The organism is Nocardioides litoris (genome assembly GCF_006346315.1).
Classification (GTDB): domain Bacteria; phylum Actinomycetota; class Actinomycetes; order Propionibacteriales; family Nocardioidaceae; genus Nocardioides; species Nocardioides litoris.
On the sequence record NZ_VDMR01000008.1, the window covers coordinates 227565 to 340594 of the forward strand.

Genomic DNA, 113030 nt, shown 5'->3' on the forward strand with positions numbered 1-113030 from the left:
CGATCGGGGCCGCCCAGGTGCCGATCTTCGCCCGGCTCCTGCGCAGCTCGATGCTCGCGCAGGGCAAGAGCGACTACGTGCTGGCCGCCGGCGCGCTCGGCTTCCGCAAGCGCCGCATCGTCATGAGCCACATCCTGCCCAACGCCATCGGCCCGACGATCGTCCAGGCCACGCTCAACCTGGCCACCGCCACTCTCGAGGTGGCGGCGCTGTCCTACCTCGGGCTCGGTCCCGACGACCCGCGGGTCGCCGAGTGGGGCCGGATGCTCGTCAACGCCCAGTCCCGCTTCGACGCCGACCCGCGGCTGGCCATCCTGCCCGGCATCTGCATCGTCGTGACCGCCCTCGGCTTCACGCTCTTCGGCGAGGCCCTGCGCGAGTCCCTCGACCCCCGGTCGCGGAGGTGACCAGCCCGTGAGCCCCCCGAGCCACCAGCACGGCGCCGACGTCCTCACCGACGGCCGCGCCGACCGAACCCCCGTCCAGGGCGACCAGCCCCTCCTCTCGGTGCAGGACCTCAGCGTCGAGTTCGGCCTGCGCGGGCAGAAGCGGGTCCGCGCCGTCGACTCGGTCTCCTTCGACATCCGGCCCGGCGAGCACGTCGGTCTGGTGGGGGAGTCCGGCAGCGGCAAGTCGGTCACCTCGCTCGCGATCATGGGCCTGCTGCCGCGGCGTGGCGCGCACGTCTCGGGCCGGATCACGTACGAGGGCCGCGACCTGCTCACGGCGTCGCGCGCGGAGATGTCGCAGCTGCGCGGCAATGACATCGCGATGGTCTTCCAGGACCCGATGACCTCCCTCAACCCCGTGGTCCCCATCGGGACCCAGCTGGCCGAGGTCGTCACCCGGCACCGGCGGCTGAGCAAGTCCGAGGCGCGGGACCGCGCGGGCGACCTCCTGGCCCGGGTCGGCATCCCCGACCCGCGACGCCGGCTCAAGGAGTACCCCCACCAGCTCTCCGGCGGCATGCGCCAGCGGGTCCTCATCGCCATCGCGCTCGCCTGCGAGCCGCGGCTGCTCATCGCCGACGAGCCGACCACGGCCCTCGACGTGACCATCCAGGCCCAGGTGCTCGAGGTGCTCAAGGAGCTCGTCGCGGAGACCGAGGCCGCCCTGCTGATGATCACCCACGACCTCGGCGTCGTGGCCGGCCTGTGCGACCGGGTCAACGTCATGTACTCCGGGCGCATCGTGGAGTCGACGACCCGCTCGGTGCTGTTCGGGGAGCCCCGGCACCCCTACACCGGTGGGCTGCTGCGCAGCATCCCGCGCCTCGACGCCCCGCGCGGCGAGCCGCTCGTGGCGATCCCCGGCTCGCCCACCAACACCCTGCCCTGGACCCAGGGGTGCGCGTTCGCGCCGCGCTGCGCCCACGTCCAGGACGACTGCCGCACCGACCCGCCGGCCCTGCTCGAGCACGGCCCGCGGATGCTGCGCTGCCACCACCCGCTCGACGGGAGCGACGGACCCACGCCCGGGGGCGGCTCGGCCGGCGCGCGGCCCACTGCGGCGGGGGTGGCCGACGAGTCGGCGTACCGGCGGCCGACGGAGGAGGACGCATGAGCACCGGTTCCACGAGGTCCACCGAGGCCACCGACGACGTCGGGGACACCCAGCCGCTGCTGCGGGTGGAGGGGCTCAAGGTCCACTACCCGATCCGCAGCGGCCTGCTGCTCGGCCGCCAGGTCGGCGCCGTCAAGGCCGTCGACGGCGTCGACCTCGAGATCCCCGCGGGCCGCACGCTCGGCCTGGTCGGGGAGTCGGGCTGCGGCAAGTCCACCCTGGGCAAGGCCATCCTGCGGCTCACGCCCGTCACCGAGGGCCGCGTCGAGTACGACGGCACCGACGTGGCCGCCCTCGGCGGCGAGGCGCTGCGCCGGATGCGCCGCCACATGCAGATGGTCTTCCAGGACCCGATGGCCTCGCTCAACCCGCGCCAGAGCGTGGAGACGATCCTCACCGAGCCGTTGCGGGCCCACGGCATCTCCTACGACAAGCAGCGCCGCGTGCGCGAGCTGCTCGACCTCGTCGGGCTGCCCGGGTCGGCGGCGGCGAAGTACCCGCACGAGTTCTCGGGCGGGCAGCGCCAGCGCATCGGCATCGCCCGGGCCGTGGCGCTCGAGCCGCGGTTCGTCATCGCCGACGAGCCGGTCTCGGCGCTCGACGTGTCCATCCAGGCCCAGGTGCTCAACCTGCTCGAGGAGCTCCAGGAGCGGCTCGGGCTGACCTACCTCGTCATCGCCCACGACCTCGCGGTCGTGCGCCACGTCTCCGACGAGGTCGCGGTGATGTACCTCGGCGGCGTGGTCGAGCAGGCCTCCTCCGACGACCTGTACGCCGCGCCGCGGCACCCCTACACCCAGGCGCTGATGTCGGCGGTCCCGGTGCCCGACCCCGAGGTCGAGGCCAAGCGGCAGCGGATCGTGCTGGCCGGCGACCTGCCCTCGCCCGCCGACCCGCCGACGGGCTGCCGGTTCCACACCCGCTGCCCGTTCCGCCAGGAGACGCGGTGCGACGACGAGCGTCCCGCCCTGCGGCTGGTCGCACCCGGGCACCGGGTCGCCTGCCACTTCGCCGAGGAGATCGCCGCGGGCACGGTGCGGCCCCACGAGGTCACCGACCAGGACGTCGCGGACGCCCAGCGCTGACGCCCGGCCGGGGTGCCGTCGGCTCAGGCGTCGCGGGGCCCGGGGAGGGGCGGCGGCGTGCCGCCCCAGGCCGGGCACAGCGACCGGTGCGGGCACCAGGAGCACCGGCTGGAGCGGCGCGGGCGGTAGTCGCCGGTCTGCTCGGCGTACCGGATGGCCCGCCAGATGGCCTCGACCTTGCGCTCGGTGGCCCGCAGGTCGTCCTCGTCGGGCTCGTGGGTGACGGCCTCGCCGTCGCCGCCGAGGTAGAGCAGCCGCAGGCTGCGCGGCACCGTGCCGCGGGTGCGCCACAGCACCAGGGCGTAGAACCGCAGCTGGAACAGCGCCGCGGCCTCGAACCCCTCCCGGGGCGCCTTGCCGGTCTTGTAGTCCGAGAGCCGCAGCGCGCCGTCGGGTGCGGCGTCGACCCGGTCGATGACGCCGCGCAGCAGCAGGCCGGAGTCGAGGACGGCCTCGACGAACAGCTCGCGCTCGGCCGGCTCGACGCGACGCGGGTCCTCGAGGCGGAAGTAGCGTGCGAGGACCTCGTGGCAGGACGTGAGCCACTCCTGCTCGTCGAGCGCCTCGTCGTCGAGCACGGCCGCGGCCTCGGGCTCGTCGGCCTGCAGTGCGGCCCACGTCGGCTCGAGCATGGCGGCGGCCCGCTCGGGCGTGCGCTCGCCGGCCTCCAGCTCGAAGAGGTCCTCGAGCACCTTGTGGACCAGCGTGCCCCGCACGGCCTGCGGCGACGGGGGCTCGGGGAGCCGGTCCACCGACCGGAACCGGAAGAGCAGCGGGCACGAGGTGAACTCCGAGGCCCGGCTGGGGGAGAGCGCGTAGAGCACGTCGACCCCGTCGACCGGGGTGCGCTCGCCCCCTCCCGCGCTGCTCATGGCGCCAGGGTAGGTGCGGCCACCGACATAGGCTGCGCGCATGGCCCGTGACGCCGTCCCGCCCGGGACCCTGGTCCTCGGCCGCGGGGCGGCCACCCGGGTCGAGGTCTCGGCGTCGTGCCTGCTCGTCGTGGCCCTCCTCGCGGTGCTCTTCGCGCCGCGTGCCGTCGACCTGGTGCCCGGGCTGGAGGCGGCCGCGCTGCTGGTCGGCGCCGCCGTCGGCGTCCTGGTGTACGCCGCCGCGCTGCTGCACGAGTCGGCCCACGCCCTCGTGGCGCGGCGCCACGGGCACGCGGTCCCGGCCATCCGGTTGACCGCGGCCGGCGGGCGCACCGCCGTCGACGGCACCTCGGCGACCCCGGCGGAGGAGGCGGTGACCGCGGCCGCGGGGCCGGCCGTCTCGCTCGCGCTCGGCCTGCTCGCCCTGGCCGGACGGCTGGCCGTCGACGGCGGGGTGGCCGCGCTCGTGCTCGAGGCCCTGGTGGTCGCCAACCTCGTCATCGGGCTGCTCGACCTGCTCCCCGCCGCCCCGCTCGACGGCGGCCGGCTCGTGCGGGCGGCCGCGTGGGCGGTGACGGGCTCGGTGCCGCGGTCCTACCTCGCGGCCGGGTGGGTGGGTCGCGGCGTGGCCGGCGTGCTCGTCCTGGTGCCGTTCGCCGTGGCCGCGACCACGGGCCGCACACCCACCCTCACGCTGTGGGCGGCCTGCCTGCTGCTGGCGCTCCTGGCCTGGGCCGGCTCGTCCGCCCAGCTCGCGGCGGCCGCGGCCCGCGCTCCCGAGGAGCACTGAGGACCCGGAGGCCGTGACGACGCGTCCGTCGAGGCGGCTCGCGGGGGTGCCGGGCGGTAGGTTGCCGCGCGTGCCAGAGACCCACGACGACGTCCCCGCCGAGGCCTGGTCGGGCGTCCACCGCGGCCCGCTGCGCGCCGGCGAGTGGGTGCGCCTGCTCGACGCCAAGGGCCGCCGACACAACATCCAGCTCGAGGCCGGCAAGCGGTTCTTCTCCAACCGCGGCCACGTCGAGCACGACGAGATGATCGGCCGCGAGGAGGGGTTCTCGGTCACCGCCTCCACCGGCGGGGAGTACCTCGTCTTCCGCCCGCTGCTCTCGGAGTTCGTCGTCTCCATGCCCCGGGGCGCGGCCGTGGTCTACCCCAAGGACGCCGCGCAGATCGTCGCGATGTGCGACATCTTCCCCGGCGCCGAGGTCGTCGAGGCCGGCGTCGGGTCCGGGGCCCTGACCTGCTCCCTGCTGCGGGCGGTCGGTCCGCACGGCCGCGTGTCGTCGTACGAGCGGCGGGAGGAGTTCGCCGACGTCGCCCGGCGCAACGTCACGCAGTTCTTCGGCGGCGACCACCCGTCGTGGGAGCTCACCCTCGGCGACCTCGCCGAGGCCCTGCCCGCCTCGGGCCGGCGCGCCGACCGGGTCATCCTCGACATGCTCGCGCCCTGGGAGTGCCTCGAGGCCGCGGCCGACGCCCTGCGCCCCGGCGGCATCGTGTGCGCCTACGTCGCCACCACCACCCAGCTGTCCCGCTTCACCGAGACCGTGCGCGCCCACGGCGGCTTCACCGAGCCCCACGCGTGGGAGTCGCTCGTGCGCGACTGGCACGTCGAGGGGCTGGCGGTGCGGCCCGACCACAAGATGATCGGTCACACCGCGTTCCTGGTCACGGCCCGCCGGATGGCCCCCGGCCAGAAGGCGCCGATGAAGAAGCGCCGCCCCGCGCCCGGTGCCTACGGGCCCGACTACACCGGGCCTCGACCCCCCGGCGTCCCGGTCGAGGCCCCCGCCGACGCCGCGCCCGACCCGGACGAGGGAGCCGGCGGGGCGTGAGGCCGTTCCTGCTGCTCTCGATCCGGGCCGAGCAGGTCGCGGCCGAGGAGGAGCACGCGGCGTTCGCGCGGTTCCTCGGCGGCGACCCCGAGGCCGTCGTACGACGCCACCTCGGCGTCGACGACGTCTCCGACGTGCCGACCGGGCTCGACCGGTGGTCGGGCGTCCTGCTCGGGGGCGGGTCGTTCACCTGGTCCGACGACCCGGTCGGCAAGTCCGAGGTCCAGCGCCGGGCCGAGGCCGACCTGTGGCCCGTGCTCGACGCCGTCGTCGCGCGCGACTTCCCGTTCCTCGGCGCCTGCTACGGCATCGGCACCCTCGGCTCCCACCAGGGCGGCACCGTCGACCGCTCCCACCCCGAGCCGGTCGGCCCGCTCTCGGTGACCCTCACCGACGCGGGCGCCGCCGACCCGCTGCTGGCCGGCGTCCCCCGGGACTTCGCGGCGTACGGCGGGCACAAGGAGGCCCTCACCGTGCCGCCTCCCCACGCCGTGGTGCTCGCCACGTCAGCCGCCTGCCCGGTGCAGGCCTTCCGGGTCGGTGAGCACGTGTACGCCACGCAGTTCCACCCCGAGCTCGACCTCGCCGGGCTGCACACCCGCATCGACACCTACGCCACGTTCGGCTACTTCGACCCGACCGAGGCCCAGGAGCTGCACGACGCGGCCGACGCCGTCGAGGTGACCCACCCCATGACCCTGCTGCACAACTTCGCCGCGCGCTACCGGTCCTGACGTCCCGGCCCACCCACCGGCGGGCGGCCCGGCGGCAGCCGGGCTGCGACCGGGCAGTGACCGAAATGTGATCGACACCTGGGTGCGAGCCCTTCCCCACCCCGACGGTGTGGGTAGGGTCGACAAGACAGGAGGTGGGCCGAATGTCGATGACCGGTGACGGATCCAGCAGAGGGCGCAGCGCGGAGGAGCTCCACGCGCAGGTGCGGTTCCTCGAGGCCGAGGTGGGCGAGCTGCGCCGCCGACTGTCGGAGGGCCCGGTGTCCTCGCGCGGGCTCGAGCTGCGCCTGGCCGACACGCAGCGCTCGCTGGCCGCGGTGACCTCGCAGAACGAGCGCCTCGCGCAGACGTTGCGCGAGGCCCGCGACCAGATCACCAAGCTCAAGGAGGAGGTCGACCGGCTGGCGCAGCCGCCGGCAGGGTTCGGCACCTTCCTCGCCCGCAACGACGACGACTCCGTCGACGTGTTCACCGGCGGCCGCAAGCTGCGGGTCAACGTCAGCCCCGGGGTCGACCTCGACGTGCTGCGCCGCGGCCAGGAGGTCATGCTCAACGAGGCCCTCAACGTCGTCGCCGCGATGGACTACGAGCAGGTCGGCGAGGTCGTGATGTTCAAGGAGCTGCTCGCCGACGGCGAGCGGGTCCTGGTCATCGCCAACGCCGACGAGGAGCGGGTCGTGCGGCTCGCCGAGCCGCTGCGCGAGACCACGCTCCGCGCCGGCGACTCGCTGCTGCTCGACTCGCGTGCCGGCTACGTCTACGAGCGGGTGCCGAAGTCCGAGGTCGAGGAGCTCGTGCTCGAGGAGGTGCCCGACATCGCCTACGAGTCGATCGGTGGCCTCGGCGGGCAGATCGAGCAGATCCAGGACGCCGTCGAGCTGCCCTACCTGCACCCCGAGCTCTTCAAGGAGCACCAGCTCAAGCCGCCCAAGGGCGTGCTGCTCTACGGCCCCCCGGGCTGCGGCAAGACCCTCATCGCCAAGGCGGTCGCCAACAGCCTGGCCAAGAAGGTCGCGGCCAAGACCGGCGCCGAGAGCGGCCAGGAGGGTCGGGCCTACTTCCTCAACATCAAGGGCCCCGAGCTGCTCAACAAGTACGTCGGCGAGACCGAGCGGCACATCCGGCTCGTCTTCCAGCGCGCTCGTGAGAAGGCCTCGCAGGGCACCCCGGTCATCGTGTTCTTCGACGAGATGGACTCGTTGTTCCGCACCCGCGGCTCCGGCGTCTCCTCCGACGTCGAGAACACCATCGTCCCCCAGCTGCTGAGCGAGATCGACGGTGTCGAGACCCTCGAGAACGTGCTGGTCATCGGCGCCTCCAACCGCGAGGACATGATCGACCCCGCGATCCTGCGACCCGGCCGGCTCGACGTGAAGATCAAGATCGAGCGCCCCGACGCCGAGTCGGCGCGCGACATCTTCAGCAAGTACCTCGTGCCGTCCCTGCCCCTGCACGCCGACGACCTCGCCGAGTTCGGCGGCTCGCCGGAGGCGACGGTGGCCGGGATGATCCAGGCGACCGTCGAGCGGATGTACACCGAGACCGAGGAGAACCGCTTCCTCGAGGTGACCTACGCCAACGGCGACAAGGAGGTCCTGTACTTCAAGGACTTCAACTCCGGCGCGATGATCCAGAACATCGTCGACCGCGCCAAGAAGATGGCGATCAAGGACCTGCTCGACCACGACCAGCGCGGCCTGCGGGTCTCGCACATGCTCCAGGCGTGCGTCGACGAGTTCAAGGAGAACGAGGACCTCCCCAACACCACCAACCCCGACGACTGGGCCCGCATCTCCGGCAAGAAGGGCGAGCGGATCGTGTTCATCCGCACGCTCATCACCGGCAAGCAGGGCACGGAGCCGGGTCGGTCCATCGACACCGTCGCCAACACCGGCCAGTACCTGTAGGACTGGTCGACTCCGGTCGGTCCGGGTCCGCTGGCCGCCTCCGCCTGGCTCTGGCTGCCGCCGGACCCTCGTCTCCCTCCGTCTCCGTGCGCCCCGTGGCTGGCCCGGGCAGGGGTGGGGGCGCTTGTGCCCCGCCCGGCGGCGGCCGAGGGAGGCGGCCTGCCCGCACCCCACGGTCGTCGTGGGAGGCGGCCCGACCGCACCCCACGGTCGTCGCGGGAGGCGACCTGGCGGCACCCCACGGTGGTCGAGGAAGCCGCCCTGGCTGCACCCACGGTGGACGAGGAAGGCGCCCTGGCTGCACCCACGGTGGTCGAGGAAGGCGCCCTGGCGCCTGTCTCGAGACCACACGACCGCACCGCACCGACCCACGGACACCGCGACGGGTCTTGAGCAAGACCTGAGCATTCCCTGCGGTGGAGCCGAGGTGGGTCCGGTTGTCTAGGCACATCGCAGGACGCACGAGCCGCCGATCCGGGGGGATGAGGCCGGCCGGTCCTGCTGGACGCCGAGCGGCTCTGGGTTCCGGGGGGAGACCAGGGCCGCTCGCGTCGTCTCCGGGCCGGTAGGTTCACCGCATGCGCCGCGCCGTCCTCCGTGTCCTGGCGCGTGCCGCGCTCCGTCTCGTCCGCTGGCGCACCGCGGGGGAGGTCCCGATCCGCGGCGTCCTGGTCGGAGCCCCGCACACGTCCAACTGGGACTGGGTCCTGACCCAGCTCCTGGCGTGGGACAGCGGGGTCCGGATCCGGCTCCTCGTCAAGGAGTCCTTCTTCAGGGGGCCGATGGGGCCGTTCATGCGGGCCACGGGTGCGGTCTCGCTCGACCGCGACGACCCCAAGGCGACCATCGACGCCCTCCTGGCCGACGCCGCCACCGACGAGGCGTTCCTGCTGGGGCTGGCCGCCGAGGGCACGCGCAGCCGGGCGGAGTACTGGAAGTCCGGCTTCTACCGGATCTCCCAGCAGACCGGCCTGCCCGTGACCCTGGCCTACCTCGACCGACCCTCGCGCACCGTGGGCTGGGGCCCGACCATCACCCTCACCGGCGACGTCGCCGCCGACATGGACCGCATCCGCGCCTTCTACGCCGACAAGCACGGCATCCGACCCGAGCTCGCCACGGTGCCGCGGCTGCGCGAGGAGGACCGGCGGTCCTGGTAGCCCGAGGGGCCCGGCGCCCCCGTACGCTCGGAGCATGAGCGTGCGACGGGTGATGGGCACCGAGGTCGAGTACGGCATCTCCGTCGTCGGCCAGCCGACGGCCAACCCGATGGTCGCCTCGTCGCAGGTCGTCAACGCCTACGCCTCGGCCACCGCACAGGCTCGTCGCGCCCGGTGGGACTTCGAGGAGGAGTCGCCGCTGCGCGACGCCCGCGGGTTCGACATGTCCCGGGCCGTCGCCGACCCGAGCCAGCTGACCGACGAGGACCTCGGCCTGGCCAACATCATCCTCACCAACGGCGCCCGGCTCTACGTCGACCACGCCCACCCGGAGTACTCCACGCCCGAGGTCACCACCCCGCTCGACATCGTGCGGTGGGACAAGGCGGGGGAGCAGGTCATGCTCGACGCCGCCAAGCGCGCCGCCCAGGTGCCGGGCGGTCCGCAGATCCTGCTCTACAAGAACAACACCGACAACAAGGGCGCCTCCTACGGCGCCCACGAGAACTACCTGATGCGCCGCTCGACCTCGTTCGGCGACATCGTGCGGCACCTGACCCCGTTCCTGGTCAGCCGGCAGGTCGTGGCCGGCGCCGGCCGCGTCGGCATCGGCCAGGACGGCCGCGAGCACGGCTTCCAGGTCAGCCAGCGCTCGGACTTCTTCGAGGTCGAGGTCGGTCTGGAGACCACGCTCAAGCGCCCCATCATCAACACCCGCGACGAGCCGCACGCCGACCCGGAGAAGTACCGCCGCCTGCACGTCATCATCGGCGACGCCAACCTGGCCGAGGTCTCGACGTACCTCAAGATCGGCACCACCGCCCTGGTGCTGGCGATGATCGAGGAGAAGTTCATCTCCGTCGACCTCGGCGTCGAGGGCCCGGTCGCCGCCCTGCGCGGGGTGTCCCACGACCCCACGCTCAAGCGCCTGGTCACCTTGCACGACGGTCGCCAGCTCACCGCCGTGCAGCTGCAGATGGAGTACCTCGACCTGGCCCGCAAGTACGTCGAGGACCGGTACGGCGCCGACGCCGACCCCCAGACGGTCGACGTGCTGGCCCGCTGGGAGTCGGTGCTCACCCGCCTCGAGCGCGACCCGATGCTGTGCGCCCGCGAGCTCGACTGGGTGGCCAAGCTCCAGCTGCTCGAGCAGTACCGCTCGCGCGACGGCCTCGACTGGGACGACGCCAAGCTGCACCTCATCGACCTGCAGTACTCCGACATCCGGCCCGAGAAGGGCCTCTACCAGCGCCTCGTCGCCGGTGGACGCATCGAGCGGCTGCTCGAGCAGTCCTCCGTCGACGACGCCATGCACGACCCGCCCACCGACACCCGCGCCTACTTCCGTGGCCGGTGCCTGGAGAAGTACGCCGCCAACGTCGCCGCTGCCTCCTGGGACTCGGTCATCCTCGACCTGCCCGGCCGCGAGTCGCTCCAGCGCGTCCCCACCATCGACCCCCTGCGCGGCTCGAAGGCGCACGTCGGGGACCTGATCGACCGGTGCGACACCGCCGAGGAGCTGTTCACCGCGCTGACCCGGAGCTGACGGCCGTCTTTCGTGGCTGGTGTGGGCGGCCGCGCGCGTAGTCGATCGGGTCTCCGCGTCGAGGACGCTCGCTGCGCTCGCGCCGGCTCCGCCGGCGACCTTCGGTCGTCCTTGATCCGGAGCCTCGCCCGATCGACTGACGGCGCGCTCAACGGCACGGGCTCCGCCCGCGCCGCCGCTGGCGCGGCCGCCCCTGACTCCTGGTGCCGATCTCCCACTTCTGGTGGGTAACTACCGACCAGGAGTGGGAGATCCCCGTCAGGAGTGGTGCGGTCGGGTCACGCGTGACCTGTGGGGCGGGTGGCCGCGCCAGCGGCGGCGCGCCGAGCTTGCGAGGCGTCGCCGACAGCGCGCAGTCCGGCGGGCCGCGCGAGGCTCGGGGTCAAGGACCGCGAAGCGGCCGGCGGAGCCGGCGCCGCAGGCGTCCTTATCGCCGAGACGCGGCCTGCCGCGCGGCCACCCGACGCACCCCACCACACCGACCCCGGAAGACACGGCGGCGGCCGTGACCACCCGCCTCACCCCTAGATCCCGTCGAAACCGTCCCCGGTGGTCGATAGGGTCGAGGACATGGCCCAGGAGCAGAAGCAGCCGCGCAAGTCGCAGGAGACCGAGGAGGTCACCGAGACCGCGCCGGAGACCGACGTCGCCGAGCGCAAGGAGACCCTCGACAGCGACGTCGACGACATCCTCGACGAGATCGACGAGGTGCTGGAGTCCAACGCCGAGGACTTCGTGAAGTCGTTCATCCAGAAGGGCGGCCAGTGAGTCATCCCGACCCGCGCCTGCCCGCGGCCTACCTGCGCCCGGGCAGCGCGTCGTTCAGCGACTTCGTGGCCGAGCAGGCACCCGAGCTGATGCCGCTGCGCCGCGAGCTGCCGGCGACCGGAGGCGGGGCCGGGCACGGTGACATCGCGCCGCACGGCACGACCATCGTGGCCGCCACGTTCCCCGGCGGCGTCGTGCTGGCCGGTGACCGGCGCGCGACCATGGGCAACGTCATCGCCCAGCGCGACATCCAGAAGGTCTTCCCGGCCGACGAGTACTCCGCGGTCGGCATCGCCGGCACGGCCGGCCTCGCCATCGAGATGGTCCGGCTGTTCCAGGTCGAGCTCGAGCACTACGAGAAGATCGAGGGCTCGACGCTGTCGATGGACGGCAAGGCCAACCGTCTCTCGACGCTGATCCGCGGCAACCTCGGCATGGCGATGCAGGGCCTCGCCGTCGTGCCGCTGTTCGCGGGCTACGACCTGCGCGCCGACCAGGGCCGCATCTTCAGCTACGACGTCACCGGCGGCCGCTACGAGGAGACCGCGTTCCACACCGTCGGCTCCGGTTCGGTGTTCGCCCGCGGCGCGCTGAAGAAGCTCTACCGCGACGACCTCGACGAGGCCGGCTGCACCGAGGTCGTCATCCAGGCGCTGTACGACGCCGCCGACGACGACTCCGCCACCGGGGGACCCGACCTGATGCGCCGCATCTTCCCGGTCGTCCACGTCATCACGCCCGAGGGTGGCCGCCGGCTCGCCGACGACGAGGTCGCCGCGATCGCCGACCGCGTCATCGGGGCCCGCATGGTCCGGCCCGACGGGCCGGCCGCCGAGCTGACCCGCGACGCCGGCGTCGAGCAGGGAGGTGCCCACCGATGAGCAGCCCGTTCTACGTCTCGCCCGAGCAGCTGATGAAGGACCGGGCCGACTTCGCGCGCAAGGGCATCGCGCGCGGCCGGTCCGTCGTCGCCGCGCAGTACGCCGACGGCCTGCTGTTCGCCTCCGAGAACCCCTCCCAGGCGCTGCACAAGGTCTCCGAGATCTACGACCGCATCGCCTTCGCCGCCGTGGGTCGCTACAACGAGTTCGAGAACCTCCGCATCGCGGGGGTCCGGCTCGCCGACATGCGTGGCTACGCCTACGACCGGCGCGACGTCACCGGGCGCGGCCTGGCCAACGCCTACGCCCAGACCCTCGGCACGATCTTCTCCAGCGGCGGGGAGAAGCCCTACGAGGTCGAGATCTTCGTGGGCGAGGTCGGCGACGTCGCCGCCGACGACCAGCTCTTCCGCCTCACCTACGACGGCCAGGTGGCCGACGAGCACGGGTTCGCGGTCATGGGCGGCCAGGTCGAGACGGTCTCCGAGGGGCTCAAGGACGCCGACCTGACGGGCGCGCCGCTGGCCGACGTCCTCCGGGCCGTGGTCAAGGCGCTGGGCCACTCCGACAGCGGCGACCGGGTCATCCCGACCGGCCACCTCGAGGTGGCGGTGCTCGACCGCACCCGCACCCAGACGCGCAAGTTCTCCCGGCTCTCGCCGGCCCGCCTCGACGCCCTGCTCGGCGACCGCGGCACGGCCACGCCGGCTCCGGCGGCCGAGGGTGACGGTGACGCCGGCCGGGCGCCCACGTCCCCGACGGTCGACGACCCCCGCGACCCGACCGACCAGGTCAGCGGGTCGGTGCCTCCGCTGGAGGACCCGACGACGGGCGAGCCGCCCATCGCTCCTCCCTCGTGACCGACCCCGACCAGCGCGCCTGGTCGCGCGCCGGGGACGACGAGGTCGCCTACGCCGGGTTCGTCCGCATCCTCAAGCGGCCGCTGCGCCTGCCCGACGGGCGCACGGCCACCTGGGACATCCACGACAACCCGGCCACGGTCTCGGTCCTCGCCCTGACCGACGACGACCGCGTGGTCCTGGTCGAGCAGTACCGGCCCGGTCCCGACCGGGTCGTGCTCAGCCTGCCGGGCGGCCTCGTCGACCCCGGCGAGGACCCGGTGGCGGCCGGCCTGCGCGAGCTGCGCGAGGAGACCGGGTACGTCGCCACCGACGCCGTGCACGTCGCGGCCGTCGACCCGCCGAGCCACACCCGGCCCCGCCACACGGTGCTGGCCCGTGGCGCGCGGCTCGAGGCCGACCAGCAGCTCGACGCGCTCGAGGACATCGCCGTGGTGCTCCTCGACGTGGCCGAGCTGCGCCGGCGCCTGCCGACCGGGCGGCTCGGCACGACGGAGCAGGCCTACCTCGCCCTCGACCACGCCGGCCTGCTCTGACCCGCCCCTCGCCGAGGACATGACACCACCCCTCGGATGCCACCCGTTCCGGCCACCCGCCCCGTAGGGTCGAGTCATGGACCGGCGCATCTTCGGCATCGAGAACGAGTACGGCGTCACGTGCACGTTCAAGGGGCAGCGACGGCTGAGCCCCGACGAGGTCGCGCGCTACCTGTTCCGCAAGGTCGTGAGCTGGGGCCGCAGCAGCAACGTCTTCCTGCGCAACGGGGCGCGGCTCTACCTCGACGTGGGCAGCCACCCCGAGTACGCGACGCCCGAGTGCGACGACGTCGCCGAGCTCGTGGCCCACGACAAGGCGGGGGAGCGGGTCCTCGAAGGACTGCTCCTCGACGCCGAGCAGCGCCTGCACGACGAGGGCATCGCCGGCGAGATCTACCTGTTCAAGAACAACACCGACTCCGCGGGCAACTCCTACGGCTGCCACGAGAACTACCTGGTCGGCCGCGCCGGGGAGTTCAGCCGACTGGCCGACGTGCTCATCCCGTTCCTCGTCACGCGCCAGATCGTCGTGGGTGCCGGCAAGGTCACCCAGACCCCGCGCGGGGCGTCGTACTCGGTCTCCCAGCGCGCCGAGCACATCTGGGAGGGCGTCTCCAGCGCCACCACCCGCAGCCGCCCGATCATCAACACCCGCGACGAGCCGCACGCCGACGCCGAGAAGTACCGCCGGCTGCACGTCATCGTCGGTGACTCCAACATGAGCGAGACGACGACGATGCTCAAGGTCGCCAGCTGCGACCTGGTGCTCCGGATGATCGAGGAGGGCGTGGTGATGCGCGACCTCACGATGGAGAACCCGATCCGGGCCATCCGCGAGATCAGCCACGACGTCACCGGGCGCCGCAAGGTGCGCCTGGCCAACGGACGCGAGGCGAGCGCGCTCGACATCCAGGCCGAGTACCTCTCCAAGGCCCGCGACTTCGTCGACCGCCGCCAGATCAGCACGCCCCTGATCGAGCGCACCCTCGACCTGTGGGAGCGCGGCCTCAAGGCCGTCGAGTCCGACGACCTGGGCCTGGTCGACCGCGAGCTCGACTGGGTCATCAAGTGGAAGCTCATCGACCGCTACCGCGCCAAGCACGGCCTGCCCCTCGGCCACCCGCGGATCGCCCAGCTCGACCTGGCCTACCACGACATCCACCGCAACCGCGGCCTCTACTACCTGCTCGAGAAGCGCGGCTCGGTCGCCCGGGTCACCACCGACCTCAAGATCTTCGAGGCCAAGTCCGTCCCGCCCCAGGACACCCGCGCCCGCCTGCGCGGCGAGTTCATCCGCAAGGCCCAGGAGAAGCGCCGCGACTTCACCGTCGACTGGGTCCACCTCAAGCTCAACGACCAGGCCCAGCGCACCGTGCTGTGCAAGGACCCGTTCAAGGCCTACGACGACCGGGTGCAGCGGCTCATCGACGGGATGTAGCGCCCGCGATCCACAGGGCCCCGCCCGCAGGCGGGCCCGCTCGGGTCGGCCTTGTAGGCTTCCGACGCCTCCGGTCGTCGCGTGTCCCCACGTCGTGGCCGGACTGCCCATCCGACGTCGGTACCGAAGGTCTGAAACCCGTGCTCCGAGGCTCCCGCCCCACCGCCACGATCGTGGCCTCGCTCGTCCTGTCCGTCGCCCTCGCGGGCTGCGGAGGCTCGGCCACGCCGGGCACGGGCCTGCCGTCCGCCGATCGGCTCGACGCCGTGACGGTCGACGGCGGCATCGGCGCGGCGACCATCGACTTCGAGGAGCGGATGACGGCGGGCGCCCTCGAGGCCGAGACCACCATCAAGGGCACCGGACCGGCGCTGGCCCAGGACGAGAAGGCCTTCGTCAACTACGCCATCGGCAACGGCTACACCCAGTCGACCGCGATCGACTCCTTCGGCGAGGAGGCCGCAGCCGTCGAGGTGACCGTCGGCGCCGCCGAGAACCCCGAGCCCGCCTCGCTCGACGACGTCATCGCCAACCTGCTGCGCGAGTACGTCAAGCCCGGCGTGACCAAGGGCAGCCGCATCGTCATCACCGGTGACTCCCCGGCGTTCTTCCCGGGCCTGGACACCACCGGCCTCGGCGCCCTGCTCGCCCAGGACGGCATCGGCAACGACGACGGCCTGGTCATGGTCGTCGACGTCATGGACACCACCGTCCTCGCGGGTCCCGACGGCGGCGAGGGCGCCCGACCGGCCTGGGCGCCGCGGGTCGTCTTCGGTGGCGGGGGCATCGCGCGGCTCGACTTCCGCGGCCTGACCAAGCCCGCGGCCGACGACGAGCTCGTCTCCGCCGAGCTCCGCCAGGGCACGGGCGAGGCCGTGCAGAAGGGCGACCTCATCGTCGCCGACTACATCGGCCAGGTCTTCGACGGCGCCGAGCCCTTCGACTCCAGCTTTGGCGCCGACCGCGAGCCCATCTCGACGCCGATCGGCCTCGGCAACGTCGTCGCCGGCTGGGACGAGGTGCTCGTCGGCAAGAAGGTCGGCAGCCGGGTCATCATGCGCATCCCGCCCGCCAAGGGGTACGCCGAGCAGGAGCAGCCGGGCATCCCGAAGAACTCGACGCTCTACTTCGTCGTCGACATCCTGGCCGCGGTCTGAGCACACCCGGGAGCGGGGACCGATGACCGCGGCCAAGAGCGAGCGGCTGCTCAACTTGCTCATCATGCTGCTGGTCTCCACCCGGCTCGTCCCCAAGTCGCGCATCCGCGAGATCCTCTACGCCGACGCCTCCGACGAGGCGTTCGAGAAGATGTTCGACCGTGACAAGGAGGAGCTGCGCAGCCTCGGTGTCCCGGTCGAGGTGGGCCAGATCGACGCCTACTTCGACGACGAGCCCGGCTACCGGGTCAAGCCCGACGAGTTCGCGCTGCCCGAGGTCGACCTCACCGCCGACGAGGCGGCCGTGGTCGGCCTGGCCACCCGGGTCTGGGACCACCAGCGGATGGCCCGCGCCACCACCGAGGCCGTCCGCAAGCTCACCGCCGCCGGGGCCGACATCGACCTCGGCGCGCTCGACATCGCCCAGCCCCGCCTGCCGGCCGACGAGCCGGCGTTCGACGTGTTCTTCGAGGCCATCCTCGAGCGCTCCGCGGTGGAGTTCGACTACCGGCGCAGCGGGTCCGACAGCACCACGCGCCGGCGGCTCCAGCCCTGGGGCGTCACCCGCTACTCCGGCCGCTGGTACGTCGTCGGCCACGACCTCGACCGCGATGCAGAGCGGGTCTTCCGGCTGTCCCGGGTCCAGGGGGAGGCCGTCAAGGTCGGGCCGCCCGGCGCCTACGCCATCCCCGAGGGCACCGACGTCTCGGCGGTGACCCGGCGCCTGGCGCCCGCCCTGTCCACCGAGCCCGTCGTGCTGCTGGTGCGCACCGGCGCCGCCCTCCCGCTGCGGCGGGCGGCCGACCGCACCGAGCCCGGCGTACCGGGTCCCGACGGCACCGAGGGGTGGGACCGGCTCACCCTGCTCCGGGCCTCGGTCGGCATCGCCGACGAGGTCCTCGGCCTCTCGGGTGCCGTCGTCGTCGAGTCGCCGGAGCGGCTGCGCGACGAGGTCGTGGGCCGGCTGCGTGGCGTGCTGGCGGGCGAGGGTCCGGTGGGGGACCGGTGACCCCGGCCGGCTCGGGTGCCAAGGACCAGGTCGCGCGCCTGCTCACCCTGGTGCCCTACCTGCACTCCCGCGGCTCGGTGCGGCTGGCCGAGGCCGCCGAGGCGCTCGGCGTGACACCCGAGGTGCTGCTGCGTGACCTCAAGGTCCTCTTCATGTGCGGCCTCCCGGGCGGGTACCCCGACGAGCTGATCGACGTCGACCTCGACGCGCTCGTCGACGAGCGCGGCCGGGCCCAGGGTGACGCCGTCGTCTCGGTCAGCAACGCCGACTACCTCGCCCGGCCCCTGCGCCTGGACGCCGTCGAGGCCTCGGCCATGATCGTCGCCCTCCGCGCACTGCGGGCCGGGGCCGCCCCCGAGACGGCCGAGATCGTCGACCGGGTGCTGGCCAAGCTCGAGCGGGCGGCCGCGGCCGGACCGACCGGGGCGCCGGGCCTCGCGCCCGGACTGGTCGACGCCACGCCCGAGCCGACGCCGGCCAGCACCCGTGCCCTCGAGCGCCGGCTGGCCGAGGCCTGCCGCCGCGGTGTCCAGGTCGAGATGGACTACTACGTGCCGGCCCGCGACGAGGTCTCGCACCGCACGGTCGACCCGCGGGGCATGGTGCACCGCGACGGCCACACCTACCTCGACGCCTGGTGCCACTCCGCCGAGGCTCCGCGCCTGTTCCGCCTCGACCGGATCGCCTCGGCCACCGTGCTCGACACGCCGGTCACCTCCGAGCCGGCCGCGCCGCGCGACCTGGCCGACGGCATCTTCGCCCGCGCCGACGACGTCACCCGGGTGACGCTGCGCCTGGCGCCCGCGGCGCGGTGGGTGACCGAGTACTACCCGGTCGAGGACGTGCGCCCCGTCGACGACCCGGCCGAGCCGGGATCGGTCGACGTCGACCTGCTCGTGGCCGACCGGCGCTGGCTGACCAAGCTGCTGCTGCGGCTGGCCCCCCACGCCGCGGTCGTGCACCCGGTCGCGTGGGGCGCCGACCTCACAGCCGCGGCCCAGGAGACGCTGGGTCTCTACTTCGGGGTGGGCGGCGTAGACTCCGGAAGACCGATTCCCACCACGTGAGGACTCTCATGAACACGCTCGCCATCGGCGGACTGGGCACCACTGAGCTCCTGATCATCTTCGGTGTGATCATCCTGCTCTTCGGTGCGGCCAAGCTGCCCGAGCTGGCCCGCGGCAGCGGCCGCGCGCTGCGCATCTTCAAGGCCGAGACCAAGGGCCTGATGGATGACGACGACGACAAGAAGGACGGCACCCGGCCCGAGGGCGGCACCTCGGCCGAGCTCCCGGGCTCCGTGACCGCCGAGCAGGTCGACACCCCCGAGTCGACCCGCCGCAGCGACCCGGCCTGACGCCGGCCGCCCCGCCGGACTGAACGACGGTGTCCGTCACCGGAGTCCTCGGCCTTTTCTCCGCCCGCCCGCAGCACGACGTCGGTGCTGACGGGCGGATGGCCCTCAGCGACCACCTGCGCGAGCTGCGGGCGCGCATCCTGCGCTGCATCGTCTTCCTCGTCGTCGCCTTCTCGGTGATGCTCTTCTTCTACGACGAGCTGCTCGACATCGTGCTCCAGCCCTACAACGACGCCCAGCAGGCGCTGGGGGCCACGACGCAGACCAGCGCCTACGTCAAGGGCGCAACTGGTCCGCTCATGCTGCAGCTCAAGCTGTGCGGCGTCGCGGCCCTGGTGATCTCCAGCCCCTTCTGGCTCTACCAGATCTGGGCGTTCATCATGCCGGGGCTGCACCCCAACGAGAAGAAGTGGACCCGGCTGTTCAGCGCCATCGCCGGCCCGCTCTTCTTCGTCGGCGTGGCCACCGGCTACTACGTGCTCCCCAAGGGTCTCGAGGTCCTCATCGGCTTCACCCCCGACGGGTTGGCCAACCTCGTCGAATTCGGGGAGTACTTCAGCTTCCTGACCCGCATGCTGCTCGTCTTCGGCATCGCCTTCGAGATCCCGCTGTTCGTCATCATGCTCAACCTCGCCGGCATCGTCTCCGGCAAGGCGCTGGGCCGCTACCGGGCCTGGATCATCCTCGGCACGTTCGTCTTCGCCGCGGTCGCGACCCCGTCGACCGACCCGTTCTCGATGATCATGCTGGCCCTGCCGATGCTGGTGCTCTTCCTCGTGGCCGAGGTCATCGCCCGTTGGGTCGACCGCATCCGCGGCCGGCGGCAGACCGGCACCGACCAGTGGGACGACGACCAGCTCTCGCCGATCTGATGCGGGCCTGATGCGGACCCGGTCGTGATCCGCCCGCCCACGGGCGACCCGGTCGACCCGTTCGACCTGCCCGACCACCTCGGCACCGCTGCCGTCGTGTGGCGGGCCGACGACGGCCTCGACGGCCCGCTGGTGCACGGGCGCCTCGTCGTCGACGGCCACGAGGACGTCGTGTGCGACCTCCTCGCGGTCGACGACGCCTACCCGGCGCCGGTCGCCGACGACGCCGCCCGCTCGTGCGCCCACCAGGCGTGGCGCCACGGCCAGGTGCACCTCGTCTCCCAGGGCGACCGGCTCACCCTGCTCGTCCCCGGCTCCGGCTTCTCCGCCGACCTGGTCCTCGACGTGGTCGCCCGGCTGGCCCGGGCCCTGGGCGCCGACCCGGCGTCGTACGCCGTGCTGCTGCGGCTGGGTCGCTGAGGGGACCCGGGCGGCGCCGGCGGCGCCGGTCGGCGCCGGTCAGCCCCTCCTGGCTAGGCTCGGCGGGTGAGTGGGCACCAGCGTCGTGAGATCGCGCTGCTCGTCAACCCCGCGGCCGGCAAGGGTCGTGCGGTGCAGTCCGTCGACGTCGTCCGACCGCGGTTCGCGGCCGCCGGCCTCGCGGTCCGCTCCCTCGTGGGCGCCGACGTCGACGAGGCCCACGACCTGGCCCGCGGCGCGGTGCGCGACGGCGTCGACGCGCTGGTGGTGGTCGGCGGTGACGGCATGGTCAACGTCGCCCTGCAGGCCGTGGCCACCACCGCGACCCCGCTCGGCCTGGTGCCGGCCGGCACCGGCAACGATGTGGCCCGGCTCCTCGGGCTGCGGCGTCGCGACCCGCTCGCCGCCGCCGACCGCGTCGTCCACGCCCTGGCCACCGGCCGCCGCCGCACCCTCGACCTGGCCCGGGCCGGCGGGCGCTACTACGCCACCGTGCTGGCCGCCGGCTTCGACGCCGTGGTCAACGAGCGCGCCAACCAGATGACCTGGCCGCGCGGCCAGATGCGCTACAACCTGGCCACCGTGCGCGAGCTGCGCACGTTCTCCCCCCTGTCCTACGTGCTCGACCTCGACGGCCGCGAGCACCGCACCGACGCCATGCTGGTCGCGGTCGGCAACGGCCCCTCGTTCGGCGGCGGGCTGCGCATCGCCGAGGGCGCCCGGGCCGACGACGGCCTGCTCGACGTCGTCGTCATCAAGCCGATCAGCAAGCCCGAGCTGGTGCGGACCTACCCCCGGCTGTTCCGCGGCACCCACACGACGCACCCGCAGTTCGAGCGGCACCGGGTGCGCCGGGTGACCGTCGCGGCCGCCGGCGTCGTCGGGTACGCCGACGGCGAGCGGTTCGGGCCGCTGCCGCTGACCGTCGAGGCCGTCCCGGCCGCCCTGGAGGTGCTCGCGTGACCACGCACGACCCCGTCGAGGAGATGACCGCGGCGCAGCGCTACGCCGCCTCGCGCCGCAGCGCCCGCCACCCGGTGCTGCACGACTTCGCCGCCCACTACGACTTCCCGCTCGACGACTTCCAGCAGCGCGCCTGCCGGGAGATCGAGGAGGGCCGCGGCGTGCTCGTCGCGGCACCGACCGGCTCGGGCAAGACGATCGTCGGCGAGTTCGCCATCCACCTGGCCCTGGCGACCGGGCGCAAGGCGTTCTACACCACGCCGATCAAGGCGCTGAGCAACCAGAAGTACCACGACCTCGTGGCCCGCTACGGCCCCGAGAACGTCGGCCTGCTCACCGGCGACAACGTGGTCAACGGCGAGGCGCCGGTGGTCGTGATGACCACCGAGGTGCTGCGCAACATGCTGTACGCCGGCTCGCGCACCCTCATCGGCCTCGGGTTCGTGGTGATGGACGAGGTGCACTACCTCGCCGACCGCAACCGCGGCGCGGTCTGGGAGGAGGTCATCATCCACCTGCCCGAGTCGGTCACCGTCGTCTCGCTGTCGGCGACGGTCTCCAACGCCGAGGAGTTCGGGGAGTGGCTGGCCACGGTGCGCGGCGAGACCACGACCATCGTGGAGGAGCGCCGTCCCGTGCCGCTCTACCAGCACGTGATGGTCGGTCGGCGCCTGCTCGACCTGTTCGCCTCCTCCGACGTCGACGCGGCCGCGGGGTTCGTCAAGGAGGGCGCCCCGGTCAACGAGGAGCTGATGAAGGTCGCCCGCGACGACTGGGCGGCCAGCCGGATCAAGGACCGTCGGGTGCCGAAGGGCCAGCGCCGCGGCGCGCCGGGGTCGCGCCAGGTCGGCAACGGCCGGAGGGTCTGGATCCCCAGCCGCACCGACGTCATCGAGCGGCTCGACCGCGAGCGGCTGCTGCCGGCCATCGTCTTCGTCTTCAGCCGGGCCGGCTGCGACGCGGCGGTGCAGCAGTGCCTGTCCGCCGGGGTCCACCTGACGACGCCCGACGAGCGCGACGAGATCATCACCTACGTCGAGGGCGCCTGCCGCCACCTGCCGTCCGACGACCTGCACGTGCTCGGCTACCACGACTTCCTCGAGGGGCTCTCACGCGGCGTCGCGGCCCACCACGCCGGCCTGCTGCCGGCGTTCAAGCAGGTCGTCGAGGAGCTCTACCTGCGGGGGCTGTGCAAGGTCGTGTTCGCCACCGAGACCCTCGCCCTCGGCATCAACATGCCGGCCCGCACGGTGGTCATCGAGAAGCTCTCGAAGTGGAACGGCGAGACCCACGCCGACATCACGCCGGGGGAGTACACCCAGCTCACCGGGCGAGCCGGACGGCGCGGGCTCGACGTCGAGGGCCACGGCGTCGTGCTGTGGCAGCCCGGCACCAACCCGCGCGACCTCGCCGGGCTGGCCTCGACCCGCACCTACCCGCTGCGGTCGTCGTTCCGGCCGTCGTACAACATGGCCGTCAACCTGGTCCACCAGTACGGCCGGGAGCGCTCGCGGGAGCTGCTGGAGCAGTCCTTCGCCCAGTTCCAGGCCGACAAGGCCGTCGTCGGGCTGGCCCGCCAGCTGGCCAAGAGCGACGACGCGCTCGCCGGCTACGCCGAGGCCGCCACCTGCCACCTCGGCGACTTCATGGAGTACGCCGGGCTGCGCCGCCGCATCAACGACCTCGAGAAGTCCTCGAGCCGGTCGCGGCGCAGCGACCGCCGCGACGAGGTCGTGGAGTCGCTGCGCCACCTCAAGGTCGGTGACGTCATCTCGGTGCCGGCCGGCAAGTTCGCCGGGTACGCCGTGGTCGTCGACCCCGGGTGGTCGCCCGACAACCCCCGCCCGATGGTCGTCACGGCCGACCGGCAGGCGCGCCGGCTCGCGATGATCGACTTCCCGGTGCCGGTGGCGGCGCTGACCCGGATGAAGGTGCCGAAGAGCTTCACCGGGCGCAACCCGCAGATGCGCCGCGACCTCGCCGCTGCGCTGCGCGAGCGCACGCACACCCTCACCCCGCCCGACTCCCGCTCGGCCCGCGCCGGGGGTGGTGGCCGCGCCGGCGCCGACCCCGAGGTCGAGGCGCTGCGGGAGCAGATGAAGGCCCACCCGTGCCACCGCTGCCCCGAGCGCGAGGACCACGCCCGCTGGGCCGAGCGGTACTTCAAGCTCGACCGGGACGCCCACACCCTGCGGCGCCGCATCGAGCAGCGCACCAACACCGTGGCCCGGCAGTTCGACCGGGTGTGCGAGGTGCTGACCGCGCTCGGCTACCTCGACGGCGAGGAGGTCACCGACCGCGGCCGCCGGCTGATGCGGTTGTACGGCGAGATGGACCTCGTCGCGGCCGAGGCGCTGCGGCTCGGGCTCTGGGACGGCCTGCCCGCCGCCGGGCTCGCCGCCGCGCTCTCGGCGCTGGTCTACGAGACCCGCCGCGCCGACGAGAACGCGCTGCCGCGGGTGCCCGGCGGCCGGACGGGCCAGGCCCTGGAGGCCACCCGCCGGCTGTGGGCCGAGCTCGACACGCTCGAGAAGGAGCACCACCTCACGTTCCTGCGCCCGCCTGACGTGGGCTTCGCCTGGCAGGCGTTCCGCTGGACCGAGGGCGACGACCTCGACGACCTGCTCCGCGACTCCGACCTGTCGGCCGGTGACTTCGTGCGCTGGACCAAGCAGCTGCTCGACCTGGCGGGCCAGGTCGCCGACGCCGCCGGCGACACCCCGCTGCGGCGCACGGCGCGCGAGGTGGTCGCCAAGGTCAAGCGCGGCGTGGTCGCCTACTCGGGCCTCGCCGACGACTGAGGTCCGAGCACGCCGGCCCGTCGTGGATCGACGACGGGCCAGCGTGGGGGAGGGCCTCAGACGGTGGTGTCGGCGTCCACGGTGCCGTCGGCGATGAGGTCGAGCATCTCGGCGTGGTCGGTCTCGACCTGCGCGGCGTACGTCGTGGCGAAGTCGGCGAGGGCCTCGTCGAACTCCTTGCCCTTGCGCAGGTAGCCGTCCATGACCCGCGGGTCGAGGGTGCGGCTGTGGGCGCGGGCCAGGAGCGCGCCGACCAGGCGGGCGTAGTCGTCGAGGTGGTCGGCGGTGAGGAGCGAGGCGTCGATGGAGCCCTTGCGGTTGCGGAACTGGCGCACGATGTAGGGCGTGCCGGCGACGTCGGCCCAGCCGAACAGCTGGTCGGTCTCGGCCTGCACCCGGCGGGCGCCGAGCACGATCCGCTCGGCGTGGCCCTCGACGTGCCCGACGACCTCGTGCGCCTCGCCGCCGGAGGGCCCGTGGTCGGGCAGGTACGGCGCCAGTGCGGACGGGCCTGCCTGCTTGACCTGCAGGATGAGGGCCTCGTCCTCGTTGCCCTCCATGAGCACGACGTAGGCGCGCATGCCGACGCTGCCGGTGCCGACGACGCGCATCGCGACGTCGCGCGGCCGGTAGCGCTGCGCCAGCGGCTGGGAGGAGCGGCGCAGGGTGCCGTAGTAGGCGGGCAGCGCGTCGAAGACGGCCTGCCTGACCTCCTCCGAGACCGGCGTCAGCACGGGCGGCTTGGCCACGAACCGCCAGGTGCCGTCGTCGAGCCGCTCGGTGTTCTTGCGGGCGACCTTCTCGCTGGTGTTGCGGGCGGCCTCGTCGGCGGCCTCCTGGAAGTCGTCGAACAGCGCCTCCGCCTCGGCCTCGGCGATGGTGTCCTCGTCACCGAGCGCGGCCCAGGAGTCGACGAACGGCTGGGCGGCGAGGTTCTTCCAGGCCTTGCGGTAGGCCTTCGCCGAGTCGCGCGCGGCCTTGCGGCTCGCCTTGTCTCCGACGTTGCTGCCGGTGCGGCCGGCCAGCACCAGGCTGGTGGCCAGGCGCTTGAGGTCCCACTCCCACGGGCCGCGCACGGTCTCGTCGAAGTCGTTGATGTCGATGATGATCCGGCCCGACGGCGTCCCGTAGAGGCCGAAGTTGGCCGCGTGCGCGTCACCGCAGATCTGGGCGTCGAGGCCGGTGACCGGGCAGCCGACCAGGTCGTGGGCCATCAGGCCCGCCGACCCCCGGTAGAACGAGAAGGCGCTCGCCGCCATCCGGCCGTGGCCGATGGGCAGCAGCTCGGGCATCCGCCCGACGTTGCGGTCGGCCAGGAACTCCGTGACGGACGGGCGCACCGCGGGCGGGCTCCAGCCGGCGTGGACGTCGAGCGGGGTCGTGTCGCGCAGGGCGCGGCCCTGCTCGCGGGCCTCCTCGGCGCTGGTCCAGTTCGACTGCAGGACGACCATCGGCGGCGTGCTCCTCGGGTGGGTGCGGGGGTGGGTGCGGGGGTGGGTGCGGGGGTGGGCGGGGGTGGGCTCGGCCATCATGGCCCAGTGACGTCGTCGACGGGCGCAGGTCCGGACCTGCTCGGACGACTCGCGTCCCTTGCCCGCCGGGCCGGTGCCCCACACGCCACCGCACCGGTCGTCCTGGCGGACCACGACCGCACCGTGGTCGTCGCGGTGGGGGACGTCGTGGTCAAGGCCCACCGCGCCGGGGACGCCCCGGCGGTCGTCGCGGCCCGCGCCGCCCTGGCTGCGCGGCTGCCCGAGCTGCTCGCACCCGTCGCCCTGCCGGGCGCCGACCTGGCGCCGTACGTCGCGGTCGAGGGGGGTCGGGCGGTCACCGTGTGGCCACGCGGCGTGCCGCTGGACCGCGAGGACCCCGACGCCGCGCCGTGGCGGGGGCTGGGTGGGCTGCTCGCCCGCCTGCACCGCCGCGAGCCGGAGGAGGCGGGGGGACTGGCGGCGGCCGGTCCCGACCGGGTCGCCCGGTCGGTCGAGGCGCTGCGGCGGACCGGCCGCGACGACGAGGACGCGCGGGCGGTGCTCGCCGCGGCCGCCACGCTCGCGCCCTGGACCTGCGGGCAGGCTCCGTGGCCGTCGTCGGTGCACGGGCCGGTGCTGGTGCACGGCGACGTGCACCTCGGCCAGCTCGTCGACGCGGGTGCGGGCCTGGTGCTCCTCGACGTCGACGACCTCGGCGTGGGGGTGTCCGCGTGGGACCTGGCGCGGCCGGCGGCGTGGTTCCTCACCGGCCTGGTCGGCGAGCAGGAGTGGGGTTCGCTCCTCGGTGGGTACGCCGACGCCGGGGGGCCGCTCACCACCGACCCGCGCGGGCCGTGGCCCGAGCTCGAGCCCGCGGCGCGGGCGCTCACGGTGCAGACCGCGGCCCGCGGGCTGCTGGGCCGGGGTGGGCTGCCTGCCGACGACGACCTGCCGCGCCGGCTGCTCGTCGAGGCCTGCCGCCGGATCGCGGCCGGTGGTAGCGTCCCGGGACCGCTCTGAGGCCCTCGCCCCAGGGCGCCCCTTCCTGCAGGAGGCAAGCACGTGAGCAACTTCAAGTGTCCGAAGTGCCCCGGGATGATGCGCACCTACACCCGGGCCAACGTCCAGATCGAGCAGTGCGACAACTGCCGCGGCATCTTCCTCGACTACGGCGAGCTCGAGGCCGTCGAGCGCGCCGAGGCGCAGTGGCAGCAGGCCGCACCGGCCGCGCCGCCGCCGGCCCAGCAGGGCTACGCCCAGCCGCAGCAGGGCTACCAGCAGCCCGCCGGCTACCAGCCGGCCCCGCAGTGGCAGCACCAGGGCCACCAGCAGCCGCACTACCAGCACGGCCACCACCGCCAGCGCGGCTTCGGCAGCCTGTTCTTCTCGACCTGAGCCCCCGCGCCACCACGCACGACGCCCCCGCGACCACGGTCGCGGGGGCGTCGTCGTACGGCGGGAGGGGCGGTCAGCGGGGGCGCACGGCCTCGGCGACCGGCACGTCGCCGCCCACGAGGTCCCACTGCTGCCCGACGGTGTCGCTCTCCCCGATCACCGCGGCCACCACGGCGGCCACGTCGGCGCGGGTGACCTCGCCCCGCTCCACGTCGGGCCCGAGCGCGACGCGGCCCGTCGCCTCGTCGTCGGTGAGCTTGCCGGGCCGGATGATCGTCCAGTCGAGGTCGGAGTCGCGCAGGGCCGCGTCGGCGTCGCGCTTGGCCTCGACGTAGGCGCGCCAGACGTCGTCGGTGTCGTCGGGCAGCGGGTCGTCGACGCCGATGGCCGAGATCTGCACGAACCGGCGCACGCCGGCGCTGTGCGCGCCCTCGATCGACTTCACCGACCCGCCGAGGTCGACGGTGCGCTTGCGCTCGATGCTCCCGTCAGGCCCGCCGCCGGCGGCGAAGACCACCGCGTCGCAGCCCGCAAAGGCCTCGGCGAACGCCGGCGCCTCCTGCTGCTCGATGTCGAGGAGCCGGACCTCGGCGCCGAGCGCCTCCAGCTCCTCGCGGTACTCCTCCTTGCGGACCAGCGCGACCGGCTCGTGACCGGTACGACGCAGCTCGGACAGCAGGTGCTGGGCCACCTGGCCGTGGCCCCCGACGACAGCGACTCGACTCATGTCCTCGACGCTAGCCACGGGCCCGGTGCGGAGCCCTCACCCCTCGGCGGTCACCCCGCCGGAGGAGCCCGTGCCCTCGTCGGCCCGGGCGCCCGCGATGGGCCAGGCGGCGCCGACGGAGTCGAAGTCGCGGATCGCCGCGACCAGCACCTCGGCGAGGTCGGTGCGCGGCACCGGCCCCGGCACCACCCCCTCGCCGAGCGCGACCTGGCCGGTCGGGGCGGCGTCGGTGAGCGCGGACGGCACGAACGCGGTCCAGTGCAGCCCGCTGGCCGCGGCCAGGCCGACCTGCTGCTGGGCGTCGGGGCCGGCCGGCACCACCAGCAGCCGGCTGACGCCGGCCCGGTCGGCGGACTCGACGACCGCGTCCAGCCCGGTGGGCGCCAGGTGGACGACGGCCGTGCAGTCGCGCAGCGCGTCGCCGACCGGGAGCGGCCCCTGGGTGAGGTCGACCATCCGCACCTCGGCGCCGAGCCGCTCGAGCTCGGAGCGGTGGGCCTCGTTGCGGGCGAGCGCCACCGGGGGCGCCTTCTCGCGACGCCCCAGCACCCGCAGGACCTCCCGGCCGAGGCGGCCCGAGGCGCCGACGACGGCGATGCGCGGGCTGTCGGGCCACGCGTCGGGCTGGGCCCGGTTGGACCACGGCAGCGTGGTGCCGCTGAGGGTCGGCAGGTGGGGCTGGTGCTGCTGCACCCAGCGCACGGCATCGGCGTACGACGTCGCGCCGGCCTCGCCGAGCAAGGCCGTGCGCGCCTGGCCCGGCGTCAGGCACAGCAGGCGCGCGGCGACCTCGAGCTCCAGCCGGAGGACCGGGGGCCGCTCGAGCAGCCGGTCGTCGGCGACGGTGAACCGGAGCACCTCCAGCGGCACCTCGGCACCGAGGTCCTTCACCGTGCGCAGGTCGAGGGTGCTGTGGGTGACCGAGGCGATCCAGGACCACGGGACCGTGGTCCACGCGTCGCGGTCGGGCAGGTCGGGGACGCCCGCGCCCTCGTGCAGGTGCAGGCCCTCCGCGTCGAGCCGGGCGACCTCGACGGGCTCCGCGACACCGCGCAGCCCCCGGGTCCACCGCACCCCGGCGAGGACGCCGTAGGCGGCCATCGCACCGATGACCGCGGCGTACAGGCCCGACGTGGCCGGCAGGTCGCGGGTCAGCAGGCCGACGACGCAGGCGACGGCGATGGCACCGGAGAAGACGGTGAAGCCGACGGCGACGCCGCGCAGCCAGCGCAGACCGCTGGTCTGCGAGCTGTGGATGACGAAGGGCTCCACGACGGCCTCAGCCGGCGAGGCCGGCCAGGACGCCGGTCAGGCGCTCGACCGGGTTGGCCAGGCCCCAGCGCTCGGCCAGCTCGGTCACCCGCTCGCGGTCGGCGGGCTCGACGGGCAGCGCGGTGCGGCTGCGGTCGAGGTCGAGGTCGCGGGCCACGGCCACGACCTGCGGGGCGACGGCGAGGTAGTCGGCCGCGGCCTTGATCTTGCCCCGCGGGCCGGGGCCCAGCGGCGAGGCGGGGTCCTCGGCCGCGGCCCGGACGCCGTCGAGGTCGCCGTACTTCTGCAGCAGGCTGGCCGCGGTCTTCTCGCCCACGCCGGCGACCCCGGGCAGGCCGTCGGAGGCGTCGCCGCGGAGGGTGGCGAAGTCGGCGTACTGCCCGGCCTCGATGGCGTACTTCTCGCGCACCCACTCCTCGGTCACCCGCTCGTGGCGGCCGACCCCCTTGCCGATGTAGAGGACCCGGACCGGGCCGCCCTCGGCGTCGTCGTCGACCAGCTGGAAGAGGTCGCGGTCGCCGGTGACGACGTCGACGGCCTTGCCGGCACCGGTCGCCAGGGTGCCGATGACGTCGTCGGCCTCGTAGCCCGGGGCCCCGAGCACGCAGATGCCGAAGGCCTCCAGCACCTCGCGGATGATGGGCACCTGCAGCTCGAGCGGGTCGGGCACCTCCTCGACGTCGGGCGCCGTCGCGACCTCCTCGACCACCCGGTGGGCCTTGTACGACGGGATCAGGTCGACCCGCCACTGCGGGCGCCAGTCGTCGTCCCAGCAGCAGACGAGGTCGGTGGGCTCGTACTGCTCCACCAGGCGGCTGACGTAGTCGAGCATCCCGCGCACGGCGTTGACGTTGGTGCCGTCCGGCGCGGCGTACTCCGGCATCCCGAAGAAGGCTCGGAAGTACATCGAGGCGGTGTCGAGCAGGAGCAGTCTCGGGGCGCGGGCCACGGGGGAGACCCTAGCGGCGCGCCGAGCGTGGCCGGCGCCGTCGGGGGAGCCCCGCCCTCAGCCGCGGCCCTGGATGACGAGGTCGCCTCGCGTGACGGCTCGGATGTGGTCGCTGGCCAGCAGGGCGTGCGGCGCGCCCAGCTCGAACGCGCTCGCCGTCTCCAACCGGTCCAGGTGCTGGGGGTCGAGGTCGACCTCGAGCGCGCCGAGGTTGCCCTCCAGCTGCTCGACCGTGCGCGCGCCCAGGATCGGAGCGGTGACCCCGGGACGGTGCAGGACCCACGCCAGCGCGACCTGGGCCGGCGAGCGGCCCACCTCGTGGGCGATGTCGCGGACCTCGTCGGCGATCGCGAGGTTGCGCTCGGTGACCGTGCCCAGGGCGCGGTTGAGGTGGCGGCGGGTCCCGTCGGGCTCATCCTCGGATGCGGGTGCCCCGAGGTCGGACCGGCTGTAGGACCCGCTCAGGACCCCGCCGGCGAGCGGGGAGAACGGGACGACACCGAGACCCATCTCCCGTGCCATCGGGACGAGGTCGCGCTCGGGCGTGCGGTCCAGGAGGTTGTACTCGACCTGCAGGGCCACCAGGGGTGACCACCCGCGCAGGTCGGCGATCGCCTGCATGCGCGAGACCTGCCAGGCCGGCGCGCTCGACATCGCGACGTAGTGCACCTTCCCCTGGCGCACGAGGTCGTCCATGCCTCGCAGGGTCTCCTCGACCGGCGTCATGTCGTCCCAGACATGGAGGTAGAGCACGTCGACGTGGTCCGTGCCGAGGCGGCGCAGGCTGCTCTCGACCGACGTCATCATGTTCTTGCGGGGGCCGCCGCCGGAGTTGGGGTCGCGCCGGTCGGTCATCGACGAGTACTTCGTCGCGATGACGAGGCTGTCACGGCGGTGCCGGGCGAACTCACCGACGAGCACCTCGGAGGTGCCGTCGGTGTAGACGTCGGCGGTGTCGACGAAGTTGCCACCCCGATCGACATAGGTGTCGAACATGCGGCGGGCCTCGTCCTTGGTGGCGCCCCAGCCCCACTCGTCGCCGAACGTCGCGGCGCCGAGGGCGAGGGGTGACACCCGCAGTCCGGATCGGCCAAGCAGTCGGTAGGTGTCCAAGGTGAGCATCAGGGTGGTCCTTCGGGTCTCGGTTCGTGTGGGTCGTGTGGGTCGTGTGGGTCGTGGAGGTCGTGCGGGCCGTGCTGGCTCAGGTGAGCCCGAGCCCGAGGCCGCCGGCGACGACGACCTCCCGGCCCGTGATGTACGACGCCTCGGCCGAGGCCAGGAAGGCGACCGTGCTCGCGATGTCGGACGGCCGACCGGCCCGGCCGAGCGGCGTGCTGCGGGCGAGGTGCTCGAGGGTGGCCTCGACCGCCGCGGGCGACAGGCCGGCCTTGCGCCAGATCGGGGTCTCGACCGCGCCCGGACTGACGGCGTTGACGCGGATGCCGCGGGGCGCCAGCTCGATGGCCAGGGACGGCAACATCGCCAGCAGGGCGCCGCGCGAACCTGCTCCCACGCTCATCCCCGGCGCACCGCGGGACGCCCCGATGCCGACGTTGACGACGACGGAGGCGCCGTCGGCGAGGTGCGGCAAGGCGTGCACCAGGGTGAAGAACTGCCCGCGGGTGTTGGTGGCGAAGACGTCGTCGAAGGTCGCCTCGTCCCATTGGCTGAGCTCCCGGGTCACGTTCACGCCCGCATTGAGGAAGAGCGTGTCGATGAGTCCGAGGGCGCTGCGCACCTGCGACACGGCCCGCTCGGTCTCCTTGACCGACCTGGCGTCGGCGGAGATCACGAGGGCGCCGGGGAGGTCATCTCTCGCACGAGCGACGGTCTCGGGATCGTGGCCGGTGAGAGCCACGTGGTGGCCGCGGTCGAGCAGGAGCTCTGCGGTCGCGCGACCGATGCCGCTCGTGCCGCCGGTGATGAGAGCGACCCGCGGGCGTGCGTCGGGCCGCGTCTCCGTCGTGCCTGTCGTCGTTAAGTACACAATGTGTGACGTTAGCAGGACGGCCGCGACCGGCCCAAGCTAGGTACACATCGTGACCACGTAGGCTCGGGGCATGACCTCGCTCGAGATGGGCCCGACGGGCCAGCGCCGGGGACGAGGCGCGCGTGAGCGCATCTTGCGGGCGGCGGGGGAGCTGTTCCGCGAGCACGGCGTCAATGCGACCGGCATCGAGCAGGTCTCCGAGTCCGCCCAGGTCTCCCGGCGCACGGTCTACCAGCACTTCGGTGGCAAGGACGGCCTGGTGGAGGCCTACCTGCAGCTCCACGACGCCGCGCCCGTCCCCGCCCTGGAGCGCGACGGGCTGACCCCCCGCGAACGCCTCGTCGCGATCTTCGAGGACGCCCTCGACGCGACGCCGCCGCTGTGTCCCTTCATCGGAGCCGCCGTCGAGATCGCCGACCCCGAGCACCCGGCACGGCGGATCGCCCGTGACTACAAGGTCGACCTGGCCGCGCGCCTGGCGGCCGTGGCCCGCGACGCGGGTGCGGCGGAGCCGGAGGTGCTGGGCGACCAGCTCGCCCTCCTGCTCGACGGCGTGTCGGCGCGGACCAGGGCGACCGGCGTCGACGCGATGCCGACCGCGGTCACCGTCGCCCACGTGCTCCTCGACCGAGCTCTCGGGCCGCCGACCTGACCCGTGTCGGCCGCGGGCCCGCCCGCCGGGACGGCTCCGGGTGCCACGACCATCCGCACTAGCCTGACCCGCGTGACGAGCGAGCTCGAGGCCACCGACCGCCGGATCCTCGAGCTGCTGGCCGAGGACGGCCGGATGTCGTTCACCCACCTCGGCAAGGCCACCGGGCTGTCGACCTCGGCGGTGCACCAGCGCGTCAAGCGGCTCGAGGCGCGCGGGCTGATCCTCGGGTACGGCGCCACGGTCAACCACGACGCGGTGGGACTGCCGCTGACGGCGTTCATCTCGATCCGCGCGATCGACCCGTCCCAGCCCGACGACAGCCCCGAGCGGCTGCGGCACCTGCCCGAGATCGAGTCGTGCTGGTCGGTGGCGGGGGAGGAGTCCTACATCCTCAAGATCCGGGTCGCGACGCCGGCCGCCCTGGAGGACCTGCTGGCCCGGGTGCGGGCCGCGGCCAACGTCTCCACGCGCACGACGATCGTGCTGTCGACGTACTACGAGAACCGGCCGGTGCTCGGCGCCGGCGCGGCAGAGGCCTGAGCCCGGCTCACCAGGCCTGGAGCGCCGCCGTGCGCCGCGACGCCTCGGCGACCTCGGCGGCCTTCAGCGCGCTCGTGTCGAGGTCGGCGTGCTGGGCCCACCACGCCTGGCCCTCGGCGGGCAGGGTGTGGATCGGGTCGTAGTACTCGTAGGTGCGGTCCATGTCGTGGCCCTCGGCGGCCTCGATGGAGGTGCGGTAGTTCTTGGTCCAGCGCGAGATGCCGCGCACCTCGTCGTACGACGCCAGCTGGTGCACCCAGCGCTTGCCGACGAAGGGGACGTCGCAGACGATGCGCGGCGTCGCGAACCCCGGCAGGTAGCCCATGATGTGGTGCTGCAGCCGCTGGGCGTCGGCGACCGAGACCCGCCAGTGCTCGCTGAACGGGATCATGTCGCACATGTAGAAGTAGTAGGGCGTGATCTGCGCGCCGTCGAGGAGGCGGAAGCAGAGGTCGAGCAGGGCGTGCGGGTCGGCGTTGACGCCGTTGAGCAGCACGCCCTGGTTGCGCACGTCGCGCAGGCCGGCGTCGAGCATGGCCCGGGAGGCCTGGGCGACGAGGGGCGTGATCGAGCTGGCGTGGTTGGCGTGGGTGTGCATCGCGAGCGAGACCCCGCGGGCGCGGGCCGTGGTGGCGACGCGGTGCACGCCCTCGACGACGTCGGGCTGCAGCCAGTGCTGCGGCAGGCCGACCAGCGCCTTGGTGGCCAGCCGGATGTCGCGGACGTTGTCGATCTCGAGCAGCTGGGTCAAGAACGCCTCGAGGCGGGGCCACGGCATGTTGGCCACGTCGCCGCCGGAGACCACCACGTCGCGCACGCTCGGCGTGCGGCGCAGGTAGTCGAGCATGTCGCCGATGCGGTCGGTCGGCTTGCCGACGAACTTCAGCTTGTCGATGACGGGGGTGGAGTTGCCGACGAGGTCCATGCGGGTGCAGTGGCCGCAGTACTGCGGGCAGGTCGGCAGCAGCTCGGCCAGCACCTTGGTGGGGTAGCGGTGGGTCAGGCCCTCGGTGGCCCACATGTCGTGCTCGTGCAGCGAGTCGCGGGTGGCGTGGGGGTGGGAGGACCAGTCGGTGCGGCGGTCGGAGAAGACCGGGACCATGTAGTGGCGCACCGGGTCGGCGTACAGCGCGTCGGTGAGCGAGCCGGGGCCGGCGGGCTCGACGTGCGACACCATCGTGTTCATCATCTGCGGCGGCACGAGCATCGACATCGTGGCGCGCTCGGCCTGGTCGCGCTCGAGGTCGGCGTAGAAGCGCTCGTCGACGAGGTCGCCGAGCAGCTCGCGCAGCTGGCGGACGTTCTTGATGCAGTGGGCGCGCTGCCATTGCACGGAGGCCCACTCCTCGGCGGTGACGTCCTTCCAGCCGGGGAAGCGGGTCCAGTCGGGCTCGACGAGCTCGACGCGCTCGTAGGGGTAGGGCTGGCCGGACTCGGCCACCAGGGCGCCGACGCTGGTCTCGATGCTCATCGCGGGGGTGCTGCCTCTCGGACGTCGGTCGTCGGACGGGGGAGGGGCGCGACACAGCCCGCTCGTGGGCGCCACCAGGGGCGGCGTGCGGCTACAGTACGCGGAGATCGTGCGGCGTGCACCCCGCCGCACCGCAAGACTTCCTGTCATACCCCCGAAACGAGGGAGGGCGTCCCCGTGGACCGTCCCGAGAGCGACCCCACCGGTCTCCACCGCGTGCTCGACCGGCCGGCCGTGCTGCCGCAGGCCGCCGAGCGCCTCGACACCCGGCGCGAGCTGTGGCCCGACGAGGTGCGCGTGCGCGTCGAGCGCCTCAACCTCGACGCCGCGTCGTTCCGTCAGCTCGAGCGCACCCACGCCGACGGCGACGCCGTGCGGGCGGCCGTCCTCGACATCGTGCGCACCCGCGGCAAGATGCAGAACCCCGAGACCGGGTCGGGCGGCATGCTCGTCGGCACGGTCGAGGAGGTCGGGCCCGACTCGCCCCTCGGGCTCGCCGTCGGCGACCGCGTCGCCACCCTCGTCTCCCTCACCCTGACGCCCCTCGTCATCGAGGACGACCTCGCGGCCTGGGACGGCCTCGGTGAGCAGGTGCCCTGCGACGGGTACGCCGTGCTCTTCGGCCGCTCCATCGCCGCCGTGCTGCCCGACGACCTGCCGACCGCGCTCAGCCTGTCGGTCATGGACGTGTGCGGCGCCCCCGCGCTGACCGCACGTGTCGTCGGTGAGCACCTCGACTGCGCGGGGGGTGACGGACGCGCCCCCGTGGTGGCGGTCGTCGGCGGCGCCGGCAAGTCCGGCTCGCTCAGCCTGGCCGCCGCCCGTGACGCCGGCGCCGGTCGCACCATCGGGGTCGTGCCCCACCAGGCCGAGGCCGACCTGCTGACCGCCACCGGGCTCGCCGACGAGGTGTGCCTGGCCGACGCCCGCGACCCGGTGGGCCTGCGCGACGCGGTCGCCAAGGCGGGCGGCCCGGCCGACGTCACCGTGGTGTGCGTCGACGTGCCCGGTTGCGAGGGCGGCGCCGTGCTGGCCACCGCGGAGGGCGGCACCGTGGTGTTCTTCTCCATGGCCACCTCCTTCTCCGCCGCCGCCCTCGGGGCCGAGGGCCTCGCCGCCGACGTGCGGATGCTCGTCGGCAACGGCTACGTCCCCGGCCACGCGGCGTACGCCGTCGGCCTGCTGCGCTCCCACGCCGGGGTGCGCGAGCTGTTCGAGCGGCGGCTCGAGCCGTGAGCCGCCCGCCGCGGGGCAAGCTCGACCTCGACCCGGCCACCGTCCGGCACGCCCGCAGCCTGGCCCGCAAGGCCGGGCGGCCGATCGTGAGGATGGCCCAGGAGCACACCACCGTCGCCGTCGAGCGGGCCACGCTGCGGCTCGCCGGCCTCGGCGGGGCCGACGAGGAGGGCACGCCCTGGGTCAACCGGCTCGCCGACACCGTCCGGGCCGACCTGCACGACGACGGCGGGCTCGCCCACGGCGTGGCCCTCCCGGTGTGGGACGCGCTGCTGCGCGGCGAGGCCGAGGACCTCTCCGTGCTCGCCCAGAAGGCCGCCGCCGGGTCGGTGCGCTTCCGGCTGCCCGAGGGCCGCGACGCCCAGCGGGCGCGCACGGCGAGCCGCAAGGCCGTCGCCGCCGGCCTGCGCACGGTCGACCGCCGCCGCGCCGAGCGCGACCGGATGGTCAAGCGCCACGGCGACGCGCCCCGCCAGCCGTGGATCTACCTCATCGTCGCCACGGGCGACATCTACGAGGACATCCCGCAGGCCCAGCAGGCGGCCCGCGAGGGAGCCGACGTCATCGCGGTCATCCGGTCCACCGGCCAGAGCCTGCTCGACTTCGTGCCCGAGGGCGCGACCCGCGAGGGGTACGCCGGCACCTACGCCACCCAGGAGAACTTCCGGCTCATGCGGGCCGCGCTCGACGAGTCGAGCAAGGAGCTCGGCCGCTACGTGCGGCTGACCAACTACGCCTCGGGCCTGTGCATGCCCGAGATCGCCGCGCTGGCCGGCCTCGAGCGGCTCGACATGATGCTCAACGACTCGATGTACGGGATCCTCTTCCGAGACATCAACCCGGTGCGCACCTTCGTCGACCAGCGCTTCAGCCGCCAGGTCCACGCCCGCGCGGGGATCATCATCAACACCGGCGAGGACAACTACCTCACCACCGCCGACGCCGTCGAGGCCGCCCACACCGTCACCACCAGCCAGCTGCTCAACGAGTACTTCGCCAAGGAGGCGGGCCTCGAGGACTGGCAGCTCGGCCTCGGCCACGCCTTCGAGATCGACCCCGCGGTGCCCGACTCCTTCCGCCTCGAGCTGGCCCACGCGCTGCTGGCCCGCGAGGTCTTCCCGAAGGCCCCGCTGAAGTGGATGCCGCCGACGCGCCACATGACCGGCGACGTGTTCAAGGGCAACCTGCTCGACGGCTTCTTCAACCTGGCCGGCGCGCTCACCGGGCAGGGCATCCTGCTCGTCGGCATGATGACCGAGGCCGTGGTCACGCCCTGGCTCTCCGACCGCGACATCGCCCTCCAGAACGTCCGCTACGTCATGGACGCCGCAGGCCGCCTGCACGAGGACTTCCACCCCACCCCGGGCGGCTTCATCCAGCAGCGGGCCCACCAGGTGCTCGCCGAGTCGATCGAGCTGCTCGACCAGATCGTCGACGAGGGCCTGCTCCAGGCCATCGCCGACGGCACCTTCGGCCTCATGAAGCGCCCGGCCGACGCCGGTCGTGGCCTCGACGGCGTGGCCCGCAAGTCCGAGGCCTTCTACAACCCGGCGACCGACCTGCTCGAGGAAGGGGCGACCCGATGACGGTCCTCGTGCCGTACGGCGACACCACCGGCGACGGGATGGTGCAGCTGTCCTTCACGCTGCCCATGCCGCACTCCAAGGTCGCAGAGGGCTCCGCGGTCCAGCTGGCCAACAAGATGGGCATGGACCCCGCGCTGCTCGTGCACGCCAAGCCCATGGGGCCCGACTTCACGTTCTTCGTCGTCTACGGCCGCGTCAACCACGTGGTCGACCCCAGCCAGGTGCAGGTCGTCGAGCGCGACTACCCGCTCCTGACGCCCAAGGAGGTCAACGCCGCCGTCAAGCGCTCCCTGCGCCGCCGGCTGACCGTCGTGGGGGCGTGCATCGGCACCGACGCCCACACCGTCGGCATCGACGCGATCCTCAACATCAAGGGCTTCGCGGGGGAGAAGGGCCTGGAGTACTACCGCGAGCTCAAGGTGGTCAACCTGGGCGCCCAGGTCTCGGTGCCGCAGCTGGTCGAGCGGGCCCGCGCCGAGAAGGCCGACGCCGTGCTCGTCTCCCAGGTGGTCACCCAGCGCGACGCCCACCTGCTCAACACCCGCGAGATGTCGGCGGCCTTCCGGGAGTCCTACCCGGCCGACCGCCGGCCGCTTCTCATCGTCGGCGGCCCCCGCTTCGACGAGACGATGGCCGGCGAGCTCGGTGTCGACCGGGTCTTCGGCCGCGGCACGACGCCCGGCGAGGTCGCCTCCTTCATCGCCCACAAGCTCGCCCGGAAGGCCGCCTGATGACCGAGAGCCCCCGCACGCCCCACCCGCGCACCGGCACCCGCGTGGTGCACCGGCGCTACGTCCCCCACGGCCACGCCCACTACGCCGGCAACCTGGTCGACGGCGCCTACAGCCTCGGGCTGTTCGGCGACGTGGCGACCGAGCTGTGCATCGTCACCGACGGCGACGAGGGGCTGTTCGCCTCCTACGACGACGTGCAGTTCCGCGCACCGGTGCGGGCGGGGGACGTGCTGGAGGTGGCGGCCGAGCTCGTGCGCGCCGGCCGCCGCTCACGGGTCATGGACTTCACCGTGCACGTCGTCGCCCGCGGTGCCGCCACCGCCGACGCTCCGGGTCGGGCCGAGGTGCTCGACCCGCCGCTGCTGGCCACGACCGCGACCGGCACCGTCGTCGTCCCCTGACCGATCCGGCCCGGGCGGTCGGCGGTTCACCCCGAAGGGCCGTCTTTAGCGCACCGTGACGGCGCGCCGCCCGCGACACGCCGTTCAGGGTGACTAGTTCTCGGACCAATTTGGAGCCGGCTGCCCCGTCACTGACCTGCGGTTTCTCGCGTCGTCGCAGGTCAGCAGCCGGTTGACACCCACCCCTCACGACCGGGAATGTTGCGGCCGTTCGCTCGTGCAGGTCGTGGCCGGCGGACCGACGTCCGAGTGGCCGGGGACCGCCAGGTGTAGCGCCAACATCGTGGTGGACCGTGGTTCGCGGAGGTCGGTCCGCACCGCGGGAGCGACGCGGGAGGGCCCGCCCGGGCCGAGACAACGACCCCTCCACGGCAGCCCGTCGTGCGCGGGGACGGCCGGAGCCCCGGCAGGCCCTCCCGAAGCCCTGCAGGACGTCGTACGACGCCCCGCACGGGCCTCGCGAAGTGGCGACCACGCCACCGGTAGCGTTGCCGCGTGCTGCGCCGCCTCGCCCTCGCGGCTCTCGCCGGTGGCTCGCTGTCCTTGGCGTTCGAGCCCGTCGCCGTCCCCTACGTCGTGCCGCTGTGCCTGGCCGGCTACGCCCTGGCCACCCGCGGCCTCCGGGTCCGGTCCGGCTTCCTGGTCGGGCTGGTCTTCGGCGTCGCGTTCTACTTCCCGCACATCTGGTGGATGAGCGAGTCGATCGGCTGGCCGGCGTGGGTCCTGCTGGCCTCGGTCGAGGCGTTCTTCTACGGCCTCCTCGGCGGCGCCTCGCCGGTCCTGCAGCGCCTGCGCGCCTGGCCCGCCTGGCTGGCCTTCGGCTGGGTGGCGATGGAGTGCGTCCGGACGACCTGGCCCTTCAGCGGGATGCCCTGGGGCCGGCTGGGGTTCGCGGTCGTCGACACCCCGGTCGCGCCGGCGCTGGCCTGGCTCGGGACCAACGGGGTGAGCCTGTTGCTCGCCGGCCTCGGCTTCCTGCTGGCCCGGGTGGCGGTGGCCGAGCGCGGCGCGGAGCGGCTGGCCGCCGGCACCTCGCTGGTGGGGCTCGCAGCGGTCGCCGTGGCGCCGACCTTCGTGCCCTGGACCCTGCCCACGACCGGCCAGGTCGACGTGGCCGCTGTGCAGGGCAACGTGCCCGGCCGCGGCAACGACGTCCTGTACGACGTCGAGCAGCTCACCCGCAACCACGTCGACGTGACCCTCGACCTCGCCGAGCAGGTCGACGCGGGCGACGCCGTGCGTCCCGACTTCGTGGTCTGGCCGGAGAACTCGACTGCGCGCGACCCGTTCTCCGACGCCACCATCTACGCCGACATCAGCCGCGCGGTCGAGGCCATCGGGGTGCCGGTGATGGTGGGCGGCATCGTCGACGGCGGTCCCGACCACGTGCTCAACCAAGGCATCGTGTGGGACCCGCGGACGGGCCCGGGGGAGCGGTACGCCAAGCGCCACCCGGTGGCGTTCGGCGAGTACATCCCGTTCCGCGACCGCCTCCCGGAGAGCCTGGTGCAGAGCGGCCAGCTGGCCCGCATCCCGCGCGACATGCTCAGCGGGACCCGGGCCACGCCCCTGGACGTCGGCGGCGTGCTGGTGGCCGACGCGATCTGCTTCGACGTCGGGTACGACGACGGGTTCGAGGAGCAGGTGGCGGGCGGTGCGGAGCTGCTGGTCGTGCAGACCAGCAACGCCAGCTTCATCTTCACCGACCAGGTCGAGCAGCAGTTCGCCATCACCCGTGCCCGGGCGATCGAGTCGGGCCGCTGGCTCGTGGTGGCCTCCACCAACGGCATCGCCGGCATCATCGCCCCCGACGGCTCGGTGCTCGACCGCACCGAGCGGCTCACCCAGGACCTGGTGCAGGGCACCGTCGACCTCAAGAGCGGGATGACCCCCGGCCTCCGGGTCGGCACCTCGATGGGCACCGTGGCGCCCGCGATCACGCTCGTCGGGCTGGCCTGGGGGATCATCCTCGGGTGGCGCGCCCGCCGGCGCGCCCGGCACGACAGGGAGGACGGCGGTGAGTCCGTCACGCCCTCGCCGACCGCCCACCGACCCGAGGACGTCCACGCGTGACCCACCCGGCCCCGCACCCGCAGCCGGCCCTGCAGCCGGCGACCGTGATGGTGCTGCCGACCTACGACGAGGCCGACAACCTGGCCTGGATCGTCGGGCGCCTGCGCGCGGCGCAGCCCGAGGTCGACGTCCTGGTCGTCGACGACCAGTCGCCCGACGGCACCGGCGCCATCGCCGACGGCCTCGCCGCGGCCGACCCCCGGGTCCACGTGCTGCACCGCACCGCCAAGGGCGGCCTCGGGGCGGCGTACCTCGCGGGCTTCCGGTGGGCCCTCGACCGCGGGTACGACGTCGTGGGCGAGATGGACGCCGACGGCTCGCACCAGCCCGAGCAGCTGCACCGGCTGCTCGCCGCGCTGCCGAGCGCCGACCTGGTCATCGGGTCGCGGTGGGTGCCCGGCGGGAGCGTGGTCAACTGGCCGCTGCACCGCGAGGCCCTCTCGCGCGGCGGCAACCTCTACGTCCGGCTGCTGCTCGGGGTGGAGGTGCGGGACGCGACCGCAGGGTTCCGGCTCTTCCACCGCGCCACCCTGGAGAAGATCGACCTCGACCAGGTGCGGTCCACCGGCTACGTGTTCCAGACCGACCTCGTCACCCGCACCCTCCAGGCCGGCCTGACCGTGCGCGAGGTGCCCATCGAGTTCGTCGAGCGGGTGCGCGGCGAGTCGAAGATGAGCGGCGCGGTGGCCGCGGAGTCGCTGCGCCGCATCACGCTGTGGGGGCTGCGCGAGCGCCGCGAGCAGGTCAAGCGGGCGCTCGAGCGCCGCCGCGGCTGACCGCGGCCCTCCCTGGCCCCACCTAGCATGGGCGCATGGCCCCCGCCCGTCGCCGCCGCCTCACCTGGATCCTCGTCCTGGCGTTCGTCGTGGTGCCGCTGGCCGAGATCTACGTGCTCATCCAGGTCGGCCAGGTCATCGGCGCGTGGTGGACGATCGTGCTGCTCGTCGCCGACAGCATCCTGGGCAGCTGGCTGATCAAGCGTGAGGGCGGTCGCGCGTGGCGCGCCCTGCGCGAGGCCCTGGAGACCGGTCGGATGCCCGACCGCGAGCTGGCCGACGGCGCCCTCATCCTCATCGGCGGCACGCTCATGCTGAGCCCCGGCTTCGTGACCGACGTCTTCGGCATCGCGGCCATCCTGCCGGTCACCCGGCCCCTGCTGCGCCGCGTGCTGGCGCGGGCGGTGGCCCGGCGGCTCGCGGCCGCTCCGGCCGGCCCCGGCCCGTTCGGGCCCTTCGGCCCGGCTGGCCCCCGGCCGGGCCCGGACGCACGACACCCCGGACCGGTGGTCCGGGGTGAGGTGGTCGACGACTGAGTCGTCGCCGGGTGCGCCGCCTCGTGGCGGCGTCGCCCGTCAGGCGTTGGCGCGGGCCTTCTTCTTCGACGCGCTCGGCCGGTGCAGGTGGGCCGGGCCGATCTCGCCGCCGCGGAGCAGCTCCAGGCGCTCCTTGAGGATGTCCTCCAGCTCCTTCTCGGAGCGGCGCTCGAGCAGCATGTCCCAGTGGGTGCGGACGGGCTTCTCGGCCTTCTCCTCGCGCTGGATCCCGGCGGTGCTGAGGCCCTCGGCGCCGCAGCGCGGGCACTCCCACACCGCGGGGACCTCGGCCTCGACCGACATCGTGATCTCGAACTCGTGCTGCTGCGGACAGCGGTAGCCGACCTGCTGCCGGGCGGCGAACTCGATGCCGCGCTCGTCCTCGAAGCTCTGGCCGCCGAGCCGTGCGCCACGCAGAGTGCGCTCTGCCATGAGGCACCTCCAAACGTTGTGTACGTGGTGGGCGTGTCGCCGGGCGGTGGCCCGACACTGGTTGTCAACGCTACCCAGGCCCCCAAGATTCCAACCCTGACGCGGCAGCAGGGTCGTGTGAGGGGCGCCTCAGGCGGCCAGGCTGCGGGGCACGGCGTTGCCCGCGTCGCGCACGCCCCGCTCGGGGTCGACCCGCAGCAGCAGGGCGCCGCCGACGGCGAAGAAGGCGATCAGGGCGAGCAGGGCGGGCCGGTAGGAGTCGGTCAGCTGGAAGACGAGCCCGAAGACGGCCGTGCCCAGCCACGACGTCCCGCGCTCGCAGGCGTTGTAGAGGGCAAAGTACTCACCCTCGCGGCCGCGGGGGATGAGCAGGCTGAAGAAGGACCGCGACAGCGCCTGCGTGCCGCCGAGGACGAGCCCGATGGCCACCGCGACCAGCAGGAACAGCGGCACGTTGCGGGCCGGCAGGAAGAAGGCGAGCACCACGATCACCACCCAGACGCCGATGCCGTAGAGGATCGGGCGGTAGCTGCCGAACCGGCGCGCCAGCCGGCCGAAGAGCAGCGCGCCCCCGAAGGCCACGAACTGGATCAGCAGGATGGTGCCGATGAGCACCGACGTGCCGAACTCGAGCGTCTGCTCGCCGTACGTCGAGGCGGCGTAGATGACGGTCTGGATGCCGTCGTTGAAGAACAGGTACGCCGCCAGGAAGGTCAGCGTGACGGGGTAGTTGCGCAGGTCCTTCAGGGTGCGCCACAGCTGGCCGAAGCTGCGGTCCAGCACGCTGCCGGACACGTCCTCGCGGGCCAGCGGCGGACGGTCGCGCAGGCGCCGGAACGGGATGATCGTGAACGCCGCCCACCACACGGCGGCCGATAGCATCGACGTGCGCACGGCGGTCTCGGTCGTCAGGCCGAAGGCGTCGTGGCCGAGGACGACGACCAGGTTGAGCGCGAGCAGGACGCCGCCACCGAGGTAGCCGAAGGCCCAGCCGCGGGAGGAGACGTGGTCACGCTCTTCCTCGGTGGAGATGTCGACGAGGATCGCGGAGTAGCTGACCAGCGAGCAGCCCGCGAGCACGCTCGAGACGACGACCGCGACGGCGCCGACCTCCCAGGCGTCGCCCCGCATCCAGAACAGCACGCTGGCGCTGGCCGCACCGGTCCAGGCGAAGGCCGCCATGTGCCGCTTCTTGTGGCCGGAGCGGTCGACGACGGCGCCCACGACGGGCAGGACGAACGCGCTGAGGATCGTGGCGAAGCTGGTGAGGTAGAACGGCAGCGACCCCGGTGCCACGGCGAGCCCGAGCACCGAGAGGGTGCGGCCGCAGCCCTCGACCTCGTCGCCGCAGCCGGCGGCGCGGCCGGCGACGGTGGCCATGTAGGGCGCGAAGAGCACCGAGAGGATCGTGGTGAAGTAGGCGCTGTTGGCCCAGTCGTACCAGTACCAGGCCTTCTGCTCCCGGGCGCGCTCCAGCGGCGCGAGGTCGGCGAACGCCGTCACGTGGTCTCCCTCCCCGTGGTCGTGCCCGGGCCCAGCCACTGGTCGCGGCCGGTGAGCACGTCCTTCAGCACGTCGGTGCGATCGGTGAACAGGCCGTCCACGCCCCGGTCGAGGAGCTCCCTCATCTCCTCGGCCGTGTCGATCGTCCAGACGTGCACATGCTTGCCTGCCGCGTGCGCCCGGCGCACGAGCCGCGCCGAGGTGACCAGGAGCCGTCCGCGGCGGTGGGGCACCTGGAGGGCGTCGAAGTCGGCACGCCGGCCGCGGCCGGGCACCCCGGCGACGAAGGCCGCGACCTCGGGAGGCGTCGCCGACGTGGCCACCCGGCCGTCGGTCAGGCGCCGGAACTCGCGCATCCGTGGGTGGGAGAACGACCCGACCAGCACGTCGTCCCAGAGCCCGCGGGCGGCGATGAGGTCGGCCAGCGGGCGCACGGCCCCCTCGGACTTGAGGTCGATGTTGAACCGCACGCCCGGCAGCTCGTCGAGCAGCCGCGCCAGCGTCGGCACCTCCTCGCGCCCCCCGATGCGCGCGCGTCGTACGTCGGCGTGGGTGAGGGCCGCGATCGCGCCCTGCTGGTCGCTGACCCGGTCGAGCACGTCGTCGTGGAAGGCCATCAGCACGCCGTCGGCCGTGGCGTGCACGTCGGTCTCGAGGTAGCGGTAGCCGAGGGCGGCGGCGTGCCGGAACGCCTCCATGGTGTTCTCCAGCCCCTCGATCTCGGGGTGGTAGGCGCCGCCGCGGTGCGCGAACGCCAGCACCGCCCCCGGCTGCTCCAGGACCTCGTCGAGGTAGGGACGGCCAGTGCGGGGCGTGCTCACCGCAGGAGTATCGCGCCCGGGCCCGTCGCGGTCATGAGCCCGGGGGCTCGACCCACGGTGGCCGAGGAGGGACAGCTCGACCCACGGTGGTCGACGAAGGACGGAGTCCTGTCTCGAGACCACCTGACCGCAGCCGGTGAGGGGTCTCGAGACAGGCGCCAGGGCGCCTTCGTCGACCGCCGTAAGGCCCGGACCCGACCCGCGGTGGTCGAGGAAGAACGGAGTCCTGTCTCGAGACCACCTGACCGCAGCCGGCGAGGGGTCTCGAGACAGGCGCCAGGGCGCCTTCGTCGACCACCGTGTGGCCCGGGGCCGACCCGCGGTGGTCGAGGAAGGACGGAGTCCTGTCTCGAGACCACCTGACTGCAGCGGGTGAGGGGTCTCGAGACAGGCGCCAGGGCGCCTTCGTCGACCACCGTGTGGCCCGGGGCCGACCCGCGGTGGTCGAGGAAGGACGGAGTCCCGTCTCGAGACCACCTGACCGCAGCCGGTGAGGGGTCTCGAGACAGGCGCAGGGCGCCTTCCTCGACCACCGTGCGGTGCGGGGGCACAGGCGCCCGGGCCACAGGTCGACCGGGGCACAGGGCGCACGTCGCGGTCGGCCGTGCAGGGCGCGGGTCGGCCCCGCCGTACCGAACCGGCGGCAGCCCCTGAGAAGTGGCGCGGGGCCGCCGCGCGGCGCGGACGAGCCGTGATCGGACCACGTGCGGGCGCCCGGGCCACGGTCGACCGGGCCCCAGGGCGCACGTCGCGGTCGGCCGTGCAGGGCGCGGGTCGGCCCCGCCGTACCGAACCGGCGGCAGCCCCTGAGAAGTGGCGCGGGGCCGCGGCGCGGACGAGCCGCGACCAATTGACTCAGAAGTCCTGGAAGGTCTCGATGCTCGCGCCGAGGGTGTTGAGGCGCTCGGCGAGGTCCTCGTACCCGCGGTGGATGACGTAGGTGGAGCGGAGGACCGAGGTGCCCTTGGAGGCGAGCATGGCGAGCAGGATGACCACGGCGGGGCGCAGGGCGGGCGGGCAGACGAGCTCGGCGCCGGAGAACGACGTGGGGCCCTCGATCATCACGCGGTGGGGGTCGAGGAGCTTGACCTGGCCGCCGAGCTTGGTGAGCTCGGTGAGGTAGATGGCGCGGTTCTCGTAGACCCAGTCGTGCAGGAAGGTCTGGCCCTCGGCGACGGCGGCGATGACGGCGAAGAACGGCAGGTTGTCGATGTTGAGGCCGGGAAACGGCATCGGGTGGATCTTGTCGAGGGGAGCGTGGAGGGTCGACGGCTTGGTGTGGAGGTCGACGAGGCGGGTGTGGCCGTTGCGGGCGACGTACTCCTCGGAGCGCTCGTAGAGGAAGCCCATCTCCTCCAGGACGGCGAGCTCGATCTCCAGGAACTCGATCGGCACGCGCTGGATGGTGATGGAGGACCGGGTGACGATCGCCGCGGCGAGCAGCGACATGGCCTCGATCGGGTCCTCGGCCGGGGCGTAGTCGACGTCGACGTCGATGCGCTCCCGGCCGGTGACGCGCAGGGTGGTGGTTCCGACGCCCTCGACGCGGACGCCGAGCTTCTGCAGGAAGAAGCAGAGGTCCTGAACCATGTAGTTGGACGAGGCGTTGCGGATGACGGTCTCACCGGGGTGCAGGGCCGCGGCCATCAGCGCGTTCTCGGTGACGGTGTCGCCGCGCTCGGTGAGCACGATGGGCCGCTGGGGCTCGATGGCCGGGTTGACCTGGGCGTGGTAGCTGCCGTCGGTGGCCTTGACCTCCAGGCCGAACGGCCGCAGCGCGGTCATGTGGGGCTCGACGGTGCGGGTGCCGAGGTTGCAGCCGCCGGCGTACGGCAGCTCGAAGGTGTCGGTGCGGTGGAGCAGCGGGCCGAGGAACATGATCACCGAGCGGGTGCGCCGGGCGGCGGCCTCGTCGATGTTGGTGAGGTCGAGCTCGGCGGGCGGCACGATCTCGAGGTCGCCGTGGTCGCCGATCCACCGGGTCTCCACGCCGAGGCTGTTGAGGACCTCCAGGAGCCGGTTGACCTCCTCGATGCGGGCGACCTTGCGCAGCGTGGTGCGTCCGCGGTTGAGGAGGGAGGCGCACAGCAGTGCGACGCCGGCGTTCTTGGAGGTGTTGACCTCGATGGAGCCGGTCAGGGTGGTCGGGCCCTGGACGCGGAGGTGGGTGGGGCCGGAGCCGAGGGAGACGATGTCGGAGCCGAGGGCCTCGCCGATGCGGGCCACCATCTCGAGCGAGAGGTTCTGGTGGCCCTTCTCGATCCGGTTGATCGCGCTCTGGCTGGTGCTGAGGAGCTCGGCCAGCTGGGCCTGGGTCAGCCCGCGGTGCTTGCGCGCGTCACGGATGAGGGTGCCCACCCCGGACTTGTAGTCGGTCGCCATGCCACGACGGTAACTCACATGTGAGATATCCAGGCAACTCGGCGCGCCCGGGGGGGTCGCAGGGGTGGAGCGGAGTCTGCCAGGATCGAAGCCATGAAGGCGACCATGATCCACGGCGAGCGCGACATCCGGTTCGAGGAGGTGCCCGACCCGACGATCTCGGCGCCCACCGACGCCATCGTCAAGGTCGTCGCCTCGTGCATCTGCGGGTCCGACCTGTGGTCCTACCGCGGCGAGGACCCGACCCACGAGCCGCACACGATCGGCCACGAGTGCCTCGGCGTGGTCGAGGAGGTGGGCGCCGACGTGCGCGACGTCGCGCCGGGCGACTTCGTGGTCGTGCCCTTCGACCACTGCGACGGCACCTGCTCGGCCTGCCTCAACGGCGCCCCGTGCGAGAACGTCGGCATCACCCAGAGCGGTCAGGCCGAGTACGCCGTGGTGACCCACGCCGACGGGTCGCTGGTCAAGACCGACGGCACGCCCGACCGCGACCTGTGGCCGAGCCTGCTCACCCTCTCCGACGTGATGGCGACGGGCTGGCACGCGGCCGTGGCGGCCGGTGTGCGCCGGGGCGGGACCGCGGTCGTCGTCGGCGACGGGGCGGTCGGGCTGTGCGGCGTCCTGGCCGCCGCGCAGATGGGCGCCGAGACCGTGGTCGCGATGTCGCGCCACGAGCCGCGCCAGGAGATCGCCCGGGCCTTCGGCGCGACCCACGTGGTGGCCGAGCGCGGCAAGGAAGGCGTCGCGGCGGTCAAGGAGATCCTCGGGGGCACCGGTGGTGACGCGGTCCTGGAGTGCGTCGGCAACGGGCCGGCGTTCGAGCAGGCCTTCCGGGTCGCCCGGCCGGGCGCCACGGTCGGGTTCGTGGGGGTGCCGCACGGCGCCGAGGTGCCGCTGCGGGTGATGTTCAGCAAGAACGTCGGGCTGGCCGGCGGCATGGCGCCGGTGCGGCGCTACCTGCCCGAGCTGCTCGACCTGGTCCTCGCGCGGACCATCGACCCCGGCAGGGTCTTCGACCTCACGCTCCCGCTGGCCGAGGTGGCCGACGGCTACCGCGCCATGGACGAGCGCACCGCGATCAAGGTCTACCTGGAGCCCTGAGGGCCCCGCGGCGGCGCCTCAGGCGACGCCCGGCATCACGCAGGGCGCGCAGGCGCAGCTGTCGCTGCAGGCGAGGTAGGTGTGCACCGCGTGCCCGCACCGGGCGCACGGCAGGTCGTGGGTCAGGTGGCTCGGCACCTGGTCCCGCACGGTGTCCCACATCGTCTCCACCTCCCTCCTGGCGTGGCGTGCTGGGTGGTCGACCACTCGACGGTAGGACGGCGGGCAGGCCCGCGGGCCGCTTCAGCACCGATCTGGTCACAACGGACCAGGGACGCCACCCGGTCGACCCGGGTCCGGCGGGCGGTCACCCGCCTGTCGGGGTGGTCGGACTGTCGGTGGAGGCGTCTAGGGTCGAGCCATGACTTCGAACACGCATTCGACGGACCGCACCGACCCCGCCGCCGACCAGGCAGCCAAGGACGGGACCAGCGCGGGGACCCCCGAGGGGACCAACGAGGAGGTGCTGGGGGCCGAGGCGCCGAGCAGCGCCGAGAAGGACCCCGACGACTGGGTGACCGGTGACGAGCCGATGACCGGGGCGCAGAAGAGCTACCTCGACACCCTCGCCCGGGAGGCCGGCGAGACCCTGTCGGCCGACCTGACCAAGGCCGAGGCCTCGGCCCACATCGAGCGCCTGCAGGACGCCACCGGTCGCGGGCAGTGACCGGCTGTCGTAGGCCCGGCGGTGCGGCCGGGCGGCCGAGACATGGGTCACGGGGGCCAACCCCGATGGGTGGTTCACGTCGTGACCGGGCTTTCCTAGATTCGCCACGTGTCCAACAGCGGGCCGGTCGACCTCACGACCCTCGTCGCACAGGCCGGTGCCGGCGACGCCGAGGCGGCGCGTGCGGTCTACGACCACACGATCGACGACGCCTGGCGCATCGCGGTCTCGACGGTCCGCTGTCCGGTCCGGGCCGGCGACGTCATCCGCCAGGCCTACGAGCGGGTGTGGAGCTCGGCGGCCGCTCCGGTGTCGGACGGTGGCCTGCCCCTCGTGGGCTCGCGCGGCTGGGTGCTGGCCTGGGTCTACCGCGTCGGTCGCGACGCGGCCAGCGCCGCGGCCTGACCGGACGCACCATCGCCTGACCGGCCCCCGCGCCGCCTGGTAGAACATCTCCGCTACCCGGCCGCGCGGAGGGACCGAGATGACTGCCATCGACGACGGGGCACACCCCGCCGACACCCACGACCTGATCAGGGTCCTGGGCGCTCGGGAGAACAACCTGCGCGACGTCAGCGTCGACCTCCCCAAGCGCCGGTTGACAGCGTTCACCGGGGTGTCGGGGTCGGGCAAGAGCTCGCTGGTCTTCGCGACCGTCGCGGCCGAGTCGCAGCGCATGATCAACGAGACCTACAGCGCGTTCGTGCAGGGCTTCATGCCGTCCCTGGCCCGCCCGGATGTCGACCGCCTCGAGGGCCTGACGACCGCGATCATCGTGGACCAGGAGCGGCTCGGGGCCAACCCGCGCTCGACCGTCGGCACCGTCACCGACGCCAACGCGATGCTCCGCATCCTGTTCAGCCGGGTCGGTGAGCCGGTGATCGGCCCGCCCACGGCGTACTCGTTCAACGTGCCGACCCGCAAGGCCGGCGGCGTGATGACCACCGAGAAAGGTGGCCGGGTCGAGAAGAAGGTCGTCAAGCAGGAGGTCTACCTCGGGGGCATGTGCCCCCGCTGCGAGGGCATGGGCCACGTCAACGACATCGACCGCACCGCGCTGTACGACGACACCAAGTCGCTCACCGAGGGAGCCCTCACGGTGCCCGGCTACTCGATGGACGGGTGGTACGGCCGGCTGTTCGAGGGCGTCGGCCTCCCGATGGACAAGCCCATCCAGGCGTTCACGGCCAAGCAGCTCGACACGATGCTCTTCGCCGAACCCACCAAGATCAAGGTCGAGGGGATCAACCTGACCTTCGAGGGGATCATCCCGAAGATCCAGAAGTCGATGCTGTCGAAGGACCCCGAGGCGATGCAGCCGCACGTGCGTCGCTTCGTCGAGCGGGCGGTCACCTTCCAGCGGTGCCCCGACTGCGGGGGCACCCGGCTGACCCAGGAGGCGCTGTCCTCGCGCATCCGGGGCCAGAACATCGCCGACCTCTGCGCGATGCAGATCAGCGACCTGGCCGACTGGGTGCGCGACCTCGACGAGCCGTCGGTCGCCCCGTTGGTCGGCGGCCTGCAGCACCTCCTCGACTCCTTCGGGAGCATCGGCCTGGGGTACCTCTCCCTGGAACGGGCCTCCGGCACGCTCAGCGGCGGTGAGGCGCAGCGCACCAAGATGATCCGCCACCTCGGGTCGTCGCTGACCGACGTGACCTACGTCTTCGACGAGCCGACCATCGGGCTGCACCCCCACGACATCCAGCGGATGAACGACCTCCTGCTCCGGCTGCGCGACAAGGGCAACACCGTCCTCGTCGTCGAGCACAAGCCCGAGACCATCTCCATCGCCGACCACGTCGTCGACATCGGCCCCGGTGCGGGCACCGCCGGCGGCACGGTGTGCTTCGAGGGCTCCGTGGAGGGGCTGCGGTCCAGCGGCACCACCACCGGCCGGCACCTCGACGACCGGGCCGCCCTCAAGGACGCGGTGCGCGAGCGCACGGGCGTCATCGAGGTGCGAGGCGCCGGCACCCACAACCTGCGCGACGTCGACGTCGACGTGCCGCTCGGGGTGCTGTGCGTGGTCACCGGCGTGGCGGGGTCGGGCAAGAGCTCGCTGGTGCACGGCTCGGTCGCCGGACGCGAGGGCGTGGTCGTCGTCGACCAGGGCGCCATCAAGGGGTCCCGCCGCAGCAACCCCGCGACGTACACGGGACTGCTGGAGCCGATCCGCAAGGCGTTCGCCAAGGCCAACGGCGTCAAGCCGGCCCTGTTCAGCGCCAACTCCGAGGGCGGCTGCGAGGGCTGCAACGGCGCGGGCGTCATCTTCACCGAGCTCGGACCGATGGCGACCTTCGAGTCGCCGTGCGAGGAGTGCGGCGGTCGGCGGTTCAAGGCCGAGGTGCTCGAGCACACCCTCGGCGGGCGCGACATCGCCGAGGTGCTCGACATGTCGGTGACCGAGGCCGAGGCGTTCTTCTCCGAGGGGGAGGCCCGGACGCCCGCCGCCCACAAGGTCCTGGCCCGGCTCGAGGACGTCGGTCTCGGCTACCTCCGGCTCGGGCAGCCCCTGACGACCCTCTCGGGCGGCGAGCGGCAGCGCCTCAAGCTCGCGGCTCAGATGGCCGAGGCGGGGGAGGTCTACGTGCTCGACGAGCCGACGACCGGCCTCCACCTCGCCGACGTCGACAACCTGCTGGCGCTGCTCGACCGGCTCGTCGACTCCGGCAAGTCGGTCGTCGTCATCGAGCACCACCAGGCCGTGATGGCCCACGCCGACTGGGTCATCGACCTCGGCCCGGGGGCGGGCCACGACGGCGGCACCGTCGTCTTCGAGGGCACGCCCGCCGAGCTCGTCGACCGCGGTCGCGAGACCCTCACCGGCCAGCACCTGGCGGCGTACGTCGGCCGCTGACGGGTCAGCGGGGGTCGGCGCGGGTCAGCGCCAGAAGAGGTGGTGCGTGACGCCCGGGGTGCGGCTGGGCACGACGTCGCGCTCGTAGCGGTCGAGCAGGTCGTCGGGGGAGTCCCACAGCCGCACGCCCGAGCCGAGGTCGAGGTCGACGACGGCCACGTGCAGGGTGTCGACGAGGCCGGCGTCGAGGAACGACCGGACCACGGTGGCTCCACCACCGAGCCGTACGTCGAGTCCGCCAGCGGCCTCCCGGGCCTGCTCGAGGACGGCGGCGGGACTCCCGTCGACGAAGTGGAAGGTGGTCGCGCCCTTGGTGATCGAGGGCCGCGGGTGGTGGGTCATCACGAACACCGGCGTGCGGAAGGGCGGCTCGTCACCCCACCAGCCCTCCCAGTCGAGGTCCGTCCACGGTCCCCGCTGCGGGCCGAACTTGTGCCGGCCCATGATCTCCGCGCCGATGCCGTGGGCGAAGTCGCGCGTGAGGTGGTCGTCGATGCCGCGGGTGCCCCCGGGCTCGGTCCGACCGACCCAGCTCGCCGTCGTGAAGGCCCACCCCAGCAGGTCGCGGGGGTCGGCGTGCCCGAAGGGGGTCTCGAGGCTCTGGCCCTCGCCGGCCGCGAAGCCGTCGCGGGAGACGCCGAAGTTCTGCACGCGCAGCAGCTGGCTCATGCCCGGACCGACCCGCCCGGCTCGCCGGACTCATCGCCCGTCTCGCCGACCCGTCGTGAATTCACGACGGGTCAGCGTGCTCGGCGCCAGGCGCGGGAGGGGCGGGAGGCGACCTCGGGGGACGTGCTGGTCTCCCACAGACGCCGCCACTCGGCCACGTCGGGCCCCGACGGGTCGGGGGTCGCGCCCTGGGAGGCGCGCAGGCGGGCGGCGTACCAGTCGGTGGCGTCCTCATCGAGCAGCGTGGCCACCGCGTCGCGGATGCGGGGCGCGAAGGCGCGCACCGACTCGCCCTCCGCGGGCCGCAGCGGCGAGCCGAAGCGGACCGTGAGCTGGCGCCGGCCGCGGCCGGGCCACGAGGCGCCCTTGGGCATGGCGGCGAAGGTGCCGCGGTGCGCGACCGGGATGACGGGCACGCCGTGCTCGACGGCGAGGTAGGCCGCACCCATGCGGAAGGAGCCGAGCCAGCCGTCCTTGGACCGGGTGCCCTCGGGGAAGATCACGAGGTTCCAGCCGGCGTCGAGGACCTCGCCGGGGGTCGTCGCCATCGACCCGCCGCGCCGGTCGATCGGCATGGTGTTGAACAGCAGCGAGGAGCCGACGGCGCGCCACCAGGAGTCGAAGAAGTAGTCGGCCGCCGCCGCCACCGCCGTACGCCGCCGCCACGCGTCGGGCAGGGAGAGCAGGATGAGCGGGGTGTCGAGGTGGGAGGCGTGGTTGGCCGCGAAGATCACCGGGCCGGTGGTGCGGGCCAGGACGTCGAGACCCTCGACGCGGGTGCGCACCTGCGAGCGGAAGACGGGCTCGAGGCCGACCTTCTGCACCACGTCGCGCGCGGCCGAGGCAGCCGGGGTGCGCGACCAGTCGTTGGGGTAGACGTTGCTGGACGGCGCGGGTACGTAGGGCTCGGCCGAGCGCGGCACCTGCGGGTGCCGGCCCCAGCGCCAGCCGTTCTTGACCCGGCGGACGTCGTCGACGGTGTCCTTGAGGTAGCCCATGGTGCTAGCGCACGTCCGCGAGCACGTGCGGCGGGTTGTGCAGGTAGGTGATGGTCGGGTCGTTGCCGACCGTCGAGGACGCCATCTCCAGCGCGTCGCGCAGGGTCGAGGCCGCCCGGAAGCCGAGGCGGGCCGCGGCCTTGCGGTCGGCGCCGACCCAGATCACGTCGCCGAGGTGGTCCATCGCGTGCGCCGCCCAGTACCACATGTAGAAGGGGTGGACGCCGTGGTAGGCGTTGGAGGTGCGGTAGAGGTGGACGTACCACGGATCGGTGGCGAACTGCTGCTCGTACTTCTCCCCGATCACGGCCGGGTCGGTCGACTCGGCCAGCACCTCGTCGTAGAAGTCGACGTACGACGGGTGGTGCAGCGTGCTGAACCCCTCGTCGAGCGGGTGGTAGAGGATCGCCACCCCGCCCTGGCGCACGATCGGCGAGCCCAGGTAGGAGTTGAAGAAGTAGCCCAGGCCGACGCAGGTCGCCAGGATCGGGTTCATCCAGCTGTTGACGTTGTAGGGCCCGACGTAGGGGATGCCGAAGACGGCGACGTCGGTCTGGCCCTGCACCTCGACGCGCTGCTGCTGGTGGACCTTGCGCAGCGTGCGGTCGTGGACGGCTTCGACCTCGCCGGCGTTGATGCCGGTCAGGCCGTAGGCCGAGCGCACGTCGTGGAAGGTGCGGTGGCGCAGCTTCTGCGGCATCAGTCCGAGGCCGCGGCGCATGCCGAGCGCGGTGGCCTGGTCGCGGCGGGTCCACTCCCACTCGCGCTTCATCATGAACTCGTAGGGCTTGGGGAAGACGTTGTTGTCGAGCGTGGTCTCGATCTGGAAGACCTTGACGTGGTCCTTGATGAGCCGCCCGATGCGCCAGGCCGAGGAGTGCATCTCGGAGTGCTTGTGGTCCATGAAGGACCGGCTGTGCACCATCGTCTTGGCGTTGTGGTGGTGCCGCAGGCTCTTGTACGACGCCAACCCGATGCCGACCGACTTGTGGCCGCCGTCCATGGCGACGAGGTTGACGTTGACGTAGACGAGCAGGTCGGACTCGGCGGCCCGCTTGCTGATCTCGACGTCCTCGCCCTTGTCGGTGTGCCCGAGGTGGGCGAGGTTGGCGCGGTCCTCGGCGTCGAAGTTGTAGAGCTTGCCGCTGGGGTGGAAGGACCGGAAGACGCGCTCGCCGACGATGTGGCGCAGCTCGGCGGGGGTCATCCGGCGGTGCAGCGCGTTGGCCGCGACCAGCTCGACGTCGTCGACGCCGGCCTGGGCGGCCAGCTCGAGGACGTGCTCGATGATCCGGCCGCGGATGTCGGGCGGGCGCATGGTCGGCAGCGGCAGCGACAGGTCGTCGAAGGCGATGGTGAGGCGCATCCCGGCCTTGAGCAGCGCGGGCAGGGGCTCGGAGTCGACGGGGTGGAGCAGCGCCTCGAGGATGGCCTCGTCGACGTCGGGCACCGTGGGCTGCGGCTCGGGCGGGTAGACCACCCGGGTGCCGAGCGGGAACTCCTCGAGCCGGAAGCCGAGCCCCTCGTGCACCAGCAGCGGGGGAGTGCGGTCGTCGACCTCGAGCACGAATCCGGGCCTGCTCAACGGGTCCTCCTGGGGTCGAACGCGACCTTGACCGTGCCGAGGCGGCCGGCGGAGTGCGCGTGGTCGAGAGCCTCCCGCCACCGGTGCAGCGGGTAGGGCGAGACGGTCTTGGCGAGCCGGGCGACGCCGTCGTGGGCGGCCAGCTCGATGGCGCGGGGGAAGTCCTCGGTGCCCCGCGCGGAGGCGTAGGTGCCGACGAGCTCGAGCTCGCGGAACCAGGCCGCGGACAGGTCGGCCTTGGCCGGCATGCCGCTGAGCACGACCCGGCCACCGGCCCGGGTGGCGTGCAGGCAGGTCTCGAGCGACCCGCTGCTGCCGACGGCGTCGAGGGCGACGTCGACGCCCCCCAGCAGGTACGGCGAGCCGAGCTCGGGCTCGAGCTGGAAGGCACCGGTCGCCCGGCGCACGCGGCGCAGCACCTCGTCGGGGCCGACGACCTCGGTGGCCCCGAAGTCGCGGGCCAGCTCGCGCTGGTGGGCGTGCTTGGCGACGACGACGATCTCGCCGGCCTCCGTCAGCTCGCGCAGGGCGAGCGTGGCCAGGAGCCCGACGGCGCCGGCGCCGGAGACGAGCACCCGGTCGCCGGGCCGGACGCCGGCCCGGGTGGCGGTGTGGACGGCGCAGGCCAGGGGCTCGACGAGCAGCGCCTGCTCGTCGGAGAAGCCCTCGGGCACGGGGTGCAGCTGGGAGCGGTGGGCGACGAGCACCTCGCCCCAGCCGCCGCCGGTGTCGTGGCAGAAGCCGGTCTGCAGCCCGGCGGAGACGTCGCCGACGGTGATGCGCGAGCAGCGGTTGGTCCGGCCCTCGGCGCAGGCCGGGCACGGGTCGACGCCGCGCGCCGCGCAGTGCAGCACCGGGTCGACCACGACGCGGGTGCCGACCGGCAGGTCCTCGCAGTCGTCGACGAGGTCGGCCACGACCTCGTGCCCGGGCACGAAGGGCAGCGAGACGACGGCGCTGAAGTAGAGCGACGTGGTGCCGGAGAGCATGCCGAGGTCAGAGCCGCAGATGCCGGACAGCCGGGTGCGCAGCCGGGCCCACCCGGGCCGGGCCACCTGCGGGGGGTCGATCGTGGCCAGCCGCAGCGGCACGCCGGCGCCGGTGGCCAGGGCGGGCACGCGGCCACCGGTGGCCCGGCCGAGCAGCGTCTTGGGCACGCTGCGCACCATCTCGAGCGCCAGCACGGCCGTCACCGCCTTCCTGCGGGGTCGAGGCTGCGGGTCGAGGTCTCGGGGGAGGTCCAGTCGACGATGTTCCAGCGCTTCGTGCGGGCGTGCTGGTAGAGCGGCACGTCGGGGCGCACGGCGACGGGGCGGCCCACGGCCTCGAGCAGCGGGAGGTCGGAGTAGGAGTCGGCGTAGGCGTAGGACGCCGCGAGGTCGAGCCCCAGCGAGCGGCCCAGCTCGCGCACCAGCGCGCCCCGCGACTCGCCGACCACGGTCGAGGCGGCGAGCTGACCGGTGCAGCGGCCGCGGTCGTCGACGGCGAGGTCGGCGGCGTGCACGTGGTCGAAGAGGGGGGCGACGGGGCGGGTCAGCGGTCGCAGCGCGCCGGTGATCAGGATCGTGGTGTGACCGGCCGCGCGGTGCTCGCGGACCCGGCGCACGGCGGCGGGAGCGAGGCGCTCGAGCACGTGGGCGGTCAGGTGCTCGTCGACGATGGCCTCGAGGTCCTCCAGCCGGGCGCCGGCGTACTCGCGGTAGACCTCGCGCAGCATCGCGGCCCGGTCGTGGCGGTCGGCCTGGACGATCCTGGGCAGCCGCCGGGCCAGTCGCGCGGTCTCGCCGACGCGACGGCTCGCGGGCAGGTCGGCCAGGCGCAGCCAGAGGAAGGACTCCACGACGTTGGAGGACAGCAGCGTGCCGTCCATGTCGAAGAACGCCGCGACCTGACCGCCGGCGCCGTCGGCACGCGGCTCGAGCGTGCGCAGCGCGGCCGGGTCGACCTTCTTGCGCTTGGCGCGCACGACGTCGAGCTCGCGCACGGGCTGGGTCACCGAGGGGCAGTGCACCTCCTGCAGGTAGTGCGCCCAGTCGATGACCGCCGTGTCGAAGGCGAAGACCTCGCGGTCGTCGGGGTGCAGCCCGTCGCGCAGCGCCACGGCGGCGTCGTCGACGAAGCGCAGGTCGGCCTGGGCGTACTCCTGGTAGACGTCGAGGTAGCGGCGCAGGAAGGCCAGCCGCCGGCCCTGGGTCTCCAGGCTGCGGATCCAGCCGGTGGTGCGGTCGGTGCGGGGCGCCAGCGAGAGCAGCCGCTCGGCGGTGCGGTGCAGCCGCTCGCCGGTGCTCATCGCGCGCTGCACCGACGCGGTGCCCGACCACGACCACACCGGCAGCGGCACGTGGCCCTGCGGGGTGGCGGCGAACGGGTGGGCCTGGAAGTAGGCCCGCACGTTCTCGTAGACGGCACCGAAGGTGAGCGGGTTGCGGTGGCCCGAGCTCAGGTGGACGTACGCCGGCGCGGCCGGCTCGGGCGGCCGGGCCAGGCAGGCGATGATCGAGGCGACGACGTGGTCGACCGGGACGACGTCGACGATGGTGTCGGACCCGCCGGGGAACATCGGCAGCTCGCCGCGGCCGTAGGCCAGGATCAGCGGCTCGGCCATCTTGAAGCCCTCGATCCAGCCCGGGTAGGGCTGCTCGAGCGCCGACTCGACGATGGTCGGGCGGTGCACGGTGACGCGGCGACCGCGCGGGTCGCGGGTGGCGTGGGCCTCCACGACGCGCTCGCCGAGGGCCTTGGTGAACGTGTAGCAGTCGGTCCAGCCGAGGCTGCGTGCCCGCTCGGCGCCGAGGGCGACGAGCTGGTCCTTGACCCAGGTGCGGCGGGCCTCCTCGACGGCGGCGGCGGTGGTCAGCGGGCCGGCGCGGCGGCGGTCGCGGCCGGCGTCCTTGCCGAGCTCGGTGAGCACGTCGACGCTGCGCGAACGGGCCTCGACCTCCGGACGGCGGGCCAGGCCCCACGCGACCTCGGCGTCGACGTCGACCGCGTGGTCGAGCGGCTCCTCGAACACCGCGCCGCGGCGACGACCGGCGACGTAGGCGGTGGAGACGTGCAGGTAGTGCACGTCGCGCTCGCCGTGGCCGCTGGCCTCCTCGATGCGCTCGAGCAGCTCGCGCACGCCGACGACGTTGGCCCTGAACCCCTCGTCGACCGGCGGGTCGAAGGACACGTCGCCCGCGCAGTGCACGACGGCGTCGAGGTCGGTGGGCAGCGCGGGCGGGTCGGTCAGGTCGCCCTCGACCACGGCGATGCGCGCGGCCATCAGCGCCTCGACGCCCCCGGCTGCCTCGACGGTGTCGGCGAAGATCGCCTTGCCGAGCAGGGTGGCGACGCGGGAGGCCGCGGTGGTCGACCCGCGCGGACGGACCAGCACGCTCGTGCGCACCTCGGGCACGTCGCGCAGCAGGCGCTGGAGGAGGGCCTCGCCGAGGAAGCCCGTGACCCCGGTGAGCAGCACGTGCTGCCCGGCCAGCGCGTCACGGACGCGTACCCCGCCCGCCCCGCCGGCTCGGTCCGGGGCGTCCGAGACCTCGCTCATGACCCCGAAACCTTCCACACCGGGTCAAGCCCGTCGACGACCGGGGGTCGCCGGTGGCCCGCGCACCCTGTGACAGGATCGCTCGGGTGAGTGAGCAGGCCCCGGTCACCGAGCTCCCCGAGCTCCGGATCGACCACCTCCGCGAGGCCCGCACCGGGCTCGCCGAGGCCGTCTACGGCCCCGGCAAGACCCCCGACCAGTGCGCGGCCGCCGTGGCCGAGCTGCTCGCCGGCCCCGGCGACGGCCCCGTGCTGCTCACGCGCGCCGACCCCGCCCAGGCCGCCGCCGCGACGGCCGCGGCCCCGGGCGCCGCCGTGGCGTCGTACGACGAGGGGCAGGAGCTGCGCACGCTGCTGTGGCGCGCCCGCGAGCGCCGGGAGCACGCCGGGTCGGTGCTGGTGCTGACCGCCGGCACCGGCGACCTGCCGGTGGCCCGCGAGGCCGCGGCCGTGGTCGAGGCCTACGGGCACGAGGTCGCGCTGGTGGCCGACGTCGGGGTGGCCGGACTGCACCGCGTGCTCGGCCAGCAGGACCGGCTGGCCGCGGCCGACGTCGTCGTGGTCGTCGCCGGCATGGAGGGTGCCCTGGCCAGCGTCGTCGGCGGCCTGACCCGCGCGCCCGTCGTCGCGGTGCCGACGAGCACTGGCTACGGCGCCGGTCTCGAGGGCGTCACCGCGCTGCTCGGCATGCTCGCCTCGTGCAGCCCCGGCATCACCGCCGTGGGCATCGACAACGGCTTCGGCGCCGGGTGCGCCGCCGTCCGGTTCCTCGGGGCGAGGGTGGACGCGTGAGCGGGCTCGACGTGGTCCTGCAGGACAAGCTGACCGCCCTGGAGGCGGGGCTGCGGGCGCACGCCTCGGTCCTGGTCGCCTTCTCGGGCGGCGCCGACTCCGCGTTCGTGCTCGCCGCCGCGGTGCGCGCCCTGGGCCCGTCGTCCGTGGTCGCCGCGACCGCGGTCAGCCCGTCGCTGCCCGCCGAGGAGCTCGAGGCGGCGCGCCTGTTCGCCTCCGACCTCGGCGTCACCCACCACGCCCCGCGCACCGACGAGATGGCGCGCCCCGGGTACGTGGCCAACGGCCGTGACCGCTGCTTCCACTGCAAGAGCGAGCTGCTCTCGGTGCTCGGCCCGCTGGCCGAGCGGCTCGGGGCGGGACCGGTGGCGACGGGCACCAACGCCGACGACGTGGTCGACCGGTTCCGGCCGGGCATCCGTGCCGCGGCGGCCGCGGGTGCGGTCACCCCGTTGGCCGACGCCGGGCTGACCAAGGCCGAGGTGCGCCGGGCGTCGCGGGCGTGGGGACTGGTCACGGCCGACAAGCCGGCCGCGGCCTGCCTGTCGAGCCGGGTCGCCTACGGCCTGCAGATCTCCCCGCGCCGCCTCGGCCGCATCGAGGCCGCCGAGCGCGACCTGCGCCGCGCGATGCTCGACGCCGGCCTGGCGGTGGCCGACCTGCGGGTGCGCGACCTCGGCGACCGGGCCCGGGTCGAGGTCGACGCGCCACTCGTGCCCGCGCTGCTGGCGCGACCCGAGGTGCTGGCGGCGGTCACGGGGTTCGAGTCCGTCGAGGTCGACCCGCAGGGGTTCCGCTCGGGGTCGATGAACGAGACCGCGTGAGGGTGCCCGGCGTGCCGGGCCCGCTCGGCTGGCTGGACGCGAGCAGCGGCGTCAGCGGCGACATGCTGCTCGGCGCGTGCGTCGGGGCCGGCGTGCCGCTGGCCGTGCCGCAGGCCGCGATCGACGCACTCGACCTGCCGGAGCGGGTGGTCCTGTCCTCGGCCGAGGTCACGCGGTCGGCGATCAGCGCGACCAAGGTCGACGTGACGACGGGGGAGTCGCACCACCACCGCCGGCTGGCCGACGTGCTCGCGCTGCTGTCGCGGCTGGAGCCGGTGGTGGGGTCGGTGGCGGGGTCGGTGGCGGCCGAGGTGTTCCGGGTGCTGGCCGAGGCCGAGGCGCGGGTGCACCGCGTCGGCGTCGCGGACGTGCACTTCCACGAGGTGGGTGCGCTCGACGCCATCGCCGACGTGGTCGGGGTCGTGGCCTGCGTCCAGCACCTCGGGCTCGACCGCCTGGTCTGCTCCCCGGTCGCCCTCGGTGGCGGGCGGGCGCGCACCGAGCACGGCTCGATCCCGGTCCCGGCGCCCGCGGTGCTCGAGCTGCTGTCGGCGCGCGGCATGCCGTCGTACGGCGGACCGCTGGAGCGCGAGCTCGCGACGCCGACCGGCGTGGCGCTGCTGGCGGTGCTGGTCGACGGGTTCGGGCCGATGCCGGCGATGGTGCCGTCGGTGGTCGGGGTGGGCGCGGGGTCGAGCGACCCGGAGGGCCACGCCAACGTGCTGCGGCTGGTCGTCGGCTCCAGCGTCCCCGGGGAGGGCGCCGAGCCCGCTTTGGTGCTCGAGGCCAACGTCGACGACCTCGACCCACGGTTGTGGCCCGGCGTGCTGGCCGCCCTGATGGCGGCCGGTGCCGACGACGCCTGGCTGGTGCCGATCCAGATGAAGAAGGGCCGCCCGGCCCACACGGTCTCGGTGCTCTGCGCGCCCGCCCGCGTCGACGACCTGGTGCGGGTGCTGGTCACCCACACCAGCACCATCGGCCTGCGCCGCCGTCCGGTCGACAAGCTGCCGCTGCCGCGCGAGGACGCCCTCGTCTCGGTCGACGGGCAGCGCATCCGGGTCAAGGTCGCCCGGCTCGACGGCCGGGTCGTCAACGTCAACCCCGAGCACGACGACGTCGTCGCGGCAGCGGCGGCGCTCGGTCGGCCCGAGAAGGTGGTCCTCGCCGCGGCGCTCCACGCAGCCCACGGGCTCTGGGGCGGCTGACCTCCGCCGCACGCAAACGCGTGGCGGCCGGCGAGCGGACCGACGACGATCGGCTGGGTGAGCTCGTTGACCCGCACGACCGCCAGCGGCGCCGAGGCGCTCGACCTGACGACCCGGCTCCTGCACCGGGTCCGGCTCGCCGACCCGCACGTCGGGTCGTGGGAGGCCGCCGACCCGCAGTGGTGGTCGCGGCGGCCCCGGCCCTCCGACGACGTCGAGCGGCCGTTCTGGGCCGACGACGAGGGCCCGGTCGCCGGGCTCGTGCTGACCGCGTTCCGCGAGAGGACCTGGCAGCTCGACGTCGTCGTGGCGCCCGTGCCCGGCGCGCCCACCGTCGCCGAGGTGTGGGAGGCCGCGCGCACCCTGGGCGCCGGGCTGTCGGCGCACGGTGTCGAGACGGTGAGCGTGCCCGTGCACGACGACGCGCCCGAGCTCCGCGACCTCGTCGAGGACCTCGGCTGGACCGTCGGCGAGACCTCGTGGGACTCCTGGCTCGACACCGCCACGTGGTCGGGCCCGAGCCGGTCCGTGGCCGAGGGCTACCGCGTGGTCGACCGGACGCAGCGACCCGACGACCCGCACCCGATGGTCGGCCGCAACGGGCCGGCCGTGGGCGCGCGCCCTCGACGCGTGCTCGCTCTACGACCGTTCCCTCGACCTGCGCGTCGAGACCGCCGCGGGCGAGGTCGCGGGCTACGTGCTGTGCTGGGCCGACCCGGTGACCCGGGTCGGCCTGGTCGAGCCGGTGCGGGTCGAGGACGCACACCAGCGGCGCGGCCTCGCCTCGGCCGTGGTGGCCGAGGGCGTGGCCCGGCTGGCCGCAGCGGGGATGGCGCGGGTCAAGATCGGGTTCGGCACCGAGGCGGCGCGGGTGGTCTACGAGGGCGTCGGGTTCGTGCCGGGCCGCGCGCTGCCGGAGTACAGGGGCCACGCCGTCCGACCTGGCTTGAGGGTCAGGTCTCCGGCTGGCAGACCGGGCACCAGTAGACGGTGCGCGCGGCGAGCTCGGCGCTCTCGACCGGCGTCCCGCAGCGTCGGCACGGCCGGCCGGTGCGGTGGTAGACGTACGACGCGTCGACCCGGCGCACCCGTCCGCCGGGTCGCTCGCGGTCCTCGGGCTCGGTGGTGACGATGCGACCGGTGCGCACGCCGGACTCCATCAGCACCACGAGGTCGTCCCAGAGCACGGTCCAGGTGGCCTCGTCGACCTCGCGGCCGGGCGTCCAGGGGTGCAGGCCGTGCCGGAAGAGGATCTCGGCGCGGTAGACGTTGCCGATGCCGGCCACGACCGCCTGGTTCATCAGCAGCGTGCCGATGGGGGAGCGGGAGCGGCCGATCCGCTGCGCGGCCGCCGACGCGGGGGTGCCGGGACGCAGCGGGTCGGGTCCGAGCCGGGCCAGCAGGGCGTCGCGCTCGGGGTCGGCGAGCAGCTCGCACGCGGTCGGGCCGCGCAGGTCGATCCAGTGGTCCTCGGTGGTCATCCGCAGCCGCAGCGCGCCCTTCGGCTCCGGGGGCTCGCCGGCGCCGTCGCGGTAGCGTCCGAACAGGCCCAGGTGGACGTGCAGCCAGCCGTCGTCGAACCGGTGGAACAGGTGCTTGCCCCACGCGTCGGTGCCGAGCACGGTGCGGCCGTCGAGCTGCGCGGCCCCCTCGGCGAACCGTCCCTGCGGGCTCGAGGTGTGCACCACCTTGCCCTTCAGCATCCGGCGGTGGCGGCGGGCCAGGCGGTGGATGGTGTGTCCTTCGGGCACGGTCCCCAGCATCGTCGGCGGCGACGCCGCCCCGGCTCACCCGTCGCGCAGGAGCTCCTCGACGGCCGCGCCCCAGCCGGTCGGGTCGTCGCCGGCCGGCACCATGGCCAGGGCCTGCCACAGCTCCAGCGCCGGCCACCACCCGCGCTCGACCTCGCTGCGCGCACGCCCGCCGTCGTACGCCGCGACGTAGCCCGCCCGGACCGGGGCCGGCACCGGCCCCCACCCGCGGAACCGGGTGCCCAGCAGCACCGCCGACCGGGCCAGCTCGACCACGGCGTGGTCGTGGCGGGCTTCCTCCAGGTCGAGCACCGCGACGACGCGGCCGCCGCGCACGAGCAGGTTGGCGGCCCGCACGTCACCGTGCACGACCTGCCGCTCCGGTTCGTCGGTGGGCGCCTTGGCGAGACGGTGGCGCAGCGCGTCGAGGTGGCGAGGGAGGAGGTGGGGCGGGGCGTGGGCCAGCCAGGCGGTGAGGCGCTCGCGCAGGGTCCGGGTCTCGTGCGGGCCCGGCACCCCGCCGTCGTACGCCGCCAGCGCGGTGTGCAGGCGCGCGACGGTGCGACCGGCCTCGACGACCTGCCGCGCGTCGGTCACGTCGAGCAGGTCGCCCTCGACCTCGCGCTGCAGCCCGACCAGGGCGCCATCGACCTCGACGAGCAGCTGTCCGTCGTCGGCCAGGAGGGGCGCCGAGACCGGTAGCCCGCGGCGGTCGAGCCAGGCCGTCAGGTCGGCCACCGTCCGCAGGCGCGGCGTGCGGGCCGGGGCGACGCACCACTTCGCCACCAGCGTTCCGCGGTCGCGCGTGGACACCCAGGCCAGTGCGTTGGCGTCGCTCAGCACCAGTCGTGAGCAGTGGACGACCTCGACCTGCCAGTGGGTGCGCAGCACGTCGCGCAACCAGGTGACGACCGACGCGCCGTCGACGTGCCCGAAGCGGTCCCGCAGCACCTCGTGCGGGTCCGCGGCGGCCCACAGCATCTCGGGGACGGGGCTGGGCACGCGCCCTTGCTACCACCTCCGTCCGCCGCAGGGTTGCGCTGGCGCCGAGCGGAGGCACCGGGGGACAGGACCGACGAGCACAGGCCGACGAGCCCAGGCCCGACGAGCCCAGGCCCGACGAGCCCAGGCCCGACGAGGACGGGCCGCGCCGCTAGCGTGCGCGGGTGGACGACGTCACGGACACCGAGCTCGTCGGGGGAGTCGAGAAGCGCGCGCTGGTCGTGGTCGACCACGACCCGGGCTGGGCGACGGCGTACGCCGAGCACGAGGCCCGGATCCGGACAGCACTGGGGGAGACCGGGGTCCAGGTCGAGCACATCGGGTCGACGTCCGTGCCGGGCCTGGCCGCCAAGCCGATCATCGACGTGCTCGTCACGGTCCCAGACATCACGGCCGAGGCCGACTACCTCGACCCGCTCCTGGCGGCCGGCTACCTGCTGCGCGTGCGTGAACCCGGCCACCGGCTCGTCCGCACGCCGGACCTCGACGTCCACGTGCACGTGCTCGAGGTCGGTGCCCCGGCCGCCGCGGACTACCTGCTGCTGCGCGACCGGCTGCGCAGCGACGAGGCGGACCGTCGGCTCTACGAGTCGGTCAAGCGCGACCTGGTGGCCCAGGACTGGGCGGACATGAACGCCTACTCCGACGCCAAGACCGAGGTCATCGAGGCCATCAAGGGCCGAGCGCGGGCGTCGAGGCGGGACTTCTGACATCCGCCCGGCGGATGGGGGTTTCGCCGGGCGCGCCGCGGGAACGACGGCCCCGACCGCCGACATCCCGGCGGCACCCCCACGACTCCCGAGGAGCCCTGTCATGTCCCTGCGCCGCGCTGCTGCCGCCGCCGTCCTGACCACCGCCGTCGCCACGTCCGGCCTGGTCGCCCCGATCGGCAGCGCCACCGCCGCCTCCGCCCCGCAGGTCTCCGAGCGCGCCGGCCAGGGCTGCGTCACCAAGGCCGAGTACCGCAAGATCAAGAAGGGCATGACCGTCGCCAAGGTCAAGCGCATCACCGGCACCAAGGGCAAGCAGGTCTCCTCGAGCCCGCTGCCCGGCGGCCAGGTGGTCGTCGGCCGCGCCTACAAGGCCTGCACGTCCAAGCGCGGTGGCGTCGGCATCGCCTTCGTCGGCCAGGCCGGCAAGCCCGGCACGCTCAAGGTCGGTTCCAAGTCCGCCGTCTGGCGCTGACGCCCGAGCTCAAGGGGCCCACGACAGCCGTACGCCGGTGCCAGCTGCTGGCATCGGCGCACGGCTGTCCCGGCTCCGCCCGGGTGCCGGACGACCACGCGACGCGGCGATGCTTCGCGACGTGGGTCGTCGGCGCCCCTGGGTCGGCCTGGTCGGGCGGTCGGCTGGGCGCTCCCAGGCCTGTTCCTGGCTCGTCCAGATATCGCCGATAAGTGACATTATGTCAGGTCACAGGTCAGGCAGAGGCGTGGGGTGGGGCGTCCTCCCCGGTCAGCCCGTCGATCGACTCGCGCAGCAGGTCGGCGTGGCCGGTGTGTCGTGCGTACTCCTCGATCATGTCGACCAGCACCCGGCGCAGGCTGAACGGCTCGTGCCCGTCGGGCTGCGCGACCCGGTGGTCGAGGTCGTGCTCGCGCAGCACCGTCTCGACGGCGCGCTCCGAACGCTCGACCGCCGCCAGCCACAGCGCCCGCAGCTCCTCGGGCGTGTCGTGGACGGCCGAGTTCCACTCCCAGTCGGCTTCCGCGGCCATCGGCGCCCAGACGCCCGGGTAGTCCTCGCCCAGCAGCTGGTGGGTGAAGTAGTGGTCCTCGACCAGGGCGAGGTGCTTGACCAGGCCGGCCAGGGTCAGCGTCGACGGAGCCAGGGTGCGGCCCAACTGCTCCGCCGTCAGGCCGCCGGTCTTCCAGGCGAAGGTCCGCCGGTTGCGGTGCAGCGCCCCGAGCAGTGCCTCCGCCTCGCCCGGCGCCGGGGGCATCGGGCGCGGTGCCATCGCGGGTTCGAGCGACATGACCCGACCGTAGTCCTGCGCGCCGTGGACCGGGGTCCGGTGGGCCTCGCGGTGGTCGGACCGGCGCTACGATCCGCGCGTGTCGCGACTCCTCGAAGCGCTCCCCCCGCACCCCGTCGACGTCCCGGACGAGCTGGCCGCGGCCTGGGACTGGATGGAGTCCCAGGGCTTCGGCGGCGGCGAGCCCGACCAGCCGTTCCTCACGGCGTACGCCGGTCGCCGGGTCCTCGGGCCGGTGTTCCGCGGCGGCTTCGACGGCTGGCTCGAGGCCTGGTTCGGGGTGGGCACCGAGGCCGGGAGCCGGCTCCGACCCATCGGTGAGGCGGGTGGCGACGGGTCGGTGCTCGCCCTGTGGCGCCCCGACGTCGCGGAGGGCGACGACGGCGACGACGGCGACCGCGACGGGGTCCGCGCGGTCGTGCTGGGTTCCGAGGGCGACGCCTACGAGGTCGCCCGCACGCCGCTCGACCTGCTCGCGCTGGTCGCCGTCGGGTACGTCGAGCTCGTCGACGTCGAGCTCGGGGCGCCGCCCGCGGAGCCCGACGCCGTCGAGGCCGTGGCCGGGTTCCGGTCCTGGGTCACCGCGACGTACGGCGTCGCGGTGCCCACGGAGTGGCCGCCCGCCGAGCACGGCGCGTTCACGACGTGGGTACGCCGGCAGCTGGGTGAGGACGTGCCCGACTCCCCCGACCACGGGCCGGACGACGGTGCCCACGACGGTGCCCACGACGGTGCCCACGACGGTGCCGACGACGCTGCCGACCACGGGCGCACCTGGCCGCCCGAGGTCGCCGGTGACCTGGTCGTGCTGCTCGACGCGCTCGGCACGTCGGACGGGTCGCCGCAGGTCGCCGCCCTCGCCGAGCTGCTCGACGTGCCCCTGGGCGCGGGCGGCCTGCGCCGGGCCGGCCGCAGGCTGCGCTCGCGCGGGGTCCAGGCCGCCTTCGACAGCGGCACGCTCGCCACCCTGTGGGTCCGGGGGCTCACCATCGGCCGGCTCCTCGACCTGCTCCCCGACGACGCCCGGGTCGACGACGTCGTCTCCCACCTCGGTGAGCCGGCCGAACGGTCCGACGAGCACGGGTGGGCCCGCTGGGTCGTCGGCGGCCGGCACCTGCACCTCACCGTCGAGCCCGACGGCGAGGTCAGCATGGTCTGCCTGATGACCGACCTCCCCTGACCCGCCCGTCTACGGTCGCGGCATGGATGCCTCTCGGTCCTCGCAGGTCCGCCAGGCGGCGTACGCCGTGCTGGCGGTGCTCGGCGCCGCCCTCACCGTGCCCAACAACCTCATGCACCGGGGCAGCGCCCTGGGCTTCGTCGAGGACGCCACGAGCACGCCGGCCGGCCGGTCGCTGACCTTCGACCTCGCGGTGCTGGCCGCGGCGTGCGTGGTCCTGGTGGTCACCGAGGGGCGCCGCCTCGGCATCCGCCGCTGGTGGGTCTACCTGGTGCTGTGCGGCGTCGTGGCCGCGGCCTTCGCGATCCCGCTCTTCCTGCTGGTGCGCGAGCGCGCGCTCGAACGGCGGCGAGCCGGTCGTCCCCGTGCGGCAGCCCCCGTCTTCTCCACCTCCGACGTCGGCGCGTGGGTCGAGCACTACGCCGCCCTGGGGTTCGAGGTCTCCCGCCACGACGACGGCGACGACTACGCCTTCGCCCGACTCGGCCCGGTCGAGCTGCACGTCTCGCACCGCGACGACCACGACCCGGCGACGACCGCCGGGTGCGCCTACCTGCACGTCGACGACGCCGACGCCCTGCACCGCACGTGGTCGCAGGGCGTCGGAGGCCGCGACGCCGAGCCGGTCGACACCGGCTACGGGCTGCGGGAGGGTGCGCACGTCGACCCCGACGGCAACCTGCTCCGCTACGGCTCTCCCCTGCGCTGACCCCCGGCGGGGACCGGCGCCGGGCCCGGCCGGGGTGGCCTCACCGGCGCCGGGCACCCACCGCGGTGGCCACGGCGCCGAGCACGAGGACGGCCGCCGCCATCCACAGCGCCGTGGCGAACCCGTCGCCGAACGCGTCGGTGGCGGTGCTGAGCAGCCGTGCACCCTCGCGGGGCGGGAGCTCCCCGGCGGCCCCGGCGGCCTGCACGAAGCCCGCCTCGGCCGCGGCCGCGACCGGCCCGGGCAGGCCGGTCAGGCCGTCGAGGCGGGCGCCGTACACGGCGAGGAGGACGGAGGCGGCCACCGCACTGCCGAGGGCTCCCCCGACCTCGCGGGTGACGTCGTTGACCGCGGCGGAGAGGGTCCGCCGGTCCTCGGGCAGGCCCCCGATGATGAGCGAGGTCCCGGGGGTGACGGCCAGCCCGAACCCGAACGAGAGCACCACCACCGTGGCCGCGAACCACCACAGCGAGGTCTCCCCGTCGGCCTGCAGCGCCACCGCGCCCAGGGCGAGACCCATCTGCGCCATGCCCCAGGCGCCGACGGTGCCGGGGCCGAGACGGTCGATGAGGACGGGCGCCAGCAAGGAGGCCGGGGCGACGCCGAGGGCGAAGGGCAGGAACCACGCGGCAGCCCCGAGCGGCCCCTCCCCCTGCACGTACTGCAGCCACTGCGGACCGAGGAAGAAGAAGGCGTAGGCGGAGAAGAACTGCAGGAAGACCAGGACGCTCCCGGTGGCCAGCCACCGCGACCGGAACAGGCGCACGTCGAGCATCGGCGCCTCGGTACGCATCTCGTGCCCCACGAACGCGCCCAGCGCGACCACCCCGACCGCGGCCGCGACCACGACCCGGGGCGAGGTCCAGCCGATCTCGGGGCCCTCGACGACGGCGTACACGATGCCGGCGAGGCCGACGAGCGAGAGGACGGCACCTGCGGGGTCGAGGCGCAGGTCGGGGTTGCGCGAGGGCGGCACGACCCGGAGGCAGACCAGGGCCAGCACGGCCGCGGCGGCGCCGGTGGTCAGCTGCACGCTCCCCCACCAGAACGACTCGAGCAGCAGACCGGCGACGACCAGGCCGACCATCGCCCCCGCGCCGGACACGGCGGCCCACACCGACACGGCGCGGTCGCGTCGGTCCTCGGGGAACGCCTCGACCAGGACCGAGAGCGTCGCCGGCATGACGGCGGCGGCGCCGAGGCCGGCGACGCCGCGCAGGGCGATGACCGCGACCGGGTCGTCGAGCAGTCCGGAGACGGCGGTGGCGGCGGCGAAGAGCCCGAGGCCGCCGACGAGGAAGCCGCGGCGGCCGAGCTTGTCGGCCGCGATGCCGATCGGCAGCAGGAGCGCCGCGAAGACCAGGGCGTAGGCGTTGACGACCCATGTGGCCTGGCTCTGCGTCGCGCCCGTGTCGGCCGCGACGTCGGGCAGGGCCAGGGCCAGCGAGGACGTCGCTGCGATGACCAGGCCGAGGGCGCTGCACATCGTGGCGAGCAGGAGGCCGAGGCGGGGGTGATGGCCGTCCTGGGCCGTCGCGTCCCCGCCGGCGGGCGGGTGGGAGGTGCGGGATGTCGAAACCATGATGCACAGCGTGCGGGATGTGCACGCAGTGCAGAACCTACGGAAGGGTGGTCCCTAGGATGAGCGGCGTGCCCGCCCCCCTGACCGACCGTCGCCGCGAGCAGCTGCGCCGCGAGGTCGCCGAGGCCGCGCTGCGCCTGGCCGCCGAGCACCCCTGGACCACCGTGACCGTCGCCCAGGTCGCCGCCGAGGCGGGCATCTCGCGTCGCGCCTTCTTCACCCACTTCCCCAGCAAGGACGACGCCCTGCTCGTGGGCGCCTCCGACGACCTCCGGGTCCTCGAGCGGGCCCTGGCCGGGCGCACCGAGGGCCAGACGTTCGTCGACGTCCTGGCGGCGTCCGCCGACGGCTGGGTCGACGAGATGGGCGACCTCAGCGCGACCCGACGCGTCCGCTGGGAGGTCGAGCGCACGGTCCCGGAGGTCGCCGGCAAGGTGTCGACGACCCGCGCCGCGGCGCTCAGCGCGATCGCCCGACCGCACGTGGCCCGCGACCTCGGCGTCACGCCCGACCACCCGGTCGCCCGCATGGTCGCCGACGCCTTCGCGGGCATCGGCCACGCCCTCGACCGGCTCTGCGCCGCCGAGCCCGACCAGGCCCGCCTCCACGTCCAGCGCTCCCTGCCGCTGCTGCAGGCGCTGGTCGACGCCGCCGCCGTCGAGCTGGGTGCCCGGGCCTGACGTCAGCCCGCCCCGGCCCGCGCGTCGAGGATGAGCCGGGTCGAGTGCGCCAGGTGCCGGCGTACGGCGTCGGGGCCGTCGCGCTGCACCGCGGCGAGGTAGGAGCGGTGCTCCCGCACCAGCCCGGCCACCGTGTACGCCGGCCGGACCTGCACGAGGACGAGGAGCAGCTCGGCGTCGAGCCGGTCGTGGGCGGCGGTGATCCGCGGGCTGCCGGCGGCCGCGACGAGGGTGCGGTGCACCGACGCATGCGCCCTGGCGACGGCCGGCCAGTCGTCGTCGGGCTCGGCGGCCAGCGCGTCGAGGGCCTCGCGCACCGGCGCCAGCACGGCCCGGGGCCACCGCGGCCCGTGCTGCCCGCCGAGCAGCCGCACGGCCTCCGACTCCAGTGCCCCGCGCAGCTGCTGGAGCGCGACCACGTCGGCGTCGTCGAAGGCCGTGACGCGCACGCCGCGGTAGGGCTCGGAGACCGCGACCCGCTCGTCGACCAGGCGGGCCAGGGCGGCGCGCACGGTGTGCCGGGCGTGGCCGGTGCGGGTCGCGATGTCCTCCTCGCGCAGCGGCGTCCCCGGTCCGAGGCGGCCCGAGAGGACCTCGTCACGGAGCAGGTCGGCGAGCAGGGCGGGCGCGGTGGCCCGCTCAGGCGGCGACGGCGGCACGCGGCCTCCCCCGGCGCAGGGGCACGGTGAGCACCACCAGCGACGACGCGAGGACCGCGAGCCCCAGGGCCACCGCCGGCGACAGGTCCTCGCCGAGCAGGCCGACACCCAGCAGCGTCGCGCACAGCGGCTCGGCCAGGGTGAGGGTCGCGACGGTCGTGGCCGGCAGGCGGGCCAGCCCCCACCCGAACAGCAGGTAGGCCACGGCCACGGTCGCCACCCCGAGCCAGGCCACGAGCAGCAGCCCTCCCGGCCCGGTCAGGTCACCGGCCCCACCGACCACCACGAGGGCGGGCAGCGCGACCGCGGCCGCGACCCCGAACTGCGCCCCCATCACGCCCGCCGGTGTCCACCCGCGGTCGAGCAGCTCCTTGCCGGTCACCGTGTAGACGGCGTACGACGCCCCGGCGGCGACCGCCCAGAGCACCGACGGCCCCGGCCCGGCCCCCGGGGCCCCGAGGCCGGCCACCAGGACCAGCCCGACCAGGGCGAGCCCCGTGGCGCCCCACCACCGGCCCTCGGGTCGCCGACGGCGCAGGACCGCGTCGACCACGCCGGTGACCAGCGGGGCCGACCCGAGGGCCACGACCGTCCCCACCGCGACCCCGCCGGACGTGCCTGCGAAGAACGTCGGCTGGTAGGCCAGCACGCCCGCCGCGCCGCCGGCGACGACGACCGGCGCGGGCAGCGCGGACAGGACGCCGGTCCGCGGCGTGGCCTCGCCCCGCTCCCCCGGCCGCCGCCGCGTCGCGAGCGCGCAGGCCGCGAGCACCGCCCCGCCGAGCAGCACCCGGGCGAGGCCGACGGTGCTCGCGGACGCGTCGAGGTCGGCCAGGGCCCGGGCGGTGCCGGTCGTGCCGAAGAGCAGGGCGGCCAGGAGCACGGCACAGACGGGACGCACCCCAGGATTGTTCCACAATCCCGGGGCGCGCCGTCCCGTCCCGCGTCCCCCGCGGGGTCAGCCGGTGCGGCCTACCTTCCGAGGGAGGTAGCGCAGCCACGGCGGGTTCGAGCGGACCCAGCTCCGCACGGCGTGGTAGACCGGCTTGGGCCGCAGGTCGTTGGTCATCAGGCCGAACCCGGCCTGGTGCACACCCTCGCCCGGGTTGGCCCGGTCGGTGTAGAGGAACGCCCGGCGCACCCACGGGTAGCGCTGGCGCAGCGTCCGCAGCGCGGCCACCGTGAACGACGCCTGCTGGGCCTCGGTCACGCCCTGCTCCCAGCCGGCTTCGCGACCGGTGTTGGCGTGGGAGGACCACCCGAACTCGGTCAACCAGACCGGTCGGCGGTCGCCGTTGCGGACCATCAGCGCCCGCACCGCGCGCAGGTGCTGGAACTCCCAGATCGAGGTGCCGCGGCCCGAGAGCGGCGAGGTGCCCGAGGGCGACTGGTAGGGGTGGGTCGCCATGACGTCGAAGCAGCCCTTGGCGCCGGCGCGGTAGGTGCGGGCGATCCACGGGACGTCGTTGTGCATGGTGCCGCCGTACACGACCCGTGCGGGCGCCGGTCCGGGCAGGGCCTGGGTCGACCGGTAGGCCGCACAGAGCAGGCGGGTGTACGTCGTCGGGTCGGCCCCGACGAGGAAGTCACCGGAGTTGGGCTCGTTCCACGCCTCCCACGCCTGCACCTTGCCGGCCCAGCGGCGTGCGGCCCAGGCGAAGGCCCGACCGTACGTCGCGGGGTCGCGCGGGGCGACCCGCTCCCCCGCGTAGCCGTTGGCCCAGCCCGGCGTGAGCCAGAACGTGCCGAGCACCCGCAGCCCGCGGGCGTGGGCCATCGAGATCACGTGGTCGATGAACTGCGGACCCCAGCCACGGGCGTCGATCGCTCCCGGGTTCGGCTGCAGCATCGCCCACGAGATGTCGATGCGCACCCAGCGCGCACCCATCGCGGCGATCCGGTCGAGCGCGACCGCCCGGTCCCGGTCGCTGTAGCTCGACCACAGCCCGTGGAACTGGACGCCCACGGCCGCGGCCGGCGGCCCGCGGCGCTTGCGGCGCTTCTCGACCAGCGGGACGACCGAGGCCGGCGCCGCCAGGGGGGTGGCCGCGGCGGCGGTGGTGGACGGGACGAAGGTGGCGCGGTCAACCGCGCGGACGGTTTCCGGGGTGCCCGTGGTGGCACACCCCGACAGCAGGGTGGCAAAGGCCAACCCTGCGATCGCTGTGCGTCGCATGGTGGGGGGACTTTCGGGGGGGAGGGGGGAGAAGGAGCCCGAGTGCTCCTCCGACGAGTACGTGCCCATTGCATCGGCAGCAATGCGCCCCGACATGAGCCTGGTCGGTCGTCGTCGGTGACCCGTTCGGGTGGGTCGGGGTGTCGACCGGCCATACCCGCGGTCTGCCCGCATGCCCGATGTCACGAACGGGCACGTCTCTCCCTTCGGGGTGCCGGACCCGCACGCCTTGCGAACAATCGTTACCTGTGTTCATCGTGAGGTAAGGTAACGACATGGCCGACGACACCGTGCTCGACCGGCTGCTGCTGGTGGGAGACCTGCTCCAGCGCGACATGGAGCGCGCCTTCGCCGACACCCCGCTGACGGCGTCCCGCGTCGGCGTGCTCTGGGTGCTCGGGGCGTCGGGGCCCTCGACCCAGCAGGCGGTCGCCGCCGCCCTCGGGGTGAGCGCCCGGCACGTCTCGGGCCTGGTCGACGTGCTCGAGCAGCACGGCTACCTCACCCGCCGGCCGCACCCGACCGACCGGCGGGCCGTGGTCGTCGCGCTGACGCCCGAGGCCGAGCAGGTCGTGGCCGCGATGCAGCGCGAGCACGCCGCGCTGGCTGCCGACCTCCTCGACGCGGTCGACCCGGCCGACCGGGCGGCGTTCGACCGCGGGCTCGCGGCCGTCACGCGTCGGCTCGCGGCCCTCGTCGCCGAGGCGGCCGGCTCGTGAGCGCCGACGTCGCGCTCCCCCGCGGGCCGGGCCGCTGGGCGCGCGTGGGCCGGTTCGCCGCGCGTGCGGTGCGCATCGAGCTCCGGATGTACGGCGCCCTGGCGCGGGCCCTGGCCCGGCGCCCCGACGTGCCGCGGGGTGCGACGGGGTTCCGCTACGACGCACCGGTGCGGCTCCTGCTGTGGGTCTTCGCCGTCCTCTCGGCCGTCGAGGTGGTCGTCATCGACGTCGTCGTCAGCCGGTGGCCCACGGTGCGGGTCCCCCTGCTCGTGCTCGGCCTCTGGGGCGTGGTCTGGTGCATCGGACTGCTCTGCGCCAACGCGGTGAGGCCGCACACGGTCGGACCCCGGGGACTGCGGGTGCGCGACGGGCTCGACCTCGAGCTCGACCTGCCGTGGGAGCTCGTGCACTCGGTGTCCCACCGCCCCCGCACCCACGAGCCCGACACCCCGAAGGTCGCCGACCGCGACGGGCTGGTCACGCTCGCCCTCCCGGTCTCCCACCAGACCAACGTCACGGTGGTCCTGGAGGGCCCCGCCGAGGTCCGGCTGCCGGGCTCGGCCCCCCGGGGCGGGGCGCAGGTCCTCGAGGCCGTGCGGCTGTGGGCCGACGACCCGCGAGGGGTGCTCGACGAGGTCCGCCGCCACCTGTGACGACGTCGGGTGGACGGTGGACGGGAGGTGGACGGCCGGTGCACGGCAGGCGCTCGGAGGGCGTCCTGTGAACATTCCGTGAGGGCCTGGGGTCGCCTTGACCCATGGGTAGGTTCCCGGCACAGTGGGACGGGCCGCAGGGTCTCCCCATGTGATCCTGACCGGCGGGCCAACGCCCCGTATCCCTCCTCGCGAGGCATGCGGGGCGATCGTCGTCCAGGGCCGACCGCTCATTCGTTCGAGGGGTGGGCGAGCCCCCGACGGGCCTGCCAGCGTGGACGCCATGACCAGCTCCACCGACCACCAGACGACGAGCACCGGCGAGGACCCCGCCGACGGCCGCGACGAGGCGCACCGTCGCCCCGCGGGTGTCGACGACGCGACCGTGGAGGCGCTCGGCAAGCTCTCGGCCGCGCTCGACCACGTCGAGGAGGCCCGCGGGCTGATGTACGCCTTCCACCGCCGGATGGGCGCCGTCGACCGGGTGCTCGGCGAGGCGACTGAGAAGCTGCGCGAGGCCGGCCTCGAGGAGTGGGTCCAGGAGATGGAGCGCGAGGCCCTGGGCCGCAACCCGCTGCCGGGCATGTGGTCCTTCCAGATGGTCGAGCACTTCGACGACGGCTTCTGGGAGCCGCTCAAGGACATCGAGCGGCGGGCGCTCGCGGTCCTGGTCGGCGGCCGGCGGCACCTCTTCGAGGCGGAGATGAAGGACCTGCGCCGCACGACCGGGCTCCCCGGCCACGAGGCCCTGCCGGAGGACGCCCACGACTGACCTACGATCGCGGCCATGTGGCGTCGGCGTGCAGGACTGTCCGGACGCCGGTCGGGCGCGGGGCTGCTGGCCCTCGCGGTCGCGACCGGCCTGGTGCTCACCGGGTGCGGCGACGAGGGTGGCGAGGAGCCCGGTGACGGGAGCGGCACCGCGGGCCAGGAGCGCACCCACGCGCCGCAGCCGGCCAACCCCGACGGCGCCCCCTGCCAGTACTCCGCCAGTGGCGAGTCCGCCAAGGCCGTCGACCCGCCGGCCGCCACGGCGGCGTACGCCGGCACGGTCCAGGTGACGCTCGAGACGAGCGCCGGTGACCTCGACGCCACGCTCGACGCCTCGAAGGCGCCGTGCACGGTCAACTCGTTCACCTCGCTGGCCAGCCAGGGCTACTACGACGAGACCCCGTGCCACCGGCTCACCACCGAGGGCATCTACGTGCTGCAGTGCGGTGACCCGACCGGCACCGGCTCCGGCGGCCCCGGCTACGCCTACCCCGACGAGCTGAGCGGCGCCGAGACCTACCCCGCCGGGACCCTCGCCATGGCCAACGCCGGACCCGACACCAACGGGTCCCAGTTCTTCGTCGTGTACGCCGAGACCCAGCTGCCGCCGTCCTACACCGTGTTCGGCACGATCGACGAGGCGTCGGTCCAGGTCGTCACCGACATCGCCGACAAGGGCACCGCCGACGGCACCGGCGACGGCGCGCCCGCCGACCCGGTCACCCTCGACTTCGTCGAGGTGGGCGAGGCCGGCGCCGCGGCCCCGGCCGAGCCGGGGGCACCGACCACCACCCCCACGACCACCGCCCCCACCGCGCCCACCGGCACCTGCACCTACACCAGCGACGGCACGGGCGGGTCCGGCAGCGCGCAGGTCCAGGCCCCGCCGGCAGAGCCCACGGTGGAGGGCCAGGTGCGTGGCCGCATCCAGAGCTCGGCCGGTGCCATCCCGTTCGTCCTCGACGCCGCGGCCACGCCGTGCACCGTGGGCTCCTTCGTCTCGCTGGCCCAGCAGGGCTACTTCGACGGGACCAGCTGCCACCGCCTCACCACCCAGGGCATCCAGGTGCTGCAGTGCGGCGACCCCACCGGCACCGGCACGGGCGGGCCCGGCTACCAGTTCCCCGACGAGCTCAGCGGCGACGAGACCTACCCCGCCGGCATCCTCGCCATGGCCAACGCCGGGCCCGACACCAACGGGTCGCAGTTCTTCATCGTCTACGGCGAGACGCCGCTGCCGCCGTCGTACACCGTCTTCGGCAAGGTCGCCCGGGCCGGGCTGCAGGTGGTGGAGCGGGTCGCGAGGGCGGGCACCGTCGACGTCGGCCCCGACGGGCAGCCCAAGACCCCGGTCACGTTCACCAAGGTCACGGTGGGCTGAGACCGAGGTCGAGGCCGAGCCCGGTCATCTCCTCCCACCGCTCCCAGGCCCGGGCGGCGAGCTCGGGGTCGAGCGCCGATGCGCTGCGGCGGGCGCCGACGGGGTGGCCCCGCATCTCGCGCCAGCCGTGGGGGCCGAGGTAGGTGCCGCCCGGCAGGTCGGCGGTGGCCGCGACGACGACGGGTGCCGCGCCCTGGGTCGGTGACATGCCCACCAGGCCGTGGCCCCACGAGCCGACCCAGCTCAGCAGGCCGCCCCGGCTCGCGGTGATCGCGGTGGCCGTGCTGCCCGGGTGGGCTCCGGTCGCGCGCAGGGTCGAGCCGGCCGCGGTGAGCCGACGCTGCAGCTCGGCCAGGAAGAGCAGGTTGGCCAGCTTGGACGCCGCGTAGGCGCCGTACGCCGAGTAGCCGCGGCGCGACCAGTCGAGGTCGTCGAGCCGCAGGTCGCCCGCCCGGTGGCTCACCGAGGACACCACGACGACCCGGTCCGTCAGCCGCGGCAGCAGCCGCAGGGCCAGGGCCACGTGACCGAGGTGGTTGGTCGCCAGGTGCAGCTCGACCCCGTCGGGGCTCAGCCCGAACGGCACGCCGAGCACGCCGGCGTTGCCGACGACGACGTCGACCGGCCCGACGCCGTCGGCGAAGTCGCGCACCGAGGCCAGGTCGGCCACGTCGAGGCGACCGACCTCGACGCGCTCGGCGGCAGCCCGGCCCTCGCTGGCGAGCACGTCGTCGCGCGCGGTGGCGCCCCGCCCCTCGTCGCGGCAGGCCATCATCACGTGCGCGCCGGCGCGCACCAGCGCCCGGGTGGTCTCCAGACCGACGCCGCTGTTGGCCCCGGTGACGACGAACCGGCGGCCGTCCTGGCGCGGCGGGGCCGGCCACGGCCGCACCGGAACGGCCCGGACCATCAGGCGGAGGGGCCGGGCTCGCCGTCGGCGAGCAGGTAGGCGACGTCGGTGCCGAGGCCGACGGTGCGCGAGACGGTGCAGATGCGGTCGTGGGTCTGGGCCAGGAAGCGCGGCAGCATCTCGCGGGCCTTGTCGCCACCCTCGTCGTCGGGGAAGGCGGTGTCGAAGAGCAGCCGCAGGTCCTCCATGCGGCCGCCCGTCTCGTCGCGGACCTTGTGGCCCTCGGCGCGCACCTCGAACCGCTCCGGCTCGGCCCGGCGGCTGCTCAGCTCCTCGACGTTGACCGCGGCGCACCCGGCCAGCGCGGCCAGCAGCAGCTCGACGGGGGTGAAGTCGGTCTCGGAGCCCCCGACCTCGATGCTGCCGCCCGCGGCGTTGGTGATGCGGAACGCGCCGCGGCCGGTGCGGGTGAGGGTGACGGAGCGGAGCGAGTCGGGCGCGTCGGTCATGCCGGTCAGGCTCCCACGGCCCCCTCCCCGCGGGCGACCCGCGGCCTGCCAGGCTGGGTCGGTGACCACCACGACCCGCCAGATCCAGCTCACCGCCCGTCCCCAGGGCCGTCCGCAGCCCTCGGACTTCCGCACCGTCGAGGTCGAGCTGCCCGACCCCGCCGACGGCCAGGTGCTGGTGCGCAACACCGTGCTCTCGGTCGACCCCTACATGCGCGGCCGGATGAACGACGTGAAGTCCTACGTGCCCGCCTACGGCCTCGACGAGCCGCTCGAGGGCGGCGCCGTCGGCGTGGTCGAGCAGTCCACGTCCGAGGACGTCCCCGTCGGTGCCACGGTCCAGCACATGGCCGGGTGGCGCGAGCACGCCGTCCTCGACGCCGGCCAGGTGCGCGTGCTCGACACCGACGCCGCCCCCGCGTCGGCCTACCTCGGCGCCCTCGGCATGCCCGGCCTCACCGCCTGGGTCGGTCTGACCGCGATCGCCCCCGTCACCGACGGCGACAGGGTCTTCGTCTCCGGCGCCGCCGGGGCCGTCGGGTCGCTCGCCGGCCAGATCGCCCGCCGGCTCGGCGCGAGCAAGGTCATCGGCTCGGCGGGGTCGGCGGACAAGACGGCCTGGCTCCGCGAGATCGGGTACGACGTCGCGCTCGACTACACGGCCGCCCCGATCGGGTCCCAGCTGCGCGACCACGGCCCGGTCGACGTGTACTTCGACAACGTCGGCGGCGACCACCTCGAGGCTGCGATCCAGCACTCCGCCGACTTCGCCCGGTTCGCCCTGTGCGGCGGCATCGCGGGCTACGACACCCCGGTCCCCGGGCCGCGCAACATGATGCTGGCCGTCGCCCGCCGCCTGACCCTGCGCGGGTTCATCGTCAGCGACCACGCCGAGCTGGCCGGTGAGTTCTACCGCACGGTCGGGCCGTGGCTCGCCTCCGGCGAGGTCACCTACCGCGAGACCGTCCTCGAGGGCCTCGACCGCACCGTCGAGGGCTTCCTCGGGCTGGGCGAGGGCGCCAACACCGGCAAGATGCTCATCCGACTGGACACCGCCGAGTAGTCACACCGGGTCGACTGGAGCCGCACGCGGCCAGAACCGGCGCCGAGGCCTCGTCCCGGACCCGTCGGCGACGCACCATCGAGCCATGGCCCCGTCCCCCCACCGGGCCGTCCTGCTGGTCACCGTGCTCACCGCCACGCTGCTGGCCCTGGTCGGCCTCCCCCCGTCCCCCGCCCACTCGAGCGTCCGTCCTGCCCCCGTCCGGGGTTGGGCGGCCACCCCGACCGTCGTCGCCCCCGGCTCGGCCCTCACCGTGGCCGTCCGCGTCGCCGGCTCCCCCCGCCGCGTCGAGCTCCAGCGCCGCGCCGGCACCACCTGGCGCACGGTCGCGGCCACCCGGTCCACCCGGGCCGGCCGGGCCGTGCTGCGCTGGTCGACCCCCGCCGCCCCCACCCGGGTCGCGCTGCGCCTGCGCCTGCCCCGCGCCGGGCTGCGGCCCGCGTCGGTGACGGCGCCGCGCACGGTCACGGTGCGCCGCGGCGACCGGGTCGTCCCGGCGCCCGACCCGCTCCTGCAGCAGGTGCTCGACCTGGTCAACCGGGCCCGCGCCCGCGGCGCCACGTGCGGCGGCGTCCGCCACGCCCCCGTCGGCCCGCTGCGCGCCGAACCCCGGCTCTCCGCCGCTGCCCGGGCCCACGCCCTCGACATGGGCACCCACGACTACTTCAGCCACACCTCGCTCGACAGCCGCGACCCCGGCGACCGGATCACCGCGGCCGACTACCGGTGGCGCAGCTACGGCGAGAACATCGCCGCGGGCTACACCGGGGCCGTCGCCGTGGTCGACGGCTGGCTGGCCAGCCCCGGCCACTGCCGCAACCTGATGGGAGCGTTCGACGAGATCGGCCTCGGCCACGCCTACGTCACCGGGTCGACCTACGGCCACTACTGGGTGCAGGTGCTCGCGACCCGATGAGCACCTCGTCCCGCCGCGACGGCCCGCGGGTCGGGCCGGCGGCTGCCCTCGCCGCGCTGGTCACTGCGCTGGTCACCGCGCTGGTCACTGCGCTGGTCACCGCGCTGGTGGTCGTGGCGCTCCCCTCCCCCGCGACGGCCGCCCGGGCCCGGGCGACCACCGTGGTCACCGGGTGGAGCACCGCACCGGCCACGGTCACCGCCGGGTCGTCGTACGTCGCGCGGGTGCAGGTCTCCGGCGGCGGCCGCCTCGTCCTCCTCGAGCGGCGTGCCGGGTCGGCCTGGCGGCCGGTCGACGTCGCGCGGTCCGCCCGCAGCGGGTCGACCACCCTGGTGTGGCCGACCCGGGGCGTGTCCGGGACGGTGGCCCTGCGGGTCCGGGTGCCCGCCACGCCGGGCCGGCGGAGCGCCACCACCCCGCCGCGTGCGGTCGTGGTCCGTCGCCCCGCCCCGACCGCCCCGGCCGCCCCGGCCACCCCGACCACCCCGTCGACCCCGACCACCCCGGTCGACCGCACCGCGCAGGCCGTCCTCGACCTCGTCAACGAGGCCCGCCGGACGGGCGCGACCTGCGGCGGGCGGGCACTGCCGCCCGTGCCGCCGCTCGTGGCCGACGCGCGCCTGGCCGCGGCCGCCGCCGCGCACGCGACCTCGATGGCGACGTACGACTACTTCTCCCACACCGGGCGCGACGGCAGCAGCCCGGGCGACCGGGTCACGGCCGCCGGCTACGCCTGGCGCAGCCACGGCGAGAACATCGCCGCCGGCTACCCCGATGCCGCCGCGGTCGTGCGCGGCTGGCTGACCAGCGAGGGGCACTGCCGCGCCATCATGGGCGCGACCACCCAGACCGGGATCGCCCGGGCCACCGGCCCGGGCCGCTACGGCAGCTACTGGGTGCAGGTCTTCGCAACGCCCCGCTGAGGGTCGACAGAGGCCTGTGGCACGGGTCACCATGACGGGATGCGCCGCTCCCCCCACGCGGCCGTCCTGGCCGCTTGTCTCGTGCTCCCGCTGCTCGGCCCCGTGCCGACCCCCGCCTCCGCCGCGCCCGCCGCTCCTCCCGTCGGTGTGCTCGCCCGGAAGGCCCCCACGACCGTCTCCGGCTGGTCCACCAGCACCGTCGTCGTCCGCCCCGGGCGAGCCGTCTCGTTCCGGGTGCGGGTCGCCGGTCCGCCGCGCCGCGTCCTGCTGCAGCGTCGCCTCGGCACCCGCTGGGTCCGCGCGGACGCTGCCCGGACCACGCGCACCCGGTTCGCGGTGCTGCGCTGGACCCCGCCCGCGCGCGCCGGCAGCCACACCCTGCGGGTGCGCGTGCCCGCGACCCGCACCCGGCGGGCGGCGACCACCCGCCCCCGCACCGTGCGCGTCGTCCCGGCCAGCGCGCCGACCAGCACGCCCGACCCGCACGACGCCACCGAGCGCGAGGTGCTGCGGCTGGTCAACCAGGCCCGCGCCACCCCGCGCACCTGCGGCCCTACGCCGTACGCCGCCGCGCCGCCGCTCTCCCTCGAGCCGCGCCTGGGCCGGGCCGCCGGGCTGCACGCGGCCGACATGGCCCGCCGCGGCTACTTCTCGCACGTCTCGCCCGAGGGCAGCACGCCGCGGCAGCGGATCGAGGCCCAGGGCTACCGGTGGCGCGCCTGGGGCGAGAACATCGCCGCGGCCTACCCCACCCCCGCGCAGGTCGTGCAGGGCTGGCTGCAGAGCCCGGCCCACTGCAGCAACACCATGAGCACGCGGTTCACGCAGCTGGGGGTGGGGCACGTCCACGACCCCGCGTCGGACTCGGTCCACTACTGGGTGCAGAAGTTCGCCGCACCTCTCTAGGTCGAGAGGGCCCTGCGTCGGGCGGCACCGGCCTGTCTAGGGTCGACGCATGCCCGTCGCGTCGTCCCGCAGCCTGCTCCGCACCGAGGCGGTCGCCCGCCGCGAGCTCCTCGACCTGGTCTCCTACGACGTCACCCTCGACCTGACCGACCCGGGCGGGGGCGAGCCCGGCGACGAGGGCACCTTCGGCTCGGTCACCGAGATCAAGTTCGAGAGCCGCGGCGGCCCGACCTTCCTCGACCTCAAGCCGACCCGGGTCGCCTCGGCCAGCCTCAACGGCCGGCCCCTCGACCTCGACACGCTGGCCGAGGGGCGGCTGCCGCTCGACACGGTCGCCGGCACCAACGTGGTCGTGGTCGACGCCGCCATGCCCTACCGCCACGACGGCGAGGGCCTGCACCTGCACGTCGACCCCGCCGACGGTCGGCGCTACGTCTACGGCATGTCCTTCATGGACGCCGCCCCCACGGTCTTCGCCTGCTTCGACCAGCCCGACCTCAAGGCGCCGTACACGTTGCACGTGCGGGCGCCGCACGACTGGACGGTCGTCGGCAACGCCCCGGCCACGAACCCCGAGCCGGGTCAGTGGGAGATCGGGCCGACGCAGCCGCTGTCGACGTACTTCGTCACGGTGGTCGCCGGGCCCTACCACCTCGTCCGTGACGAGCACGACGGCATCCCGCTCGGCCTGAGCTGCCGCCAGAGCCTCGCGCCGCACCTCGACAAGGACGCCGAGGAGCTGCTGACGCTCACCCGGCAGTGCTTCGACGAGTACCACCGCGTCTTCGGCGTGCGCTACCCGTTCGGCGACTACCACCAGGCGTTCGTGCCGGAGTTCAACGCCGGGGCGATGGAGAACCCCGGCTGCGTGACCTTCCGCGACCAGTACGTCTTCGACAGCCGCGTGACCCGCGGCAAGCGGGTGCTGCGGGCCACCACGGTCGCCCACGAGATGGCCCACCAGTGGTTCGGCAACATCGTGACGCCGGCCTGGTGGGACGACCTGTGGCTCAACGAGTCGTTCGCCGAGTACATGGGCAACCGGGTCACGGCCGACGCCACGCAGTACGACGACGCCTGGACGGAGGTGTCCTGGGCGCGTCGCCAGTGGGGCCTGCGCGCCGACCAGGCGCCGAGCACCCACCCCGTGGCCGGCAACGGCGCGGCCGACGCGGTCGCGGCCCTGCAGGACTTCGACGGCATCTCCTACGCCAAGGGGTCGAGCATCCTGCGCCAGCTGGCGACCACCCTCGGCGACGAGGTGTTCCTGGCCGGGGCGCGCGACCACTTCGAGCGGCACCGCTTCGGCAACGCGACCATGCACGACCTGTTCGGCTCCTGGGAGCGCTCCGGCGCGGGCGACCTGTCGGGGGTGGTCGACCAGTGGCTGCGCACCGCCGGGGCCGACACGTTCACCCTCGACCGCTCGCGAGGCTCGCTGCGGCGCACGCCGCCGCCGGTCGACGCGGGTGCGCGGCCGGCCGACCGGGCGCACCGGTTCGACGTCGTCGAGCTGGCCGAGGGGTCCGCGGCCGCGACGGCGGTCGTGGTGACCGGGGCCGAGACGCCGTGCGCCGTGGGCGCGGGCGCCGTGGTCATCGACCCGCGCGAGCAGAGCTGGGGGGTCTACGTCCCCGACGCGGCCACGATGCGCGCGCTCGTCGACGAGCTGCCGCGCACCACCGACCCCCAGCTGCGGGCCGGGGTGTGGAACAACGTCCGCAGCGGGTACTCCGTCGCCGCCGTCGACCCCGCCGACGTCGTCGACCTGCTGGTCGCCGACTTCCCGGCCTACGACACCGAGGACTCCGCGCGCCACACCGTGCCGTGGGTGCTGGCCGACGTGCTGCCGCTGGCGCCCGCGGGGTCGCGGGCCCGGGTGCACGCCGCGGCCGTGGGTGCGATGGACGCGGCCGCGCCGGGGTCCGAGGAGCAGCTGTCGGCCTTCCGGGCCGCGGTGCGCACCGGGGACGACCCCGGCATCGTGCGCGGCTGGCTGTGGCAGCCCCCGGACGGGGTCGAGGTCGACAGCGACGTGCGGTGGCGGCTGCTGCGGCGACTGGCCGCGCTCGGGGCCGCCGACCAGGACGAGCTCGACGCGGCCCTCGCCGACGACCCGACCGCGACCACCCGGGTGGCGCACGCCGAGGCCAGCACGGCCCGGCCCGACCCGGAGGCCAAGGCACTGGCCTGGCGGATGTTCACCGGGGAGGTCGAGGTCAGCAACTACGAGCTCGAGGCGGCCGGCGCCGGCCTGTGGCAGGGCGGGCGGCCCGACCTCGTGGCGCCGTACGTCGAGCGCTACGTCACCGACCTGCCCGCCACCTCCGCGGTCCGGTCGGGGTGGCTGCTGGCGCTGGCCGCCCAGGCGTTCTTCCCCGGCAGCGTGGTCACCGACGACACGCTGGCCCGGGTGCGGACGCTGCTCGACCCCGGGGTGCTCGAGCCGGCCGTGCAACGGCGGGTCACCGACGCCGCCGACGCGCTCGCCCGGCGGCTGGCCGTGCGCGACGCGTTCGGGGCGGACCGGTGAAGGAGCGGCGTCCCGGCCCCTCGGTCCGGGTGCGGGTGACCGAGGGCGACCGCACGCGCGAGGACCGCGTCGTCACCGAGGAGCCGCTCGAGATCCGGCTGCAGTGGCCCGGTGCGCCCGCTCGCCGCGTGTGGGTGACGATGCGCACCCCCGGCCACGACTTCGAGCTCGCCGCCGGGTGGGTGCGGCACGAGGGGCTGGCGCCCCGGGTGCACGGCGTCGCCTACTGCACCGACGAGACCCTGGCGCCCGACCAGGAGTTCAACGTCCTCACCGTGACCCTCGACGGCCCGCCCGCCTCGCTCCCCCACCAGCACGAGGCCCAGTCGGCCGGGTCGTCGGCCTGCGGCGTGTGCGGCCGGGACAGCGTCGACGACGCCCTCGCCACCACGGGCCGGCCCTGGACCGGCGACCTGCCGACCGAGGAGGTCGTCCGCGGCCTGCCCGGGCTACTGCGCGAGCGCCAGAAGGTCTTCGACCGCACCGGCGGCGTCCACGCCGCGGGCCTGGCCACCGCCACCGGCGACCTGCTGGTCGTGCGCGAGGACGTCGGCCGGCACAACGCCGTGGACAAGGTCACCGGCGCCCGGATGCTCGCCGGCGAGCCCGAGGCCGGCGCCGCCCTGGTCGTCAGCGGCCGCGCGGGCTTCGAGCTGGTGCAGAAGGCCGTCGCCGCCGGCACCGGCGCCCTGGTCGCCGTCGGCGCCCCCACCAGCCTCGCCGTCGACCTCGCCCGCCGCGCGGGGCTCGTCCTCTACGGCTTCACCTCCGCCGACCGCGCGGTCCGCTACACCTGACCTCCCCGCCCCGGCGCGCGGCTCCCCGTGGGCCCGGTGGGCCCGGTGGGAGCGTCATGCGTCCCGGTCGTCTCGGCCGCCGGCTCGTAGGACGCTGCCTGGGGTCCAGCGGGACGTCATCCGACCCGGTCGCCCTGACCACCACCTCGTACGACGTCCCGCCCGACCCCGACCCCATTCCCACCAGCGCCGTCCACCCCGGCGCCCGGCGTGGGTCCGCGGTTGTGTCGGCGGTGCGCCCTAGCGTCGTCGCGTGCGCATCCTCCACACCTCCGACTGGCACCTGGGCCGGTCGTTCCACCGCGAGGGGATGCTCACCCACCAGGCCGCGTTCGTCGACCACCTGCTCGAGGTCGTCGCGACCGAGCGGGTCGACCTGGTCGTCGTCGCCGGCGACGTCTACGACCGCGCCCTGCCGCCGGTCGACGCCGTGCGCCTGGCCGACGAGACCCTCGTGCGCCTGGCCGCTTCTCGGGCCGCGGTCGTGGTGACCAGCGGCAACCACGACTCCGCGCAGCGGCTCGGGTTCTCCTCCCGGCTCATCGACGCCGCGGGCGTGCACCTGCGCACCGACGTCGGCGGGGTCGGCACCCCCGTCGTGCTCCACGACGCCCACGGACCGGTCGCCGTGCACGGCCTGCCCTACCTCGACCCGCACGCGGTCGCCGACCCCTGGGCGCTGCCGCGGCGCAGCCACGAGGCCGCGCTCTCCGAGGCCATGACCCGCGTGCGCCGCGACCTGGCCGCCCGACCCGGCACCCGCTCGGTCGTGCTGGCCCACGCCTTCGTGGCGGGCGCGCAGCCGTCCGACTCCGAGCGCGACATCAGCGTCGGCGGCGTCGCGCGCGTGCCGACGAGCGTCTTCGACGGCGTCGACTACGTCGCCCTGGGGCACCTGCACGGCCCGCACGTCCTGGCCGACCACGTCCGCTACAGCGGATCGCCCCTGGCCTACTCCTTCTCCGAGGCCGGCCACCGCAAGGGGTCGTGGCTCGTCGACCTCGATGCCGCCGGGGCCGCGCACGCGACCTGGGTCGAGGCGCCGGTCCCGCGGCCGCTGGCCCGGCTCCGCGGCACGCTCGACGACCTGCTCGCCGACCCCGCGCACGCGCCCGCCGAGGACGCCTGGGTCGAGGTCACGCTCACCGACGCCCGGCGTCCCGCGCAGGCCATGGACCGCCTGCGCCGGCGGTTCCCGCACACGCTCCTGCTCGGGTTCGACACCGGCCGTCCCGTCGTCGGAGCCGCGCCCGCGATGGCCTCGCGGGGTCGCCGCGACCACGACGTCGCCCGCGAGTTCGTCACCGAGCTGCGCGGCAGCGCGCCCACCGGGGCCGAGGGCGCGCTGCTCGACCTCGCCGTCGACGCCTGCTGCGGTCTCGACGCCGCCGACGGCGAGCGTCCCGACACGCTCGTGGCGACGGGCTGATGCGGCTCCACCGCCTCGAGGCCCAGGCCTTCGGCCCGTTCGCCGCCCGGGTCGAGGTCGACTTCGACGAGCTGTCCGAGGCCGGGCTGTTCCTGCTCTCCGGTCCCACCGGCGCCGGCAAGACCAGCGTCCTCGACGCCGTCTGCTTCGCGCTGTACGGCGACGTGCCGGGCGACCGGGCTGCGGCCAAGCGGCTGCGGTGCGACCAGGCCGAGCCCGGCCTGGCCCCCGAGGTGCGGCTCGAGGCGACGCTGGGCGGCCGCCGCTTCCGGCTCGTCCGGTCCCCCGCCTGGCAGCGCCCCAAGAAGCGCGGCACCGGCACCACCACCGAGCAGGCCCACGCCACCGTCTCCGAGCTCGTCGACGGCGCGTGGGTGCCGCTGTCGAGCCGGATCGACGAGACCGGCGACCTCGTCGCCCGGGTCACCGGGCTGACGATGAGCCAGTTCACCCAGGTCGCGATGCTGCCCCAGGGCCGGTTCCAGACCTTCCTGCGCGCCGACTCCGACCAGCGGCACCGGCTGCTCCAGCAGCTCTTCCGCACTGGCCGCTTCGAGGCCGTCGAGCGCTGGCTGGTCGAGCGTCGACGCACCCTGGCCCGACGCCACGTCGAGGCCCGCCACCACGTCGACGCCGTGGTCAGCCGCAGTGCCGAGGCCGCGGGCGTCGAGGGGCCCGACCGCGACGACCCCGACCTCGACCTGCGGGCATGGCTGGCGGCGCTGGTCGCCGACGCCGCCTCCGAGGCCTCCGGCACGGGCGAGGCGGCGGCCTCCGCTGCCGAGGAGGAGCAGGCCGCGCGCGTGGAGGCCGAGGAGGTCCGCGCCGTCGCCGCCCGGGCCACCCGCCGCGCCCGGGCTGCGTCCGAGCTGGCCGCCCTCGAGGCCGACGCCGCGACCCACGCCGTCGACCTGGCCCGGCTCGACGCGGCGCGCCGGGCCGCCGGCGTACGCCCCCTGCACGAGATGGTCCTCGCCGCCACCGCGGCCTCCGTCGCCGCCGCCGACGCCGTCGACGAGGCACGGGGGCGGCTGCGTCGTCACGCCGGTGACGCCCCGGTCCGGGCGCTGGCCGAGCAGGCCTCGGTGCAGGTCGCTCGCGCCCGCGCCTTCGGACCCCGCGCCGCACGCCTGGCGGCGGCCCGCGCCGACCTGGCCTCCACCGCCGCCGACCTGGCCGCCGTCGCCCGGGCCGTGGCCGACGCCGACCACCGCCGTGCCGTCCTGCCCGGACTGCTCGAGCAGGCCCGGCTCCGGGCCTCGTCGGCCGCCGCGGCGGCCGCCGCCGTCGAGACCCTCACCGCCGAGCGCGTGACGCTCGAGAGCCGCCTCGCCGCCCACCTCGAGGTGGCCCGGCTGTCCACGCTCGCCGACCGGGCCCGCCAGGCCTGGCTCGACGCCCGCGAGCGCACGGTCAGCCGCCGCGAGGAGCTCGTGGTGCTGCAGCACGCCCGGCTCGAGGGCATGGCGGCCGAGCTCGCCGGCGCGCTCGCCGTGGGCGCGTGCTGCCCGGTGTGCGGCTCGGCCGACCACCCCGACAAGGCCCGCACCGCCCCCGGTGCGCCCGACGCGGTGGCCGAGCGCGCCGCGCGGAGCGCCGTCGACGATGCCGCAGCCGAGGAGCTCGCGCTCGACGACCACGTGCGCGGACTGCAGTCGTCGCTGGCCGCGGCCCGCGCCCGGGCCGGCGACGAGACCGCCGACGCCACGGCCGCACGCCTCGACGACGCCCGCGCCCGGGCCGCGGCGGCGCAGGAGGAGGCCGCCGAGCGCGAGGCGCACGAGGCCGAGGCCGTGCAGACGGCCGCCGAGCTCGAGCGGACCGACCGCGAGCTGGTCGAGCTGCGTGAGCGGCGGGCCGCGCTGGTCGCGACCGAGCAGGTCCTGGTGACCGAGGTGGCAGGGCTCGACGAGGAGCTCGCGGCGCTGCTCGAGGACCACCCGACGCTCGACGACCTGGTCGACCACCATGCGCAGACCGCCGACCTGTGCGCCGACGCGCAGCGCCGGGCCGACGACGCCGACCGGGCCCGCGCGGCGGCCGCCGACGCCCGCCGGGCACTGGTCGACGCCGCCGCCGACGCCGGCTTCGACGACCCCCACGAGGCCGTCGCCGCGGCCCTGGACCGCGCCGGCCTGGCCGCGCTCGCCGACCGGGTCCAGGCCCACGACCGTCGCCTGTCCACCCTGCGTGAGGTCGTCGCCGAGATCGCCGAGACCGAGGTGCCCGACGTCGCCATCCACGAGTCCCGCCATCGGGCCGCCCTGGCGGCACTGACGGCCGCCGAGGCCCGGGCCCGCTCGTGCGCCGCGCGGCTCGGACGGCTCGGTGGCCTGCGCACCGAGCTCGACCGCGCCCTGGCGGACGAGGAGCCGCTGCGCGCCGAGCACGCGCTGACCGCCGGGCTGGCGTCGTTCGTCGAGGGCACCTCACCCGACAACCAGCTGCGGATGCGGCTCTCGGCGTACGTCCTGGCCTACCGGCTCTCCCAGGTCGTCGACGCCGCCAACGAGCGATTGGCCCGGATGAGCGACCAGCGCTACTCCCTCGAGCACACCGGCCGCCGCGGCGCCGGCGAGACCCGCGGCGGGCTGAGCCTGCTCGTGCGCGACGACTGGTCCGGCGAGTCGCGCGACCCGGCCACGCTCTCGGGCGGCGAGACCTTCGTCGTCTCGCTGGCCCTCGCGCTCGGTCTGGCCGACGTCATCGCCCACGAGGCGGGCGGCGTGCGGCTGGAGACGCTGTTCGTCGACGAGGGCTTCGGCTCGCTCGACGCCGACACCCTCGACGACGTCATGGACACCCTCGACGCGCTGCGCGACGGCGGCCGGGTGGTCGGGGTGGTCAGCCACGTGGCGGAGATGCGCGACCGCATCCCCGCCCAGGTCGTGGTGACCAAGTCACGCCGCGGGTCGACCCTGGCCCTGCGGCGCTAGCGTGCCCGGCCGGTGCGCACCGGTCAGGAGGGCGAACCGAGGGCGTCGAGCAGCGCGCTGGTGAACGCCGGGATGTCGTCGGGGTTGCGGCTGGTGATGAGGTTGGCGTCGGTGACGACCTCCTCGTCCTTCCACTCCCCGCCCGCGTTGCGCACGTCGGTCTGCAGGCTGGGCCACGAGGTGATCGTGCGGCCCGAGAGCACGCCCGCCTCGACCAGCGTCCACGGCGCGTGGCAGATCGCCGCCACCGGCTTGCCGGACTCGACGAACTGCTTGACGAACGACACGGCGTCCTCGTCGGTGCGCAGCGCGTCGGGGTTGGCGACGCCGCCGGGCAGGACCAGACCGGCGTAGTCGTCGACGTCGGCCTCTGCGACCAGCTTGTCCACGGCCTGGGTGCCGGCCTTGTCGAGGTGGTCGAAGAGCTGCGCCTCGCCGGACTCCGGCGCCAGCAGCACGGGCTCGAACCCGGCATCTTCCACGGCGGCCCACGGCTCGGTGAGCTCGACCTTCTCGATGCCCTCGTTGGCGGTCAGGAACGCGATCTTGGTGGCCATGCCCCGACGGTAGGCAGGCCGGTCCGCCCACCACCCCGCCCAGGCGGGTGGCTGGTCCTCACCCCACCGGTGCGGTGTCCGAGCTGGCCAGGGAGATCCCGCGCTGGGCGGGCAATGCATTGGCCGACGAGCGCGAGAACTGCCCGCCCAGCTGGAGGAACACCCGGTCAACCGGGTGTTCCTCACACCCCCCGGGGCATCAAGGCGGCGCCGGCCTCAGCCGGAGACCGACCACGACGAAACGTCGAGGCCCCAGTCGTCGCGCAGGCGCGCGGCCTGCGGGCGGTAGAGCACCTCCAGCGACTCGCGCAGCCCGGGTGTCCACTCCCAGTCCTCCCGGGAGGACGACCCGGAGGCGCGGTCGACGTCGGCGAGCGGCACCGGGTCGAGACCGAGCAGGCCCCAGAGGTGGTCCAGGGTGGCCTGCGCGTCGCGGCGGGCCTCCTCGAAGACGAGCACGTGCATCCGCTCGCGCCCGATCGCGGCGGCCCACACGTCGAGCTGGTCGGCGTACATGCCGGTCCAGGTCTGCACGGTGATCGGCACCGGGTAGGGCCACGGGGCCTTCTGGCCCGACGCCTCGCGGGTGGCGGCGAGCCGCATCGCTGAGCGGAACCGCTCGACCGGGTCGCGCAGCACGACCAGCACCGGCACGTCGGGCAGCAGCCGGGCCACGGCGCCGGGGCAGGAGGCGTGCCGCAGGTACTGCGGCGTCCAGTCGCCGCGGGCGACGCCGTCGGCCGGGAAGAGGTCGAGGTAGGCCGAGGCCGGCTCGCGTCCGTCGCCGACCTTGTGGAGCAGGTGCTGCTCCTTCTTGCCGTTGGTGCCGAGGCCGACCCGCGGGTGCTGGACGAGCAGGTCGGTCAGCCAGGTGGTGCCGCTGCGCTGCGCGCCGATCCCCAGCCACGCCGGACCGGCACCCGCCCCCGACCCCGCGATTCCCATGGCGCGGACCCTACTGGCGCCCGCTAGGTTCCTCGACATGAGTGGTCTCGACCCGACCTTCCTCGACCTCCCGTTCCGCGCCCTCGGCGACGCGGCCCTCACCCGGGCCCGCGAGCTGGGCGTGACGCACGCCGACTTCCGGTTCGAGCGCGTGCGCTACCAGAGCCTGCGGGTGCGCGACGGCGTCCTGCAGGGCGCGAGCGACGCCGAGGACCTCGGCTTCGCCGTCCGCGTGGTCCACCGCGGCTCGTGGGGCTTCGCCGCGGGCGTCGTGCTCACGCCCGAGGAGGCCGTGCGGGTGGCCGAGACCGCCGTCGCCGTCGCCACCGTCGCGGCCGGCATGACCAGCAGCCCGGTCGAGATCGCCGACGAGCCCGTGCACGCCGACGCCACCTGGGTCAGCGCCTACGACGTCAACCCGCTCGACGTGCCCGTCGCGGAGAAGGCCGCGGTGCTGGTCGACTGGACCGAGCGGCTGCGCACCGGCGCGGCCGTCGACCACGCGTCGGCGTACGTGCTGCAGGTGCAGGAGAACAAGTACTACGCCGACCTGGCCGGCACGACGACCACCCAACAGCGGGTGCGGCTGCAGCCGGGGTTCGAGGCGATGGGCGCGGGCGCGGACACCTTCGACTCGATGGCCAGCATCGCCCCGCCGGTCGGCCGCGGTTGGGAGTACGTCACCGGGAGCGCCGAGCAGGGCGCGTGGGACTGGGACGCCGAGGTCGACGAGGTGCCCGAGCTGCTGGCCGAGAAGCTCAAGGCGCCCAGCGTCGAGGCCGGCACCTACGACCTCGTCATCCACCCCAGCAACCTGTGGCTGACGATCCACGAGTCGATCGGCCACGCCACCGAGCTCGACCGGGCGCTGGGCTACGAGGCCAACTACGCCGGCACCTCGTTCGCCACGCCCGACCAGCTCGGCACGCTGCGCTACGGCAGCGACGTCATGCACGTGACCGGCGACCGCACCCAGCCGCACGGCCTGGCCACCACCGGGTACGACGACGAGGGGGTGCAGACGCAGGAGTGGGACATCGTGCGCGACGGCGTCCTGGTCGGCTACCAGCTCGACCGGCCGATGGGCGTGATGCTGCCCGAGCTCAACCCCGGGCCCGACGGGAGGGGCCGCTCCAACGGCTGCGCCTACGCCGACTCGCCCGGCCACATCCCGATCCAGCGGATGGCCAACGTGTCCCTGCAGCCCGACCCGTCGCCCGACGCGCCCTCGACCGACGACCTCATCGGGCGGGTCGAGCGCGGCCTCTACGTCGTGGGCGACAAGTCGTGGTCGATCGACATGCAGCGCTTCAACTTCCAGTTCACCGGCCAGCGGTTCTACACCATCGCTGACGGCCAGCTGGTCGGCCAGGTCCGTGACGTCGCCTACCAGGCCACGACCACCGACTTCTGGGGGTCCATGGAGGCCGTGGGCGGGCGCGACACCTGGGTGCTCGGCGGCGCGTTCAACTGCGGCAAGGCCCAGCCGGGCCAGGTCGCGGCGGTCAGCCACGGCTGCCCCACCTCGCTGTTCCGCGGCGTCCGGATCCTCAACACGCTCCAGGAGGGCGGCAACTGATGAGCACGGGCACGAACACCACGCCCCAGTCCCTGGTCGAGCAGGCCCTCGCTGCCACCACCGCCGACGACTGCGTGGTCGTCGTGCGCGACCAGACCAGCGCCAACCTGCGCTGGGCCGGCAACACCCTCACCACCAACGGCGTCATGCACGGCCTCAGCGTCACCGTGGTGTCCTTCGTCGGCGAGGCCACGGCCTCGGTCACCGGCAGCGCGACCACGCAGGCCCAGGTCACCGACCTGGTCGGCAAGGCCGACGCCGCCGCCCGCGCCGCGTCGCCGGCCGAGGACCGCAACCCGCTCCTCACCCCCGCCGACGCGCCCGCGGGCGCGGGCGCCGACTGGGACGACGCGCCCGAGCCCACCGACATCCACGTCTACGACGTGTTCGCGCCCGCGCTGGGCGAGGCGTTCGGTCGGGCGCAGGCCGGCGACCGCATCCTCTACGGGTTCGTCAACCACGAGGTCACCACGACCTACCTCGGCTCGACCACCGGCCTGCGGCTGCGCCACGTGCAGCCCACCGGTCACTACGGCTGCACCGGCAAGAACACCGCGCTGACCGAGAGCGCCTGGGTCGGCGGCGCCACCCGCGACTTCACCGACGTCGACGCCGTGGCCATCGACGCCGAGGTCGCCCAACGGCTGGCCTGGGGCCGTCGCCGCGTCGACCTGCCTGCCGGCCGCTACGACACGATCCTGCCGCCCTCGGCCGTGGCCGACGTGATGATCGACGCCTACTGGTACGCCGGCGCCCGCACCGCGTGGGAGGGGCAGTCGGTCTACAGCCGCCGCCCCACCGGCACCCGCATCGGCGAGCGCATCACCGCGCCCGGCGTCCACCTCTTCAGCGACCCCGCCCACCCCGGGCTGGAGTGCGCGCCGTTCGCGGTCGCCACGTCCTCGGGCGACGAGAGCTCGGTCTACGACAACGGCCTGCCACTGGGCCGCACCGACTGGATCCGCGACGGCGAGCTCACCGCGCTGCTGCAGACCCGCCACACCGCCGCCCTGACCGGGCAGCCGACCACGCCCGCGATCGACAACCTCGTCCTCGAGGTCGACGCCGGCGCCGGGTCCATCGACGACCTCGTCGCCGGCACCGAGCGCGGCCTGCTGCTGACCTGCTTGTGGTACATCCGCGAGGTCGACCCGCAGTCGCTCCTGCTGACCGGCCTGACCCGCGACGGGGTCTACCTCGTCGAGGGCGGCGAGATCACCGGGTCGGTCAACAACTTCCGCTGGAACGAGAGCCCCATCGACCTGCTGCGGCGCTCCACCCACGCCTCGGCCACCGTGCCGAGCTTCAGCCGCGAGTGGGGCGACGACTACTTCTCCCGCACCGCGACCCCCGCGCTGCGGGTGCCCGACTTCAACATGTCGAGCGTCAGCCAGGCGATGTAGGTCGCGGCGTCGATCGGTGGCGACGCAACCCGGGACAGCGGGCCCGCCGTCCCCTAGGCTCGGTCACTCCCCCCACGTCCGTCCCTCCTCCCCCAGGAGTCGTCGTGCGTGCCACCCCCGCTCGCCCCACCGCTCGTCCCGTCGCTCGTCCTGTCGCCCTGCTCGCGTCCGCCACCCTGGCGCTGGCCGTGGTCGCCCCGGCCCACGCCGCCGGGACCGAGGAACCGTCCACGCCGCGCGCCGCACCGGTCACCGCGCCCGACGCCACCACGCTCCGCACCGGCGCGTACGCCGGCGGGCCGGCGTACGTCGACGTGCTGGCCAACGACCACGACCCCGACGGCGACAGCCTGGCCATCTGCCGGGTCGAGGTGCCGCGCGGCGTCCCGCTCGACGCCGTCGCCGACGGTGACCCGCTCACCGGGCAGCGGCTCGTCCTGGTCGCGACCGCCCACCGCTCGGCGACCTACGAGCTGACCTACTGGGCCTGCGACCACGACTTCCTCACCCCGGCCACGGTCACCGTGACCGTCCAGGCCGCCCCCGAGGTCGAGGCGCGGCCGGCGGCGCGGCGCGGGCGCGTGCTGTTCCACAACCCGACCCGCGGCCCCGTCGTCGTGGCCTACGGCAGCCGCGCCCGGCCCGCGCCCGACGCGCGGGTGCGCATCCCCGCCCGCGGCTGGCGCACCGTCCGCACCCCGCGGCAGCGGCTGGCCTGGACCGCGTCGCGCCCGCGCACCGGCGAGGTCGTCGGCGCCGGCACGGTGCGCGGCGTGCAGCACCGACGCTGACGGTGCCGTTCGGCGGACGGACGGGCGGCCCCGCCACTACCGTGGGCCTGCTCGCCCTTCTCCCCAGGAGCCGCATGTCCGCCCGCACCCCCGCGCTCGCCCTGGCCGGCCTGCTTGCCGGCCCGCTGCTCGCCGTGACCGCCGTGACCACCGCCGCCCCGGCCCAGGCGCAGGTGCTGCCCTCCGACGACGTGTTCCTCGTCTACGCCGGCAGCCGCTACACCCTGGCCCCGCTGGCCAACGACGGCGCCGTCGGCGACCGCGGCCGCCCCCGCCTGTGCGGCCTGCGCGGCGGCCACCCGTCCCGCGCGTACGTCGAGACGTCCGGCGACCGGGTCGTCGTCGAGGCCCTCGGGGGCTGGCGGGGCACGCTCACCTACACCTACGACGTGTGCGACGGCGAGTCCCGCGCGTCGGCGACCATGACCGTCGAGGTCGACGCCCTCCTCGACCTGCGGGCCAGGCGCAAGCGCGGTGCACCCGGCGCCTTCGTCGTGCGCAACCCCAACCAGGTGCCGGTCACGGTGAGCTGGGGCAGCGAGTCCTCCGGCCGGCCCTCGGGCACCCGGTCGGTGCCGGCCAACCGCGCCGTCACCCTCAAGGTCCGCCAGGCCTCGGCCTACTGGGTCGGGTTCGTGCGCGACCGCGGGGTCGTCGTCACGGCCGGCGACGGCGTCGTCCGGGGCCTGCGCCGCCGCTGAGCCCGCGCGCCACGAGCTCCTCGCTCAGCGGAGCCAGGCCCGCAGCCGCGCCTTGCGCACCCGTTGCCAGACCTCGCCGAACTCCGCCTCCAGCGTCTCGCCCCGCGCCGCCTCGCGCGCGTGCAGCACGCCGTAGGTGAAGGCGTTCTCGCCGTCCGTGGCGGCGGCGCGGGCGATCCGCAGCAGCTCGACGCGGGCCACGGCGCTGTCGTTGCGGTCACCCAGCACCTGGGTGACGTCCTGGGCGGCCTTGCGCAGGCGCTTGGCGTCGCCGCCCCAGCCCGGCTCGAGCGCCTCGCAGGCGTAGCGGGCGCGCTTGGCCGCCTTGCGGACGTCGTGCAGGGCCTCGTCGATCGCCTCGTCGGCGCTCGCCGCCGCCCCGCCGGACCCGGCCGGCCCCGCGGCGCGCACGTCCTGCAGCGCGACCACCAGGTCGACGCGCTGCCGCAGCCGCCGCCAGTCGCGGGCGACCCGGTCGAGCAGCACCTCCGCCGCCGGCGCCTCGGCGGCGTCGGTGAACGGGGGGCGGGCCTCCAGGGCGGCGAGCCGCCGCAGCAGCCGCAGGTAGCGCGGGGAGTCGAGGACGGCCTGCGCGTGGCCGTCGGCGGCGCGCAGCCGCTCGGCGTACGTCCGGTCGATGCGGCGCCGCACCGGGCCGACCACCAGCCCCCGTGGCAGCTCGTCGACCAGCTCGCGCAGCCTCTCGTGCATGACCTCGGCGTCGCGACCGTCGCCGAGCGTGCGGGCCAGCCAGCGCAGCTCGTCGCGCAGCGGGTCGGTGACGGTGCGGTCGACCACCGGCCGGTAGGTCGCCAGCGCACCGCGCAGCCGTCGGCAGGTCACCCGCAGCTGGTGGACGCCGTCGTCGACCCCGCGTCGTACGTCGCAGTCGCGGTGGCGCAGCTCGCCCACGAGCTCGGCGAGGCGGCCGTGCAGCACCTCCCCCGCCGTCCGGTCGGCGTCGTCGGACCCGGGTCGGGGTGCGGCGGGATGGGCGGCGAGCCGCTCGGCCAGGACGGTCCCGATCTTGCGCTGCTCCTGGGCGGGGTGGATGCCGGCCTCGGCCAGGAGCTCCTCGGCGGCGTCGAGCAGCGCCGGTCCGGCGCCGACGAGCTCGACCTCGACCTCGCGCCAGGACGAGCCCGGCCGACCGTCGGCGGGCGTGCCCACCACCGCGTCGTCGGCGACCTCGGCCAGGGTCTCCCCGGCGGCGTCGAGGAGCAGGCGGGTGGTGCGCACCGTCTCGACCGTGGCCACCGGAGCCAGGGAGCGGCCGTGGCTCCACGCCGTCACCGCCCGGGCCAGCGGGGCCGGCACCCGCTGTGCCGAGCCGAGCGCCCGGCGCAGCTCGTCGCGGCCGTCGCCCGCCGGCACCTTGAGGTGCCATCCCTCGTCGAGGCCACCCGTGCGCCGCCGCAGGGTCACCCCGCCACGCACCAGCGCGAGGTCGTCGGTGTCGAGGTAGGTCGCGGCGAGGGTGTCGGTGCGGGGCTCGCCCACCGAGGCCACCCCGGGCAGCGCGGACAGGTCGGGCAGGACGTCGGTGGCGTCGAGGGCCCAGGCCCGCTCGACCTCGTGGTGCGCGCTCACGCCCCTAGTAGTAGCGGACCGGGGTGAACGCCCCGGCTCACCCGCCCGGGATCGGCGCCGCGGGGTCGTGGGGCACCCGCGTCCAGACGAACGTGGCGCACTCGAGGTGGGTGGGGTGCACGTGCAGCGTCTCGCCGCGGTGGTAGCCCTCCACGCCGACGAGGCGGCCGTCGGGTCCGACGGTGAAGGCGTGCTGGAAGGCGCCCGTCTGCAGCCCGCGCACCTCGAGCCGGCCGTCCTGCCAGCGCCAGTCCTGGGCGGTGTGGCCCCAGAACCACAGCCCGAGCAGCGGCTCGGCGACGGCAGGGACCGCGGTGGTGGGCTCCCACGGCTCGGCCGGCCCGGGCTCGGGTCCGGTCAGCAGGGCCGCCGGCACGCCGTCGGCGAGCAGGCCGGTCGTGGCGTCGGCCAGCACCACCGCGCCGTCCCCCGTGGCCGGGTCGACGAACAGCGAGGCCACGAAGCCCGGCATCGACCCCGTGTGCCCGACGTACGTCGTCCCGCCGGCCTCGACCCGTCGCAGCCCGAGCCCGTAGCCCGGGTCGAGGCGGGGCTCGCGCATCTCGGCCAGGGTGGCCCTGGCGAGCAGGTCGGCGCCGCGGGGGTGGCGACCGGCGAGGAAGGCGGCCCAGGTGGCCAGGTCGCCCACGGTGCTCCACAGCTGGCCGGCCGGGCCCATGGCGCCGGTGTCGGTGTGCGGCTCCTCGGCCAGCCGGCCCGTGAAGTGCTCGACGCTGTGCCCCTGTGCGTGCGGGGCGACCGGACCCCACGTGGTGCGGTCCATGCCGAGCGGGTCGAGCAGCCGCTCCTGCGCGACCTCGCGCCACGGCGCGCCCCGGTGCCGTTCGACGACGCCGCCCAGCAGGCCGTAGCCGAGGTTGGAGTAGTGGTAGAACGGCTCGTCCCCCGGCCCGACCACCGCGCCCGAGCCGTCGTGGGCCGCGAGGAGCGCGTCGAGGTCGCCGCCGTCGGTGCGCTCCCACCACGGGCCGGCGGGCTCGCTCTGCATCCCGCCGGTGTGGCCGAGCAGGTCGGCCAGCACCACGTCGGCGTACCCGCGCACGGGCAGGTGGTCGCCGAGCCGGTCGTCGAGCGAGAGCACGCCCTCGTCGCGCAGCTGCAGCACCAGGACGGCGGTCAGGGTCTTGGTGATCGACCCGATCCGGTAGGCGGTGGCCGGGTCGGCCCGCACCCCTGCGCTGTCGGCGACCTCGCCGCCCCGCAGCACCGCGCCGACCACCGAGGGCAGCCGGCCGCGGCGCTGGAGGGCGACGAGCCGCGTCTGCAGGCTCACGCCGGGGCGGGCGCCTCGTCGAAGGCCTCGGCGAACACCTCGGGCGAGGGGCACGAGCACTGCAGGTTGCGGTCGCCGTAGGCCTGGTCGATGCGGCCGACCGGCGGCCAGTACTTGTCGGGGTCGGGGCCGGTCGGGAAGACCGCCAGCTCGCGGGAGTAGGCCCGGTCCCACTCGCCGACGAGGGCGCGGGTGGTGTGCGGCGCGCCCCGCAGCGGCGAGTCCTCCGGCGCCCACTCACCGGCGCCGACCCGGTCGATCTCGCCCTTGATCGCGATCATCGCGTCGCAGAACCGGTCGATCTCGGCGAGGTCCTCGGACTCGGTCGGCTCGACCATGAGGGTGCCGGCGACCGGGAACGACATCGTCGGGGCGTGGAAGCCGTAGTCGATGAGCCGCTTGGCCACGTCGTCGATGCTGACGCCGGTCTGCTTGGTCAGGCCCCGGACGTCGAGGATGCACTCGTGGGCGACGAGCCCGCCGTGGCCGGTGTAGAGCACCGGGAAGTGCTCGCCGAGCCGGTGGGCGACGTAGTTGGCCGCCAGCACCGCGCTCGAGGTGGCGCGGGTCAGCCCGGCGCCGCCCATCAGCCGCACGTAGGCCCACGAGATCGGCAGGATGCCCGCCGACCCGTACGGCGCCGCGCTGATCGGCCCGATGCCCTCCCGCTTGGCGGGCTCGGGGTGCATGCCGTGGCTGGGCAGGTAGGGCGCCAGGTGGGCGCGCACGCCGACCGGGCCGACGCCGGGGCCGCCGCCGCCGTGCGGGATGCAGAAGGTCTTGTGCAGGTTGAGGTGGGACACGTCGCCGCCGAACTCGCCGGGCTTGGCGTGCCCGACGAGGGCGTTGAGGTTGGCCCCGTCGACGTACACCTGGCCCCCGGCGGCGTGCACGACCTCGCACAGCTCGGTGATGGTGTCCTCGTAGGCCCCGTGTGTCGAGGGGTAGGTGACCATGATCGCGGCCAGCGCGTCGGCGTGCTTGTCGCACTGGGCGCGCAGGTCGTCCATGTCGACGGTGCCGTCGTCGGCGTTCTTGACCACGACGACCCGCATGCCGGCCATCACGGCCGAGGCGGCGTTGGTGCCGTGGGCCGAGGCCGGGATGAGGCAGACGTCGCGGCCCGTGTCGCCGTTCGCGTGGTGGTAGCCGCGGATGGCCAGCAGGCCCGCGAGCTCGCCCTGGGAGCCGGCGTTGGGCTGGATCGAGACGCGGTCGTAGCCGGTGACCTCGGCCAGCCAGCCCTCGAGGTCGTCGACCAGGCGGCGGTAGCCGGCCGCGTCCTCGGCGGGGGCGAAGGGGTGCAGGTCGGCGAAGCCCGGCAGCGAGACCGGCTCCATCTCGGTCGTGGCGTTGAGCTTCATCGTGCACGACCCGAGCGGGATCATGCCGCGGTCGAGGGCGTAGTCGCGGGCCGAGAGCCGGCGCAGGTAGCGCAGCATCGAGGTCTCGCTGTGGTGGGCGGAGAACACCTCGTGCGTCAGGTACGGCGTCTGGCGGCGCAGCGGGTCGGGCAGCGCGTCGCCGACGGCCTGGTCGAACCCGTCGACGTCGGCGGTCAGGCCGAAGGCCTTGAGCACGCCGTCGACCGTCGAGCGGGTCGTGGTCTCCGAGGTCGACAGCCCGACCGTGTCGGCGTCGACCAGGCGCAGGTGGATGCCGAGGGCGCGAGCCGCGGCGACGACCGAGGCCGCCCGCCCCGGGGCCGCGACCTCCAGGGTGTCGAAGAACTGCTCGTGGGCCACGGCGTACCCGCCGTCGGCGAGCGCGCGGGCCAGCACGGCGGCGTACCGGTGGGTGCGGGTCGCGATCTGCCGCAGGCCCTCGGGACCGTGGTAGACGGCGTACATCGAGGCCACGACGGCCAGCAGCACCTGGGCGGTGCAGATGTTGGACGTCGCCTTGTCGCGGCGGATGTGCTGCTCGCGGGTCTGCAGGGCCAGGCGGTAGGCCGGGCGGCCGTCGGCGTCGACGCTCACGCCGACCAGGCGGCCGGGCAGGTGCCGCTCGAGACCGGGACCGACGGCCATGAACCCGGCGTGCGGGCCGCCGTAGAACAGGGGCACGCCGAAGCGCTGGCTCGATCCGACGACGACGTCGGCGCCCATCGACCCGGGCGACTCGAGCAGGGTCAGGGCGAGCAGGTCGGCGGCGACGACAGCCAGGCCGCCGGCCTCGTGGGTGGCCTGCACGACCGGGCGCGGGTCGAGGATGCGGCCCGAGGCGCCGGGGTACTGCAGGAGCACGCCCGACGGCGGCTGCTCGGTGGTCGGCAGGCCCTGGGCCAGGTCGGCCACCACGACCTCGATGCCCATCGCCTCGGCACGGGTGCGCACGACCTCGATGGTCTGCGGCAGCGCGTCGGCGTCGACGACGAACGGGCCGGTCGCCTTCTTGTTGGCCCGGCGCACCAGCGTCATGGCCTCGGCGGCCGCGGTGCCCTCGTCGAGCAGGCTGGCGCCCGCCACGGGCAGGCCGGCCAGGTCGGAGACGACGGTCTGGAAGTTGATGAGGGCCTCGAGGCGGCCCTGGCTGATCTCGGGCTGGTACGGCGTGTAGGCGGTGTACCAGCTCGGGTCCTCGAGCACGTTGCGGCGCACCACGGGCGGGGTGATCGTGCCGTGGTAGCCCAGGCCGATCATCGGCTCGGCCGGTCGGTTCATGCCGGCGATGGCCCGCAGCTCGCGCGAGGCCTGGGCCTCGCTGAGCGGGCGGGGCAGGTCGAGGACCTCGGTGTCGCGGATGCCACCGGGCACGGCCGCGGCCATCAGCTCCTCGAGCGAGGCGTAGCCGAGGGCGGAGAGCATCGTGGCGACGTCGTCGGGGCCGAGGCCGACGTGCCGGTCGACGAAGGGCAGCGCGGCGTCGAGCTCGCTGAGGCTGGGGTGGTCGGACACAGGGGCTCCTCGGGTCGGATGACCGGTCGCCTCCCCCTCTGTCACCCCGCCGGTGGGGCTCCACAGGTGCCTGCTCCGCGCGGTCCGGTTGCCTGAGAGGTTCCGGGGAGGAATTGCCCCTTCGGCGCTTGCCTGCTGCACAAGACTCTCCCGCGCGGGATCATCAGCCGTTCCAGGCTAGCCGACCGGTCGTCATGCGGTCAGATCCACGCCAGCCAGAGGTGCGGTCAGAGGTGGGCCGGGCCGCCGTCCCACGCCACGGCCAGATCGAGGCGGGCACGGAGGTCGGCCGGCATGTCGGGCAGCCCGTCCAGCGGCCACCACCGGGCGTCGGTCGACTCCTCGTCCGCGGCCCGCGGCTCGCCCGAGACCCAGCGGCAGCGGAAGGTCAGGTCGAGGTACTGCGCCCGGTCGCCGTTGTCGTAGGTCATCTCGGGCAGCACGTGCACTCGCACGAGGCCCTCGACCTCGCAGACGACGCCCGCCTCCTCCAGGCACTCGCGCACCGCGGTCGTCGCCGGGTGCTCCCCCGGGTCGACGACCCCGGTGACGGGCGTCCACCACCCGTTGTCGGAGCGCTCGACGAGCAGCACCTCGTCGGCACCGCCGTCGGGCGCCGGTCGCAGCACCACCGCGGTCGCGCCCGGCATCCACAGCAGCGCGGTGCCGACCTTCTCGCGCAGGGCCAGGACGTACGGCGGGGTGGGCACCCGGCCACGCTAGACCGCCGGCGCCCCGGCGTACGACGACGGCCCGCCGCAGGCTGCGACGGGCCGTCTGGACCGTGAGGACTCGGGCGGGGTGTCAGCCGGTCTGGCGCGCCTGGCGCCGGGCGGCGAGCTCGTCGCCCGCGCTGGGCGCGGCCGGGGCGGCGGTCTCGGTGGCCTTCTCGCTGGGCAGCTCGGTGAGGGTGCCCTCGAGCTCGCGCCACACACCGCCGATGGCGATGCCGAACACGCCCTGGCCGCCCTGGAGCAGGTCGATGACCTCGTCGTTGGAGGTGCACTCGTAGACCGAGGCGCCGTCGCTCATCAGGGTCACGGTGGTCAGGTCGTCGGTGCCGCGCTCGCGCAGGTGGTTGACCGCGACCCGGATCTGCTGCAGGGAGATGCCGGCGTCGAGCAGCCGCTTGATGACCTTGAGGATGAGGATGTCGCGGAAGGAGTACAGCCGCTGCGACCCCGACCCCTTCGCGCCGCGCACCTCGGGCTCGATGAGCCCGGTGCGGGCCCAGTAGTCGAGCTGGCGGTAGGTGATGCCGGCGGCGTTGCACGCGGTCGGGCCGCGGTAGCCCCGGTCGCTGGGCAGCGGGGAGACGTCGTCGGTGAAGAGCAGCCCCTGCTCCTCCGCGGCCTCGGCGGCCTCGGCCTCGCGGCCGTCGGCGCCGTCCTGCGGCTTCTGCTCGAACACTGCGGTCCTCCGGGTCTCTTGCTTCGCGGCCGGCGGCCCTGCAGCTCCGGGGAAGGTGTCGGGGGCGACACGCGTGGAGTTACAACGAAGACACTCGACGGTACGACGTCCGCCCGACCCGGTCAAAGAACCTCCCGGCGTGTCGCAACCCTCACCCTCCACTCGACCCTGACGGTCTGGACGGCCCGGCCGGCACGCATGCAACTCACCGTCCGGTGGTCTTCCCCGCCCGCATTCGGGCGGGGAAGAACGTACGACGGTGAGGGAGTGGCCCCGACCGGGCCGCCCGCTCCCCCGGGCTGGCTCAGCCGGCCGACGGCCGCCCGTCGCGTCCACGGAGCTCCCGGGCGTTGCGCGCGAGGTGCTCGGGCAGCTCGAGACCGAACCGCCGCTCCGACTCCCGCAGGTCGGCCCGGATGCGGGCCCGGGCAGCCGCCCGGCCGGAGAAGAAGTCGGACCAGTAGAGGTTGGTGACGCCCAGGCCCTCCCCCGTCAGCAGCCGCTCCCGCTTGCGCTCGTCGAAGAGCACGGCACGCGCCTCGCGGTCGGCCACGCCACCCTGCTCGGGCGTCAGCACCTTGACCAGCCCGTGCGTCTCGAACACGTGGCACCCCACCCGCAGGTCGGCCCACGCCACGCGTCCGTCGGCCAGCACCACGGGGAACTGCGGGTCGACCGCGAGGCCCATCTCGAGCAGCAGCTCGCGGGCGAGGGACTCGATCGGCGTCTCCGCACGGCCGTCCGCGGCCTCGATGACGTTGCGCACCGTGGTGACGTAGGGCCAGCTGCGCATCGAGTCCACCGCCTCCCACAGGTCGCCGCGACGTACGCCGAGGCGCAGCGCGCTGTCGGCGGTGACCAGGCCGGCGCGGAACCCGTGCTCGCGCGCCACGTCGCACACCGTCCGGGCCGCGTCGAGCGCGGGCGTGCCGTCCACGTCGACCACCTGGCCGTCGCGGTAGCGGGCGAGGTGGTGCTTGACCCGGCCCTTGGTCCACGCGTTGGTGAACCCCGGCCGCGTGATGTGGGCGTGTGCGTCCTCGTCGGCCAGCACCGCCAGCCCGAGCAGGTGCGCCGCCGAGTCGTGGCTGAGCACCCACGCCCTCCGCATCGCCATGACCGCGGCCCGCGCCCGGAGCAGTGGACGCTCCCGGTACGGCTCGGCGGCCCGCCAGACCTCACCGTCGCCGTACACCCCGCGGTGGGCGACGACCCACTCCGAGTCGCGCAGGAGCGCGGTGATGATGGTCGGGCTCAGGCCGAGGTCGAGGGCGTCAGCCCGGGTGATGAGGCCGTGCTGCGCCGACATGCGGGCGAGCACGCGGGGCGTGGTGCGGACCGGACGAGAGGTCATGGCGCTGCAGCGTGCCCTGTCGTACGGCGGCGCGCTCGCCTGCGGACGCAGCCTGTGGACAGCCACGGGGCGCGACGGCGCGCTGCCGCCCGGACAGCCCCGGCCCGGCGGGCACTCCCTCACCGCTGGCACCTCTTCCCCGCCCGAATGCGGGCGGGTGAGTCGACCGGACGGTGAGTTGCATCCCCGGGCCGGCCGGCGAGATCAGTGCTCTGCTTCGAAGTCCTCGGGCGTGACGTGGTCGAGGAACTCGCGGAACTTCTCGACCTCGTCCTCCTGCTCGGCGGGGACGGCGAGGCCGGCCTCGTCGAGGACGTCCTCGGAGCACACGATGCGGGTGCCCGTGCGCAGGGCGAGGGCGATGGAGTCCGACGGGCGGGCGCTCACCTCGACGCCCGAGCCGAAGACCAGGTTGGCGAAGAACACCCCGTCCTTGACGTCGGTGATCTGCACCTCGCTCAGCGCGTTGCCGGTGGCCTCGATGACGTCCTTGAACAGGTCGTGGGTCAGCGGGCGCGGGGGGACGACGCCCTGCTGGGCGAAGGCGATCGCGGTCGCCTCGACGGCGCCGATCCAGATCGGCAGGTACCGCTCGCCGGAGACCTCGCGCAAGAGCACGATCGGCTGGTTCGACGGCATCTCGACCCGCACACCCATGACGTCCACCTCGCGCATGCGTCCACCCTAGACCCGCCCCGGTCGACCCCGCTCCACCCGAGCCAGCGGGTCAGCGACAGGTCAGCGGTGGGTCAGGACCGCTTGAGCCCGGCCTTGACCAACGTGGCGTGCAGCCGGACCGAGAGCGCGGCGACCTGGGTGGCCACCTCGTCGGCCCGGGCCGCGGCGCCGGCGTCGCGGCCGCGTCGTACGGGCGCCACGACCTGCTCGACGAGCCCGACCTCGCGGTCGGCGGCGGCCCGGAAGCCGCGCAGGTGCCGCGGCTCGAGCCCGTACGCCGCCAGCTCGCGCGCCGTGGTGGCGATGACGAGCGCGTCGGTGTCGTAGTGGCCGGTGCCCGGGCGCGGCGTGATCAGCCCGAACTGCTCGAGCTCGGCCAGCAGCGCCTCGTCGACCTCGGCGATCTTGAGCAGCTCACGACGCGAGAGGCGCAGCTGGTCGCGCCGGGCGAAGGACTCCGCCGACGGCGTGCCGTCGCCGGCCAGCGCGACCGTGGGCACCGTCGGGACCACGGGGTCGACGGGCGGCGGCTCGAGGCCGCGGTCGAGGGCGTCGAGGTGCTCGGCGATCACCTTGAGCGGCAGGTAGTGGTCGCGTTGCATGGTCAGGGCGTAGCGCAGCCGGTCGACGTCGGAGGGGCGGAACTTGCGGTAGCCCGCCGGGGTGCGCTCGGGCCGGATCAGGCCCTCCTCCTCCCAGAACCGGATCTTGGGGATGGAGATCGCCGGGAAGTCGGGGCGCAGCTGGTCGAGGACCTGCCCGATCGTCATCGTGGCGGGAGCCTCGGCCCCCTCGGCGGGCCGTTCGGCGGGACGGCCGCCGGGGGCCGTGCTCGGCACGACCCAGGCCTCAGGGAGCCTCGTGCCCGGCGAAGAACACCAGGCGGTACTTGCCGATCTGGACCTCGTCGCTGTCCTTGAGGTGCACCTTCTCGATGCGGTCGCGGTTGACGTAGGTGCCGTTGAGGCTGCCCGCGTCGCTGACCGTGAAGGTGTCGCCGTCGCGGACGAACACCGCGTGCTGGCGGGACACGGTGACGTCGTCGAGGAAGATCTCGCTGTCGGGGTGCCGGCCGGCGTGCACCTCGTCGGCGTCGAGCAGGAAGCGGCTGCCCGCGCCGGGGCCCTTCTGCACCACCAGGAGCGCATGGCCCACGGGCAGCGCGTCGACGGCGGCCGCGTCGACCGGGTTGAGCGCCCGGTCGGAGGTCTCGACCTTGTCGACCCCGACCCCGATCTGGATGGTCGCGGTCGACTCCCCCACCGGCTCGCCGCCCTGCGCGGGCGCCTGCGGCTCGAGGGAGAGCAGCCGCGTGCCGCACTGGGCGCAGAAGCGGGCGTCATCGGGATTCTGCCTGCCACAGCTGGTGCAGAACGGCATTGCGTGGTCCCTCCCGGTCGACCTGACCAACCCTCACCTGGTCGTAGAGGGTCACGGTTCGACGAACCTACCAGCCGGGCCGTGGCACCCGCGGGGGTACGTCGCGGCCCGGCCCGGGCCGAGCCCCCGGCCGTGCCGCAGGCTCAGCCGTCGAGCGTGGCGACGTAGGCCTCGGAGGTCATCAGCCCGTCGACGTCGCCGGCCGTGGCGGGCACGACCTCGAAGAGCCAGCCCCCGCCGTACGGGTCGTTGTTGACCAGCTCGGGGGTCGCGTCGAGCGCCTCGTTGCGGGCGACGACCTCGCCGGTGACCGGCGCGTAGACGTCGCTGACGGACTTGGTGGACTCGAGCTCGCCGCAGGTGCTCCCGGCCTCGACGGTGTCGCCGATCTCGGGCAGGGAGACGTAGACGATGTCGCCCAGCGCGTCCTGGGCGTAGTCGGTGATGCCGATGCGCACCGACCCCTCGTGCTCACCAGGGCTGCGCACCCACTCGTGCTCGGCGGTGTACTTCAGGTCCTCGGGGTACACGGGACTCCTTGATCGTCGGGCCCGTCGTCGGGCCGGGTCGGCGCGCCCAAACTAGCGTCCCGGGCCGGGGCTGCGGCACCCCGGTGGGCCGGTCTCAGTCGGGCTGCGCGAGGTCGGGGTCGGTACGCCGGCGCACCGAGTCGATGTCGAGCGACTCGACCTCCTCGACCGTCAGCTCGCCGCCGTTGCGGGCGACCTCGCGGCGCGGCCCGAGCGGGAAGACCATCGCCGCGGCCATCGAGGTGGGACGGCCGATGGCGTCGATGACGTACGGCGGCTCGACCAGCTCGCCGTCGACGAGGACGCCCCCCGGGGCGGCCTCGATCGAGCTGGACGCGACGAGCCGCACCCGGCCGTTGAACTGGATGGCCTCGGCACTGCTGGCGCGCAGCTCCTGCACGACGTCGAGCAGGGAGGAGACCGTGACCTCGCCGTCGACCTCCTTGATGGTGACGCGGACGCCGGGCCCGGTCACCGGCACCAGGCCGGCCAGCACGTTGAGGGCGGCGACCTCCTCGCGGGTGCGCTCGAGCGCAGCCCCGCGGCGGGTGGTCTCGGACTGCAGGTCCTCGCGGGCCTGGGCGAGCCGGTCGATCTCGTCCTGGGTGCGCCGCGAGGTGCCGGCCAGCCCGTCGAGCACGTCGATGAGGTCCTGCTCGCGCAGGCCGGCGTACGCCGCATCGTCGGTCTCGCGGATCTGGGTGACGCCGGCGAACCCGACCAGCGCCAGCAGCACCCCGACCACGGCCTGGGTGCGCGAGGGCCGCACGAAGGCCCGCACGAGCCGCGACCGACCGGTGGGTCGCTCGGGCCGCTCGGGCCGCTCGGGCCGCTCGGGCCGCTCGGGGTCAGGCATGGAACAGGTGCCGGCGGATGGCCGCGACGTTGGAGAAGATCCGGATGCCGAGGACGACGATGACGCCGGTGGAGAGCTGGCCGCCGACGCCGAGGCGGTCGCCGAGGTAGACGATGCCGGCGGCGATCACCACGTTGCTGGCGAAGGAGACGACGAAGACCTTGTCGTCGAAGATGCCGTCGAGGTAGGCGCGCAGGCCCCCGAAGACGGCGTCGAGCGCGGCCACGACCGCGATCGGCAGGTAGGGCTCGACCGCGAGCGGCACGTCGGGGCGGAACACCAGCCCGAGCACGATGCCGACGAGCAGCCCGAGGGCGGCGATCACCGGTGCATCACGGGGTGCCCCCTCCCTTCTCCCTCTCCTCCGGGTCGGGTCCCGTCGGGGCCTGGCGGGCCTGGCGCAGCAGGGCGCGGGCCGCCGGGGCCGCGGGCAGCCGGAGGTCGTCGACATTCTGCACGTCGTAGGTGAAGTCGAAGAACTGGGCCGTGCTGGCGAACTGCTGCCCGGTCGCGGTCTGGGCGAACCGTGCCTCGAGGGTCCGCTGGTCGCCGATCGCCTCGACGACGTACGGCGGGGCGATGCCGATGAAGTTGACCTCGATCGCCTCGCCGCTGGTCCGGATGGCCGAGGTCACCGACATCCGCTGGCCGTTGACCGCCACGGCCTCGGCGCCGGCGGCGAACAGGCCGTTGACCAGCAGCCGCAGGTCGCGGTCCTTGACCTGCTGGTTGTCGTCGGCGTCGGCCCGCTGCCGCACCGTCACCCGGACACCGTCGCCGCGGACGGCCACGAAGCCCGCGGTGGCCTGCAGCTCGCGCAGGTCGAGCGTCTCCACCTGCTGGTCGTCGACGAGGTCGGTGACGTCCTCGGTGAGGGCCGTGACCTGCTGGTCGAGGCCGGTGACGCGCTCCTCCTGCCGGGCCCGGCGGTCGGTCGCGCCCTGGATGCGGTCGATGAGCGTGGCCCGGCTGGCCGAGGCGACGTCGGCGTTGCGGCTGGTCTGGGCGAACGCGGTCGAGGCGAGCACCCCGAAGACGGCCACCACGACCACGACGACGGCCAGCGAGCGCCGTGACTGCACGGGCGGCCCGCTCCGGCCCGCGGCCGCGCGCCGCTCGGCGGCGTGCTGGTAGTCCTCGTCGAGGGACTGCTGGGTGATGAGGGTCAGCAGCGGCACCCGCACCCGGTCGGCCGGGTCGGTGGGCACCCCCGGTGGCCCGGGCGGACGGTCAGCCATCGGGGGCGGGCCCGCGCTGCCGCTCGCCGCGGGGCCGCGGCTCGGTGGTGGCCAGGAGCTTGCGGACCTGCCAGGCGTAGAGCACCCCCGCCCACCAGTACAGCCCGACACCCCAGAAGGCGAAGGCCCACCCGAAGACGTCGGCGAGGGTCGCGAAGGTGCCGTCCCCGTCGCCGAGGAGCAGCAGCGGGAAGGCGTACAGGAGGTTGAACGTGGCGGCCTTGCCCAGGAAGTGCACCGGCAGCGCGCTGTAGCCGCGGGTGCGCAGCAGCGGCACCAGGCCCCACATCAACAGGTCGCGCAGCGGGAGCGAGACGGCCAGCCACCACGGGATGACGTCGCGCAGGGCGAGCCCCACGACGACGGCCAGGATGTAGAGCCGGTCGGCCACGGGGTCGAGGACCTGCCCGACCAGCGACTGCTGGTCGAGGCGGCGGGCCAGCCAGCCGTCGAGGTAGTCGGTGATGCCGGAGACCACGAGCACCGCGAGGGCCCACAGGTCCTCCTCCGGCCCGAGCACCAGCCACAGGAACAGCGGTACGCCGAGCAGCCGGGCCGCGCTCAGCGCGTTGGGGATCGTCCAGACCAGCGGGCGGGGACGCTGGTCGCCCGCGACCGGACCGACCGCTCCCTCTGGCACGCGGTCACCCTAGTGGGGCGCCGGCCGCCGGCTCGCACCGCCGCGCGCCCCGGCACGCCCTCCGGTCCTGGAGCCGCAGGCGTCCTGCAGCCTCAGGCGTCCTCGAGGTGGGCGGCGTCGCGGATCTCGCCGACCAGCTCCTCGATGACGTCCTCGAGGGTGGCCACGCCGAGCGTGCTGCCCTCGGCGCTGACGACCCGTGCCATGTGGGCGCCCCGGCGCTGCAGCACCTCGAGCGCCTCGTGCAGCGGCGTCGAGCAGCCGACCGTGGCGAACGGCCGGACCCACTTGTCGTCGACCGGCCGGGACCGGCGGGCCTCGTCGGTCTCGAGGACGTCCTTGATGTGGAGGTAGCCCGCGAGGTCGCCGTCGGAGCCGGCCACCGGGAAGCGGCTGTAGCCGGTCGCCGCGCACAGGGCCTCCACGTCCGCGGGCGACGAGCCGCGCCGGACGGTGGTGAGCGAGGCGGTGGGCAGGCAGACCCGTTCGACGGTCTTCTCGGTGAACCCGAGCGCCCCGGCGAGCCGGTCGTACTCCCCCGCCTCGATGAGGCCCTCGCCGCGCGACTCCTCGACCAGCGCCGCGACCTCCTCGCGCGTGAACGTCGAGCTGACCTCGTCCTTGGGCTCGACGCGCAGCAGGCGCAGGGTCGCGTTGGCGATCGCGTTGAGCGCCTTGATGACCGGCCGCAGGGGGGTCGCCACGGCCACCAGGGCCGGGCCGAGGACCAGCGCGGAGCGCTCGGGCCCGGCGAGCGCGATGTTCTTGGGCACCATCTCCCCCAGCACCACGTGCAGGAAGACCACCACGGTCAGGGCGATCACGAACGCGATGGGGTGGACGAACGCCTCGGGCACCCCGAGCCGCTCGAAGAGGGGCTCGATGAGGTGGGCCACGGCGGGCTCGCCGACCGCACCGAGGCCGACCGAGCAGATGGTGATGCCCAGCTGGGCGGCCGCCATCATCTCCGAGACCCGCTCCATGGCGTGCAGGGTCGTGCGGGCCATCCGCGACCCGGACTGGGCCCGGGGCTCGATCTGGCTGCGTCGGGCGGAGATCAGCGCGAACTCCGCGCCGACGAAGAAGGCGTTGAAGGCCAGCAGGGCCACCGCGATGGCGAGGGCGGTCCAGTCGCTCACGCGCGCGCCTCCCGTCGGTCGGTGCCGGGCGCGTCGGGCGCTCCCCCGTGGTCGAGATCGGGCCCGTGGACGCGCAGCGAGATCCGGTCGACCCGGAGGCCGTCCATGTGGTCGACGGTGAGGACCGCGAGCCGGCGGCGGGGGGCCTCGGGGTCGGCGCGGTCGGGCACCTCGACCTCGGCGATGTCCCCGGGCGAGGGGATGCGGCCCAGGACCTGCAGCACCAGGCCGGCGACGGTGTCGTAGTCCTCGCTCTCGGGCAGCTCGACCCCGGTGAGGTCCTCGACCTCGTCGGGCCGCAGCAGCCCCGAGAGCGACCACGTGCCGTCTCGACGCTGGCGGGCGCGCGCGCCGAGCCGGTCGTGCTCGTCGGCGATGTCACCGACGATCTCCTCGATGACGTCCTCGAGGGTCACGAGGCCGGCGTACCCGCCGTACTCGTCGAGCACGACGGCCATCTGGAAGCCGTCGGCGCGCAGCAGCGCCATCAACGGGTCGAGACGCATCGAGTCGGGGACGACGACGGGGCGGGTCATCAGGTGCTTCACGCGGGTCGTCGCCCGCTCGTGGGTCGGCAGCGCGACGGCGTGCTTGACGTGCACGGTGCCGACGACGGTCTCCTCGTCGTCGATCACGGGGAACCGCGAGTGGCCGGTGCGCCGGGTGAGCTCGATGACCTCGGCCGCGCGGTCACCGACCTCCAGCCCGTGGGCGCGGACCCGTGGCGTCATGATCTCGCCGGCGGTGCGGGTGCCGAACTCCACCGACCGCTCCATCAGCTCGGCGGTGTCGGCGTCGAGGGTGCCCTCGTCGGCCGAGCGCTGGATGAGGGAGGCCAGCTCGGTCGAGCTGCGGGCCGAGCGCAGCTCCTCCTGGGGCTCGATGCCGAGCCGCCGGACGATGGCGTTGGCCGAGCCGTTGAGCACGCGGATCGGGCCACGCATGACCGCGGTGAAGACGCGCATGGGCACCTGGGTGGCGCGAGCGGTGGCCATGGGCAGCGCGATGGCGAGGTTCTTGGGCACGAGCTCGCCGAAGAGCATCGTCAGCACGGTGCTGACCGCGAAACCCAGGGCCAGGGCCACCGGGCCGACGGCGCCGTCGGGCACCCCGACGGCACCGAGCGGGTCGCGCACGAGCTGGGCGATGGCGGGCTCGGCGAGGTAGCCGATGCCGAGGTTGGTGACCGTGATGCCGACCTGCGCCCCGGAGAGCTGGGTCGAGAGCGACTTCAGCGCCGAGCGCACACCGCCGGCCGCAGCGTCACCCTCCTCGGCGGCCCGCTCGACCTGCCCGCGGTCGACGGTGACGAAGGAGAACTCGGCGGCCACGAAGACGCCGCACGTCGCCACGAGCACGAGGGCGAGCAGGAGCAGCAGCCAGGCGGTCACCGGGACCCCGCTTCGTGGCGCTGCGGCCCGTCAGGTCCGGGAGGGCCGTCGTCGGCGGCCGGGCGGTGCGGGGAGCTCGTACTGTGAGAGCCGTCCATGGGGCGGGGCTGGTCCTCGCGGGTCTCGGGGAGGGGCGGGCGTGGTCGACCGCGAGCGGCCAGCCTACCGAGCCTCCCGGGCCACGGTCCCGTGCCCGGTCGGGTGATGTTTCGACGACCGGGGAGGAGGCACCCTTCCAGGACCGCGGCGACCAGGCCGCGACACCCGGATCGGGCCGGGTCGAGACCGCCGAGGAGGCCGCGATGCACCACCCCACCGTCCCCGCCAGCACGTCCCCCGGCCGCTCGACGGTCGCGGCCCACGCCGAGTCCGCGGTGCAGCGCGTCGCCGACGCCTCGATCTGGCTCCTCTTCCGCATCAACGGCGTCCGCAGCTGAGACCTCGGCCGGTCCTTTCGACCGACGACCCCGACCTCCCCAGGGCGAAGGGGGTCAGCGGCCCCCGCCGAGGGTGTCGCTGACCTCCCGCTCCCCCAGCACCCGGTACGGCGCCGCCGAGGTCGCCGCGCTGCGGCGCAGCGCCTCCTCCGGCGGCCGCGTGCCCGCCACGACCAGCAGGTTGCCCTCCCGGCGCCCGCGCAGGGTCGCGGGCTCGGCACTCACCACGACCCGCAGGCCCGTCGCCCGCCACCGGGCGACCGCGTCGCGCGTCCGGCGGAACGGCGCCCGGTCGGCCAGGTTGAGCACCGCGACGCCGGCGGGGTCGAGGACCCTGGCCACCTGCGCGGCGAAGCCGGGCGAGAGCAGGTCCTCGGGCACCACGCCCGCGTCGTAGGCGTCGACGACCACGAGCCGGGCCCAGGCGTCGCGGACCGCCCTGATGCCCGACGCACCGTCGACGGGCCGCACGCGGATGCCGCTGCGCCGCGGCAGCGGCAACCGGTCGCGGACCAGCGTCGTCAGCTCCTCGTCGGGCTCGAGGACGACCTGCGTCGACCCCGGACGGGTCGCGGCGACGTACCGCGGGAGCGTCAGCCCGGCCCCGCCGACGTGCAGGGCCCGCAGCGGCGCCCCGGGTGGGTCGAGGGCGTCGACCACGTCCCCGGTCCGCCGGACGTAGTCGAAGACGAGCCGGGTCGGATCGGCCAGGTCGACGTGCGACTGCGGGTGGCCGTCGGTGCGCACCACGAACGCCTCGCGGTGCTCGGCCGTGACGACCTCACGCTGCGGCACCGGGACCTCCGAACTCGCCCGCGCGGGCGTCGGGGCTGTGCCACGATATGACCACCATGGCCACGCTCCCTCCCCGCCTGGTGGCGCTCGCGCTCGCCCTCGTGGTCGCGCTCGGGCTGCTCACCGGCCCCGGTGCCCCGACGGCGGCCGCCGACGTGCGGCCGGGTCCGGCGCTGCGCGGGGACGTCCCCGGCGTCGACGCCCCGGTGATGCCGAAGGGGTGCTTCGGCCCGGCGCGATCGGGGATCGAGCCGTTCCCGTGCCCGCTGGTGGCCCACCGGCCCGGCCGCCCCACGGTGCTGCTCTGGGGCGACTCGCACGCCTACATGTACATCCCCGCGCTCGTCCGCGCGGTGCGCG

Annotated in this window: 109 protein-coding genes, 1 pseudogene and 1 riboswitch (2 of these 111 cut by a window edge); of the genes and pseudogenes, 64 read left to right on the forward strand and 46 right to left on the reverse strand. The window is 74.5% G+C overall.

Going from position 1 to position 113030, the window contains the following annotated elements; genetic code table 11:
* The 3 genes in view from FJQ57_RS18975 to FJQ57_RS18985 are tightly spaced (at most 7 nt apart) and all read left to right on the forward strand, a layout consistent with a single transcriptional unit that may run on beyond the window.
* Window positions 1–407, forward strand: partial view of an ABC transporter permease gene (locus tag FJQ57_RS18975; protein WP_139983352.1) — the 3' end only. The gene continues 556 nt to the left of window position 1, outside the view; the window shows 407 of its 963 coding nt (coding positions 557–963); its start codon lies off the left edge, out of view; the stop codon is at window positions 405–407.
* A 7-nt stretch (window positions 408–414) separates the two neighbouring features.
* Window positions 415–1563: an ABC transporter ATP-binding protein gene (locus FJQ57_RS18980; RefSeq protein ID WP_139983353.1), complete on the forward strand. Its 1149-nt coding sequence runs from the start codon at window positions 415–417 to the stop codon at window positions 1561–1563.
* The gene (locus FJQ57_RS18985; protein WP_139983355.1) at window positions 1560–2648 is read left to right on the forward strand and encodes an ABC transporter ATP-binding protein; all 1089 of its coding nucleotides are present in this window, start codon (window positions 1560–1562) and stop codon (window positions 2646–2648) included. Before FJQ57_RS18980 ends, FJQ57_RS18985 begins: the two co-directional genes overlap by 4 nt.
* A 23-nt stretch (window positions 2649–2671) precedes the next feature.
* Here FJQ57_RS18985 and FJQ57_RS18990 read toward each other — a convergent pair whose 3' ends face one another.
* On the reverse strand, window positions 2672–3520 hold the full coding sequence (locus tag FJQ57_RS18990) for a RecB family exonuclease (protein ID WP_139983357.1): 849 nt from the start codon (window positions 3518–3520) through the stop codon (window positions 2672–2674).
* A gap of 40 nt (window positions 3521–3560) precedes the next feature.
* On the opposite strand from FJQ57_RS18990, the gene FJQ57_RS18995 reads away from it, so the two are divergent.
* The 19 genes from FJQ57_RS18995 (at window position 3561) to FJQ57_RS19085 (ending at window position 23767) form a co-directional block, all read left to right on the forward strand.
* Complete coding sequence (locus tag FJQ57_RS18995) at window positions 3561–4310, forward strand: site-2 protease family protein (RefSeq protein WP_139983359.1); 750 nt, start codon at window positions 3561–3563, stop codon at window positions 4308–4310.
* Between the two features lie 70 nt (window positions 4311–4380).
* Window positions 4381–5358 (forward strand): tRNA (adenine-N1)-methyltransferase, encoded by a 978-nt coding sequence (locus FJQ57_RS19000; RefSeq protein ID WP_139983361.1) that lies wholly within the window; start codon window positions 4381–4383, stop codon window positions 5356–5358.
* Entirely contained in the window at window positions 5355–6092 is a 738-nt protein-coding gene (locus FJQ57_RS19005) for a glutamine amidotransferase (RefSeq protein ID WP_139983363.1), read from the forward strand. The genes FJQ57_RS19000 and FJQ57_RS19005 overlap by 4 nt, the downstream gene beginning before the upstream one ends.
* Window positions 6093–6235: 143 nt before the next feature.
* Complete coding sequence (arc, locus tag FJQ57_RS19010; protein ID WP_139983365.1) at window positions 6236–7999, forward strand: proteasome ATPase; 1764 nt, start codon at window positions 6236–6238, stop codon at window positions 7997–7999.
* A 578-nt stretch (window positions 8000–8577) separates the two neighbouring features.
* The gene (locus FJQ57_RS19015) at window positions 8578–9159 is read left to right on the forward strand and encodes a 1-acyl-sn-glycerol-3-phosphate acyltransferase (RefSeq protein ID WP_139983367.1); all 582 of its coding nucleotides are present in this window, start codon (window positions 8578–8580) and stop codon (window positions 9157–9159) included.
* A gap of 34 nt (window positions 9160–9193) precedes the next feature.
* On the forward strand, window positions 9194–10705 hold the full coding sequence (gene dop / locus FJQ57_RS19020; protein WP_139983369.1) for a depupylase/deamidase Dop: 1512 nt from the start codon (window positions 9194–9196) through the stop codon (window positions 10703–10705).
* A gap of 570 nt (window positions 10706–11275) precedes the next feature.
* Window positions 11276–11473, forward strand: a complete 198-nt coding sequence (locus FJQ57_RS19025) for a ubiquitin-like protein Pup (protein WP_139983371.1) — start codon at window positions 11276–11278, stop codon at window positions 11471–11473.
* The gene (gene prcB / locus FJQ57_RS19030; RefSeq protein ID WP_246081903.1) at window positions 11470–12354 is read left to right on the forward strand and encodes a proteasome subunit beta; all 885 of its coding nucleotides are present in this window, start codon (window positions 11470–11472) and stop codon (window positions 12352–12354) included. Before FJQ57_RS19025 ends, prcB begins: the two co-directional genes overlap by 4 nt.
* Window positions 12351–13214 carry a proteasome subunit alpha gene (gene prcA, locus FJQ57_RS19035; RefSeq protein ID WP_139983373.1) on the forward strand — a complete coding sequence of 288 codons (864 nt, stop codon included), beginning with the start codon at window positions 12351–12353 and terminating at the stop codon, window positions 13212–13214. Before prcB ends, prcA begins: the two co-directional genes overlap by 4 nt.
* Entirely contained in the window at window positions 13211–13750 is a 540-nt protein-coding gene (locus FJQ57_RS19040) for an NUDIX hydrolase (RefSeq protein ID WP_139983374.1), read from the forward strand. Before prcA ends, FJQ57_RS19040 begins: the two co-directional genes overlap by 4 nt.
* A 76-nt stretch (window positions 13751–13826) precedes the next feature.
* Complete coding sequence (pafA, locus tag FJQ57_RS19045; RefSeq protein ID WP_139983376.1) at window positions 13827–15188, forward strand: Pup--protein ligase; 1362 nt, start codon at window positions 13827–13829, stop codon at window positions 15186–15188.
* 140 nt (window positions 15189–15328) lie between these two features.
* Window positions 15329–16345, forward strand: coding sequence for an FKBP-type peptidyl-prolyl cis-trans isomerase (locus FJQ57_RS19050; protein WP_139983378.1), 1017 nt, complete (start codon window positions 15329–15331; stop codon window positions 16343–16345).
* 22 nt (window positions 16346–16367) lie between these two features.
* Complete coding sequence (locus FJQ57_RS19055) at window positions 16368–17354, forward strand: helix-turn-helix transcriptional regulator (protein WP_139983380.1); 987 nt, start codon at window positions 16368–16370, stop codon at window positions 17352–17354.
* Window positions 17351–18421, forward strand: a complete 1071-nt coding sequence (locus FJQ57_RS19060) for a helix-turn-helix transcriptional regulator (RefSeq protein WP_139983382.1) — start codon at window positions 17351–17353, stop codon at window positions 18419–18421. Before FJQ57_RS19055 ends, FJQ57_RS19060 begins: the two co-directional genes overlap by 4 nt.
* Before the next feature lie 8 nt (window positions 18422–18429).
* The gene (gene tatA, locus FJQ57_RS19065; RefSeq protein WP_139983384.1) at window positions 18430–18711 is read left to right on the forward strand and encodes a Sec-independent protein translocase subunit TatA; all 282 of its coding nucleotides are present in this window, start codon (window positions 18430–18432) and stop codon (window positions 18709–18711) included.
* Window positions 18712–18740: 29 nt separating this feature from the next.
* Complete coding sequence (gene tatC / locus FJQ57_RS19070) at window positions 18741–19583, forward strand: twin-arginine translocase subunit TatC (protein ID WP_139983386.1); 843 nt, start codon at window positions 18741–18743, stop codon at window positions 19581–19583.
* Between the two features lie 24 nt (window positions 19584–19607).
* Complete coding sequence (locus tag FJQ57_RS19075; protein WP_139983388.1) at window positions 19608–20003, forward strand: hypothetical protein; 396 nt, start codon at window positions 19608–19610, stop codon at window positions 20001–20003.
* A gap of 66 nt (window positions 20004–20069) precedes the next feature.
* Window positions 20070–20966, forward strand: coding sequence for a diacylglycerol kinase family protein (locus tag FJQ57_RS19080; RefSeq protein WP_211349141.1), 897 nt, complete (start codon window positions 20070–20072; stop codon window positions 20964–20966).
* Between the two features lie 23 nt (window positions 20967–20989).
* Window positions 20990–23767: a DEAD/DEAH box helicase gene (locus tag FJQ57_RS19085; protein WP_139983640.1), complete on the forward strand. Its 2778-nt coding sequence runs from the start codon at window positions 20990–20992 to the stop codon at window positions 23765–23767.
* Window positions 23768–23823: 56 nt separating this feature from the next.
* Here FJQ57_RS19085 and FJQ57_RS19090 read toward each other — a convergent pair whose 3' ends face one another.
* The gene (locus FJQ57_RS19090; RefSeq protein WP_246081904.1) at window positions 23824–25413 is read right to left on the reverse strand and encodes a DUF2252 domain-containing protein; all 1590 of its coding nucleotides are present in this window, start codon (window positions 25411–25413) and stop codon (window positions 23824–23826) included.
* Between the two features lie 9 nt (window positions 25414–25422).
* Here FJQ57_RS19090 and FJQ57_RS19095 point away from each other — a divergent pair, with 9 nt between their 5' ends.
* Window positions 25423–26259 (forward strand): phosphotransferase family protein, encoded by an 837-nt coding sequence (locus tag FJQ57_RS19095; protein WP_139983390.1) that lies wholly within the window; start codon window positions 25423–25425, stop codon window positions 26257–26259.
* Window positions 26260–26301: 42 nt separating this feature from the next.
* Window positions 26302–26634 (forward strand): TFIIB-type zinc ribbon-containing protein, encoded by a 333-nt coding sequence (locus FJQ57_RS19100; RefSeq protein ID WP_246081905.1) that lies wholly within the window; start codon window positions 26302–26304, stop codon window positions 26632–26634.
* Window positions 26635–26707: 73 nt separating this feature from the next.
* Here the strand turns inward: FJQ57_RS19100 and FJQ57_RS19105 are convergent, their stop codons facing one another.
* From FJQ57_RS19105 to FJQ57_RS19125, 5 genes are all read right to left on the reverse strand, one after another.
* Window positions 26708–27361 (reverse strand): SDR family oxidoreductase, encoded by a 654-nt coding sequence (locus tag FJQ57_RS19105; RefSeq protein ID WP_139983392.1) that lies wholly within the window; start codon window positions 27359–27361, stop codon window positions 26708–26710.
* 36 nt (window positions 27362–27397) lie between these two features.
* Window positions 27398–28633, reverse strand: a complete 1236-nt coding sequence (locus FJQ57_RS19110) for an SDR family oxidoreductase (RefSeq protein WP_139983393.1) — start codon at window positions 28631–28633, stop codon at window positions 27398–27400.
* A gap of 7 nt (window positions 28634–28640) precedes the next feature.
* Window positions 28641–29582: a 5'-3' exonuclease gene (locus FJQ57_RS19115; RefSeq protein WP_281284295.1), complete on the reverse strand. Its 942-nt coding sequence runs from the start codon at window positions 29580–29582 to the stop codon at window positions 28641–28643.
* Between the two features lie 57 nt (window positions 29583–29639).
* On the reverse strand, window positions 29640–30656 hold the full coding sequence (locus tag FJQ57_RS19120; protein WP_246081906.1) for an aldo/keto reductase: 1017 nt from the start codon (window positions 30654–30656) through the stop codon (window positions 29640–29642).
* Window positions 30657–30783: 127 nt separating this feature from the next.
* The gene (locus FJQ57_RS19125; protein ID WP_139983397.1) at window positions 30784–31569 is read right to left on the reverse strand and encodes an SDR family oxidoreductase; all 786 of its coding nucleotides are present in this window, start codon (window positions 31567–31569) and stop codon (window positions 30784–30786) included.
* 73 nt (window positions 31570–31642) lie between these two features.
* Between FJQ57_RS19125 and FJQ57_RS19130 the strand changes: the two genes are divergently transcribed.
* Together FJQ57_RS19130 and FJQ57_RS19135 are read left to right on the forward strand one after the other, a co-directional pair.
* Complete coding sequence (locus FJQ57_RS19130) at window positions 31643–32224, forward strand: TetR/AcrR family transcriptional regulator (protein ID WP_139983399.1); 582 nt, start codon at window positions 31643–31645, stop codon at window positions 32222–32224.
* Window positions 32225–32296: 72 nt separating this feature from the next.
* On the forward strand, window positions 32297–32767 hold the full coding sequence (locus FJQ57_RS19135) for an Lrp/AsnC family transcriptional regulator (RefSeq protein WP_170219511.1): 471 nt from the start codon (window positions 32297–32299) through the stop codon (window positions 32765–32767).
* Window positions 32768–32774: 7 nt separating this feature from the next.
* Here FJQ57_RS19135 and FJQ57_RS19140 read toward each other — a convergent pair whose 3' ends face one another.
* On the reverse strand, window positions 32775–34238 hold the full coding sequence (locus FJQ57_RS19140; protein WP_139983403.1) for a KamA family radical SAM protein: 1464 nt from the start codon (window positions 34236–34238) through the stop codon (window positions 32775–32777).
* A 177-nt stretch (window positions 34239–34415) separates the two neighbouring features.
* Here FJQ57_RS19140 and kdd point away from each other — a divergent pair, with 177 nt between their 5' ends.
* The 7 genes from kdd (at window position 34416) to FJQ57_RS19175 (ending at window position 41580) form a co-directional block, all read left to right on the forward strand.
* The gene (kdd, locus tag FJQ57_RS19145; RefSeq protein WP_139983405.1) at window positions 34416–35474 is read left to right on the forward strand and encodes an L-erythro-3,5-diaminohexanoate dehydrogenase; all 1059 of its coding nucleotides are present in this window, start codon (window positions 34416–34418) and stop codon (window positions 35472–35474) included.
* Window positions 35471–37060: a lysine 5,6-aminomutase subunit alpha gene (gene kamD / locus FJQ57_RS19150; protein ID WP_139983407.1), complete on the forward strand. Its 1590-nt coding sequence runs from the start codon at window positions 35471–35473 to the stop codon at window positions 37058–37060. Before kdd ends, kamD begins: the two co-directional genes overlap by 4 nt.
* Complete coding sequence (gene kamE / locus FJQ57_RS19155; RefSeq protein ID WP_139983409.1) at window positions 37057–37791, forward strand: lysine 5,6-aminomutase subunit beta; 735 nt, start codon at window positions 37057–37059, stop codon at window positions 37789–37791. Before kamD ends, kamE begins: the two co-directional genes overlap by 4 nt.
* Window positions 37791–38195: a 3-aminobutyryl-CoA ammonia lyase gene (gene kal / locus FJQ57_RS19160; protein WP_139983411.1), complete on the forward strand. Its 405-nt coding sequence runs from the start codon at window positions 37791–37793 to the stop codon at window positions 38193–38195. Before kamE ends, kal begins: the two co-directional genes overlap by 1 nt.
* 495 nt (window positions 38196–38690) lie before the next feature.
* Entirely contained in the window at window positions 38691–40268 is a 1578-nt protein-coding gene (lnt, locus tag FJQ57_RS19165) for an apolipoprotein N-acyltransferase (protein ID WP_139983413.1), read from the forward strand.
* A 47-nt stretch (window positions 40269–40315) separates the two neighbouring features.
* Complete coding sequence (locus tag FJQ57_RS19170) at window positions 40316–41044, forward strand: polyprenol monophosphomannose synthase (protein ID WP_139983648.1); 729 nt, start codon at window positions 40316–40318, stop codon at window positions 41042–41044.
* A 35-nt stretch (window positions 41045–41079) separates the two neighbouring features.
* Window positions 41080–41580, forward strand: coding sequence for an FxsA family protein (locus tag FJQ57_RS19175; RefSeq protein WP_139983415.1), 501 nt, complete (start codon window positions 41080–41082; stop codon window positions 41578–41580).
* Between the two features lie 39 nt (window positions 41581–41619).
* On the opposite strand, the gene FJQ57_RS19180 is transcribed toward FJQ57_RS19175, so the two are convergent.
* The 4 genes from FJQ57_RS19180 to FJQ57_RS19195 all read right to left on the reverse strand — a co-directional run bounded on the left by FJQ57_RS19180 (window position 41620) and on the right by FJQ57_RS19195 (window position 46718).
* The gene (locus FJQ57_RS19180; protein ID WP_139983416.1) at window positions 41620–42012 is read right to left on the reverse strand and encodes an RNA polymerase-binding protein RbpA; all 393 of its coding nucleotides are present in this window, start codon (window positions 42010–42012) and stop codon (window positions 41620–41622) included.
* Window positions 42013–42141: 129 nt separating this feature from the next.
* Window positions 42142–43515 carry an MFS transporter gene (locus tag FJQ57_RS19185; RefSeq protein ID WP_139983418.1) on the reverse strand — a complete coding sequence of 458 codons (1374 nt, stop codon included), beginning with the start codon at window positions 43513–43515 and terminating at the stop codon, window positions 42142–42144.
* Complete coding sequence (locus FJQ57_RS19190; protein ID WP_139983420.1) at window positions 43512–44336, reverse strand: glycerophosphodiester phosphodiesterase family protein; 825 nt, start codon at window positions 44334–44336, stop codon at window positions 43512–43514. The genes FJQ57_RS19185 and FJQ57_RS19190 overlap by 4 nt, the downstream gene beginning before the upstream one ends.
* Before the next feature lie 855 nt (window positions 44337–45191).
* Window positions 45192–46718 (reverse strand): helix-turn-helix domain-containing protein, encoded by a 1527-nt coding sequence (locus FJQ57_RS19195; protein WP_139983422.1) that lies wholly within the window; start codon window positions 46716–46718, stop codon window positions 45192–45194.
* 93 nt (window positions 46719–46811) lie between these two features.
* On the opposite strand from FJQ57_RS19195, the gene FJQ57_RS19200 reads away from it, so the two are divergent.
* Window positions 46812–47822, forward strand: coding sequence for a zinc-dependent alcohol dehydrogenase family protein (locus FJQ57_RS19200; protein WP_139983424.1), 1011 nt, complete (start codon window positions 46812–46814; stop codon window positions 47820–47822).
* A gap of 18 nt (window positions 47823–47840) precedes the next feature.
* Here the strand turns inward: FJQ57_RS19200 and FJQ57_RS22695 are convergent, their stop codons facing one another.
* On the reverse strand, window positions 47841–47984 hold the full coding sequence (locus FJQ57_RS22695; protein WP_170219512.1) for a hypothetical protein: 144 nt from the start codon (window positions 47982–47984) through the stop codon (window positions 47841–47843).
* A 199-nt stretch (window positions 47985–48183) separates the two neighbouring features.
* On the opposite strand from FJQ57_RS22695, the gene FJQ57_RS19205 reads away from it, so the two are divergent.
* The 3 genes from FJQ57_RS19205 to FJQ57_RS19215 all read left to right on the forward strand — a co-directional run bounded on the left by FJQ57_RS19205 (window position 48184) and on the right by FJQ57_RS19215 (window position 51349).
* Window positions 48184–48489, forward strand: a complete 306-nt coding sequence (locus FJQ57_RS19205) for a DUF3072 domain-containing protein (protein ID WP_139983426.1) — start codon at window positions 48184–48186, stop codon at window positions 48487–48489.
* 108 nt (window positions 48490–48597) lie between these two features.
* Window positions 48598–48894 carry an RNA polymerase sigma factor gene (locus tag FJQ57_RS19210; protein ID WP_139983428.1) on the forward strand — a complete coding sequence of 99 codons (297 nt, stop codon included), beginning with the start codon at window positions 48598–48600 and terminating at the stop codon, window positions 48892–48894.
* Window positions 48895–48973: 79 nt separating this feature from the next.
* The gene (locus FJQ57_RS19215) at window positions 48974–51349 is read left to right on the forward strand and encodes an ATP-binding cassette domain-containing protein (RefSeq protein ID WP_139983430.1); all 2376 of its coding nucleotides are present in this window, start codon (window positions 48974–48976) and stop codon (window positions 51347–51349) included.
* A gap of 24 nt (window positions 51350–51373) precedes the next feature.
* Here the strand turns inward: FJQ57_RS19215 and FJQ57_RS19220 are convergent, their stop codons facing one another.
* The 5 genes from FJQ57_RS19220 to FJQ57_RS19240 all read right to left on the reverse strand — a co-directional run bounded on the left by FJQ57_RS19220 (window position 51374) and on the right by FJQ57_RS19240 (window position 58142).
* Window positions 51374–52018 (reverse strand): dihydrofolate reductase family protein, encoded by a 645-nt coding sequence (locus FJQ57_RS19220; RefSeq protein ID WP_139983432.1) that lies wholly within the window; start codon window positions 52016–52018, stop codon window positions 51374–51376.
* A 71-nt stretch (window positions 52019–52089) separates the two neighbouring features.
* On the reverse strand, window positions 52090–53016 hold the full coding sequence (locus FJQ57_RS19225; protein WP_139983434.1) for a lysophospholipid acyltransferase family protein: 927 nt from the start codon (window positions 53014–53016) through the stop codon (window positions 52090–52092).
* A 4-nt stretch (window positions 53017–53020) separates the two neighbouring features.
* Window positions 53021–54601: an NPN-dependent hydroxyacid isomerase, LarAH14/15/16 family gene (larAH, locus tag FJQ57_RS19230; protein ID WP_211349143.1), complete on the reverse strand. Its 1581-nt coding sequence runs from the start codon at window positions 54599–54601 to the stop codon at window positions 53021–53023.
* Window positions 54598–55794: a zinc-dependent alcohol dehydrogenase gene (locus FJQ57_RS19235; RefSeq protein ID WP_246081907.1), complete on the reverse strand. Its 1197-nt coding sequence runs from the start codon at window positions 55792–55794 to the stop codon at window positions 54598–54600. Before FJQ57_RS19235 ends, larAH begins: the two co-directional genes overlap by 4 nt.
* Window positions 55791–58142, reverse strand: coding sequence for an HAD-IB family hydrolase (locus tag FJQ57_RS19240; RefSeq protein WP_139983436.1), 2352 nt, complete (start codon window positions 58140–58142; stop codon window positions 55791–55793). Before FJQ57_RS19240 ends, FJQ57_RS19235 begins: the two co-directional genes overlap by 4 nt.
* Before the next feature lie 86 nt (window positions 58143–58228).
* Here FJQ57_RS19240 and larB point away from each other — a divergent pair, with 86 nt between their 5' ends.
* From larB to FJQ57_RS23820, 4 genes and pseudogenes are all read left to right on the forward strand, one after another.
* The gene (larB, locus tag FJQ57_RS19245) at window positions 58229–58933 is read left to right on the forward strand and encodes a nickel pincer cofactor biosynthesis protein LarB (protein WP_139983438.1); all 705 of its coding nucleotides are present in this window, start codon (window positions 58229–58231) and stop codon (window positions 58931–58933) included.
* Window positions 58930–59757 (forward strand): ATP-dependent sacrificial sulfur transferase LarE, encoded by an 828-nt coding sequence (gene larE / locus FJQ57_RS19250; RefSeq protein WP_246081908.1) that lies wholly within the window; start codon window positions 58930–58932, stop codon window positions 59755–59757. Before larB ends, larE begins: the two co-directional genes overlap by 4 nt.
* An 11-nt stretch (window positions 59758–59768) precedes the next feature.
* On the forward strand, window positions 59769–60965 hold the full coding sequence (larC, locus tag FJQ57_RS19255) for a nickel pincer cofactor biosynthesis protein LarC (protein ID WP_246081909.1): 1197 nt from the start codon (window positions 59769–59771) through the stop codon (window positions 60963–60965).
* A gap of 658 nt (window positions 60966–61623) precedes the next feature.
* Window positions 61624–61848, forward strand: a pseudogene (locus tag FJQ57_RS23820) (GNAT family N-acetyltransferase); the annotation flags it as partial.
* A gap of 70 nt (window positions 61849–61918) precedes the next feature.
* Here the strand turns inward: FJQ57_RS23820 and FJQ57_RS19265 are convergent.
* Window positions 61919–62716 carry an Fpg/Nei family DNA glycosylase gene (locus FJQ57_RS19265; RefSeq protein ID WP_139983440.1) on the reverse strand — a complete coding sequence of 266 codons (798 nt, stop codon included), beginning with the start codon at window positions 62714–62716 and terminating at the stop codon, window positions 61919–61921.
* 36 nt (window positions 62717–62752) lie between these two features.
* A complete protein-coding gene (locus FJQ57_RS19270; RefSeq protein WP_211349146.1) occupies window positions 62753–63718 on the reverse strand; it encodes a phosphotransferase enzyme family protein in 966 nt (321 codons plus the stop codon).
* A 164-nt stretch (window positions 63719–63882) separates the two neighbouring features.
* Here FJQ57_RS19270 and FJQ57_RS19275 point away from each other — a divergent pair, with 164 nt between their 5' ends.
* Window positions 63883–64428 (forward strand): GrpB family protein, encoded by a 546-nt coding sequence (locus tag FJQ57_RS19275; RefSeq protein ID WP_139983442.1) that lies wholly within the window; start codon window positions 63883–63885, stop codon window positions 64426–64428.
* A 103-nt stretch (window positions 64429–64531) separates the two neighbouring features.
* A complete protein-coding gene (locus FJQ57_RS19280; protein WP_139983444.1) occupies window positions 64532–64903 on the forward strand; it encodes a hypothetical protein in 372 nt (123 codons plus the stop codon).
* Between the two features lie 235 nt (window positions 64904–65138).
* On the opposite strand, the gene FJQ57_RS19285 is transcribed toward FJQ57_RS19280, so the two are convergent.
* Window positions 65139–65693 carry a DinB family protein gene (locus tag FJQ57_RS19285; RefSeq protein WP_139983446.1) on the reverse strand — a complete coding sequence of 185 codons (555 nt, stop codon included), beginning with the start codon at window positions 65691–65693 and terminating at the stop codon, window positions 65139–65141.
* Between the two features lie 79 nt (window positions 65694–65772).
* Between FJQ57_RS19285 and FJQ57_RS19290 the strand changes: the two genes are divergently transcribed.
* Together FJQ57_RS19290 and FJQ57_RS19295 are read left to right on the forward strand one after the other, a co-directional pair.
* A complete protein-coding gene (locus FJQ57_RS19290; protein WP_139983447.1) occupies window positions 65773–66873 on the forward strand; it encodes a hypothetical protein in 1101 nt (366 codons plus the stop codon).
* Between the two features lie 22 nt (window positions 66874–66895).
* The gene (locus FJQ57_RS19295; protein WP_139983449.1) at window positions 66896–67582 is read left to right on the forward strand and encodes a DUF2834 domain-containing protein; all 687 of its coding nucleotides are present in this window, start codon (window positions 66896–66898) and stop codon (window positions 67580–67582) included.
* A gap of 40 nt (window positions 67583–67622) precedes the next feature.
* Here the strand turns inward: FJQ57_RS19295 and FJQ57_RS19300 are convergent, their stop codons facing one another.
* On the reverse strand, window positions 67623–69164 hold the full coding sequence (locus tag FJQ57_RS19300; protein WP_139983451.1) for an MFS transporter: 1542 nt from the start codon (window positions 69162–69164) through the stop codon (window positions 67623–67625).
* A 68-nt stretch (window positions 69165–69232) separates the two neighbouring features.
* Between FJQ57_RS19300 and FJQ57_RS19305 the strand changes: the two genes are divergently transcribed.
* Window positions 69233–69844: a TetR/AcrR family transcriptional regulator gene (locus tag FJQ57_RS19305; RefSeq protein ID WP_170219513.1), complete on the forward strand. Its 612-nt coding sequence runs from the start codon at window positions 69233–69235 to the stop codon at window positions 69842–69844.
* Between the two features lie 2 nt (window positions 69845–69846).
* Here the strand turns inward: FJQ57_RS19305 and FJQ57_RS19310 are convergent, their stop codons facing one another.
* Genes FJQ57_RS19310 through FJQ57_RS19320 form a run of 3 tightly spaced genes read right to left on the reverse strand, consistent with a single transcriptional unit; the run spans window position 69847 to window position 72655 of the window.
* Window positions 69847–70503 carry a GntR family transcriptional regulator gene (locus tag FJQ57_RS19310; protein ID WP_139983455.1) on the reverse strand — a complete coding sequence of 219 codons (657 nt, stop codon included), beginning with the start codon at window positions 70501–70503 and terminating at the stop codon, window positions 69847–69849.
* Window positions 70484–71404 carry a DMT family transporter gene (locus FJQ57_RS19315; RefSeq protein WP_139983457.1) on the reverse strand — a complete coding sequence of 307 codons (921 nt, stop codon included), beginning with the start codon at window positions 71402–71404 and terminating at the stop codon, window positions 70484–70486. Before FJQ57_RS19315 ends, FJQ57_RS19310 begins: the two co-directional genes overlap by 20 nt.
* A 57-nt stretch (window positions 71405–71461) precedes the next feature.
* Window positions 71462–72655 (reverse strand): glycoside hydrolase 5 family protein, encoded by a 1194-nt coding sequence (locus FJQ57_RS19320; RefSeq protein WP_139983459.1) that lies wholly within the window; start codon window positions 72653–72655, stop codon window positions 71462–71464.
* Window positions 72656–72954: 299 nt separating this feature from the next.
* On the opposite strand from FJQ57_RS19320, the gene FJQ57_RS19325 reads away from it, so the two are divergent.
* From FJQ57_RS19325 to FJQ57_RS23685, 4 genes are all read left to right on the forward strand, one after another.
* Window positions 72955–73398, forward strand: coding sequence for a MarR family winged helix-turn-helix transcriptional regulator (locus FJQ57_RS19325; RefSeq protein ID WP_139983461.1), 444 nt, complete (start codon window positions 72955–72957; stop codon window positions 73396–73398).
* On the forward strand, window positions 73395–74051 hold the full coding sequence (locus FJQ57_RS19330) for a hypothetical protein (RefSeq protein ID WP_139983463.1): 657 nt from the start codon (window positions 73395–73397) through the stop codon (window positions 74049–74051). Before FJQ57_RS19325 ends, FJQ57_RS19330 begins: the two co-directional genes overlap by 4 nt.
* A gap of 283 nt (window positions 74052–74334) precedes the next feature.
* Window positions 74335–74823, forward strand: coding sequence for a hypothetical protein (locus FJQ57_RS19335; protein ID WP_139983465.1), 489 nt, complete (start codon window positions 74335–74337; stop codon window positions 74821–74823).
* 15 nt (window positions 74824–74838) lie between these two features.
* Entirely contained in the window at window positions 74839–76203 is a 1365-nt protein-coding gene (locus FJQ57_RS23685) for a peptidylprolyl isomerase (RefSeq protein ID WP_281284296.1), read from the forward strand.
* On the opposite strand, the gene FJQ57_RS19350 is transcribed toward FJQ57_RS23685, so the two are convergent.
* Together FJQ57_RS19350 and FJQ57_RS19355 are read right to left on the reverse strand one after the other, a co-directional pair.
* The gene (locus FJQ57_RS19350; RefSeq protein ID WP_139983467.1) at window positions 76190–77113 is read right to left on the reverse strand and encodes an SDR family NAD(P)-dependent oxidoreductase; all 924 of its coding nucleotides are present in this window, start codon (window positions 77111–77113) and stop codon (window positions 76190–76192) included. The genes FJQ57_RS23685 and FJQ57_RS19350 overlap by 14 nt on opposite strands.
* Window positions 77113–77562 carry an OsmC family protein gene (locus FJQ57_RS19355; RefSeq protein WP_139983469.1) on the reverse strand — a complete coding sequence of 150 codons (450 nt, stop codon included), beginning with the start codon at window positions 77560–77562 and terminating at the stop codon, window positions 77113–77115. Before FJQ57_RS19355 ends, FJQ57_RS19350 begins: the two co-directional genes overlap by 1 nt.
* Window positions 77563–77623: 61 nt before the next feature.
* Between FJQ57_RS19355 and FJQ57_RS19360 the strand changes: the two genes are divergently transcribed.
* The 8 genes from FJQ57_RS19360 (at window position 77624) to FJQ57_RS19395 (ending at window position 89065) form a co-directional block, all read left to right on the forward strand.
* Window positions 77624–78625, forward strand: coding sequence for an NADP-dependent oxidoreductase (locus FJQ57_RS19360; RefSeq protein ID WP_246081910.1), 1002 nt, complete (start codon window positions 77624–77626; stop codon window positions 78623–78625).
* Between the two features lie 85 nt (window positions 78626–78710).
* A complete protein-coding gene (locus FJQ57_RS19365) occupies window positions 78711–79541 on the forward strand; it encodes a CAP domain-containing protein (RefSeq protein WP_139983472.1) in 831 nt (276 codons plus the stop codon).
* Window positions 79538–80464 carry a CAP domain-containing protein gene (locus FJQ57_RS19370; RefSeq protein ID WP_139983474.1) on the forward strand — a complete coding sequence of 309 codons (927 nt, stop codon included), beginning with the start codon at window positions 79538–79540 and terminating at the stop codon, window positions 80462–80464. Before FJQ57_RS19365 ends, FJQ57_RS19370 begins: the two co-directional genes overlap by 4 nt.
* A gap of 39 nt (window positions 80465–80503) precedes the next feature.
* Entirely contained in the window at window positions 80504–81370 is an 867-nt protein-coding gene (locus FJQ57_RS19375) for a CAP domain-containing protein (protein ID WP_139983476.1), read from the forward strand.
* Between the two features lie 49 nt (window positions 81371–81419).
* Window positions 81420–83903, forward strand: coding sequence for an aminopeptidase N (gene pepN / locus FJQ57_RS19380; protein ID WP_139983478.1), 2484 nt, complete (start codon window positions 81420–81422; stop codon window positions 83901–83903).
* Window positions 83900–84700, forward strand: coding sequence for a formate dehydrogenase accessory sulfurtransferase FdhD (locus FJQ57_RS19385; protein WP_139983479.1), 801 nt, complete (start codon window positions 83900–83902; stop codon window positions 84698–84700). Before pepN ends, FJQ57_RS19385 begins: the two co-directional genes overlap by 4 nt.
* A gap of 253 nt (window positions 84701–84953) precedes the next feature.
* Window positions 84954–86129 (forward strand): exonuclease SbcCD subunit D, encoded by a 1176-nt coding sequence (locus FJQ57_RS19390; protein ID WP_139983481.1) that lies wholly within the window; start codon window positions 84954–84956, stop codon window positions 86127–86129.
* Window positions 86129–89065: an AAA family ATPase gene (locus tag FJQ57_RS19395; RefSeq protein WP_139983483.1), complete on the forward strand. Its 2937-nt coding sequence runs from the start codon at window positions 86129–86131 to the stop codon at window positions 89063–89065. Before FJQ57_RS19390 ends, FJQ57_RS19395 begins: the two co-directional genes overlap by 1 nt.
* A 23-nt stretch (window positions 89066–89088) precedes the next feature.
* On the opposite strand, the gene FJQ57_RS19400 is transcribed toward FJQ57_RS19395, so the two are convergent.
* Together FJQ57_RS19400 and FJQ57_RS19405 are read right to left on the reverse strand one after the other, a co-directional pair.
* Window positions 89089–89622: a type 1 glutamine amidotransferase domain-containing protein gene (locus FJQ57_RS19400; RefSeq protein WP_139983485.1), complete on the reverse strand. Its 534-nt coding sequence runs from the start codon at window positions 89620–89622 to the stop codon at window positions 89089–89091.
* 216 nt (window positions 89623–89838) lie between these two features.
* Window positions 89839–90567, reverse strand: a complete 729-nt coding sequence (locus tag FJQ57_RS19405) for a sulfotransferase family protein (RefSeq protein WP_170219514.1) — start codon at window positions 90565–90567, stop codon at window positions 89839–89841.
* Window positions 90568–90604: 37 nt separating this feature from the next.
* On the opposite strand from FJQ57_RS19405, the gene FJQ57_RS19410 reads away from it, so the two are divergent.
* The 4 genes from FJQ57_RS19410 (at window position 90605) to FJQ57_RS19425 (ending at window position 95041) form a co-directional block, all read left to right on the forward strand.
* Window positions 90605–92146: a TldD/PmbA family protein gene (locus FJQ57_RS19410; RefSeq protein ID WP_139983489.1), complete on the forward strand. Its 1542-nt coding sequence runs from the start codon at window positions 90605–90607 to the stop codon at window positions 92144–92146.
* Window positions 92146–93549 (forward strand): metallopeptidase TldD-related protein, encoded by a 1404-nt coding sequence (locus tag FJQ57_RS19415; protein ID WP_139983491.1) that lies wholly within the window; start codon window positions 92146–92148, stop codon window positions 93547–93549. The genes FJQ57_RS19410 and FJQ57_RS19415 overlap by 1 nt, the downstream gene beginning before the upstream one ends.
* A 104-nt stretch (window positions 93550–93653) precedes the next feature.
* On the forward strand, window positions 93654–94340 hold the full coding sequence (locus FJQ57_RS19420) for an Ig-like domain-containing protein (protein WP_139983493.1): 687 nt from the start codon (window positions 93654–93656) through the stop codon (window positions 94338–94340).
* Between the two features lie 74 nt (window positions 94341–94414).
* On the forward strand, window positions 94415–95041 hold the full coding sequence (locus FJQ57_RS19425; RefSeq protein ID WP_139983495.1) for a hypothetical protein: 627 nt from the start codon (window positions 94415–94417) through the stop codon (window positions 95039–95041).
* Between the two features lie 24 nt (window positions 95042–95065).
* Here the strand turns inward: FJQ57_RS19425 and FJQ57_RS19430 are convergent, their stop codons facing one another.
* The 16 genes from FJQ57_RS19430 to FJQ57_RS19505 all read right to left on the reverse strand — a co-directional run bounded on the left by FJQ57_RS19430 (window position 95066) and on the right by FJQ57_RS19505 (window position 111438).
* The gene (locus FJQ57_RS19430) at window positions 95066–96631 is read right to left on the reverse strand and encodes a CYTH and CHAD domain-containing protein (RefSeq protein ID WP_139983497.1); all 1566 of its coding nucleotides are present in this window, start codon (window positions 96629–96631) and stop codon (window positions 95066–95068) included.
* A gap of 37 nt (window positions 96632–96668) precedes the next feature.
* Window positions 96669–97925, reverse strand: a complete 1257-nt coding sequence (locus FJQ57_RS19435; protein WP_139983499.1) for a serine hydrolase domain-containing protein — start codon at window positions 97923–97925, stop codon at window positions 96669–96671.
* A complete protein-coding gene (gene gcvP / locus FJQ57_RS19440) occupies window positions 97922–100822 on the reverse strand; it encodes an aminomethyl-transferring glycine dehydrogenase (RefSeq protein ID WP_139983501.1) in 2901 nt (966 codons plus the stop codon). Before gcvP ends, FJQ57_RS19435 begins: the two co-directional genes overlap by 4 nt.
* 70 nt (window positions 100823–100892) lie before the next feature.
* Window positions 100893–100985, reverse strand: a riboswitch (glycine riboswitch).
* A 64-nt stretch (window positions 100986–101049) separates the two neighbouring features.
* Window positions 101050–101532 carry an NUDIX hydrolase gene (locus tag FJQ57_RS19445; RefSeq protein ID WP_139983502.1) on the reverse strand — a complete coding sequence of 161 codons (483 nt, stop codon included), beginning with the start codon at window positions 101530–101532 and terminating at the stop codon, window positions 101050–101052.
* Window positions 101533–101626: 94 nt separating this feature from the next.
* Window positions 101627–102232 (reverse strand): MerR family transcriptional regulator, encoded by a 606-nt coding sequence (locus FJQ57_RS19450; RefSeq protein ID WP_139983504.1) that lies wholly within the window; start codon window positions 102230–102232, stop codon window positions 101627–101629.
* A gap of 304 nt (window positions 102233–102536) precedes the next feature.
* On the reverse strand, window positions 102537–103586 hold the full coding sequence (locus FJQ57_RS19455; RefSeq protein WP_139983506.1) for a type IV toxin-antitoxin system AbiEi family antitoxin domain-containing protein: 1050 nt from the start codon (window positions 103584–103586) through the stop codon (window positions 102537–102539).
* A gap of 204 nt (window positions 103587–103790) precedes the next feature.
* Entirely contained in the window at window positions 103791–104261 is a 471-nt protein-coding gene (locus FJQ57_RS19460; RefSeq protein ID WP_139983508.1) for a bifunctional nuclease family protein, read from the reverse strand.
* A gap of 74 nt (window positions 104262–104335) precedes the next feature.
* On the reverse strand, window positions 104336–105034 hold the full coding sequence (ftsR, locus tag FJQ57_RS19465) for a transcriptional regulator FtsR (RefSeq protein WP_139983510.1): 699 nt from the start codon (window positions 105032–105034) through the stop codon (window positions 104336–104338).
* A 79-nt stretch (window positions 105035–105113) separates the two neighbouring features.
* Window positions 105114–105644 carry an FHA domain-containing protein gene (locus tag FJQ57_RS19470; RefSeq protein ID WP_139983512.1) on the reverse strand — a complete coding sequence of 177 codons (531 nt, stop codon included), beginning with the start codon at window positions 105642–105644 and terminating at the stop codon, window positions 105114–105116.
* A gap of 143 nt (window positions 105645–105787) precedes the next feature.
* A complete protein-coding gene (gcvH, locus tag FJQ57_RS19475; RefSeq protein WP_139983514.1) occupies window positions 105788–106174 on the reverse strand; it encodes a glycine cleavage system protein GcvH in 387 nt (128 codons plus the stop codon).
* A gap of 94 nt (window positions 106175–106268) precedes the next feature.
* On the reverse strand, window positions 106269–107030 hold the full coding sequence (locus FJQ57_RS19480; protein ID WP_139983516.1) for a DUF881 domain-containing protein: 762 nt from the start codon (window positions 107028–107030) through the stop codon (window positions 106269–106271).
* Window positions 107023–107355 (reverse strand): small basic family protein, encoded by a 333-nt coding sequence (locus FJQ57_RS19485; RefSeq protein WP_139983518.1) that lies wholly within the window; start codon window positions 107353–107355, stop codon window positions 107023–107025. The genes FJQ57_RS19480 and FJQ57_RS19485 overlap by 8 nt, the downstream gene beginning before the upstream one ends.
* Window positions 107356–107362: 7 nt before the next feature.
* Complete coding sequence (locus FJQ57_RS19490; protein WP_139983520.1) at window positions 107363–108238, reverse strand: DUF881 domain-containing protein; 876 nt, start codon at window positions 108236–108238, stop codon at window positions 107363–107365.
* 22 nt (window positions 108239–108260) lie between these two features.
* Window positions 108261–108908: a cardiolipin synthase ClsA gene (clsA, locus tag FJQ57_RS19495; protein WP_211349148.1), complete on the reverse strand. Its 648-nt coding sequence runs from the start codon at window positions 108906–108908 to the stop codon at window positions 108261–108263.
* Window positions 108909–109000: 92 nt separating this feature from the next.
* On the reverse strand, window positions 109001–110047 hold the full coding sequence (locus tag FJQ57_RS19500) for a hemolysin family protein (protein ID WP_139983522.1): 1047 nt from the start codon (window positions 110045–110047) through the stop codon (window positions 109001–109003).
* Entirely contained in the window at window positions 110044–111438 is a 1395-nt protein-coding gene (locus FJQ57_RS19505; RefSeq protein WP_139983524.1) for a hemolysin family protein, read from the reverse strand. Before FJQ57_RS19505 ends, FJQ57_RS19500 begins: the two co-directional genes overlap by 4 nt.
* Before the next feature lie 302 nt (window positions 111439–111740).
* On the opposite strand from FJQ57_RS19505, the gene FJQ57_RS23690 reads away from it, so the two are divergent.
* Entirely contained in the window at window positions 111741–111875 is a 135-nt protein-coding gene (locus FJQ57_RS23690; RefSeq protein ID WP_281284297.1) for a hypothetical protein, read from the forward strand.
* 54 nt (window positions 111876–111929) lie between these two features.
* On the opposite strand, the gene FJQ57_RS19510 is transcribed toward FJQ57_RS23690, so the two are convergent.
* Window positions 111930–112670 carry a spermidine synthase gene (locus tag FJQ57_RS19510; RefSeq protein ID WP_139983526.1) on the reverse strand — a complete coding sequence of 247 codons (741 nt, stop codon included), beginning with the start codon at window positions 112668–112670 and terminating at the stop codon, window positions 111930–111932.
* A gap of 56 nt (window positions 112671–112726) precedes the next feature.
* Between FJQ57_RS19510 and FJQ57_RS19515 the strand changes: the two genes are divergently transcribed.
* Window positions 112727–113030: the 5' end (the start) of an SGNH hydrolase domain-containing protein gene (locus FJQ57_RS19515; RefSeq protein WP_139983528.1), read on the forward strand. Its footprint extends 665 nt past the window's final position; only the first 304 of its 969 coding nucleotides appear in the window; it begins with the start codon at window positions 112727–112729; its stop codon lies beyond the right edge, outside the window.

What these genes read in the sequence shown, in the direction of transcription:
- FJQ57_RS18985 (WP_139983355.1), top strand. Translation starts at nt 1,560, where the DNA reads ATGAGCACCGGTTCCACGAGGTCCACCGAGGCCACCGACGACGTCGGG.
- FJQ57_RS18990 (WP_139983357.1), bottom strand. Translation starts at nt 3,520, where the DNA reads ATGAGCAGCGCGGGAGGGGGCGAGCGCACCCCGGTCGACGGGGTCGAC.
- FJQ57_RS18995 (WP_139983359.1), top strand. Translation starts at nt 3,561, where the DNA reads ATGGCCCGTGACGCCGTCCCGCCCGGGACCCTGGTCCTCGGCCGCGGG.
- arc (WP_139983365.1), top strand. Translation starts at nt 6,236, where the DNA reads ATGTCGATGACCGGTGACGGATCCAGCAGAGGGCGCAGCGCGGAGGAG.
- FJQ57_RS19015 (WP_139983367.1), top strand. Translation starts at nt 8,578, where the DNA reads ATGCGCCGCGCCGTCCTCCGTGTCCTGGCGCGTGCCGCGCTCCGTCTC.
- dop (WP_139983369.1), top strand. Translation starts at nt 9,194, where the DNA reads ATGAGCGTGCGACGGGTGATGGGCACCGAGGTCGAGTACGGCATCTCC.
- FJQ57_RS19025 (WP_139983371.1), top strand. Translation starts at nt 11,276, where the DNA reads ATGGCCCAGGAGCAGAAGCAGCCGCGCAAGTCGCAGGAGACCGAGGAG.
- prcA (WP_139983373.1), top strand. Translation starts at nt 12,351, where the DNA reads ATGAGCAGCCCGTTCTACGTCTCGCCCGAGCAGCTGATGAAGGACCGG.
- pafA (WP_139983376.1), top strand. Translation starts at nt 13,827, where the DNA reads ATGGACCGGCGCATCTTCGGCATCGAGAACGAGTACGGCGTCACGTGC.
- FJQ57_RS19055 (WP_139983380.1), top strand. Translation starts at nt 16,368, where the DNA reads ATGACCGCGGCCAAGAGCGAGCGGCTGCTCAACTTGCTCATCATGCTG.
- tatA (WP_139983384.1), top strand. Translation starts at nt 18,430, where the DNA reads ATGAACACGCTCGCCATCGGCGGACTGGGCACCACTGAGCTCCTGATC.
- FJQ57_RS19085 (WP_139983640.1), top strand. Translation starts at nt 20,990, where the DNA reads ATGACCGCGGCGCAGCGCTACGCCGCCTCGCGCCGCAGCGCCCGCCAC.
- FJQ57_RS19105 (WP_139983392.1), bottom strand. Translation starts at nt 27,361, where the DNA reads ATGAGTCGAGTCGCTGTCGTCGGGGGCCACGGCCAGGTGGCCCAGCAC.
- FJQ57_RS19130 (WP_139983399.1), top strand. Translation starts at nt 31,643, where the DNA reads ATGACCTCGCTCGAGATGGGCCCGACGGGCCAGCGCCGGGGACGAGGC.
- FJQ57_RS19140 (WP_139983403.1), bottom strand. Translation starts at nt 34,238, where the DNA reads ATGAGCATCGAGACCAGCGTCGGCGCCCTGGTGGCCGAGTCCGGCCAG.
- kamE (WP_139983409.1), top strand. Translation starts at nt 37,057, where the DNA reads ATGACGGTCCTCGTGCCGTACGGCGACACCACCGGCGACGGGATGGTG.
- kal (WP_139983411.1), top strand. Translation starts at nt 37,791, where the DNA reads ATGACCGAGAGCCCCCGCACGCCCCACCCGCGCACCGGCACCCGCGTG.
- FJQ57_RS19170 (WP_139983648.1), top strand. Translation starts at nt 40,316, where the DNA reads ATGGTGCTGCCGACCTACGACGAGGCCGACAACCTGGCCTGGATCGTC.
- FJQ57_RS19175 (WP_139983415.1), top strand. Translation starts at nt 41,080, where the DNA reads ATGGCCCCCGCCCGTCGCCGCCGCCTCACCTGGATCCTCGTCCTGGCG.
- FJQ57_RS19180 (WP_139983416.1), bottom strand. Translation starts at nt 42,012, where the DNA reads ATGGCAGAGCGCACTCTGCGTGGCGCACGGCTCGGCGGCCAGAGCTTC.
- FJQ57_RS19195 (WP_139983422.1), bottom strand. Translation starts at nt 46,718, where the DNA reads ATGGCGACCGACTACAAGTCCGGGGTGGGCACCCTCATCCGTGACGCG.
- FJQ57_RS19200 (WP_139983424.1), top strand. Translation starts at nt 46,812, where the DNA reads ATGAAGGCGACCATGATCCACGGCGAGCGCGACATCCGGTTCGAGGAG.
- FJQ57_RS22695 (WP_170219512.1), bottom strand. Translation starts at nt 47,984, where the DNA reads ATGTGGGACACCGTGCGGGACCAGGTGCCGAGCCACCTGACCCACGAC.
- FJQ57_RS19205 (WP_139983426.1), top strand. Translation starts at nt 48,184, where the DNA reads ATGACTTCGAACACGCATTCGACGGACCGCACCGACCCCGCCGCCGAC.
- FJQ57_RS19215 (WP_139983430.1), top strand. Translation starts at nt 48,974, where the DNA reads ATGACTGCCATCGACGACGGGGCACACCCCGCCGACACCCACGACCTG.
- FJQ57_RS19220 (WP_139983432.1), bottom strand. Translation starts at nt 52,018, where the DNA reads ATGAGCCAGCTGCTGCGCGTGCAGAACTTCGGCGTCTCCCGCGACGGC.
- FJQ57_RS19225 (WP_139983434.1), bottom strand. Translation starts at nt 53,016, where the DNA reads ATGGGCTACCTCAAGGACACCGTCGACGACGTCCGCCGGGTCAAGAAC.
- FJQ57_RS19240 (WP_139983436.1), bottom strand. Translation starts at nt 58,142, where the DNA reads ATGAGCGAGGTCTCGGACGCCCCGGACCGAGCCGGCGGGGCGGGCGGG.
- FJQ57_RS19280 (WP_139983444.1), top strand. Translation starts at nt 64,532, where the DNA reads ATGTCCCTGCGCCGCGCTGCTGCCGCCGCCGTCCTGACCACCGCCGTC.
- FJQ57_RS19285 (WP_139983446.1), bottom strand. Translation starts at nt 65,693, where the DNA reads ATGTCGCTCGAACCCGCGATGGCACCGCGCCCGATGCCCCCGGCGCCG.
- FJQ57_RS19295 (WP_139983449.1), top strand. Translation starts at nt 66,896, where the DNA reads ATGGATGCCTCTCGGTCCTCGCAGGTCCGCCAGGCGGCGTACGCCGTG.
- FJQ57_RS19300 (WP_139983451.1), bottom strand. Translation starts at nt 69,164, where the DNA reads ATGGTTTCGACATCCCGCACCTCCCACCCGCCCGCCGGCGGGGACGCG.
- FJQ57_RS19325 (WP_139983461.1), top strand. Translation starts at nt 72,955, where the DNA reads ATGGCCGACGACACCGTGCTCGACCGGCTGCTGCTGGTGGGAGACCTG.
- FJQ57_RS19335 (WP_139983465.1), top strand. Translation starts at nt 74,335, where the DNA reads ATGACCAGCTCCACCGACCACCAGACGACGAGCACCGGCGAGGACCCC.
- FJQ57_RS23685 (WP_281284296.1), top strand. Translation starts at nt 74,839, where the DNA reads ATGTGGCGTCGGCGTGCAGGACTGTCCGGACGCCGGTCGGGCGCGGGG.
- FJQ57_RS19350 (WP_139983467.1), bottom strand. Translation starts at nt 77,113, where the DNA reads ATGGTCCGGGCCGTTCCGGTGCGGCCGTGGCCGGCCCCGCCGCGCCAG.
- FJQ57_RS19355 (WP_139983469.1), bottom strand. Translation starts at nt 77,562, where the DNA reads ATGACCGACGCGCCCGACTCGCTCCGCTCCGTCACCCTCACCCGCACC.
- FJQ57_RS19365 (WP_139983472.1), top strand. Translation starts at nt 78,711, where the DNA reads ATGGCCCCGTCCCCCCACCGGGCCGTCCTGCTGGTCACCGTGCTCACC.
- FJQ57_RS19370 (WP_139983474.1), top strand. Translation starts at nt 79,538, where the DNA reads ATGAGCACCTCGTCCCGCCGCGACGGCCCGCGGGTCGGGCCGGCGGCT.
- FJQ57_RS19375 (WP_139983476.1), top strand. Translation starts at nt 80,504, where the DNA reads ATGCGCCGCTCCCCCCACGCGGCCGTCCTGGCCGCTTGTCTCGTGCTC.
- pepN (WP_139983478.1), top strand. Translation starts at nt 81,420, where the DNA reads ATGCCCGTCGCGTCGTCCCGCAGCCTGCTCCGCACCGAGGCGGTCGCC.
- FJQ57_RS19395 (WP_139983483.1), top strand. Translation starts at nt 86,129, where the DNA reads ATGCGGCTCCACCGCCTCGAGGCCCAGGCCTTCGGCCCGTTCGCCGCC.
- FJQ57_RS19400 (WP_139983485.1), bottom strand. Translation starts at nt 89,622, where the DNA reads ATGGCCACCAAGATCGCGTTCCTGACCGCCAACGAGGGCATCGAGAAG.
- FJQ57_RS19405 (WP_170219514.1), bottom strand. Translation starts at nt 90,567, where the DNA reads ATGGGAATCGCGGGGTCGGGGGCGGGTGCCGGTCCGGCGTGGCTGGGG.
- FJQ57_RS19410 (WP_139983489.1), top strand. Translation starts at nt 90,605, where the DNA reads ATGAGTGGTCTCGACCCGACCTTCCTCGACCTCCCGTTCCGCGCCCTC.
- FJQ57_RS19415 (WP_139983491.1), top strand. Translation starts at nt 92,146, where the DNA reads ATGAGCACGGGCACGAACACCACGCCCCAGTCCCTGGTCGAGCAGGCC.
- FJQ57_RS19425 (WP_139983495.1), top strand. Translation starts at nt 94,415, where the DNA reads ATGTCCGCCCGCACCCCCGCGCTCGCCCTGGCCGGCCTGCTTGCCGGC.
- FJQ57_RS19455 (WP_139983506.1), bottom strand. Translation starts at nt 103,586, where the DNA reads ATGACCTCTCGTCCGGTCCGCACCACGCCCCGCGTGCTCGCCCGCATG.
- FJQ57_RS19460 (WP_139983508.1), bottom strand. Translation starts at nt 104,261, where the DNA reads ATGCGCGAGGTGGACGTCATGGGTGTGCGGGTCGAGATGCCGTCGAAC.
- ftsR (WP_139983510.1), bottom strand. Translation starts at nt 105,034, where the DNA reads ATGACGATCGGGCAGGTCCTCGACCAGCTGCGCCCCGACTTCCCGGCG.
- FJQ57_RS19470 (WP_139983512.1), bottom strand. Translation starts at nt 105,644, where the DNA reads ATGCCGTTCTGCACCAGCTGTGGCAGGCAGAATCCCGATGACGCCCGC.
- FJQ57_RS19480 (WP_139983516.1), bottom strand. Translation starts at nt 107,030, where the DNA reads ATGCCTGACCCCGAGCGGCCCGAGCGGCCCGAGCGGCCCGAGCGGCCC.
- FJQ57_RS23690 (WP_281284297.1), top strand. Translation starts at nt 111,741, where the DNA reads ATGCACCACCCCACCGTCCCCGCCAGCACGTCCCCCGGCCGCTCGACG.